At 64.6% G+C, this 115,343-nt stretch carries 96 protein-coding genes (2 of these 96 running past the window's edge); 39 read left to right on the plus strand and 57 right to left on the minus strand.

Annotated elements, in window-relative coordinates; translation table 11 throughout:
- Nucleotides 1–1,533 carry the 5' portion of a hopanoid transporter HpnN gene (gene hpnN, locus X265_RS25850; protein WP_128967377.1) on the minus strand. Its footprint begins 1,056 nt before the window's first position, so only the first 1,533 of its 2,589 coding nucleotides appear in the window; its start codon is at nucleotides 1,531–1,533; its stop codon lies off the left edge, out of view.
- 463 nt (nucleotides 1,534–1,996) lie between these two features.
- On the opposite strand from hpnN, the gene ispH reads away from it, so the two are divergent.
- Nucleotides 1,997–2,923, plus strand: a complete 927-nt coding sequence (gene ispH / locus X265_RS25855) for a 4-hydroxy-3-methylbut-2-enyl diphosphate reductase (protein ID WP_128967378.1) — start codon at nucleotides 1,997–1,999, stop codon at nucleotides 2,921–2,923.
- Between the two features lie 34 nt (nucleotides 2,924–2,957).
- Nucleotides 2,958–4,118 (plus strand): adenosyl-hopene transferase HpnH, encoded by a 1,161-nt coding sequence (gene hpnH / locus X265_RS25860; RefSeq protein ID WP_128967379.1) that lies wholly within the window; start codon nucleotides 2,958–2,960, stop codon nucleotides 4,116–4,118.
- A gap of 338 nt (nucleotides 4,119–4,456) precedes the next feature.
- On the opposite strand, the gene X265_RS25865 is transcribed toward hpnH, so the two are convergent.
- Nucleotides 4,457–4,906 (minus strand): ester cyclase, encoded by a 450-nt coding sequence (locus tag X265_RS25865; RefSeq protein WP_128967380.1) that lies wholly within the window; start codon nucleotides 4,904–4,906, stop codon nucleotides 4,457–4,459.
- A 191-nt stretch (nucleotides 4,907–5,097) separates the two neighbouring features.
- On the opposite strand from X265_RS25865, the gene X265_RS25870 reads away from it, so the two are divergent.
- Nucleotides 5,098–5,943 carry a hypothetical protein gene (locus X265_RS25870; protein ID WP_128967381.1) on the plus strand — a complete coding sequence of 282 codons (846 nt, stop codon included), beginning with the start codon at nucleotides 5,098–5,100 and terminating at the stop codon, nucleotides 5,941–5,943.
- Between the two features lie 234 nt (nucleotides 5,944–6,177).
- On the opposite strand, the gene X265_RS25875 is transcribed toward X265_RS25870, so the two are convergent.
- The 6 genes from X265_RS25875 to X265_RS25900 all read right to left on the minus strand — a co-directional run bounded on the left by X265_RS25875 (nucleotide 6,178) and on the right by X265_RS25900 (nucleotide 12,318).
- Entirely contained in the window at nucleotides 6,178–6,927 is a 750-nt protein-coding gene (locus tag X265_RS25875) for a phosphorylase (RefSeq protein WP_164938796.1), read from the minus strand.
- Nucleotides 6,924–8,876, minus strand: coding sequence for a squalene--hopene cyclase (gene shc / locus X265_RS25880; RefSeq protein WP_128967383.1), 1,953 nt, complete (start codon nucleotides 8,874–8,876; stop codon nucleotides 6,924–6,926). The genes X265_RS25875 and shc overlap by 4 nt, the downstream gene beginning before the upstream one ends.
- 49 nt (nucleotides 8,877–8,925) lie before the next feature.
- A complete protein-coding gene (hpnE, locus tag X265_RS25885; RefSeq protein ID WP_128967384.1) occupies nucleotides 8,926–10,182 on the minus strand; it encodes a hydroxysqualene dehydroxylase HpnE in 1,257 nt (418 codons plus the stop codon).
- Nucleotides 10,182–11,021, minus strand: coding sequence for a presqualene diphosphate synthase HpnD (hpnD, locus tag X265_RS25890; protein WP_128967385.1), 840 nt, complete (start codon nucleotides 11,019–11,021; stop codon nucleotides 10,182–10,184). The genes hpnE and hpnD overlap by 1 nt, the downstream gene beginning before the upstream one ends.
- Nucleotides 11,011–11,895, minus strand: coding sequence for a squalene synthase HpnC (gene hpnC, locus X265_RS25895; RefSeq protein WP_128967386.1), 885 nt, complete (start codon nucleotides 11,893–11,895; stop codon nucleotides 11,011–11,013). Before hpnC ends, hpnD begins: the two co-directional genes overlap by 11 nt.
- Nucleotides 11,896–12,084: 189 nt before the next feature.
- On the minus strand, nucleotides 12,085–12,318 hold the full coding sequence (locus tag X265_RS25900; protein ID WP_128967387.1) for a hypothetical protein: 234 nt from the start codon (nucleotides 12,316–12,318) through the stop codon (nucleotides 12,085–12,087).
- Nucleotides 12,319–12,795: 477 nt separating this feature from the next.
- Here X265_RS25900 and X265_RS25910 point away from each other — a divergent pair, with 477 nt between their 5' ends.
- Entirely contained in the window at nucleotides 12,796–13,293 is a 498-nt protein-coding gene (locus tag X265_RS25910) for a hypothetical protein (protein WP_128969409.1), read from the plus strand.
- Nucleotides 13,294–13,394: 101 nt separating this feature from the next.
- Here X265_RS25910 and X265_RS25915 read toward each other — a convergent pair whose 3' ends face one another.
- The 4 genes from X265_RS25915 to X265_RS25930 form a co-directional block, all read right to left on the minus strand.
- On the minus strand, nucleotides 13,395–15,761 hold the full coding sequence (locus tag X265_RS25915; RefSeq protein WP_128967388.1) for an efflux RND transporter permease subunit: 2,367 nt from the start codon (nucleotides 15,759–15,761) through the stop codon (nucleotides 13,395–13,397).
- Nucleotides 15,762–15,981: 220 nt separating this feature from the next.
- A complete protein-coding gene (eutC, locus tag X265_RS25920) occupies nucleotides 15,982–16,767 on the minus strand; it encodes an ethanolamine ammonia-lyase subunit EutC (protein ID WP_128967389.1) in 786 nt (261 codons plus the stop codon).
- Nucleotides 16,764–18,350 (minus strand): B12-binding domain-containing radical SAM protein, encoded by a 1,587-nt coding sequence (locus X265_RS25925; RefSeq protein WP_128967390.1) that lies wholly within the window; start codon nucleotides 18,348–18,350, stop codon nucleotides 16,764–16,766. The genes eutC and X265_RS25925 overlap by 4 nt, the downstream gene beginning before the upstream one ends.
- A gap of 140 nt (nucleotides 18,351–18,490) precedes the next feature.
- The gene (locus X265_RS25930) at nucleotides 18,491–19,873 is read right to left on the minus strand and encodes an ethanolamine ammonia-lyase subunit EutB (RefSeq protein ID WP_128967391.1); all 1,383 of its coding nucleotides are present in this window, start codon (nucleotides 19,871–19,873) and stop codon (nucleotides 18,491–18,493) included.
- A 315-nt stretch (nucleotides 19,874–20,188) separates the two neighbouring features.
- Between X265_RS25930 and X265_RS25935 the strand changes: the two genes are divergently transcribed.
- Nucleotides 20,189–21,919, plus strand: a complete 1,731-nt coding sequence (locus X265_RS25935) for a methyl-accepting chemotaxis protein (RefSeq protein ID WP_128967392.1) — start codon at nucleotides 20,189–20,191, stop codon at nucleotides 21,917–21,919.
- A gap of 165 nt (nucleotides 21,920–22,084) precedes the next feature.
- Here the strand turns inward: X265_RS25935 and X265_RS25940 are convergent, their stop codons facing one another.
- The gene (locus X265_RS25940) at nucleotides 22,085–23,170 is read right to left on the minus strand and encodes a phosphatase PAP2 family protein (RefSeq protein ID WP_164938797.1); all 1,086 of its coding nucleotides are present in this window, start codon (nucleotides 23,168–23,170) and stop codon (nucleotides 22,085–22,087) included.
- 440 nt (nucleotides 23,171–23,610) lie between these two features.
- Between X265_RS25940 and X265_RS25945 the strand changes: the two genes are divergently transcribed.
- The gene (locus X265_RS25945) at nucleotides 23,611–24,858 is read left to right on the plus strand and encodes a phosphatase PAP2 family protein (protein ID WP_128967394.1); all 1,248 of its coding nucleotides are present in this window, start codon (nucleotides 23,611–23,613) and stop codon (nucleotides 24,856–24,858) included.
- Here X265_RS25945 and X265_RS25950 read toward each other — a convergent pair.
- From X265_RS25950 to hpaR, 13 genes are all read right to left on the minus strand, one after another.
- Nucleotides 24,855–25,430 (minus strand): HdeD family acid-resistance protein, encoded by a 576-nt coding sequence (locus X265_RS25950; RefSeq protein ID WP_128967395.1) that lies wholly within the window; start codon nucleotides 25,428–25,430, stop codon nucleotides 24,855–24,857. The genes X265_RS25945 and X265_RS25950 overlap by 4 nt on opposite strands.
- Before the next feature lie 99 nt (nucleotides 25,431–25,529).
- Nucleotides 25,530–27,053 carry an FAD-dependent oxidoreductase gene (locus X265_RS25955; protein WP_128967396.1) on the minus strand — a complete coding sequence of 508 codons (1,524 nt, stop codon included), beginning with the start codon at nucleotides 27,051–27,053 and terminating at the stop codon, nucleotides 25,530–25,532.
- 26 nt (nucleotides 27,054–27,079) lie between these two features.
- Nucleotides 27,080–27,706, minus strand: a complete 627-nt coding sequence (gene folE, locus X265_RS25960; RefSeq protein ID WP_128967397.1) for a GTP cyclohydrolase I FolE — start codon at nucleotides 27,704–27,706, stop codon at nucleotides 27,080–27,082.
- A gap of 111 nt (nucleotides 27,707–27,817) precedes the next feature.
- A complete protein-coding gene (locus X265_RS25965; protein WP_128967398.1) occupies nucleotides 27,818–28,723 on the minus strand; it encodes an alpha/beta fold hydrolase in 906 nt (301 codons plus the stop codon).
- 116 nt (nucleotides 28,724–28,839) lie between these two features.
- Nucleotides 28,840–29,667 carry a metal-dependent phosphohydrolase gene (locus X265_RS25970; RefSeq protein WP_128967399.1) on the minus strand — a complete coding sequence of 276 codons (828 nt, stop codon included), beginning with the start codon at nucleotides 29,665–29,667 and terminating at the stop codon, nucleotides 28,840–28,842.
- Nucleotides 29,668–29,997: 330 nt separating this feature from the next.
- Nucleotides 29,998–30,876 (minus strand): transglutaminase family protein, encoded by an 879-nt coding sequence (locus X265_RS25975; protein ID WP_128967400.1) that lies wholly within the window; start codon nucleotides 30,874–30,876, stop codon nucleotides 29,998–30,000.
- Nucleotides 30,873–33,395, minus strand: coding sequence for a circularly permuted type 2 ATP-grasp protein (locus X265_RS25980; RefSeq protein WP_128967401.1), 2,523 nt, complete (start codon nucleotides 33,393–33,395; stop codon nucleotides 30,873–30,875). Before X265_RS25980 ends, X265_RS25975 begins: the two co-directional genes overlap by 4 nt.
- Before the next feature lie 27 nt (nucleotides 33,396–33,422).
- The gene (locus tag X265_RS25985) at nucleotides 33,423–36,692 is read right to left on the minus strand and encodes a transglutaminase family protein (RefSeq protein WP_128967402.1); all 3,270 of its coding nucleotides are present in this window, start codon (nucleotides 36,690–36,692) and stop codon (nucleotides 33,423–33,425) included.
- A gap of 273 nt (nucleotides 36,693–36,965) precedes the next feature.
- The gene (locus tag X265_RS25990) at nucleotides 36,966–38,270 is read right to left on the minus strand and encodes a methyl-accepting chemotaxis protein (protein WP_164938798.1); all 1,305 of its coding nucleotides are present in this window, start codon (nucleotides 38,268–38,270) and stop codon (nucleotides 36,966–36,968) included.
- Nucleotides 38,248–38,766 carry a PAS domain-containing protein gene (locus X265_RS25995; protein ID WP_128967404.1) on the minus strand — a complete coding sequence of 173 codons (519 nt, stop codon included), beginning with the start codon at nucleotides 38,764–38,766 and terminating at the stop codon, nucleotides 38,248–38,250. Before X265_RS25995 ends, X265_RS25990 begins: the two co-directional genes overlap by 23 nt.
- Before the next feature lie 239 nt (nucleotides 38,767–39,005).
- Nucleotides 39,006–40,529, minus strand: coding sequence for a UxaA family hydrolase (locus tag X265_RS26000; RefSeq protein ID WP_128967405.1), 1,524 nt, complete (start codon nucleotides 40,527–40,529; stop codon nucleotides 39,006–39,008).
- A gap of 159 nt (nucleotides 40,530–40,688) precedes the next feature.
- Entirely contained in the window at nucleotides 40,689–41,465 is a 777-nt protein-coding gene (locus X265_RS26005) for an HpcH/HpaI aldolase family protein (RefSeq protein WP_128967406.1), read from the minus strand.
- Between the two features lie 114 nt (nucleotides 41,466–41,579).
- A complete protein-coding gene (hpaR, locus tag X265_RS26010; protein WP_128967407.1) occupies nucleotides 41,580–42,098 on the minus strand; it encodes a homoprotocatechuate degradation operon regulator HpaR in 519 nt (172 codons plus the stop codon).
- 125 nt (nucleotides 42,099–42,223) lie between these two features.
- Here hpaR and hpaH point away from each other — a divergent pair, with 125 nt between their 5' ends.
- The 6 genes from hpaH to X265_RS26040 are packed head-to-tail and all read left to right on the plus strand — an operon-like array spanning nucleotide 42,224 to nucleotide 48,529.
- Nucleotides 42,224–43,030, plus strand: a complete 807-nt coding sequence (hpaH, locus tag X265_RS26015) for a 2-oxo-hept-4-ene-1,7-dioate hydratase (protein ID WP_128967408.1) — start codon at nucleotides 42,224–42,226, stop codon at nucleotides 43,028–43,030.
- Between the two features lie 33 nt (nucleotides 43,031–43,063).
- On the plus strand, nucleotides 43,064–43,462 hold the full coding sequence (locus X265_RS26020; RefSeq protein ID WP_128967409.1) for a 5-carboxymethyl-2-hydroxymuconate Delta-isomerase: 399 nt from the start codon (nucleotides 43,064–43,066) through the stop codon (nucleotides 43,460–43,462).
- A complete protein-coding gene (gene hpaE / locus X265_RS26025; protein ID WP_128967410.1) occupies nucleotides 43,455–44,993 on the plus strand; it encodes a 5-carboxymethyl-2-hydroxymuconate semialdehyde dehydrogenase in 1,539 nt (512 codons plus the stop codon). Before X265_RS26020 ends, hpaE begins: the two co-directional genes overlap by 8 nt.
- A 27-nt stretch (nucleotides 44,994–45,020) precedes the next feature.
- A complete protein-coding gene (hpaD, locus tag X265_RS26030; protein ID WP_128967411.1) occupies nucleotides 45,021–46,004 on the plus strand; it encodes a 3,4-dihydroxyphenylacetate 2,3-dioxygenase in 984 nt (327 codons plus the stop codon).
- A gap of 3 nt (nucleotides 46,005–46,007) precedes the next feature.
- Nucleotides 46,008–46,877 carry a fumarylacetoacetate hydrolase family protein gene (locus X265_RS26035; RefSeq protein WP_128967412.1) on the plus strand — a complete coding sequence of 290 codons (870 nt, stop codon included), beginning with the start codon at nucleotides 46,008–46,010 and terminating at the stop codon, nucleotides 46,875–46,877.
- Between the two features lie 26 nt (nucleotides 46,878–46,903).
- Complete coding sequence (locus tag X265_RS26040; RefSeq protein ID WP_128967413.1) at nucleotides 46,904–48,529, plus strand: thiamine pyrophosphate-dependent enzyme; 1,626 nt, start codon at nucleotides 46,904–46,906, stop codon at nucleotides 48,527–48,529.
- A gap of 129 nt (nucleotides 48,530–48,658) precedes the next feature.
- On the opposite strand, the gene alkB is transcribed toward X265_RS26040, so the two are convergent.
- The 4 genes from alkB to X265_RS26065 all read right to left on the minus strand — a co-directional run bounded on the left by alkB (nucleotide 48,659) and on the right by X265_RS26065 (nucleotide 52,292).
- Nucleotides 48,659–49,312, minus strand: coding sequence for a DNA oxidative demethylase AlkB (gene alkB / locus X265_RS26045; protein WP_128967414.1), 654 nt, complete (start codon nucleotides 49,310–49,312; stop codon nucleotides 48,659–48,661).
- A gap of 9 nt (nucleotides 49,313–49,321) precedes the next feature.
- Entirely contained in the window at nucleotides 49,322–50,068 is a 747-nt protein-coding gene (locus X265_RS26050; RefSeq protein ID WP_128967415.1) for a 2OG-Fe(II) oxygenase, read from the minus strand.
- A 195-nt stretch (nucleotides 50,069–50,263) separates the two neighbouring features.
- Complete coding sequence (locus X265_RS26060; RefSeq protein ID WP_128967417.1) at nucleotides 50,264–50,950, minus strand: DUF2848 domain-containing protein; 687 nt, start codon at nucleotides 50,948–50,950, stop codon at nucleotides 50,264–50,266.
- Nucleotides 50,943–52,292 carry an amidase gene (locus X265_RS26065; RefSeq protein ID WP_128967418.1) on the minus strand — a complete coding sequence of 450 codons (1,350 nt, stop codon included), beginning with the start codon at nucleotides 52,290–52,292 and terminating at the stop codon, nucleotides 50,943–50,945. Before X265_RS26065 ends, X265_RS26060 begins: the two co-directional genes overlap by 8 nt.
- A 178-nt stretch (nucleotides 52,293–52,470) precedes the next feature.
- Here X265_RS26065 and X265_RS26070 point away from each other — a divergent pair, with 178 nt between their 5' ends.
- From X265_RS26070 to X265_RS26085, 4 genes are all read left to right on the plus strand, one after another.
- Nucleotides 52,471–52,884: a Zn-ribbon domain-containing OB-fold protein gene (locus X265_RS26070; protein ID WP_128967419.1), complete on the plus strand. Its 414-nt coding sequence runs from the start codon at nucleotides 52,471–52,473 to the stop codon at nucleotides 52,882–52,884.
- A gap of 3 nt (nucleotides 52,885–52,887) precedes the next feature.
- A complete protein-coding gene (locus X265_RS26075; protein WP_128967420.1) occupies nucleotides 52,888–54,027 on the plus strand; it encodes a thiolase C-terminal domain-containing protein in 1,140 nt (379 codons plus the stop codon).
- 5 nt (nucleotides 54,028–54,032) lie between these two features.
- Complete coding sequence (locus tag X265_RS26080; protein WP_128967421.1) at nucleotides 54,033–54,947, plus strand: SDR family NAD(P)-dependent oxidoreductase; 915 nt, start codon at nucleotides 54,033–54,035, stop codon at nucleotides 54,945–54,947.
- A 116-nt stretch (nucleotides 54,948–55,063) separates the two neighbouring features.
- On the plus strand, nucleotides 55,064–56,182 hold the full coding sequence (locus X265_RS26085) for an SMP-30/gluconolactonase/LRE family protein (RefSeq protein ID WP_128967422.1): 1,119 nt from the start codon (nucleotides 55,064–55,066) through the stop codon (nucleotides 56,180–56,182).
- Between the two features lie 120 nt (nucleotides 56,183–56,302).
- On the opposite strand, the gene ppc is transcribed toward X265_RS26085, so the two are convergent.
- The 4 genes from ppc to X265_RS26105 all read right to left on the minus strand — a co-directional run bounded on the left by ppc (nucleotide 56,303) and on the right by X265_RS26105 (nucleotide 62,328).
- Nucleotides 56,303–59,089: a phosphoenolpyruvate carboxylase gene (gene ppc, locus X265_RS26090; protein ID WP_128967423.1), complete on the minus strand. Its 2,787-nt coding sequence runs from the start codon at nucleotides 59,087–59,089 to the stop codon at nucleotides 56,303–56,305.
- Between the two features lie 110 nt (nucleotides 59,090–59,199).
- A complete protein-coding gene (locus tag X265_RS26095; protein WP_128967424.1) occupies nucleotides 59,200–59,604 on the minus strand; it encodes a YccF domain-containing protein in 405 nt (134 codons plus the stop codon).
- A gap of 274 nt (nucleotides 59,605–59,878) precedes the next feature.
- Complete coding sequence (locus tag X265_RS26100) at nucleotides 59,879–61,423, minus strand: acyl-CoA synthetase (RefSeq protein ID WP_128967425.1); 1,545 nt, start codon at nucleotides 61,421–61,423, stop codon at nucleotides 59,879–59,881.
- 95 nt (nucleotides 61,424–61,518) lie between these two features.
- The gene (locus tag X265_RS26105; protein ID WP_128967426.1) at nucleotides 61,519–62,328 is read right to left on the minus strand and encodes a crotonase/enoyl-CoA hydratase family protein; all 810 of its coding nucleotides are present in this window, start codon (nucleotides 62,326–62,328) and stop codon (nucleotides 61,519–61,521) included.
- Nucleotides 62,329–62,433: 105 nt separating this feature from the next.
- On the opposite strand from X265_RS26105, the gene X265_RS26110 reads away from it, so the two are divergent.
- Both X265_RS26110 and X265_RS26115 read left to right on the plus strand, forming a co-directional pair.
- On the plus strand, nucleotides 62,434–63,306 hold the full coding sequence (locus X265_RS26110; protein WP_128967427.1) for an SDR family oxidoreductase: 873 nt from the start codon (nucleotides 62,434–62,436) through the stop codon (nucleotides 63,304–63,306).
- A 140-nt stretch (nucleotides 63,307–63,446) separates the two neighbouring features.
- The gene (locus X265_RS26115) at nucleotides 63,447–65,024 is read left to right on the plus strand and encodes a fatty acid--CoA ligase (protein ID WP_128967428.1); all 1,578 of its coding nucleotides are present in this window, start codon (nucleotides 63,447–63,449) and stop codon (nucleotides 65,022–65,024) included.
- A 173-nt stretch (nucleotides 65,025–65,197) separates the two neighbouring features.
- On the opposite strand, the gene X265_RS26120 is transcribed toward X265_RS26115, so the two are convergent.
- Nucleotides 65,198–66,472, minus strand: a complete 1,275-nt coding sequence (locus tag X265_RS26120; protein WP_128967429.1) for an acyl-CoA dehydrogenase family protein — start codon at nucleotides 66,470–66,472, stop codon at nucleotides 65,198–65,200.
- 211 nt (nucleotides 66,473–66,683) lie between these two features.
- On the opposite strand from X265_RS26120, the gene X265_RS26125 reads away from it, so the two are divergent.
- Nucleotides 66,684–67,463, plus strand: a complete 780-nt coding sequence (locus X265_RS26125) for an enoyl-CoA hydratase-related protein (protein WP_128967430.1) — start codon at nucleotides 66,684–66,686, stop codon at nucleotides 67,461–67,463.
- Nucleotides 67,464–67,598: 135 nt separating this feature from the next.
- Here the strand turns inward: X265_RS26125 and X265_RS26130 are convergent, their stop codons facing one another.
- Genes X265_RS26130 through X265_RS26140 form a run of 3 tightly spaced genes read right to left on the minus strand, consistent with a single transcriptional unit; the run spans nucleotide 67,599 to nucleotide 69,751 of the window.
- Complete coding sequence (locus X265_RS26130) at nucleotides 67,599–67,976, minus strand: DUF6285 domain-containing protein (protein WP_128967431.1); 378 nt, start codon at nucleotides 67,974–67,976, stop codon at nucleotides 67,599–67,601.
- A gap of 3 nt (nucleotides 67,977–67,979) precedes the next feature.
- Nucleotides 67,980–68,966, minus strand: a complete 987-nt coding sequence (locus tag X265_RS26135) for a phosphotransferase family protein (RefSeq protein ID WP_128967432.1) — start codon at nucleotides 68,964–68,966, stop codon at nucleotides 67,980–67,982.
- Entirely contained in the window at nucleotides 68,963–69,751 is a 789-nt protein-coding gene (locus tag X265_RS26140) for an enoyl-CoA hydratase/isomerase (RefSeq protein WP_128967433.1), read from the minus strand. Before X265_RS26140 ends, X265_RS26135 begins: the two co-directional genes overlap by 4 nt.
- Nucleotides 69,752–69,918: 167 nt before the next feature.
- Here X265_RS26140 and X265_RS26145 point away from each other — a divergent pair, with 167 nt between their 5' ends.
- The 3 genes from X265_RS26145 (at nucleotide 69,919) to X265_RS26155 (ending at nucleotide 72,676) form a co-directional block, all read left to right on the plus strand.
- On the plus strand, nucleotides 69,919–70,698 hold the full coding sequence (locus X265_RS26145) for an SDR family NAD(P)-dependent oxidoreductase (protein WP_128967434.1): 780 nt from the start codon (nucleotides 69,919–69,921) through the stop codon (nucleotides 70,696–70,698).
- A gap of 28 nt (nucleotides 70,699–70,726) precedes the next feature.
- Nucleotides 70,727–71,107 carry a VOC family protein gene (locus tag X265_RS26150; protein ID WP_128967435.1) on the plus strand — a complete coding sequence of 127 codons (381 nt, stop codon included), beginning with the start codon at nucleotides 70,727–70,729 and terminating at the stop codon, nucleotides 71,105–71,107.
- Nucleotides 71,108–71,398: 291 nt separating this feature from the next.
- Nucleotides 71,399–72,676 (plus strand): acyl-CoA dehydrogenase family protein, encoded by a 1,278-nt coding sequence (locus X265_RS26155; RefSeq protein WP_128967436.1) that lies wholly within the window; start codon nucleotides 71,399–71,401, stop codon nucleotides 72,674–72,676.
- A gap of 50 nt (nucleotides 72,677–72,726) precedes the next feature.
- Here the strand turns inward: X265_RS26155 and yghU are convergent, their stop codons facing one another.
- Nucleotides 72,727–73,602, minus strand: coding sequence for a glutathione-dependent disulfide-bond oxidoreductase (yghU, locus tag X265_RS26160; RefSeq protein WP_128967437.1), 876 nt, complete (start codon nucleotides 73,600–73,602; stop codon nucleotides 72,727–72,729).
- A 274-nt stretch (nucleotides 73,603–73,876) separates the two neighbouring features.
- Between yghU and X265_RS26165 the strand changes: the two genes are divergently transcribed.
- A complete protein-coding gene (locus X265_RS26165; protein ID WP_128967438.1) occupies nucleotides 73,877–75,010 on the plus strand; it encodes a nitronate monooxygenase in 1,134 nt (377 codons plus the stop codon).
- 116 nt (nucleotides 75,011–75,126) lie between these two features.
- A complete protein-coding gene (locus tag X265_RS26170; RefSeq protein WP_128967439.1) occupies nucleotides 75,127–76,644 on the plus strand; it encodes an acetyl-CoA acetyltransferase in 1,518 nt (505 codons plus the stop codon).
- Nucleotides 76,645–76,780: 136 nt separating this feature from the next.
- Here the strand turns inward: X265_RS26170 and X265_RS26175 are convergent, their stop codons facing one another.
- The 8 genes from X265_RS26175 to ltnD all read right to left on the minus strand — a co-directional run bounded on the left by X265_RS26175 (nucleotide 76,781) and on the right by ltnD (nucleotide 90,411).
- Nucleotides 76,781–77,977, minus strand: a complete 1,197-nt coding sequence (locus X265_RS26175; RefSeq protein WP_128967440.1) for an efflux RND transporter periplasmic adaptor subunit — start codon at nucleotides 77,975–77,977, stop codon at nucleotides 76,781–76,783.
- The gene (locus tag X265_RS26180; RefSeq protein ID WP_128967441.1) at nucleotides 77,964–81,143 is read right to left on the minus strand and encodes an efflux RND transporter permease subunit; all 3,180 of its coding nucleotides are present in this window, start codon (nucleotides 81,141–81,143) and stop codon (nucleotides 77,964–77,966) included. The genes X265_RS26175 and X265_RS26180 overlap by 14 nt, the downstream gene beginning before the upstream one ends.
- 159 nt (nucleotides 81,144–81,302) lie before the next feature.
- Nucleotides 81,303–83,399: a methyl-accepting chemotaxis protein gene (locus tag X265_RS26185; RefSeq protein WP_244659282.1), complete on the minus strand. Its 2,097-nt coding sequence runs from the start codon at nucleotides 83,397–83,399 to the stop codon at nucleotides 81,303–81,305.
- A gap of 233 nt (nucleotides 83,400–83,632) precedes the next feature.
- Nucleotides 83,633–85,327 (minus strand): methyl-accepting chemotaxis protein, encoded by a 1,695-nt coding sequence (locus X265_RS26190; protein WP_128967442.1) that lies wholly within the window; start codon nucleotides 85,325–85,327, stop codon nucleotides 83,633–83,635.
- Nucleotides 85,328–85,562: 235 nt separating this feature from the next.
- A complete protein-coding gene (locus tag X265_RS26195) occupies nucleotides 85,563–87,254 on the minus strand; it encodes a methyl-accepting chemotaxis protein (protein ID WP_128967443.1) in 1,692 nt (563 codons plus the stop codon).
- 169 nt (nucleotides 87,255–87,423) lie between these two features.
- Nucleotides 87,424–88,701 carry a 3-oxo-tetronate kinase gene (gene otnK / locus X265_RS26200; protein ID WP_128967444.1) on the minus strand — a complete coding sequence of 426 codons (1,278 nt, stop codon included), beginning with the start codon at nucleotides 88,699–88,701 and terminating at the stop codon, nucleotides 87,424–87,426.
- The gene (gene otnI, locus X265_RS26205) at nucleotides 88,698–89,480 is read right to left on the minus strand and encodes a 2-oxo-tetronate isomerase (RefSeq protein ID WP_128967445.1); all 783 of its coding nucleotides are present in this window, start codon (nucleotides 89,478–89,480) and stop codon (nucleotides 88,698–88,700) included. Before otnI ends, otnK begins: the two co-directional genes overlap by 4 nt.
- A 13-nt stretch (nucleotides 89,481–89,493) precedes the next feature.
- Complete coding sequence (ltnD, locus tag X265_RS26210; RefSeq protein ID WP_128967446.1) at nucleotides 89,494–90,411, minus strand: L-threonate dehydrogenase; 918 nt, start codon at nucleotides 90,409–90,411, stop codon at nucleotides 89,494–89,496.
- A 105-nt stretch (nucleotides 90,412–90,516) separates the two neighbouring features.
- Between ltnD and otnC the strand changes: the two genes are divergently transcribed.
- Nucleotides 90,517–91,203 carry a 3-oxo-tetronate 4-phosphate decarboxylase gene (gene otnC, locus X265_RS26215; protein ID WP_164938799.1) on the plus strand — a complete coding sequence of 229 codons (687 nt, stop codon included), beginning with the start codon at nucleotides 90,517–90,519 and terminating at the stop codon, nucleotides 91,201–91,203.
- Between the two features lie 170 nt (nucleotides 91,204–91,373).
- On the opposite strand, the gene X265_RS26220 is transcribed toward otnC, so the two are convergent.
- From X265_RS26220 to X265_RS26245, 6 genes are all read right to left on the minus strand, one after another.
- Nucleotides 91,374–92,078, minus strand: a complete 705-nt coding sequence (locus X265_RS26220; RefSeq protein ID WP_128967448.1) for an ABC transporter ATP-binding protein — start codon at nucleotides 92,076–92,078, stop codon at nucleotides 91,374–91,376.
- Nucleotides 92,062–92,793, minus strand: a complete 732-nt coding sequence (locus X265_RS26225; RefSeq protein WP_128967449.1) for an ABC transporter ATP-binding protein — start codon at nucleotides 92,791–92,793, stop codon at nucleotides 92,062–92,064. Before X265_RS26225 ends, X265_RS26220 begins: the two co-directional genes overlap by 17 nt.
- Nucleotides 92,790–93,773 (minus strand): branched-chain amino acid ABC transporter permease, encoded by a 984-nt coding sequence (locus tag X265_RS26230; protein WP_128967450.1) that lies wholly within the window; start codon nucleotides 93,771–93,773, stop codon nucleotides 92,790–92,792. Before X265_RS26230 ends, X265_RS26225 begins: the two co-directional genes overlap by 4 nt.
- Nucleotides 93,773–94,606: a branched-chain amino acid ABC transporter permease gene (locus X265_RS26235; protein WP_244552668.1), complete on the minus strand. Its 834-nt coding sequence runs from the start codon at nucleotides 94,604–94,606 to the stop codon at nucleotides 93,773–93,775. Before X265_RS26235 ends, X265_RS26230 begins: the two co-directional genes overlap by 1 nt.
- Before the next feature lie 230 nt (nucleotides 94,607–94,836).
- Complete coding sequence (locus X265_RS26240; protein ID WP_164938800.1) at nucleotides 94,837–96,081, minus strand: ABC transporter substrate-binding protein; 1,245 nt, start codon at nucleotides 96,079–96,081, stop codon at nucleotides 94,837–94,839.
- 89 nt (nucleotides 96,082–96,170) lie between these two features.
- The gene (locus tag X265_RS26245) at nucleotides 96,171–96,986 is read right to left on the minus strand and encodes a putative hydro-lyase (RefSeq protein WP_128967452.1); all 816 of its coding nucleotides are present in this window, start codon (nucleotides 96,984–96,986) and stop codon (nucleotides 96,171–96,173) included.
- A 119-nt stretch (nucleotides 96,987–97,105) separates the two neighbouring features.
- Here X265_RS26245 and X265_RS26250 point away from each other — a divergent pair, with 119 nt between their 5' ends.
- Genes X265_RS26250 through X265_RS26265 form a run of 4 tightly spaced genes read left to right on the plus strand, consistent with a single transcriptional unit; the run spans nucleotide 97,106 to nucleotide 101,315 of the window.
- On the plus strand, nucleotides 97,106–98,023 hold the full coding sequence (locus X265_RS26250; protein WP_128967453.1) for a LysR family transcriptional regulator: 918 nt from the start codon (nucleotides 97,106–97,108) through the stop codon (nucleotides 98,021–98,023).
- 32 nt (nucleotides 98,024–98,055) lie between these two features.
- Nucleotides 98,056–99,306 carry a Zn-dependent hydrolase gene (locus X265_RS26255; protein WP_128967454.1) on the plus strand — a complete coding sequence of 417 codons (1,251 nt, stop codon included), beginning with the start codon at nucleotides 98,056–98,058 and terminating at the stop codon, nucleotides 99,304–99,306.
- Between the two features lie 12 nt (nucleotides 99,307–99,318).
- Nucleotides 99,319–100,230, plus strand: coding sequence for an NAD(P)-dependent oxidoreductase (locus X265_RS26260; protein WP_128967455.1), 912 nt, complete (start codon nucleotides 99,319–99,321; stop codon nucleotides 100,228–100,230).
- Between the two features lie 11 nt (nucleotides 100,231–100,241).
- Complete coding sequence (locus tag X265_RS26265; RefSeq protein ID WP_128967456.1) at nucleotides 100,242–101,315, plus strand: malate/lactate/ureidoglycolate dehydrogenase; 1,074 nt, start codon at nucleotides 100,242–100,244, stop codon at nucleotides 101,313–101,315.
- 67 nt (nucleotides 101,316–101,382) lie between these two features.
- Here the strand turns inward: X265_RS26265 and X265_RS26270 are convergent, their stop codons facing one another.
- The gene (locus X265_RS26270) at nucleotides 101,383–102,456 is read right to left on the minus strand and encodes a tartrate dehydrogenase (RefSeq protein WP_128967457.1); all 1,074 of its coding nucleotides are present in this window, start codon (nucleotides 102,454–102,456) and stop codon (nucleotides 101,383–101,385) included.
- Nucleotides 102,457–102,610: 154 nt separating this feature from the next.
- Between X265_RS26270 and X265_RS26275 the strand changes: the two genes are divergently transcribed.
- On the plus strand, nucleotides 102,611–103,387 hold the full coding sequence (locus X265_RS26275; protein ID WP_128967458.1) for an SDR family oxidoreductase: 777 nt from the start codon (nucleotides 102,611–102,613) through the stop codon (nucleotides 103,385–103,387).
- Nucleotides 103,388–103,432: 45 nt separating this feature from the next.
- The gene (locus X265_RS26280) at nucleotides 103,433–104,848 is read left to right on the plus strand and encodes an amidase (RefSeq protein ID WP_128967459.1); all 1,416 of its coding nucleotides are present in this window, start codon (nucleotides 103,433–103,435) and stop codon (nucleotides 104,846–104,848) included.
- A 148-nt stretch (nucleotides 104,849–104,996) separates the two neighbouring features.
- Here the strand turns inward: X265_RS26280 and X265_RS26285 are convergent, their stop codons facing one another.
- Together X265_RS26285 and X265_RS26290 are read right to left on the minus strand one after the other, a co-directional pair.
- A complete protein-coding gene (locus tag X265_RS26285) occupies nucleotides 104,997–106,103 on the minus strand; it encodes an amino acid ABC transporter permease (RefSeq protein WP_128967460.1) in 1,107 nt (368 codons plus the stop codon).
- 2 nt (nucleotides 106,104–106,105) lie between these two features.
- The gene (locus X265_RS26290) at nucleotides 106,106–107,290 is read right to left on the minus strand and encodes an amino acid ABC transporter permease (RefSeq protein WP_128967461.1); all 1,185 of its coding nucleotides are present in this window, start codon (nucleotides 107,288–107,290) and stop codon (nucleotides 106,106–106,108) included.
- An 87-nt stretch (nucleotides 107,291–107,377) separates the two neighbouring features.
- Here X265_RS26290 and X265_RS26295 point away from each other — a divergent pair, with 87 nt between their 5' ends.
- The 4 genes from X265_RS26295 to X265_RS26310 all read left to right on the plus strand — a co-directional run bounded on the left by X265_RS26295 (nucleotide 107,378) and on the right by X265_RS26310 (nucleotide 111,425).
- Nucleotides 107,378–108,250, plus strand: coding sequence for a MurR/RpiR family transcriptional regulator (locus tag X265_RS26295; RefSeq protein ID WP_128967462.1), 873 nt, complete (start codon nucleotides 107,378–107,380; stop codon nucleotides 108,248–108,250).
- A 2-nt stretch (nucleotides 108,251–108,252) separates the two neighbouring features.
- Entirely contained in the window at nucleotides 108,253–109,602 is a 1,350-nt protein-coding gene (locus X265_RS26300) for an aspartate aminotransferase family protein (RefSeq protein ID WP_128967463.1), read from the plus strand.
- A 12-nt stretch (nucleotides 109,603–109,614) separates the two neighbouring features.
- Entirely contained in the window at nucleotides 109,615–110,628 is a 1,014-nt protein-coding gene (locus tag X265_RS26305; RefSeq protein WP_128967464.1) for an amino acid ABC transporter substrate-binding protein, read from the plus strand.
- Between the two features lie 158 nt (nucleotides 110,629–110,786).
- Nucleotides 110,787–111,425 (plus strand): aspartate/glutamate racemase family protein, encoded by a 639-nt coding sequence (locus X265_RS26310; protein ID WP_128967465.1) that lies wholly within the window; start codon nucleotides 110,787–110,789, stop codon nucleotides 111,423–111,425.
- On the opposite strand, the gene X265_RS26315 is transcribed toward X265_RS26310, so the two are convergent.
- Nucleotides 111,422–112,069 carry a TetR/AcrR family transcriptional regulator gene (locus X265_RS26315; RefSeq protein ID WP_128967466.1) on the minus strand — a complete coding sequence of 216 codons (648 nt, stop codon included), beginning with the start codon at nucleotides 112,067–112,069 and terminating at the stop codon, nucleotides 111,422–111,424. The genes X265_RS26310 and X265_RS26315 overlap by 4 nt on opposite strands.
- Before the next feature lie 148 nt (nucleotides 112,070–112,217).
- Here X265_RS26315 and X265_RS26320 point away from each other — a divergent pair, with 148 nt between their 5' ends.
- The 4 genes in view from X265_RS26320 to X265_RS26335 are tightly spaced (at most 60 nt apart) and all read left to right on the plus strand, a layout consistent with a single transcriptional unit that may run on beyond the window.
- A complete protein-coding gene (locus X265_RS26320; RefSeq protein WP_128967467.1) occupies nucleotides 112,218–112,427 on the plus strand; it encodes a ferredoxin in 210 nt (69 codons plus the stop codon).
- Nucleotides 112,428–112,487: 60 nt separating this feature from the next.
- On the plus strand, nucleotides 112,488–113,711 hold the full coding sequence (locus tag X265_RS26325) for a cytochrome P450 (RefSeq protein WP_128967468.1): 1,224 nt from the start codon (nucleotides 112,488–112,490) through the stop codon (nucleotides 113,709–113,711).
- Between the two features lie 29 nt (nucleotides 113,712–113,740).
- Nucleotides 113,741–115,063, plus strand: a complete 1,323-nt coding sequence (locus X265_RS26330) for an MFS transporter (protein WP_128967469.1) — start codon at nucleotides 113,741–113,743, stop codon at nucleotides 115,061–115,063.
- An 18-nt stretch (nucleotides 115,064–115,081) separates the two neighbouring features.
- Nucleotides 115,082–115,343, plus strand: the 5' end (the start) of a protein-coding gene (locus X265_RS26335) for a sulfite oxidase-like oxidoreductase (RefSeq protein ID WP_128967470.1). It continues 398 nt past the right edge of the window; 262 of the gene's 660 nt are visible here — the first part of the coding sequence; it begins with the start codon at nucleotides 115,082–115,084; the stop codon falls past the right edge of the window.

The raw sequence follows: 115,343 nt of genomic DNA on the forward strand, positions 1-115,343 counted from the left end.
CGTGGTCATCACGTTGATGGCGTTGGCGCCGGTGTTGGGATCCTTGCGCAGGTCGAGGAAGGTCGCGATCGACTCCGCGTTCGGGTTGCGCAGGTTCATCGGGTTGAAGTCGAACTTCATGAAATAGAGCAGCGGCAGGCCGGCGACCGCCAGGAACAGCGTGCCGCCGACGACCAGCACGCGGTGCTTCTCGAGGAAATGATCGAGTGGCGCGAGGAAGGCGTAGCCCACCGGCTCCTTCTCGCCGGGCGGGTTCAGCAGCTTCAGGAGCGCCGGCAGGACGGTGATCGAGGAGATGAACGCCACCAGCATGCCGACGCCGGCGATTTGGCCGAGCTCGGCGATGCCTTTGTAGTCGGTCGGGATGAAACAGAGGAAGCCGGCCGCGGTGGCCATCGCCGCGAGCGACAGCGGGATGGCCGAGCGTCTGGCGGCAAGCACCAGCGCCTTGCGGAGATCATCGACCTTGTAACGCTCCGAGCGGTAGCGGACGCTGTATTGGATGCCGAAATCGACGCCGAGGCCGACGAACAGCACCGCAAACGCGATCGACAGCAGATTGAGCGAGCCGACCATCATCAAGCCGGCGGCGGTGGTGATCGCGAGGCCGACGAACAGATTGACGAACACGGCGAAGATGATCTTCGCCGAATGCAGGGCCAGCCACAGGATGAACAGCACGACCAGCACCGTACCGATGCCGTTGACGACGGCGCCTTCCTGGACCGTCGCATATTCCTCGTTGGCAATCGGGACCGGGCCCGTCAGCCGGACCCGCGCCTGATATTTGGTCGCAAAGTCGAGATCGGCTGCAGCTTTACGGATCGCGTCGGTGGCGCCCTTGCCGGGCTCCAACGCGTTGTAGTCGAGAATTGGCTTGAACTCGATGAAGGCGCGCTTGTCGGAATCCTTCAGCGGCTCGTCGCTGACGAGCTCGCGCCAGGAGAAGCTGGCATTGCCCTTGTTGAGCACGGTCTCGACCGTCTGCGCGATCTGGTTGAACGGCCGCGCGGTGTTGTCGAGCTTGACCTGGCCACGCTTGACGCCGGCAAGTCCGGTCTCCAGCGCGCCGGTCAGGCCGCGGATCGACGGATCGCCGGCCATGATCTCGATCAGGGGAGCTGCGGATTCGAACTGGCCGGTGATCTTGGCGACCTCCTCGGTCGGCAGGAACAGCAGGCCGTTCTTCTCGAAGAACTCGCCGGTGCCTAGCTGCTGCATCGACTGGAATTCGGTCTTGTTGTCCTTCAGCTTGGCAAAGAGCGCATCGGCCGCGGCGGTTGCCATCTCCGGCGTCTTGGCCTCGACGACTGCGAGAATCGTCGCGTCGCGGTCGAAGGCGCGGTCGAATTGCTGGTCGCGCTGCCGCCAGTCCAAATTCTGAGCAATCAGGGAGTTGATGTCGGTGTTGATGGCAAAGTGCCGGGACGTGTAATAGGCCGCCCCCACCGCCAGCAGGAGCCCGAGAACGACGACGAGGGAGGCAAACCGGGTACAGGCCCTGACGATGGCAACGACTACGCTCTGCAGCACATCTTTTCTTTCTAGTGTTAACAGCTTGCCGGAAACGCCCGCTGTTTAGCGGAGTTCCCGGGCGAAACCTATTGCCGTTTTGGGTCGTTCTCACCGGAACAAGGTTCGAGGTAAACGGCGAAAAACGATGGCAAAATCATGCGGGACGGCCGGTATAGCCGGCGACTTGAGGCGTTAAAGTGACGGAGGAGTCTGCGACAAATATCGTCGCCTTGCCGGCCTGAAAGGCTGCATTATAATACCAAGAATCGCCCGTCGCCGGAGCCCGCGGCTCATTCCTACCTTTCCTGATTGCCGATTTTTTGACACAAAGTGCTGCCGGAACCCAGATGGGGTGGGCAGTTACCGCAGCCGCGAACCTATGGTGCGGTTATTGCAGCATCGGCCCGTACAACATGCGCCCCTATCTGGGTGCCACGGGGACAATTGAGCGGATTGGTGCAACTTGCGTGATGGGCGTCCCATGGAAGTTTATCTGGCCCAGCCGCGCGGCTTTTGCGCGGGAGTGGTGCGCGCGATCGACATCGTGGAGCGGGCGCTGGAGAAATACGGCCCGCCGGTCTACGTGCGCCATGAGATCGTGCACAACAAATACGTCGTCGAAAGCCTGAAGGCCAAGGGCGCGATCTTCGTCGAGGAGCTGTCGGAGGTTCCGCCGAAGGCCGTGACCGTTTTCAGCGCCCATGGCGTCGCCCGCAGCGTCGAGGAAGAGGCCGCCGCGCGCGACCTGCCGGTGCTGAATGCCACCTGCCCGCTGGTCACGAAAGTTCACAATCAGGGGAAGCGCTATATCGCCAAGGGCCGTACCCTGGTCCTGATCGGTCATGCCGGCCACCCCGAGGTCGAGGGCACGGTGGGCCAGGTCCCAGGGCCCGTCCTGCTGGTTCAGAGCGTCGAGGAGGCCAAGGCCCTGGCGCTCCCGGCAGATACGCCAATGGCCTACATCACCCAGACCACCCTGTCGGTCGACGACACCCGGGACATCATCGGGGCTCTTCAAGCCAAATTTACAGATATTCAAGGCCCTGACATCCGGGATATCTGCTATGCGACACAGAACCGCCAATCTGCGGTAAGGGACTTGAGCAAGCTGGTCGACGTGATCTTGGTGGTGGGCGCTGCCAATAGCTCGAACTCGAACCGGCTCCGCGAAATCGGCACTGAGGCCGGCGTCGCGAGTTATCTGATCGCCGATGGCAGCGAGCTCAATCCCGAGTGGTTGAAGGGTGCCAGGACCGTCGGCCTCACGGCCGGCGCCTCGGCGCCCGAGGTGCTGGTGGATGACGTGATCGAAGCGCTGCGGCGGATCGGACCGGTGACGGTCTCGGTGCTTCCCGGCCACGAGGAAAACATCGAATTCAGGCTTCCGGCCCAGTTGGCTGCGAGCTGACCTACCGAATTTCAAGCCCAGAAAGAAACCTGTAATGGCAATCCCCTTCTTCAAGGAAATGCGTATCGGCGGCTATTTGCTCAAGCAGAAACTGCTTGGCCGCAAACGCTATCCGCTCGTGCTGATGCTGGAGCCGCTGTTCCGCTGCAACCTCGCCTGCGTCGGCTGCGGCAAGATCGACTATCCGGACGCGATCCTCAACCGCCGCATGACCGCGCAGGAGTGCTGGGACGCGGCCGACGAGTGCGGCGCGCCGATGGTGGCGATTCCCGGCGGCGAGCCGCTGATCCACAAGGAGATCGGCGAGATCGTGCGCGGCCTCGTCGCGCGCAAGAAGTTCGTCTCGCTCTGCACCAACGCCCTGCTGCTCGAGAAGAAGCTCGATTTGTTCGAGCCCTCGCCTTACCTGTTCTTCTCCGTGCATCTCGACGGCCTGCGTGACCACCACGACAAGGCCGTGTCGCAGCAGGGTGTGTTCGACCGTGCCGTGTCCGCGATCAAGGCGGCGAAGGCGCGCGGCTTCACCGTCAACGTCAACGCCACCATCTTCGACGGCCATCCGGCCGAGGAGATCGCGAAATTCCTCGACCTCACCGTCGAGCTCGGCGTCGGCGTCTCGATGTCGCCCGGCTATGCCTATGAGCGCGCGCCGGACCAGGAGCACTTCCTCAACCGCACCAAGACCAAGAAGCTGTTCCGCGACGTCTTTGCGCTGGGCAAGGGCAAGAAGTGGAATTTCATGCACTCCGGCCTGTTCCTCGACTTCCTCGCCGGCAACCAGGAATACGAGTGCACGCCGTGGGGCATGCCCGCGCGCAACATCTTCGGCTGGCAGAAGCCCTGCTACCTGCTCGGTGAAGGCTACGCCAAAACCTTCAAGGAGCTGATGGAAACGACCGACTGGGACAGCTACGGCACCGGCCGCTACGAGAAGTGCGCCGACTGCATGGCCCATTGCGGCTACGAGCCGACGGCGGCGACCGCGGCCCTCAACAACCCGCTCAAGGCAATGTGGGTGTCACTGCGCGGCATCAAGACCTCAGGTCCGATGGCGCCGGAGATCGACATGTCGAAGCAGCGCCCGGCGCAGTACATCTTCTCCGAGCAGGTCCAGAAGAAGCTCTCGGAGATCCGCAAGGACGAAGCCGAAGCCGCCGCGGCGAAGGCGGCACGAAAGGCTTCCACGGCCGCCTAAGCGCGCAAGCCGGTACGAACGAACGAGGCCCGGTCGCCGATGGCGATCGGGCCTTTTGTTTTGCTCGGCGCGAGCGGCCCTCTGTGCACGGGACCTCCATTGGAAAAGATAGAAAACAACCCCATGCACAGTAGACGCGCGGTTGCTCGCTGCCGGGATCCAGATCGGCGAGCTTCGTTTTTTACGAAATTCGGTTGACCCGTCGGGCAACACAGTGGCACTATGCCAAGCTGGCCTTTTCGTAAATTGCGCCCGCACGGTGTTTCGTGAGACGCACCTTCTGCAAGGCCAGGGTTATCTTCATCCGAGGTCCATCGTCCCCTCGCGGACGATGATCCTCACGCCGCCCTGAGGATGCCGAGCTGCTGCAGCGCCGTCGCGCCGTCATCCAGCCCGATCTCCTCGACAATCCGGCCCTCCCTGACGCGGAGAACTGTCGTTCCGGTAAAGTGCATCTTGCGCCCGGAGTTGGCCGGAAGCGATCCGATCAGGAAATCACCGAAGGCGGGGCCGGTGTGCGTTCCGCCGCCTTCCCAGCGGCCCACCACCTGATCGCCCTCCGCGATGAGATCCGCCGTGCCCCAGAACTTGAGATCCGGGAAGGCCCGCCGGAAGCCGGTGATGAACTTCATCACCTCGTCGCGCCCGCGCCGCGGCTCGTGCAGCGAATATTGCAGCAGCATGTCGGGCGCGGCGAGCTCCTCGACGATATCGGGGTTGAAGGGATTGCCCCAAAAGCCTTCGAACCAGCGGCCGACGATGGCCTTGTTGTCCTCTTCCTTCGACATGAGTGTCGCTCCTTGTTCTGCTGTAACCGTGTACCGACCATAGGCGCGCAAGGCCCGCGCCGACGACCCGATTTCCGACAAGCCGCAAATCGCGCCGCGACCGATCAGCCCCTTCCCGTTTGCGATTGCTCAAGAACCGCTCGCTCCGCCTCGCTAGATTCATCTGCGCCTCAGCTCGTTCGGAGTCCGCCATGCACACACAGCACACGCGAACACCCTACGCGTCGGCCGCGCTGATCGTCCTCGTCTGCGTCATGGTCGATGTGGCCCTGCATCGCTTGTTTTCCTGGACGTTCGACTTCGACTATTTCGACAACGGCCTGCCGCAGAGTGTCTTCGTCAGAAACGGCACCTTTCCGCTCGCGGCCGTCGCCGGTTTCCTTCTGATGTTCGGATTCCTCGCGGCAATCTTCCTTCGCGTGCGCCCCTCGCTCGGCAAATTGCCTCTTCCGGCCGGCCAGTGCTTCTTCATGCCGATTGCACTCATCATGTTCTTCGGCGTCCTGGAATCCGCATTCGTTTTCCCGACCCCACTCAGGGCGGAGATCATCACCGGGGTTGCCGACGCGCTTCCCTATCTCCTGCTCGGCTTGTTGCTCGACCGCTTCGTCCGTCCGATGGATGGCCTGCGACAAGGACCGGCTGTCGAGATTGCACCCTGGTGGTCGATGCTGTGGGTCGCGCTCTTCTATGTCGGAGGACGCTACGTCGTCTCCTATCCCGTCCTGCACATCGCCTCCGGCTACATCGCGCGGCCGGCCGGCACCTTGATCTGGACCGTGGCCTGCGGGCTCAGCGTGGGCGCCTTCCATTGGCTGGCAGGCTCTGCCTTCCCCGCGGCGACACCGCTGCAAAAGGCTCTGCGCGTCGCCGCGACGCTCGGGATATTCTGGCTCATGGTCCAGCTCTTTTATGCGCTGATCTCGGCGGTCTCGGTCGCCGACCTCGTCATCCGTGGCGCCGCCGATACGGTCTATCTCGCCGCCGGCATCTACAGTCTCGAGGCGCTGCTTCGAAGAAGCAAACCTAGCGCGTAGGATGGCGGAGCCAAGCGAGACCCATCAACTTTACGAGGCACGAAGCACGATGGGCCTTGCAAGAGCCCAACCCGTCCGATGCGGGCGAGCATGGTCGCGGAGCTCAGCGCGAACAGCGCTGCGACAGAAGAGTACGGCTCTCACCGCAATTGCTGAGGGGCCACGGACCCAAAAAGAAAAGGCCCAATCGCCGATGCGACCGGGCCTTGCTTTTCAGTAGTTCGCCAATCCCGCTCAGATCGTCTCGGCCACCAGCGCTTCGCTGTCCACCAGCTCCGTCCCGATCAGGAAGTCGCGGCAGCCGCGCAAGGAGCGCAGCGCGCGGTTGAAGTCGATGCCGGTCGAGACCAGCGCATGCAGCGTCGCCGGATTGCGGACGATGCCGCGCAGGACGGCGGCGAGGTCGATCTGGCCGTTCGGCTTGATGGCGGCGCGGGCGAGCGCCGGCAGTGCGCGGTGGGCGGGGTCGCTGATGACGCGCACGGCCGCGAAGGGCAGGCCGGCCTCGGCGGCATAGGCGGCGGCGATGTGGCTTTCCATGTCGACGGCGGAGGCGCCGGTCTCGGAATGCAGCGCCGCCTTGCACGAGGAGCCGGTGACCACTTCCTCGGCGCCGGCGAGGCTGCCGCGCACGACGCGGCGGCGGCCGGAGGTCAGCTTGTCGATGAGATCGTCGCTGAGCGACAGGCCGGCGGCCCAGCGGGCGTCGCCCGAGAGCACCTCGGTCGCCACGACGACGTCGCCGGACCGCAAGCTCGGGTCGAGCCCCCCGGCCACGCCGAACGAGATCACGCCGCGAATCGTATCAGGGTCGACCACGGTCAGCAGCGCCCGCAACTGGGTCGGGCTGCTGGATGAGCAGATCACGGCCATGCCCGGCCCGGCCGCGATGCGGGCCTCCTGAACCAATCCAGTCACGATCAAGATCGGCCGCGGATCAATGGCATTGCCCGCGGTAAGATAGTCCCCCGTCCCCAAAGTCACATTCCGACCCCTACCACCCTGCTGTTGGTGTTCCGCAAGTTCCGATATCGCGCCAGCGCCCACAGCGGAAAGAACTTCGGGTAACCATGATATCGCAGATAGAACACGCGGGGGAAGCCCGTGGCGGTGTACCGCTGCTCGTCCCACAGTCCTTTTTCGCCTTGTGTTGCAATCAGGTACTCCACCCCGCGGGCGACGGCCGGGTGATCAACCTCGCCCGCAGCCATCAGGGCAAGCAAGGCCCATGCCGTTTGCGAGGCGGTCGAGGGGGCGGCTTCCCATCCCTTGTGATCCAGCCGGTAGCTGACGGCGTCCTCGCCCCAGCCGCCGTCCTCGTTCTGGATCGAGGTGAGCCAGGCCGCGGCCTTCCGAATCATCGGATCCTTCTGGTCGACGCCGGCCATGTTGAGGGCGCAGAGCACCGACCAGGTTCCATAGATGAAGTTCATGCCCCACCGGCCGTACCAGGACCCCTCCGGGTGCTGGGTCTTGCGCAAGAAGGCGACGCCGGCGGCGACCTGCTTGCTGGTCGCCTCGGTCTGGCCGAGCTGCGCCAGCATCGAGATGCAGCGCGCGGTGACGTCCTCGGTCGGCGGATCGAGCAGCGCGCCATGGTCCGAGAACGGGATGTTGTTCAGGTAGTATTCGAGGTTGTTGACGTCGAAGGCCGCCCAGCCGCCGTCGTCGCTCTGCATGCCCTCGATCCACTCCCGGCCGCGATCGATCGCGGCATCATAGCCGGCGACGCCGTGCTCGCGGCGCATGCGGTCCATCGACATCACCACCACGGCGGTGTCGTCGAGGTCGGGGTAATACGCATTGTTGTACTGGAAGGCCCAGCCGCCCGGACGCACATCCGGCCGCTTCACCGCCCAGTCGCCCTTCACTTCGAGCTCCTGCTTGGGGATCAGCCAGTCGAGGCCCTGCTTCGCCGCGGGCACCGCCTTGTCGCCCCCGGCTTCCAGCAGCGCGTGCGCCGTCAGCGTCGTGTCCCACACCGGCGAGACGCAGGGCTGGCAATAGGCCTCCTCGCCATTGATCACGAGCAGCTTGTCGATGCCCCGGCGCGTGGTCGCGCGCGGCGGATAATTCGCGTCCTTGCCGAGCGCGTCATACATCATGACGATGTTGGCCATCGGCGGATAGATCGCACCCATGCCGTCCTCGCCGTTGAGCCGCTCCTCGATGAAGGCGAGCGCGGCGTCGATCGCGCGCTGGCGCAGGCTCTTCGGGAACATCGGCTCGACCACGCGCAAAATGCCGTCGAGCGCGCGGAACAGCACGAACCAGGCCATGCTCTGATGCGGCGCCTTCGCGGTCATGCCGATCGAGCGCGGATCCTGCAGGAACAATTCGTCGATGCCGACGCGCTTGGGATTCTTCGCCAGCGGCTTCAGCGCGGCGATCACCATCAACGGCACCATGGTGGTGCGCGCCCAGTAGGAGATCTTGTTGAGGTGGAACGGCGACCAGAACGGCAGCAGCACGATCTCGATCGGCAGCACCGGCACCGCGCGCCAGGTCATGACGCCGAAGGTCGCCAGCAGGAAACGGGTGAAGACGTTGCTGTTGATCGCACCGCCGCGCGCGTGGATCGCCTCGCGCGCACGCACCATGTGCGGCGCGTCCACGGAATCGCCGATCATCTTCAGCGCGAAATACGCCTTCACGCTGGCGCTCATGTCGAACTCGCCGTCATGCACCAGGGGCCAGCCGCCATGGGCGCCCTGGACGCGACGCAGATAGTTGCCGATCTTGGCCTCCAGCGCGGTGTCGACGGGCTCGGCCAGATAGTGGCGCAGCAGGATGTATTCGGCCGGAATGGTACAGTCGGCCTCGAGCTCGAAGACCCAGTGGCCGTCGGGTTGCTGAAAGCCGAGCACGCCTTGCGTGGCCGACGCAATGCTCGATTCCAAAGCTTCACGGCTGATCGCGTTCACAGCATCCATGTCGCTCGATTGCTCCTGGCGTCGATTGAAAATGACCGGCACATGGCCGTCAGGGCCGCTTTGCGGCGAGAACCAGATCGGCGGCGCGATCGCCTGACCGGACCGATCCCTCGATCGTTGCAGGCAATCCCGTAGCAGTCCAGTCGCCGGCGAGAAACAGGTTTTTCAGTGCGGTGACCGGCCCCGGACGCAGGGCATTCTGGGCCGGCGTTGCCGCAAATGTGGCACGGCGCTCCCGCACGATCTGCCAGGGAGGCAGTTCGCCGGAGACGCCGCCGGCCTTGCAGACATCGTTCCAGATCGCCTGTGCCAGCTCCTCGCGCTGGAGGTCGACGAGGCGGTCGCCGTTGCTGATGGTGACGGAGAGCCGGTTCGGGAAGGCGAACAGCCATTCCACCACGCCGCCGATCACGCCGAGGATCGGCGCCGAGCCCGGCGGCGGTTCAAAGCGGAAATGCGCGTTGACGATGGCGCGGAATTCGGTCGGCGCGGTCAGGCCGGGCAGCAGGCTGGTCGCCGCGCGCGGCGGCACCGCCATCACGACCACGTCACCTGCAGCGAGCTGGACGACGTCCTCACCGCCGAAATTGAGCGCGCTGACCTTGCCGTCGGCGCTGATAAAAGAGCGCAGCTCGTGGCCGAGCTGAACCGTGTGGCCGCGCTCGGTCAGGAATTTCACGGCAGGCTCGATCAGCACGGCGCTGAGCCCGTCGCGCGCGATCAACGGACGGCAGGCCTGCCCCCCCGCAAGCAGCGTCTCGCGCACGATGGCGCCGGCGAGCCCGGCCGAGCCCTCGGGCGGATCGACATTGAGCGCGGCGAGCAGCAGCGGCTGCACCAGGCGCTGATAGAGAACGCCTTCGGTCGGAATCGACTTGCCGACCAGCGTCTGTTCGGAGGCCCAGATCAGCGGCGCGAGCTTGAGATAATCGGTGAGGCCGGTGTCGGGCACGCGGCGGCTCTCGTCGAGCACCCAGGTCGGCCACCGGCCCGTGCCGAGATCGATCTGCCAGCGCTGCCCGGTCTTGATGTCGACGAAGGGAAATTGCGCGCTCGCGGGTCCGACGAGCCCCGCCTCGGTACCGATCGCGCGCGCATAGGCCCGCGCGTGGCTGTTGCCGGACAGCAGCAGGTGATTGCCGTTGTCGATGGTGAGGTTGGTGGCGCCGTCGAAATAGGAGCGGCAGCGGCCGCCGGCCTGGTGCGTCGCCTCGTGCACGACGACCTTGTAGCCGGCATTGGCGAGCCGCACAGCGGCGGAGAGGCCGGAAATTCCAGCGCCGATGATGTGAGCCGTGTTTTGCATCAGATGAAAGCGTAGCGGAGCAGGATCAAGATGCGTGTGATCTTCGACACACGCACCGGCTCGCGCGGCGCCGTGAAGCCGCGCGCGATCAGGAGGTCCAGGATGGAATGGTAGTATTTCGACATGATCCGCGGCGCGCGCACCGCGCGGCGCCTGTTGCGGTTCATGATCTCGTCCGACTTCTCGAAATGCGCCTTCGCGCGCTGCGCCAGCGGCAGGCACACTTTCGACAGCGCCCGCTCGGCGATCACGCGGTTCGGATCGTTGGAGGTGATTCCGGCATGCAGCAGCGCCTCACGCGGCAGATAGAGCCGGCCGAGGCCTGCGTCCTCGTCGATGTCGCGCAGGATGTTGGTGAGCTGGAGCGCGCGGCCGAGATGGTAGGCGAGCAGGATGCCGTCCTCTTCCGGCAGGCCGAACACTCGCACCGACAGACGTCCCACCGCGCTGGCGACCCGGTCGCAATAGAGATCCAGCGTCGCCATGTCCGGCGCGCGGATGTCCTGCGGCACATCCATCTCCATGCCGTCGACGATGGCGATGAAATCCTCGCGCTTCAATCCGAAGGTCTTCACCGAGGCGACGTAGTCCTTCAGCCGCGGCGGCGGATTGCCCTGATAGAGCGCATCGATGTCGTTGCGCCATTGCTGGAGCGCGGCCAGCCGCGCATCGCGCGGACCGTCGGAATCGGCGATGTCGTCGACCTGACGGCAGAAGCTGTAGATCTGGAACATCGCCTCGCGCTGGTCGCGCGGCAGGATCCGCATCGCAGCGTAGAAGGAGCTGCTCGATGCGGACGAGCCATAATCGGCGCCGGGCGCGGTCGCCTCAAGCGTCATGGGCAGTCCCCGGATTTGTGATGAACTTGCGGCCGAGCGCACGGCGGCCGAGTTCACCGGCGATGCCGGCAAGGCTGAAGGTGAGCAGTTCGAACTTGTTCAGATGCACGCGCTCGCGCAAGGGATCGCGCACCTTCAAGAGGCGCACGATGCGGTCGGCGTAGGCCTGGATCACCGCGACGTCGACGCCGAGGCGGACATCCCTGATCTCGGCAGCGAGTGACCTGCCCTGATTGAGCAGCGCCTCGTTGCGCGCGGCGAGCGACTGCAGGCAGGCCAGCATCGCCGGCGCCGATTGCGCGAGGCCGAGCTGCTCGACCGAGGCGCCGTGTGCTGCCAGCGCATCGCGCGGCAGATAGACGCGATTGAGCTCGCGAAAATCCTTGCCGCAATCCTGGAGGTGGTTGTTGATCTGCAGGCCCGCGCAAAGCGCGTCCGACGCCGCCCAGGTCGAGGTGCTCTCGCCGTGGACGTCGAGCATGAAGCGGCCGACCGGCATCGCCGAATAGCGGCAATAGTGGATGACTTCGTCCCAGCTCTCGTAGCGCAGCTTGGTCACGTCCATGCGGAACGCGATCAGCACATCGAGCGCGTGGCGCGGCGCCATGCCGCGCTCGGCCAGCGCGCGCCGCAAGGCGACGGCCTCCGTCTGGGTGTCGCCCTTGCCGAGCAGTTCCGCCTCGAGCAGGTCCAGATAGCGAAGCTTTTCGTCCGCCGGCAGGGTCGCATGGTCGGCGATGTCGTCGGCGGTGCGGACGAAATTGTAATAGGCCAGGATCAGCGCGCGATGACGCGGATGAATGATCCAGGACGCGACGGGAAAATTCTCGTCGCGGTCACCCTTGCCGGATCGCAATTCGCTCGCAGAGGTCATCGAGGGCTGATCAACAATCGTTTGGACAGAAAGGGCTTTTGCGCTCGCGGGCTCATGCCGGCGACGCCGCCGCGGCCCCCATATAGGGGAATACGGCCGCAAAACCAATCCTGTCTCGCGACGGCAGCCCTTCCCGATCCGGCCTGAAAAAGGCGGCCCGCGGCCGCCTTTGTGGGCCAATGGCCGAACTTACTGGTTATGGTTCTTCAGGACCTGGTCGCAGGCCTGCGAGATCTTGGCCCGGTTCTCCTTGAGGCAGGCCAGGATGGTGAAATCGCCCTGGTCGATGACCGGACGGCAGTACTTCTGCACATCGCGCGTGCAGGCCTTCTGCTCGGCGTCCGTGCCACGCCCCTGCTGGGCGAACGCAGCAGTGGACAGGGTGGCCGACAGCACGGTGAGGGCGACGAGAAGCTTACGCATTGTATTCCTTCATTCTGACGGCAGAATCGCACCGATCCCGGACAGCACAGGGCCGACGGAACAGATTGTTCTGATGGCAAGTTACCGCGGGATGAGAGCGGCACCGGAGAAGACCACAAGCGCTGGCAAATGCGGCCAAATTGGCGCCGCGCCTGCCAAACCAGGACTTCCCTCAACCTTCATTGACAGATGTAAGGGATTGATACTACGTCACAATTCTGGCGCCCGGCGTTTTACTGCATACCTGTTGCAGAGCTGCATCTGTCCGCCCGGCCTTTTCTGCCAGAAACACCTTGAAACAGAGAGAAATCGGGGCGGGTCGGTGACGGGCCCTCCGGGCGCAAAGCGCCATCAGCCGTCAGGCCTTGAGCCCGGGTGCGCCTCTTGAACCTGACACCGGCTCACAACACTAAACTTTCGATGTGGCGAGACTGCCCCGTGATCAACGGGGCGTCGTTCCAAAACGGGATATTGATGATGAAATTCATTGGACGATCTGAACTGGCAATCAAGGCAGCCGGCATTGGCGCGGCGCTGCTCTTCTCAGTTGCGGCGAGCCACGCCCAGTCGTCCGGACCGTTCGCCGGCTTCAACGGAGCCTGGAGCGGCACCGGCACGGTGTCGCTGTCCGACGGCTCGACCGAGCGCATCCGCTGCAAGGCCGACTACAAGGTCGCCGGCACCGGCCTCAACCTCAAGCAGGCGCTGCACTGCGCCTCCGACAGCTACAAGTTCGACCTCACCAGCGACGTGACCAGCCAGGGCGAGCGGATCTCCGGCAATTGGAGCGAATCCAACCGCAACATCTTCGGCAACCTCCAGGGCACCGCCGGCGGGGGCCAGATCGACGTGTTCGTCGAGGCCAACGGTTTTGCCGCCAACCTGTCTCTGCGCACCAATGGCGCCAAGCAGACGGTGCAGATCTCGTCCAAGGGCGAGATCCGCGGCGTCAACATCACGATGACCAAGAGCTGATCGCCCGTCACGCTTCCAAGAGGACCAAGCCCCCGGTGCTCGCGCGCCCCGGGGGCTTTTTGCTGTGTTTGCTTGCTGCGCGACGCGCTCCACCAAACCGCTCAGATCGCCGGCTTCTCCGGACCCTGAAGCTTGGCGTGCAGATTGATCAGCCACATTGCCGTCGGCCGCAGGATGAAGAGGTCGGCGACCAGCGCCGCCACCATCGAGAAAGCGCTGAGCCAGCCGAACAGCCGCAGCGACGGCAAATCCGAGAACACGGTGACGACGAGGCCGCAGGCCAGCACCACCGTGGTCAGGATCAGCGCCGGGCCGACCAGCACGGTGGCGCGCTCCACTGCGAGCGCCGAGCCGACGCCGGGCTTGCTCTCCAATCGCAGGCGGTTGAGGAAGTGGATGGTCGCGGAAAGGCCGAGGCCGAACGAGACGGTGAGCGCGACGACGCTGGCGAATTGCAGCCCCTCGCCCATCGCCCACAGCACCGTGCCCGACATCACCACCGGGAAGATGCCCGGCAGGATGCAGGCGAACATCACCACCCAGGAACGGAAGGCAAGGCCGATGAAGATCGCAACCAGCGCGAATTCGACGGTGAGGCCGCGGTTCAGCTTCTCGATCATGCCGGCCGAGTTGCGCGCGGCGATGGCGGCAAGACCGGTGACGGCGATCTCATAGCCGGGATGCTTCTTGCGGACAGCGTCGAGCTCGGAATCGAGCTTGTCGACGATCGGCAGGAGTTGGCTGGAATCCTTGTCCGGCACGCGGCCGGCCACGACCACAGCGTCCTGCTCGGCGTCGATGAAGCGCCGCACCAGATGCTCGGGGATCACGCCCACATATTCCTTCAGCGTCGCGACGTCCGCGCTGCCGGCCTTTTCCGCCAGCCAGCGGCGCAGCGTCTCCAGCGACCAGACGTTGCCGACGCCGGCCGCTTTCTCGACGGTCGCGTGCACGTCAGCGATGGTTTGCAACGTCTCAGGCGAATAGAGCGATTCCCCCTTGGGGAACTGGATCAGCACGTTGACCGGATTGGCGCCGGTCAGCTTGGCATCGAGCCGGTTGCTGGCGGCAACCGCCTGACGCTTGTCCGGCACCTGGTCGGCGAGCCGGTAGCGCGGCTGAAGATTGGCGTAGATGACGCCGAGGCTGGCCACGAACAGCAGCGCGATCAGGCTGAACAGGCCGGGCCGGCCGACCATGCGCACTGCGATCCAGTAGCAGAAATTGCGCAGCGCCTGCACGCCGGCATCGGCGCTCTGGAACTTGACCGCGAAGATCTTCTCGTTGCGCACGAACAGCACGCCGAACACCGGCACCAGCGACAGCACCGTGATCAGCGCGATGATGGTCGCGGCGAGACCGGCCTCGCCGAATTTACGGATCAGGTCGGAATTGGAGAACTGCAGCGCGATGAAGGAAATGCCGGCGGTGCCGTGCGTCAGCACGCAGGCCGGGCCCACCACCAGCACCGCGTTCTTGAACGCGGTGAACTTGTCCTGGCCGGCGATCAGCCGGTCGCGCGCGGCGAAGGTGAGCTGCATCGAGTCCGAGAACGAGATCACCATGATGAGCGGCGTCATCACGTTCAGGAACATGTTGAGATTGAAGTTGGCCCAGCCGAGCGCGCCGAGCGCGATCAGGATCGCGATCATCGGCGGGAACGCCGCCACCACCATGAACGATATCTTGCGGAAGAAGATGATGGCGATGATGCAGCCGGCGAGAATGCCGAGGATGTTGTAGGTGAGGCCGTCGCGCTCGACAGCGTTGCGGATCTCGAGCTGCATCACCGGCACGCCGGAGAGCTGCACGTTGAGCCCGGTGTCGCCGAGATCGTCCTTCATCAGCGCGCGGATGTCGCCGACGACCTTGCCGAGCTTGCTGGAGGCGACCACCTGCGGATCGAGCGACAGCACGACCAGCGCGAGCGTGCCGTCCTCCGACAGCAGCTTGCCGCGGATGATCTCGTTGTTCTTCACGGTCTCGATGAACTGGTCGTAGGCCGCCCCCTCGGGCAGCTCGGCCGGAAACAGCGCCGCCGGCAGCTTGCCCGGCGCCGGCGCCTGACGCGCCGAGAACAGCGAAACGAGGCCGCGGGTGCCCTCGACCAGTTGCAGATCGGTGACGAAGTCGCGCAGCTTCTCGAGGTTGTTCCGCGCCAGCAGGGTCTTGCCCTCGACCACGACGAGAACGTCGAACTCCTCGGCCGGGAACTTTTTCGTGACCTCTTCGTACTGGCGGAATTCCTGGGTGTTGGAGCGGAACAGCTGCGAGAGCGAATCGTCGATCTTGATCCGCTCGATGCCGAACACCGCGGCGACGATCAGCGCGAGCAGGACGATGCAGGAGACGATCGGCGCCCGGACCGCGATCAGCCCGAGGCGCTCCAGCCCGAAGGCGATCGAGGACGCAGGCCCCTGCTCGACCTTGTCGACATGAACCTCACTCTCGCTGTGCTTTTCGAGCATGCCTTGTCCAGTTCCTCAATCGGCTCTAGCTGTGAGCTTATTGCGCTCCGCGAACGGCTTGAAAACGCCATACCAATGGGAGGTTTGCCAATGGGAGGCTTGCCCTTTGAAAATGCGCGGAAAATCGCCGGCAGCGGTTTAGCAGGTCTAAAGCCCCCCTCGCAAGCGCACCAGAGGGCTGCCAACAGATCAAGATGCGGCGATTTCGCCAGAATGCCGGTCAATCCGGCTCAGTCGCGCCGATTCGACGCGGCGCGCGGTCCGCGCTCTCGTCCTTGAGCGCCACGCCCGTGACCTGCCGCGCCAGCCCCTCGCGCACGAGCCAGGCGATCTTGAGGGCCGCCTCGTCATAGCTCAACCCGGCCTTGTGGATATTCGAGACACAGTTGCGATCGGCGTCGGTCAGGCCGGGCCTGGGCGCAAAGGTCAGATAGGCCCCGAGGCTGTCGGGCGCCGACAGGCCCGGCCGCTCGCCGATCAGCATCAGGACCATGCGGGCGCCGAGGATAGCGCCGATCTCGTCGGCGAGCGCGACGCGCGCGCCTGAGGCGACGACGACACGGCCGGTCGCGACGGCCTCGCCCTCGCCGAGCCGCGGCAGCAAGCTTTGCAGCAGCGCGACGGAATGGGCATGGACCGCGGCGGCCGACAATCCATCGCCGATGACGATCGCAAGCTGGCATGGCGCAATGGCGACCTCCGCCAGCGCCGCAGCGGAGGGGGGATCGAGCTGCCGTCCGAGATCCGGCCGGCGCAGATAATCGCCGCGATCGGCGGCCCGGCTCGTGACCTCGGTGGCGGCAAGGCCGAGCGCCCTCACCTCGGTCATAAGACGCGGGCCGTCGAAGACGGCATGTACGGCATCGCGCGCGCGGGCATGGGCCAGCGTGAAATCGAGCAGCGGCTTGGTCGGCAGGCTCGCCCCGCTCCGCCCGAGCGCAACGCGCGCAGGCGTGAACGATCGGAGGTCGACGGTCGGGCGGGCCGGAACGGGCTTGTCGTTCATTCGGCGGGGACGGACGCTTCGCGCAGCCTGATCGAATAGTTCGACGCGTTCTGCTTGCCGCTGGAGGCCGCGCGCGCAAAGGTGATGAGATGATGCGCGATGACGGTGCAGCCGATCAGGCCCTCGATATCGCCGCGCTTGATGCGCCCCAGCGCGAACTTCCAGAATACGCGCCTGTAGTCGCCGAGAACGCCGACCTTCCAGAAGATGTTGCGCAGCATGACGAGACCGCGCCGGATGTTCGGCCAGTTCTTCATCTCGTCCGGCACCGGCATCTTGAGGCGGTTCACATAGACGTGGTCGCATTGATGCTGGAAGCGCGCGAATACTTTCTCGGGCGCGTAGGCGACGTTCATGGCGTGCTTCCAGGACGCCACGACCTCGTCATAGGGCAGCAGGAAGTCGACGTTGGAATCGCGGCCGTCGTCGTCGAGCAGACGCCCCTCGCGCTCGAGACGATCCCATAGCGGCGTCTTCGGCAAGGCCTGCAGCAGGTTGATGGTGAGCAGCGGAATCCGGGACTCCTCGACGAAGGCGAGCAGCGCATCAGCCGTGTTCGGCTTGTCGGTGTCGAGCCCCATGATGATGCCCGAGACCACCTCCATGCCGTAGGAGTTGATGGTGCGCACGCCCTCCAGGATCGGGACCATCATGTTGTGGTCCTTCTGCATCGCTCTCAGCGCATCCGGGTCCGGCGTCTCGATGCCGCAGAAGATGGTGATGAAATAGGCCTCGCGCATCTTCTCGAGGATCTCAGGGCGCTTGGCGATGTTGAGCGTCGCCTCGCAGGCGAGCCTTGTCACATAGCCGGTCTTCTTCTGCCACTTGATCAGATGCGGGAGCAGGTCCAGCGCCGCCTTGCGGTTGCCGATGAAGTTGTCGTCGACGAAATAGACGGTGTCGGTCATGCCGCATTCGCGCAGGCGGTCGAGCTCGGCGATGATCTGCTCCGGCGTCTTGATGCGCGGATTGCGGCCGTACAGGCCGGGGATGTCGCAGAACTCGCACTGATAGGGACAGCCGCTGGAATACTGAATGCTGCCGAGGAAATAGCGCTTCACGTCGGCGAGCTCATAGGCCGGGATCGGAAACTCCGTCATCGGCACCCGGTCCTTGGTGGCGAGCACCACCTGGCTTTCGGGCCGCGAGGTATCGCGCGACAGAATCTCGATCAGCTGGTTGGTGGCATCGCCGAGCTCGCCGACATGGAGATAGTCGAACGAGGGATAATAGTCGGGACAGGCGCTGACCGAGGGGCCGCCGAGCGCGACCGGCAGATCGAATTCATGGGCACGGCGGCAGATGTCGTTCATCTGCTGGCGCTGGATGTGCATGCCGCTGACGAAGACGGCTTCGGCCCATTCGAATTCTTCCTTGGTCGTGCGGCGGAGATTCTCGTCGACGAACTTCACCTGCCACTCCCTGGGCAGGTAGGCGGAGATCAGCAGCAGCCCCTGCGGCGGCATGAAGGCGCGAACGCCATCGGTCAGCGGATAGGCGTGCTCGAAGGTACCGAACGAGGACGTGTAACGCGGAAAAACGCAGAGAATCCGCCGCGACGTACCGTTGCTTTCAGCTCGCATTCAAGCTCCCCCGCCACGCTCGACCTGGTTGCGGAAATTGCCAGCCAGACACATAGCGTAATGCTGCCGCCGGAATTTCTCAATATTGTGGCGCGAGCATAATTCCTGGAAGGACGGATGGTTTCCTTCGCGCCGCGGGGTCAGGCGATCAGCCGCGCAGCAAAATCGGGCAGCAGGCCTGCATCACCGGCCAGGCGGAAATCAGCGCCTGCGATGCCTGACTGCGCCAGCCAATCGTCGAATTCCGGCGCGCGGCGCAGGGCGAAGACGTCACGGACATAGAGCGCGTCGTGAAACGACGTCGACTGGTAATTCAGCATGACGTCGTCGGCGCCCGGCACCCCCATGATGAAGCTGACGCCGGCGGCGGCGAGCAGCGTCAGCAGATTGTCCATGTCGTCCTGGTCCGCCTCGGCATGGTTGGTGTAGCAGATGTCGACCCCGAGCGGCAGGCCGAGCAGCTTGCCGCAGAAATGATCCTCCAGCCCCGCCCGGATGATCTCCTTGCCGTCGTAGAGATATTCCGGGCCGATGAAGCCGACCACGCTGTTGACCAGCAAGGGCGCAAAGGCGCGGGCCACCGCATACGCGCGCGCCTCGCAAGTCTGCTGATCGACGCCGTGATGGGCGTTGGCCGACAACGCCGAACCCTGGCCGGTCTCGAAATACATGACGTTCGCGCCGACCGTGCCGCGCTTCTGCGACAGTCCCGCCGCCTGCGCCTCTTTCAGCAGCGCGAGGTCGATACCAAAGCTTCGGTTGGCGGCCTCGGTGCCGGCGACCGACTGGAAGACAAGGTCGACCGGCACGCCCTGCCCGATCAGCGACAGCGTCGTCGTGACATGGGTCAGCACGCAGCCCTGCGTCGGGATTTTCAGCCGCGCGACGATTTCATCGAGCAGCCGCAGCAATTGGGCGATCACGGCGGGATCATCGCTCGCCGGATTGATGCCGATGCAGGCATCACCGGCCCCGAGCAGCAGGCCATCGAGGATCGAGGCGGTGATGCCCCTCGCATCGTCAAAAGGATGGTTGGGCTGGAGCCGCGTACTCATCCGGCCCTTCAGGCCGATGGTGTTACGGAACGCCGTCGTGACCTCGCATTTCCGCGCCGCCAGAATCAGGTCCTGGTTGCGCATCAGCTTCGACACCGCGGCCGCCATCTCGGGCGTGACCCCCGGGGCGAGCTTGCGCAGGACCTCAGGCGTGGCCGCGTCCGACAGCAGCCAGTCGCGGAACGCCCCGACCGTCAGCGAAGCCACCGGCGCGAACGCCCTGGCGTCGTGGCTGTCGATGACGAGCCGGGTAACCTCGTCGGTCTCATAAGGAATGACGGCCTCGTTGAGGAATTGACCGAGGGAGATGTCCGCGAGGGCCATCCGCGCGGCGATCATCTGCTCGGCGCTCCCAGCGGCGAGCCCGGCCAGGCGGTCGCCGGAGCGCGGAGGCGTGGCCTTGGCCAGGAGGTCGCGCAGGTCGGAGAACGTGTAGGTCGTGGCGTCGATCGTGTGGCGGTAGACCAAAGGCCCCTCCTGAAATCCTCGGCCAGTGGCCGACCTCAATCGATCCTGAAGCCGGCGCTGAACTCAGGGAATACGCGCTCGGCCGCCGGTATGCACGCCGATGTTTGGCGCATCCGGCCGATCCTCGGGACCGACCTGCCGGGAACCACGTGGAATGACACCAAGCTTCTGAGATAGCTCGCATTTCCTGCGACGTCCGGCGTCCATCCCCGGCCCGCGCGTTAACGCTGCGTCCATCTTCATTCTGCATAATTTTCTCTCAATTTAATACGACCGCGCGCACCGGCCGCTCCTGGCCAATCGGGCCCGAACACCATGCAAATCGATCGATCTGGGAATTCTGCCAGCCTGGCAGGCCGTTTCACGCTGGCGAGCAAGCTCTACGCGATCTTCGCGCTTTTCGCCGTGCTCACCGCGGCGATCGCGATGCTGTCCGACTACAACAGCCGCCGCAGCGCCGAGCTGACCAGCGCGATCGAGACGGCGAATGCGGCCGCGCTGAACGTCGAGCGCGTCAACTCGCTCGTCTACGCGGTCGTGATGGAATCGCGCGGCGTCTACATGTCGACCGAGCCGAAGGTCGTGAAGAAGTTCGGCGACGGCCTGCTCAAATTCAACGCCCAGATTCTCGATGTCGTGAGAGGTTGGGAAAGCATCGTCAAGGCTGACGACGCCGAACAGTTCGCGACCTTCAAGAAGCGCATCGAGCAGTTCGTCGAGTTCCGCAAGGAGCTGGTTCGCCGCGGCGTCGAGATCAATGCGGCGGCGGGCCGCGAATGGGGCGACAACGACGCCAACCGCGCCGTGCGTTCTGCGTTGAACAAGGATCTCGAGGCGTTGTCCAAGGTCTATGCCGAGCGTGCCAAGCAGATCGCGCGCGAGACCGAGACCAACCGCACGCTGTCCTTCGTGCTGACCTGCCTCGGCGGCGTGGCGCTGGCTTTGGTCGTGATCGGCATCGTCATCATCGCCCGTTCGATCGCCCGGCCGCTTGCCGCCATCACGGCGACCATCAAGCAGGTCGCCGACGGCGCCGAGAACGTCGCTGTGCCGCACACCGAGCGCGCCGACGAGATCGGGGCGCTGGCCCGCGCCATCCAGATCTTCCAGGACGCGATGGGACGCAACCGCAACCTCGCCTCGCAGGTCTCGCAGGATTCGGCCGCACGCGAACAGCGCACGCGCCACATCGAGCAATCGGTCGAGGCGTTCCGCGAAGCGATCGGCGCGATCATGCGCGGCCTCAGTGACAATGCCAGCGTCATGCGCGAGACCGCGCAGACCATCACCCGCGTCACGGCGGATGCCAGCAACCGCGCCAGCACCGCGGCCAACGCGACGAAGCAGGCCTCGCACAACGTCACCGCGGTGGCGGGTGCGGCCGAGGAGCTGTCGGCATCCGTGGAAGAGATCGGACGCCAGGTGAGGCAGAGCGCGGGCGCAGTCGAGCAGACCGGCCAGCGCACCGAGAAATCGATCGCCGAGATCGAGAGTCTCGCGGCCGCGACGCAGCGCATCGACGGCGTGCTGACCCTCATTCAGGCGATCGCCGAGCAGACCAATCTGCTCGCGCTCAACGCCACCATCGAGGCGGCCCGCGCCGGCGACGCCGGCCGCGGCTTTGCCGTCGTCGCACACGAGGTGAAGGCGCTGGCGGGACAGACCGCCAAGGCGACCGCCGACATCAGCGAAAACGTCGCGATGATCCAGTCCTCGACCCGCAACGCTGTCGATGCCGTGCGCGAAATCGGCGGCGCGGTGCGCGAGATCAACGAAGTCACCACGGCCATTGCCGGCGCCGTCGGCCAGCAGGACGCCGCCACGCGCGAGATCTCCTCCAATGCGCAATCGGCCGCCCAGGGCAACGAGACGCTGGTGGCGAACATCACTTCGCTGCGCGATGCGATCGGCGAAACCGACACGGCCGCCGCCTCCGTGCTGACCGCCGCGAGCAGCGTGACCGCGACCGCGGAGACGCTGTCGCGCGAGGTCGAGAAGTTCTTCCAGAACCTGCGTTCGGACAGCCGTATGGCCAAGGCGGGATGACGGCGCGGCGTGCCTGCGCCAAGAGCGGCGGCCGGGGCCGGCCCTCCTTCTCCCTCACATCGTCAGCAGCGTCGTGATGGCGCGGCGCTGGTGCGTCCGGTTACCTTGACGAGCCGACAACCGAGGACGTCGCCCGAACTTCGCATTCGGACCACAAGCAGATGTTCATAGGCGCATCTCATGCCGGGAGATGTTACGCCGGAACGGCCGCACAAACATGGCGGCCAAGGGAACAGCGACCAGCGGCGCCGCCGATTTCGGCTGCGTCGAGGCTGCCAGTGGACTTGCAACGACCACCGCCGTCAGGCCTTTAGACGCGTGGATCGTCATCGCAGCCACAGACAGCCCCGCGATCACATCCACAAAGTAATGCCCCCCGACCAGCGGGGTCGCGACGAGCATTCCCCCATTCAGAATCAGCAGGGCGGGACGCAGCCACCAGATATTCCACAAGCTCCAGACGCTGACGAGCGCCATGGCAGCGTGAAAGCTCGGGAAGGTGAGGATGCCGCCGAGCTTGGTAAGGTTGAGAACTCGCAACGTGCCGTTGCGCAGCATCGGGATGTCTCGTGCCTGCCCTCCATATCCGTTCGCGTTGAATAGCTCGGTGTCGGAGGGCAGTCCGAATTCAAAATAGGTGCCGATCGCCGGAAGCAGGGAGGAGACGACAATCACCGCCCACAACGCCAATATTGATGCCATCACGAACTGCTGTAGACGGACATATTGCCCCGTCATCCCCAGTGCGACAGGGACGACGAAGCCCGGCACGAGGATCATCGCGTAAAACAATTTAGCGTAGATCAGGGATTTCGGGTGAGCCATCGCGAAATGGAAATATGCAGGCCAATCCAGGCCGAGCAATCGGTCAAGCTCGGCAAATCTCGCGTCCTGCAGTGGCATCCCGGCGCCCAAACCGATGTACGACAGCGGCGCCGCGCAGATCACGAAAAGACCCATCTGCGCAAACGCGAGCAGGGTAAACGCCGACCGCTCGCCCCAGCGCCGCCGCGTGAGCCACAACCCGGCAATCGCCAGTGCCGGCGCGGTGAGGACTTCCCTGCTCATCAAACCTTCCAGCGTGAAGGTCGTTGCGGCAAGCGCGATGCAGAGTGTCAGCGCATATCCGGCCACCAGACTCCAGTTGACCAGTCGTAACCTGTTCGCAATCCCCTGGTCGTGGCGACCGACCGAACGCCGCTCCTCCTTGACAGCACAACTTGCTCTCTCGAAGGGCGGGGCACCGAACATTCCAATTCCCATTCCAACGTACGTGCAATTTCGGGCGGCACTCCCGGAAGTTTAGTCGACGCACCGTCTGGTTGCACCTCTTCACTGGCGCCATCGTTACTATTGGTGAAAAGTTCGTTTCCTGATGTCGCGAAGGTCCTTCCGGTAATGGAACCTCGCTCACGAGCAGGAACAGGCGAGCCTCGAAGGCCTCGGCAACCGCGCATGATGCCACCGTGCAGTTGACCGACACGTCGGTTGGGCCGCGTGCATCAACATGGGCCTGCATCAGCCAAAAATAAAAGACCGTGCATGGGACGCATCGTCGAAACATCCAGAAGCAATTTGTTGACCAAACGAAATGATTGAGGCAGACCGCTATCGCAATTAGAAAGTGTACTCGCTAAGGTTGAATGATGGAATGACGCCCTTATCGGGCGTGGGAATGCTGGAATGCTGGAATGCCCGAAGAATTGTGGGATGCGCGATGGACGAGGTCCGCCGGCTCGATCGAAACTTGGGGACCTGTTACGGGCAAAGCCGCGATCGGACGGCTCGGGAGCCGCGCACCACACGCGCTGACGCAGCGTTGCTCCTGGCTGGTTGCCGGCCTTGCAACCGCCTTTGCAGCATCTTTGATGTCCACGCTCACTGTCGCAATCGATCGGGGCAGCGTCGAAACTTCAGTTCTCTCATTGCTGTTCCTGGTTGCGATCCATCTTGTTTACGGCAAGTGGTGTCCGGCCCCGGTGCTCTCCAACCTTGGCGGGGCGGTTGCCGTCCTCTTCGTCTCTATTGGAATGGCCGGCATCATCAGCCTTGTTGGCCTCAGGCACAACGCAGCGTTCATCGATGAAACGTTGGCGCGGGCCGATCAATACCTGGGGTTCGACACGCCTTCGATGATCGCGTGGTTCGCCGATCATCCGGTCTGCTCCGAGCTTCTCAAGCTGGCTTACGCGAGCTCCTTCGTTCAACTCTTCGGCCTCGTCGTTCTGCTTAGTCTGCTCCGCCGCTTCGACAAACTCTGGGAGCTCGTCTTCGTCTGCAGCTTTACCATCGTGGCATCGACGACGTTCTCGGTGTTCTGGCCCGCCATAGGCGCGTTCGCCCACTACGACTATGCAGCCGGGATCCTCGAGCGTCTGCCCATCGGTGCGGGACTCTATCACCTCCCAAAGCTTGAATATTTCCGGAACGCGGCATTGCCGGTCGTCTCCTTTGCGAACCTGCACGGAGTCGTGACCTTCCCCTCCTTCCACTGCTGTCTCGCCCTCATGACGGTCTTCGCCGCCACCGGAACGCGATGGTTGTTCTGGGCGTTGGTCGCCCTGAACGTCCTGGTCTTGGTCTCGGCTCTGCCGATCGGCGGTCACTACGTCATCGATCTGCCCGCAGGTGCGCTGCTGTGGCTGGCCGCCACCGCGGCTGCCGCGATGCTGAATAAACCGGAATCCGCGCGAGCATCGTCCGGTGATTTCCAATCCGTCTCGGCGCCAGCGTCAGGTGGCCGGCGCGCATTTCAAAACGAAAAGCCCCGGCGCGAAGGCCGAGGCTTGCGATCCAATCCGCGTACATCCGGCGAACCAATCGTCGAGACAGAGGTTAGCCACGAATCTTGTACAGATGATGACGGAATTCGGCGCCGACAAAATGACGCGGCGGCCTCGGAACCGGATCAACTGATCTCGGCTGGGCACTCCCTTTAGCCGCGCCGCTTTAGCGCGAGGCCGAGGCTGATCCAGCCCGCGCCCGCCATGATCAGATCGATGCCGAGGAAGAGGCCGAGGATGTACACGCTGTTGATCGGCCAGCGCGCGACGATCAAGAACCCGAGCAGCAGCGTGATGGCGCCCGACAGCGCCACCCACACCCACGGGCTCTCGCGCTTCATGCTGAAAGCGAGAAACAGCCTGACGGCGCCGGAGGCGATCAGCGATGCGCCGAGGAACAGCGTCAGCAAGACCGCCGCGAACAGCGGGTTGTCGAAGGTGAGAATGCCGGCGATGACATAGAGCGCGCCGAGCAATACCCAGATCATGAACTTGCCCCAGCTCTTCATCTGGAAGGCGCCGATGATCTCGGCGGCACCGGCGACGATCATCATCGCCCCGACCACGATCACACTCGCAACCGTCGCCATCACCACGCTGCCGAGCGCGACGAAGCCGGCGACGAGGTAGACGACGCCGAGGGCGACGATCCAGCCCCATTTCCCATGCAACGCTGCGATGCCGGAGCCGAGGCCGAGATGGGGAGAGGTATCCGAAGCAGATGTCATGACGCACCTCCTGCAGGTGATGCCCGAGCGCATCTCAGGTGATGCGGCGCCGGGACCCGGCAACCACAGCAGCCCGGCGGCCGCCTGCGTTGACGCAGATCAAGCGCGCGACCGCTCCATGGCCAGTTCGGCCTTGAGATTGTCGAGATCGCGATAAATTGAGGCGACCGCCAGGATCCGGCCGTCCTTGCGGTACTTCAGCAGACAATCCCGGTCTTTGATGCTGCCGTCGATGGCGATATCGTCAAAATTCTCGGCGTGGCCGACATAGTTGATCGGCACGTCGTAATGCTGGCTCCAGAAGAACGGCACGGCATCGAAGCGCTCGCGCTTGCCGAGCATGTTGCGCGCCGCGGTCTGGCCCTGTCGCTCCGCGACCACCCAGTGCTCGACGCGGATGGTTTGCCGCGAGTGCGGGTCGGGCCAGCGCGCGATGTCGCCGGCCGCGAAGATGCCGGCCACGCTGGTCTCCAGATATTCGCTGACGCTGACGCCGCGATCGGCCGCAAGCCCGGCCTGCTCGGCCAGCGCGAGGCGCGGCTTGACGCCGATGCCGACCACGACGAGGTCGGCATCGATGACGCCGCCGCTCTTCAGCGTCGCACGGGCGCCGTCGAGCTTTTCGACGGTGTCCTCGAGGTGAAAGACGACGCCGTTCTCCTCGTGCAGCGCGCGCACGAAATCGCCCATCTCGGGCCCGAGCACCTTCTGCATCGGCCGCTCTTCCGGCGCGACCACGTGCACTTCGAGCTTGCGCGCGCGCAGCGACGCCGCAACCTCGAGACCAATGAAACTCGCACCGATCACCAGCGCGCGCCGGGCGCTGCCGGCGGCCTTGATGACGGCGCGGCTGTCGGCGACGGAGCGCAAGGTATGGACATGCGGCTGGTCGGCGCCTGGTATCTGGAGTTTGACCGACTCTGCGCCGGTCGCGAGCAGCAGCCGGTCGAACGGCAGCTTGTCACCGTTGCCGAGCGTCACGCTGCGCGTCTTCGGATCGATCGCCGCGACGTTGGTGTTGAGCCGGAGGTCGATGCCCGCGTCCTTATAATAGTCCTGGCCCCGCAGCGGCAGCCAATCCTCCGGCGCGTTGCCGGCAAGATAGTCCTTGGAGAGATTTGGTCGGTCGACCGGCATCGCGCCGTCATTACTGAGCATGGTGATCGCGCCGGCAAATTCCTCGCGGCGAAGCGTCGCGGCCGCCGCGAAACCCGCCGCGCCGCCGCCGACGATGACGAACTTTTCGGGCGTCGGCGCGCTGCGATGTGCCATCGAGGGCTTTGGCGCCTCGCGCTTGCGCGCAACGGTAATCCTGTCGCCATCGTGCGTGACGTCCCACACCGCCAGCGCATTCAGCGCCGGCGGACGCGCCGCCTCGCCCGATCGCAAGGCGAAGCAGGCGTGATGCCAGGGGCAGCGGATGGTGTCGCCGACCACGAGACCCTCGGCGAGCGGACCGTGGTAATGACTGCACAGCGGCTCGATGGCAAAGATCTCGCTGCCGGCCTGCACCAGCAGAACATCCTCCTCGCCGACATGACCGAGCAGTTTGCCGTCCTTGAACTCGGCGAGCGCAACGCCTTTGGTCAGGTCCGGGCCGCTTGGCTTCTTCTCCTCGGTCATGGCAGCGTCTCCTTCGCTGGCGTGGATCAATCGTCCGAGTTGGCCAGCCCCAGCAATTCCTGGCGCGTCAGCGCATTGTCGCGGAACACGCCGAGCATGCGGCTGGTGACGAGATCGGTCCCCGGCTTGTGCGCGCCGCGCGTCGTCATGCAGTGATGCGTCGCCTTGATGATGACGCCGACGCCTTCCGGCTTGAGCACATCGTTGATCGTGTTGGCGATCTGCGCGGTCATCTTCTCCTGGATCTGAAGGCGCTTGGCGTAGACGTCGACGACACGGGCGAGCTTTGAGATACCAACCACGCGTCCTTGCGGGATATAGGCGACCCAGGCGCGTCCGACGATTGGCGCCATGTGGTGCTCGCAATGGCTTTCGAAGCGAACGCCGCGCAGGACGATCATCTCGTCGTAGCCTTCGATCTCCTCGAAGGTCTTTTGCAGGATTTCGGTCGGATCCTGCGCATAACCGGAGAAATATTCTTCGAAAGCACGCGCGACGCGATCCGGCGTGTCCCGCAAGCCGTCGCGCGCGGGATCGTCGCCGGCCCAGCGGATCATCGTGCGGATCGCCTGCTCGACCTCTGCCCTGTCAGGCCGCTCGCTCGGCGCCTGCGCGACCGCGACACGTTCCAGCCTGCGCGCTTGTGATTTCATCGAAAACCTCCCCTGCAACGGGCCGCACACGGAAGCGGCCCCACAGCTTGGACGGCGGCGACTGGAAAAGGTTCCCGGGATCAGGAAAAATCGGAGACTGGCCTCAGATCCTCATCGTGAGGCGCTGGATTCAGCCGCTTTCCGCACGTCGAGCACCGCCTGCGCCCATTCTGCCGGGCGCTCCTGCGGCAGATTGTGACCGGCGCCGGTGAACACGCGTCGCTCGAACAAGCCCTCGAACTTGCGCGCGTGATGGGCGGTGCCGGGATTGACGCCGTCGCTGTCGCCATCGATCGCGATCGTGGGAACGCGGACCGGAGGCTGTTGGGCCAGCTTGGCTTCGATCTCGGCATAGGCCGGATCGCCTTCGACCAGCGCGTAGCGGTGACGATAGGAATGGATCACGACATCGACGAAATCGGGATTGTCGAAGGACGCCGCACTTCTTTCGAACGTGGCATCGTCGAACTGCCATGCCGGCGACCACATCGCCCAGAGCTGACGGGCAAAACCGCGGCGGTTGCGCTCCAGCGCACGGCGGCCGCGCTCGTTGTGGAAGAGATACTGATACCAGAGCGCCGCCTCCTCCTGCGGCGACGCCGGCTCCATAGCGCGCGCAATGTTCTGGATATTGTAGGAATTGCCGGAGACGAGTCCGGTCACGCGGTCGGGATGAAGCACCGAGACCACGCAGGCCGCGCGGCCGCCCCAATCGTAGCCGCCGACGACGGCGCGCGCGATGCCGAGTGCGTCCATGAAGGCGAGGAGATCGGCGCCGAGCGCGGCCTGCTCGCCGGAGCGCAGCGTCGCCGGGGAGCGAAAACGCGTCGGCCCGTAGCCGCGCAGCCACGGCACCAGCACCCGCGCACCACCTTGCGCGATGAGAGGCGCGGCCTCGGCATAGGCGTTCACGTCGTAGGGAAAGCCGTGGCCCATGATGCAGGGCCAGCCGTCCGGCTCGCCGTATTCGCGATAGGCGATGTCGAGGACGTCGGTGCTGATGGTTTTTTGTTGCATGATTTTGCTGACGGAGTTGGAGGCCGCAGCCCGGATGGAGCGCAGCGCAATCCGGGCACGCAGCCATCCGCGAATCCCGGATTTCGCTGCGCTCCATCCGGGCTACTATAGGAGCGTTACTTCTGCGGTCCCGACAACGAGATGTCGCGCTCCGCACGGAAAACGTTGCTGTAGAGGTTGGCTATCCATTGCCGGCCGATCTCGGTCTTGTTGAGATAACCGATCTCGGTCTGGATGTGCGGTGCGACGCTGTTCCAATAGAATTGCGGATAGCGGTTGACGATGTCGGCGGGCGAATCGTAGCCGAGCTGGCGGTTGATGCCGACCTCCTCGAACTCGTAATAGAGCGCATTGGCCTTGCGCAGATAGTTGGGATCGCCGAGCTGGCCGATGAAGTCGGCGGCGCGCAGGATCGAGGCGTCCTCGTCATAATCCTGGCCTTCCCGGGCAGGAAAGCGTGTTCCCTCGATGGCGCGGGCAATGCGTTCCGGATCGAGCCCAGGAATATGCTGCAGCCGCCGCGTCACATAGAGTTTCGAGCGGTCGACGTGATACATCATCAGGCTCGCATCCGACGCGCCGCGCGGCAGCGAGATCTTGCTGTCGGCCGCATCGATCACGAAGCCGTCGGCGTCATCCTCCTCGAACAGGCCGCGAACATAGCCGATATCGTGGGCAAGGCACGCGATCAGGACGTGGACGTAGTCCCCGGCCGACAGATGCGTATGAAGGCTTCGGCCAGCGAGAATGGAATGACCGGCCAGCGTCACAAGCATCGTATGTTCGATGTTGTGGTAGAGCGCATCGCTGTTGCCGATACATTCCATTGCGGTGCGGGTCGCGCTCTCGACGATGCTTGCGGACGTTTCGTCGTACCGGCGGCGCATGAACGTTCCCAGCAACTTCTCCAGGGATTCTGCCGCTAGTCTCGGTAACGTGATCATGGATGCTGTCCCACGCCAACTCCCGACGTCTCAAACTTGCCCTCGACGCAGGCTCAGCATAGCGCAATCTGGGGCGGCTGGCCAAACTCGGGAACAAAAATACGTAAATATGTTGCCGTGCCGCCTCCGCAGCACCACGGCTGTGGCCACATTTCGATACACTCTCAGGTTGGGATACAATCCGGCCAATGGCCGACCGCAGGGGGATCGACGGGAGGCGTGAGCCGAACGTCCGTCGCTGTCAGACCAGGACCTCTGCACCGCATTGCGGACAGGCGCGTCAATTCCCTCGCGGATGCGATCGCGAATGACTCGCAACGACCTCCACCGTCACTCCACCAGCAGCACGTCCACGGCGACGCCGAGCTTCTGCTTCGGCGAGCCGACGATAATGCCGTCGATCGGCGAGACATCGGAGAAGTCGCGGCCGACCGCCAGCACGATGTGGTCGTTGGCGACCAGAAGGTCATTGGTCGGATCGAAATCGATCCAGCCGAGCTCCGCCCCGCACCACAGCGACACCCAGGCATGGGTTGCGTCCGCGCCCTGCAAGCGCGGCTGGCCCGGCGGCGGGATGGTGCGCAAGTAACCGCTGACATAGGCCGCCGGCAGGCCGAGCCCGCGCAGCCCTGCGATCATCACATGCGCAAAATCCTGACAGACGCCGTGCCGCTTGTCGAACACCTCGTTCAACGGCGTCGAGATCACCGTGGCCTTGGCGTCGTAGCGAAATTCGGTGCGGATGCGATGCATGAGATCGACCGCACCGGCGAGGATACCCGTATCAGGCGCAAAGCTCGAAGCCGCATAGGCACTGACGGGGCGCAGCACCGGCACCAGCGGGCTCGCGAAGACATAGCCGACCGGCGAAGAGGGCCCGAGGCTGGTTGCTTCGAACGCGACGTCGCGGATGCTCTCCCAGGACGGGCTGACGGCATCGCGCGCCGGCGGCTTCCGATCGACGGAGACGCGCGACCGGGAATCGATGCGCAAATTGCGATGCGCGGCGTCGATCACGACGCTCTCGGTCAGCGTGCCGAAGAAGTCGCGTCGGACGTGGCGCTCGGACGGACGCGGTCGGATCTCGACCTTGTGCGAGATCAGCTCCTGGCCATTGCCGTTCCTCGGCTCGAGCCGCAGCGTGCAACGGGCGAAGCTGACCGGGCTCTCATATTCGTAGGTCGTGACGTGCCTGATGTCGTAGATCACGCCAGCCCCGTCAGCTTTTCCGGTCGGCTCGCGTTGGGGCCGTGCGGGAAGTAGTGCAGCCCGATCGCTTCGGCGAGGCTCAGCAGATCCTGCTCCAGCGCAAACAGCGTCTTGACCTCGAGCTTCTCGGCTTCGGCGGTCGCCAGCATTGCCTGCACGGCCACGGCGAGCCGCTGCGGCTTTTCGATCAGCCCGTGCTCCTTCAGGCTCGGCAACGCCGCGATGTGCTCGTTCAAGGTCGCCACCTGGAATGCGACCGAGCGCGGATTGTAGGGATCGAGCACCGCGAGGTCCCGCACCGGCGCCAGGATCGGCGCCAGCAGATAGCGCGAGCGATAGGTGATCTGCGAATCCACCAGCGTCAGCAGGATATCGAGATCCTCGTCGCCGGCCTCGTCATAGGCAAATTGACGAGCAAAACGCGTGGTGTTGATGGCGCGCTCGGCGCGGCGACCGATATCGAGGAAGCGCCAGCCGGCGGCGCGGTTCATGTTCTCCTGCGCAAGGCCGGCAAAGCTCGCGAGCTCCTGCAGGGTCAGCTCGGCGGCGCTCAGCACGCTGTCGTCGTCCTCGACCTGGTAAGACAGGCGCTCGGCCATCTCGGTGATGACCTGCCAGGCGTCCGGCGAGAGCCGCTCGCGCAACGACGTCGCCGTGCGCAAGGCCGAGCGCACCAGCGACAGCGCCGAGCCGAAGCGCGCCTCGCTCTGCAGCGCTTCGGCAACGATGCGCGCCGGCGTCGCGCGCGAGGTTTGCGAGATCGCGCCCCAGGTCACCAGCAGGCGCTGGATCCGTTCGGCCGCCTGCAGCGAGGCCGCGGTACCCTTGTTGGGTCCGCTCGGCGAGCCCAGCGCGCGCACCAGCCGCAGCGTCGCTTCGGCGCGTTCGAGATAGCGGCCGAGCCAGAACAGATTGTCGGCGGCGCGGCTCGGCAGCACGCCGGCGATGCGGCGGATCCGCACCTTGTCGGTCGCCGGCAGCAGCGACGCGGTGGGAACCTTCTTGTCGGAAACCACCCAGACGTCGGCCGCGCGGGCGCCGTCGCCCATCGACACGGCGCGCGCGTCCGGCTGCTCCGCGATCCGGCAAAAACCGCCCGGCATGATGGCCCAGCCGTCCGGCGTCGCGGCCGCGAACACGCGCAGCACGAAGGGACGCGGCTTGAGCTGGCCCTGCTCCCACACCGGCATGGTTGAAAGCCGCACCACCTCCTGGCCGACATAATCCATGCCGCGCGCGCTAATGGCCTCGACCAGGCGCTGACGCCCGGCCGCATCGAGCTCGCTCGCCAGCACGGGGCCGCGGCTCTCGAAGCCTGGCACGCCGCGCTGATAGGCGCCTTCGATCGCGACCTCGCCGAGCCGCGACAACACCTCGTCGCGCGCGGAGCGCTGGCCGCACCACCAGGTCGCGATATGCGGCATCTTCAGCTCTTCGCCGAGCAGGCGGCGGCTGAGCGCCGGCAGGAAGCCGAGCAGCGCCCTCGCCTCCAAGACGCCCGAGCCCGGCATGTTGGCGACGACGACACCGTCCTTGCGCAGCACGTCGATCAGCCCGGGCACGCCGAGATGCGAGGAGGCATCGAGCTCGAGCGGATCGAGCGAATTGGAATCGACGCGGCGCAGCAGCACGTCGAGCCGCTTCAGCCCGGCCACGGTGCGGATGTGGATCCGGTTGTCACTGACGGCGAGATCGTCGCCCTCGACCAGGAGGAAGCCGAGATAGCGCGCCAGCGTCGCGTGCTCGAAATAGGTCTCGCTGAAACTGCCGGGCGTGAGCACGCCGATGCGCGGCTCGTCGCGATCGGCGCGGGCACGAAGCGAGTCGCGGAACGCTTCGAAGAACGGCGCGACACGCGGCACGTTCATCGACTTGTAGAGATCGGAGAAGGCACGCGAGAGCACGAGGCGATTCTCCAGCGCGTAGCCCGCGCCTGATGGCGCCTGGGTGCGGTCGCCGAGCACCCACCAGCGGCCGTCGGGCCCGCGGCCGACATCGGCGGCATAAAGCGAGAGATAGCGCCCGCCCGGCGGCGGCACGCCGCACACGGGCCGGAGATATTCCGGGCTGCCGGCGATCGCGCCGGCCGGCAGCGCGCCCTCCGCGACCAGCCGCCCCTCGCCATAGATATCGCGCAGCACGAGCTCCAAGAGCTCGGCGCGCTGGGTGATGCCGGCGCAAAGCTGCGTCCAGTCGGACTCGTCGATCAGGAGCGGCAGGTGGCTGAGCGACCAGGGCCGGTCGGCGCTGTCGCCCGGCGCGCGGTAGGTGACGCCGGCCTCGCGGAGGTGGCGGTCGGCCATGCCGAAGCGGCGCTCGACCTCGTCGGGCGCGAGCGCGCCGAAGGCATCGAAGAAGCGGCTCCAGACCGCGCGCGGAGCGCCGTCGGGCCCGAGGAACTCGTCGGGGATACCAGGCAGGCGGCGATAGTCGCGGACCCACTGCGCGAGCCGGCGCTGGCCTTCACGCTGGCCTTGCGCCTGCCCTGCCTTGTTCTCTTCGGCCGCGCCCTCGCCCATGCGCCTCTCCCTGCCCCACCATCATACTCATTGCAGGAGCGGGGTCCGCAAGTCGAGGGTCAGCGGAAATTCACTTGTGCGTTCCTCGGGCGGCGGCTGCATCGGCCCCGGCGTATGGCCGTGGTCCTGGAAGCGCGCCAACCGCCGCGCCTCGGCCTCGTAGGTGTTGACCGGCTTGGTGTCGTAGTTGCGGCCGCCGGGATGGGCGACATGGTAGACGCAGCCGCCGAGCGAGCGGCCGTTCCAGGTGTCGATCAGGTCGAAGGTCAGCGGCGCGTGGACCGGGATGGTCGGGTGCAGGCCGGACGCCGGCTGCCAGGCCTTGAAACGGACGCCGGCCACGGCCTCGCCGGAGCGCCCGGTCGAGGTCATAGGCAGGCGGCGGCCGTTGCAGCTGATGACGTGGCGGCCCTCGACAAAACCTTCCGCCTTGACCTGGAGCCGCTCGACCGAGCTATCGACGTAGCGCACGGTGCCGCCGGCCGAGCCTTCTTCGCCGAGCACATGCCAGGGCTCCAGCGCCTGCCGCAACTCCAGCGTCACGCCGGCATGATGGACGCGGCCAAAGGCTGGGAAGCGAAATTCGAGCTGGGCCAGATACCATTCCGGCTCGAACGGATAGCCGGAGTTCTTCAGCTCCGAGAGCACGTCCTCGAAATCTTCCCAGATGAAATGCGGCAGCATGAAGCGGTCATGCAGCGCGGTACCCCAGCGCACGAACTTGCCGTGTTGCGGCTCACGCCAGAACCTTGCGATCAGCGCCCGGATCAGGAGCTGCTGCGCCAGCGACATGCGGGGATCCGGCGGCATTTCAAGCGCACGGAATTCGACGAGGCCGAGGCGGCCGGTCGGACCGTCAGGCGAATAGAGCTTGTCGATGCAGATCTCGGCGCGATGGGTGTTGCCGGTGATGTCGACGAGCAGATGCCGGAACAGCCGGTCCACCAGCCACAGCGGGGTCTGGTAGCCCGGCGGCGGCACATGCGAGAGTGCAATCTCGAGCTCGTAGATGCTGTCGTGACGCGCTTCGTCGATCCGCGGCGCCTGGCTGGTCGGGCCGATGAAGAGCCCGGAGAAGAAATAGGACAGCGAGGGATGCCGCTGCCAGTACAGCACCAGGCTCTTGAGCAGATCGGGCCGGCGCAGGAACGGCGAATCCTGCGGGCTCGAGCCGCCGATCACGACGTGGTTGCCGCCGCCGGTGCCGGTGTGGCGGCCGTCGACCAGAAACCGGTTGGCGCCGAGGCGCACCTTGCCGGCATCCTCATAAAGACCAGTGGTGATGTCGACCGCATCGCGCCAGCTCGTCGCCGGCTGGATGTTGATCTCGAGGACGCCGGGATCCGGCGTCACCTTGATGACCTCGATGCGGGGATCGAACGGCGGCGCATAGCCCTCGACATGAACCTGGAGCTGCATCTCCTCGGCGGTGGCCTCGACCGCCGCGACCAACTCGAGATAATCCTCGATGCGCTCGACCGGCGGCATGAAGGCGCAGATCACCCCATCGCGGACCTCGATCGACAGCGCAGTACGGACGGGGATGGTCGTGTTGAGTTTCTCCGGCGCGACGCGCGACGGTGCTTTCGGCCGCTCCGGAAGCGTGAACACCGGCAGCTTGCCGCGCGCCTCCATGGGATCCTGCTCGACGATGTAGGGATATTGATTGGGCGGCACATAGCCGAGCGAGCCGATCGGCAGGCGCAGGCCGAGCGGTGAATCGCCCGGCGACAGGAACAGATGACCGCGGCGAAGCTGCCAGCGCTCGCTGCGCCAGCGCGGCGGCGCATTCCAGCGCTGCACCGGCAGTACGTAGCCGCGTGGCTTGCGGAGACCTTGATCGAACACCCGCGCCATGCGCGCGCGATCCTCCGGATTGGACAATTTGGAGTCGGAGGGATCGACGTTGATCGGAAGCTCGGCCTCCTTCAGCAGCCAGTACGCGGTGTCCTCATAGGCGGGAATGATGTAGCCGGGATCGAGACCGAGGCGGGCCGCCGTGCCCTCCATGAAGTCTTCGGCATCCTCGGTCATGGCGCGCTTGGGATTTTCGATCTTGGCGATGAGATCCGCGTTCTTCCAGATCGGCACGCCGTCCTTGCGCCAGTAGAGGCCGAAGGCCCAGCGCGGCAGGCTCTCGCCCGGATACCATTTGCCCTGGCCGTAATGCAAAAGGCCGCCCGGCGCGAAGCGCGTGCGCAGACGGCGGATCAGATCGTCGCCAAGCGCGCGCTTGGTCGGACCGACAGCTTCCGTATTCCACTCCGGCGCTTCGAGATCATCCACGGAGACGAAGGTCGGCTCGCCGCCCATGGTGAGGCGGACGTCCTGTGCGGCAAGATCGCCGTCGACCTGCTCGCCCAGATCGTTGAGCCGCGCCCAGGAATCATCAGAGAACGGCTTTGTGATGCGCGGCGCCTCGCGGATGCGCTTGACACTCATGTCGAAAGCGAACTCGACTTCGGCAAAGCCGGCGCCGCCGGAGATCGGCGCGGCCGAGCGATAATGCGGCGTGGCCGCAACGGGGATGTGCCCCTCGCCCGCCAGCATGCCCGATGTCGCGTCGAACCCGATCCAGCCGGCGCCCGGCAGATAGACTTCGGCCCAGGCGTGCAGATCGGTGAAATCGTTCTCGACTTCAGGCGGTCCTTCGATCGGATCGATATCGGGACGGATCTGGATCAGATAGCCGGACACGAAACGCGCGGCGAGTCCGAGATGACGGAAGGTCTGGATCAACAGCCAGGCGGAATCGCGGCACGAGCCGGCGCAGGAGGTCAGCGTCTCCTCCGGCGTCTGCACGCCGGGCTCCATGCGGATGATGTAGCTGATCTTCTTCTGCAGCTCGCGATTGAGCTCGACCAGGAAGTTGACGGTGTTCGGCGCCTCCCGCGGGATCGAGGCCAGATATTTTGCGAAGGCGGCGTCGGGCTTGATGGTCTCGAGATAGGGCGCCAGCTCGGTCTTGAGATCCCCGGGATATTCGAACGGAAAACTGTCGGCATAGGGTTCGACGAAGAAGTCGAACGGGTTGACCGTGGTCATTTGTGCCGTGAAGTCGACTTCGAATTTCAGCTCGGTGGTCTTCTCCGGGAAGACGTAGCGGGCGAGCCAATTGCCTTGCGGGTCCTGCTGCCAGTTCACGAAGTGGTTTGATGGCGTGACCTTGAGCGAGTAACTCAGGATCGGCGTCCGCGTGTGCGGCGCCGGCCGCAGGCGGATGGTCTGCGGTCCGAGATCGATCGGGCGGTCGTATTTGTAGTGCGTGACGTGGTGTAATGCGACGTAGATCGACACGGGATGCGGTGCTCCAGCAGCTTTTTTGAGCAGAACACCTGACGTCAATGCGATCAAGCACTAACAACGGGCAGAGAGTGCCTATGCAAGGTGCTGAGTGGATGCTTTCGTCCTTCTCCCCCAGTGGGGGAAGGTGGCGCGAAGCGCCGGATGAGGGGTTCTCTCCACTCGCGAGTCCGCTCGTGAGGGTAGAGATCCGTCACCCGGCTTCGCTTTAGCGAAGCCGCCCTCTCGCACAAGGGGAGAGGGTTACAGCGTGCTCTTGAGCAAACCTCACGCCGCCGAGGTCAATCGCTGCAGGAACTGCGTCACCTCGCGGCGGAGCGTCTCGACCTCGTTGTGGACGCGCTCGGAGGCGCTGTTGACGCGGGCAGCGACGCGGCCAGTGTCGGCGGCGGCTTCGCTGATGCCGGTGACGTTGGAGGACATCTGCGACGTGCCGGCCGAGGCCTCGTGGACGTTGCGTGCGATCTCGCGCGTTGCGGAGCCCTGCTCTTCGATCGACGCTGCAATCGACGCGGTGATGCCGTCGATCTCGGCGATGGTCTGCGCGATCGCCTCGACGGCCGCGACCGAATTGGTGGTCGACTGCTGCATCTCGCCGACTTTGGCGCTGATCTCCTCGGTCGCCTTCGCGGTCTGATTGGCGAGGCTCTTGACCTCGGAGGCCACGACCGCGAAGCCGCGGCCCGCCTCGCCGGCGCGCGCTGCCTCGATGGTGGCGTTGAGCGCCAGAAGGTTGGTCTGCTCGGCGATCTCGCTGATCAGCTTGACGACGTCGCCGATGCGCAAGGCCGCATCCGCAAGCGTGCGGATCTCGCTGCCGGCGCGGTTGGCTTCGTTCACGGCGCGGCCGGTGCTCGCGGTCGAGCCCGTCACCTGGCGGCCGATCTCGGCAATCGAGGATGCTAGCTGCTCCGCCGCGCTGGCGACCGTCGCGACGTTGCGCGAGGCGTGGTCGGAGGCGCTCAGCACACCCGAGGTCTGGCGGCTGGTCTTCTCGGCGGCGGCCGCCATCTGGCCGGCATCGGATTCGAGATCGGTCGCCGCGCCCATCAGCGCGCCGGCCACTTGATCGAGATGCGTGCCGAACTGTTTGGCGAGACCGGCGATCTCCACCACGCGACGGCCGAGGCTGTCGGTGCCGGAATTGATGACGACGGCCGAACGGCGGAACGAGCCGGGCAGACCGCGCGCGAGGATCTTGCGAAAATACTTGCCGCGGCTGGCATAGTCCATCGACGCCGAAGCTTCGCGGACGAAGGCATCGGCGATGTCGAGCATGTCGTTGACCGACTTCTGCAGCGTCCCGATTCGTCCGGCCTGGCGCTCGCTCAGGATGCGCGCTTCGAGATCGCCATGCGCCGCCTTGCGGCACACGTCGGCGGCCTCATCGAGAGCGGCGGCGGTGCGCTGCTGGCTCCAGAGCGCGTAGCCGAGCAGCACGACGATCGCGGCGAGCAACGCCGCAGCAGGGATTCCGCTCACGCCGAGCAGCGAAAGGGCGAACGCAACGGCGGCAAGGCCGCAGGCGAGCGTGGTCGCGCCTTGCGCCTTAGAGAGAGAGCACAAATTCATCGTAACCGACACCCTGTTGCTTCAAGAGTCCGACCATCGCGTCGAAGCTCGCATGCATGCCCTCCTTGGCATTGGCATGCCGCGCCTCTTCCTCGCACAGCGTCTTGTAGATCGGCTTGATGCGTTCGACCTGCGCCGGATCCGGCTTGCGACGGTTGGAGTGATAGCCGACGATATTGCCGCGTTCATCGAAAGTCGGCGTGACGTGGGCGAACACCCAGTAATGGCTGCCGTCCTTGGCCAGATTGACGACGTAGGCGAAGATTTCCTGCTTGGCCTGAAGCGTGTCCCAGAGCAGCTTGAAGACGGCGCGCGGCATGTCGGGATGGCGGATCAGGCTATGGGGGGCGCCCATCAGCTCTTTCCAGGAATACTTCGCCATCCGGATGAAGACGTCGTTGGCGTAAGTGATGCGGCCCTTGAGATCGGTCTTCGATACGATCAGTTCCTCCTCACCGAGGAGATTTTCCACCCCAGTGGGACGTATCGCTTGCATCGGCTCGATCCTTCCAGGCCGGCCCGCAACGGTGCGGAGCCGCATCAGACCCTGTCTACGGCAACAGTGTTAACCAGATGTAAGCCGGGGAACTTTTGGCGGAGACGCCCGCCTCCGTATCATTACCTAGCGAAAGATCGTTGCAATTCGGGTCATGACACGCGCCGCCGGACCGGTGCGCAAACACCGGTTTTTCGGCTGGTTCGAGTGTATTTGCGTGATCGGCGCACGCAACACGGCTACATCGTTGCGCCGAGCACCCAGGGCGCGAACTCGGCGCCGCCGAAATCAAAACTCTCGCTCTTGGTCGGCTGTCCGGAGGCCGTCTTCAGGATGAGGTCGAAGATGCGCTGGCCGCACTCCTGGACGCTCTCCTCGCCTTCGAGGATGGTGCCGCAATTGACGTCCATGTCCTCTTCCATGCGCTTGTACATCGGCGTGTTGGTGGCAAGCTTGATCGAGGGCGCCGGCTTGCAGCCGAACACGCTGCCTCGTCCCGTGGTGAAGCAGACGAGATTGGCGCCGCCGGCGACCTGCCCGGTGGCTGCAACGGGGTCGTAGCCGGGCGTGTCCATGAAGACAAAGCCCTTCTTGGTGACGGGCTCGGCATAGCGCAGCACCTCGACGAGGTTGGTGGTGCCGGCCTTCGCCATCGCGCCGAGCGACTTCTCCAGGATGGTGGTGAGGCCGCCGGCCTTGTTGCCGGGGCTCGGATTGGCGTTCATCTCGGCGCCTTCGCGCGTCGTGTATTCGTCCCACCAGCGCATCAGGTCAACCAGCTTCTCGCCGACCTCGCGGCTGACCGCACGGCGCGTCAAGAGATGCTCGGCACCGTAGGTCTCCGGCGTCTCCGACAGGATCACGGTGCCGCCGTGACGCACGATCAGATCGCTCGCCGCACCCAGCGCCGGATTGGCCGACACGCCGGAATAGCCGTCCGAGCCGCCGCATTGCAGCGCCACGGTGAGTTCGCTCGCCGGCACCGTTTCGCGCTTGACCTTGTTGGCGTCGGCCAGCGCCTCGCGCACGAAGCCGATGCCGGCCTCCACCGTCTTGCGGGTGCCGCCGACCTCCTGGATGTCCATCGCGCGCAGGCGGCCGGCGAGCTTCTGTTCTTCCATCAGGCCGCCGATCTGGTTCACCTCGCAGCCGAGGCCGAGCACGATGACATGCGAGAAATTGACGTGCCGTGCGTAGCCGCCGAGGGTGCGGCGGAGCAGCGCCAGCGGCTCGTTCTGCGTCATGCCGCAGCCGGTCTTGTGGGTCAGCGCGACCACGCCGTCGACATTGGGGAAATCGGCCAGCGGATTGTCGCCGGTGAAAGGATTCTTCTTGAAGACATCGGCGACGAGGCTTGCGACATGCGCGCTGCAATTCACCGAGGTGAGGATGCCGATGTAGTTGCGCGTGGCGACGCGGCCGTCGGGACGGCGGATGCCTTCGAAGGTCGCCGGCAGATCGAAATTCGGCGTCGGCTTGACGTCGGCGCAATAGGCATAGTCCTTGGCGAAATCGCCCATGCCGCAATTCTGCACGTGCACGTGCTGGCCCGGCGCGATGGCCCGCGTCGCAAAGCCGATGATCTGGCCATAGCGGATGACAGGCTCGCCCACGGTGATCGGCTTGATCGCGACCTTATGGCCGGAGGGGATGCGCTCGACCGTGGTCACGCCGTCGGCGACGACCGTCCCCGGCGGCAGGCTCGCGCGCGCGATCAGCACGCCATCAGCGGGATGCAGACGGATGACGGGACTGATGGTCATGGTGGTCTCCTTGGATATAACTATTGTGCCCCGGACGCAGCGCAGCGTGAAACGGTGCGCTGCCGAGCCGGGGCCCATCTATCGTGCGTCTCGCAAGCCACTGGGTCTCGGCTCTGCGAAGCAGCGTTACGCGCTGCATCGCATCCGGGACACCAGGGCTCAGGCCTTGCCGCCCGAATCCTTGCGGGTCGCGTTGACCTGCATCTTGGCGTAGGTCGTCATCAGGCCGACCTCGTTGGAGAGCGTCACGAGCTTGAAGCCCATGTTGATGGCGCGCGTAGCGCCTTCGGCGCCGCTGCAATGGATGCCCGGATTGAGGCCCCGCTTGCCGCACTCCTTGATGATCTTCTCGTAGATCGCGAGGATCTCCGGCTCGGAGCGGTCGAGCTTCGGCTCGAGGCCGTAGGAGAAGCCGAGGTCGGACGGACCGATATAGACACCGTCGATGCCTTCGACGTCCAGGATCGCCTCCATGTTCTCGACCGCGGTCTTGGTTTCCATCATCGGCAGCAGGATGGTGTCGGCATTCGCGGTCTTCTGATACGAGCCCGCGGTGCCGTACATGCCGGCGCGGATCGGGCCGTTGGAGCGGACGCCCTGCGGCGGATATTTGGAATAGGAGACCAGGTTCCTGGCTTCCTGCGGCGTGTTGACCATCGGGCAGATCACGCCATAGGCACCGCCGTCGAGCACCTTGCCGATGATGCCGGGCTCGTTCCAGGGCACGCGGACCATCGGGGTGACCGGATGCTTGTCCATGGCCTGGAAGCACTGCACCATCGACAGATAGTCCTGCACGCCGTGCTGCATGTCGACCGTGACGCTGTCGAAGCCGCATTGCGCGATCATCTCAGCCGAGAAGCCGGAGGGAATAGCGAGCCACGCGTTGACCACGGCCTTGCCCGACTTCCAGATTTCCTTGACCTTGTTCGCCACGTTGCCTTCCTTCCCTGTTGCTCTCACTCGCCGCGGATCGGGTTGGGCCGCACTTTGAGCGAAAAAAAGCGTCAATGTCCATGGCTCTCACCGCGCACGCACGCATATCTGGGATCACTCCTCCGCGCGTGTATCATCCTCGCTTCCAAGCCCTTCGAGACTCAGTTCGAGCTCGCCGAGCATCTCCTGCAACTCGACAAGCTTACGCGCCCCGAAACGTCGCGTGATTTCGGCATAGATTGCCTCCGATGTCGGCGCCACCGCGGCCATCAGTTTCACCCCGTCTTTCGAGATCGAAACCATGCTGCGGCGCTGGTCCGTCTTCGCCGTCTTGCGCTCGATCAGGTTGCGCGCCTCCAGATCGCGCAGGATGCGCGACAGGCTCGGCCCGAGGAGAAAGGCCGTGCGCGCGAGTTCCGTAACCTCGGCGGCCTCGATGGCCGCAAGCGCGCGAAGGATGCGCCATTGCTGCTCGGTCAAGCCGTGCTGGCGCAGCGACGGGCGAAATTGCCGCATCACCGCCTCGCGGGCCCGCAGCAGCGACATCGGCAACGAGCGCGAAAAGTCGCGCATCGGCACCTGATGCGCGGCAGGCGCGTTTCCATTGATGGAATCAGCCGGTCTCTTCGCCATGTTGCCCCTTCCAAAGTCGTCCTTCAGACCGCAAAGCGTGTGCAGTGCAGCATGCCCGAATTGTACTTGATGTATTCACTTAACATGTTAAGTATCTCCAGGCACCACGTTACGTGTGATCACAGATGGCGCTTTCCAAGGACGATATCCAAGCCTGCGCGAGCCGTCTGCACCAGGCGGAGAAGACCCGCGTGCAGATCCGGCAGCTCTCGCAGGATTTTCCGGGCATCTCCATTGCCGATGCCTACGCGATTCAGAAGGCCTGGGTCGACGTCAAGATCGCCGAGGGGCGCGTCGTCAAGGGCCACAAGATCGGTCTGACCTCGAAGGCGATGCAGAGCGCTCTCAATATTGACGAGCCTGACTCCGGCGTGCTGCTCGACGACATGTTCTTTGCCGACGGCGGGAGCATCCCCACCGAGCGCTTCATCGCGACCCGCGTCGAGGCCGAGCTCGCCTTCGTGATGAGCAAGCGGCTGTCGGGGCCCGACTGCACGATGTTCGATGTGCTCAACGCCACCGAATTCGTGGTCCCGGCGCTGGAGATCCTGGACACGCGGATCGAGCGCGTCGATATCAGGACCAAGGCGACGCGCAAGATCTTCGACACCATCGCCGACAACGCCGCGAATGCCGGTATCGTGCTCGGCGGCCGGCCGATCCGCCCGCTAGACGCCGACCTGCGCTGGATCGGTTCGCTCTGCTTCAAGAACGGCCAACTGGTGGAGACCGGACTTGCCGCGGGCGTGCTCAATCATCCGGCGACGGCGGTCGCCTGGCTCGCCAACAAGATCGCGCCGCTGGGCCTTGCGCTCGAACCGGGGCAGGTTGTGCTCGCCGGCTCGTTCATCCGTCCGATCGAGACCCGCAAGGGCGACACAATTCAAGCCGATTACGGCGCCTACGGCTCGGTGAGCTGCTACTTCGCGTAACGCGACAAGAAGAGACAGGGAGCGAAACCGCAAATGCCGCATTTCACGATCGAATATTCGGCCAATCTCGACGGCCGTCTCGACATCGCCGCGGTGTGCGAGGTGGTGCGCAAGGCGGCGGTGGAGACCGGAATCTTCCCGCTCGGCGGCATTCGCGTCCGCGCCGTCAGATGCGAGCATTATGCGATCGCGGACGCGCGGCAAGACTACGGATTCCTCGACATGGTACTGCGCATCGGCGAGGGCCGCGACCTTTCAACCCGCCAGAAAGCCGGCGAGCACGTGTTTCAGGCGCTTTCAAAGCACCTCGATCCCGTCTTCGCCGCCAGCAAGTTCGCTTTATCGTTCGACATGCAGATCAACGACAAGGACACCAGCTGGAAGCGCAACAACATCCACGACGCACTGAAAGCGGAGGCAGCCCATGGATAAGTCCACGCCGAAAGCCGATGTGTTCCACGCCAATCGCGAGCGCGTTGCGCCGCTGCTGAAGACGCTGCGCGCGAGCGGCATCGGTCACATGATCGACGGCAAGATCGTCCCGTCGATCTCAGGTGAAATCTTCGAGACGAAATCTCCTGTCGATGGCGCTGTGCTCGCGAGCGTTGCCCGCGGCAATGCCGAGGACATCGACGCCGCGGCCACGGCCGCCGCCCTCGCCTTCAAATCCTGGCGCGACATGGGGCCGGCGATGCGGCGCAAGCTGCTGCATCGCGTTGCGGACGCGATCGAGGACAATGCCGACGACATCGCCGTGCTCGAATGCGTCGACACCGGCCAGGCCTATCGCTTCATGGCCAAGGCTGCGATCCGCGCCGCCGAGAACTTCCGCTTCTTCGCCGACAAATGCGCCGAGGCCAGAGACGGTCTCAACACGCCGAGCGACGAGCACTGGAACGTCTCGACCCGCGTGCCGATCGGCCCCGTTGGCGTCATCACGCCGTGGAACACGCCGTTCATGCTCTCGACCTGGAAGATCGCTCCTGCGCTGGCCGCCGGCTGCACCGTCGTGCACAAGCCGGCGGAATGGTCGCCGGTGACGGCGTCCATCCTGGCGAAGCTCGTCAAGGAGGCCGGTGTGCCCGACGGCGTGCTCAACACCGTGCACGGGTTCGGCGAAGAGGCCGGCAAGGCGCTGACCGAGCATCCCGCCATCAAGGCGATCGGCTTCGTCGGCGAGAGCGCGACGGGCTCGGCCATCATGGTCCAGGGCGCACCGACCTTGAAGCGCGTTCATTTCGAGCTCGGCGGCAAGAACCCCGTGATCGTGTTCGACGATGCCGATCTCGACCGCGCGCTCGATGCCGTCGTGTTCATGATCTACTCGCTCAACGGCGAGCGCTGCACCTCGTCGAGCCGCCTATTGGTCCAGCGGAACATCGCGGAGAAATTCGTGGAGAAGCTGACCGCGCGGGTGAAGGCGCTGAAGGTCGGCCATCCCCTCCATCCCGCTACCGAGATCGGCCCGCTGATCCACGAGCGGCACCTCGCAAAGGTCTGCTCCTTTTTCGAGGTCGCGCGCCAGGACGGCGCCACGATCGCGGTCGGCGGCAAGGCCTATGACGGTCCTGGCGGCGGACATTATGTCGAACCGACCCTGGTGACCGGCGCGCATGGCAAGATGCGTGTGGCGCAGGAAGAGGTGTTCGGCCCGTTTCTCACCGTGCTGCCCTTCAAGGATGAAACAGACGCGATCGAGATCGCCAATGACATTCGCTATGGCCTCACCGGCTATGTCTGGACCAACGATGTCGGCCGCGCGCTGCGTGTCGCCGATGCGCTGGAAGCCGGCATGATCTGGCTGAACTCCGAGAACGTCCGCCATCTGCCGACCCCGTTCGGCGGCATGAAGGCCTCCGGCATCGGCCGCGACGGGGGCGATTACTCGTTCGACTTCTACATGGAAACCAAGCACGTCTCGCTGGCGCGGGGCACGCACAAGATTCAGAAACTGGGAATTTGACGCTCGTCATTCCCTGGGGAAACGCCAATGCCCGTACCGCAACACGTCTTCGAACCGCCGTTCAACATCATCCGCTCCAGCCACGTCGTGCTCGACGTGACCGATCTGAAGCTGAGCCGCGACTTCTACGAGAGCACGGTCGGCCTGCATGTCGAGGACGCCGACGACAAGGTGGTGTACCTGCGCGCAGCCGAGGAGCATCAGCATCACTCGCTGGTGCTGCGCAAGGCGGCCGTGCCGGCCTGCGCCCGACTGGGCTTCAAGGTCGGCAATGACGGCGATCTCGACAAAGCCGCAAAGTTTCTCTCCGAAAACGGCCTCGCCCACGCGTTTGCGGATCAACCGTTCCAGGGCCGCACGCTGCAATTCACCGATCCCTTCGGCTTCCAGATCGAGCTCTATGCGTCGATGGAGCGGCGGCCGCATCTCCTGCGCCGCTATGACCTCTACCGCGGATGTCATCCGCAGCGGCTCGACCATTTCAATGTCTTCGCCGCCGAAGTACAGGACACCGTCGAGTTCTATGCGCGGCTCGGCTTCCGCCTCACCGAATACGCCGAAGAGGACGGACCGAACGGTCGCATCGCCGCCGCCTGGATGCATCGCAAGGGCAATGTCCACGATTTTGCGATCACCAACGGCAAGGGCCCTCGCCTGCACCATTTCGCTTACTGGACGCCGACGGCGATGAACATCATCCATCTCTGCGACGTGATGGCGTCACAGGGCTTTGTGAAGAACATCGAGCGCGGTCCGGGACGCCACGGCATCTCGAACGCGTTCTTCCTTTACGTGCGCGACCCGGATGGACATCGGTTGGAGCTCTACACCAGCGATTATTTCACCGGAGATCACGACCACGAGCCGCTGCGCTGGTCGCTGCGCGATCCGCGCCGCCAGACGCTGTGGGGCGCGCCGGCGCCGCGCTCCTGGTTCGAACAGGGCTCGCCCTTCACGGGCCAGCCCGTACGGGAGCCGAAATTCGTCGCCGACGTGCTGGTGGCGGATTGAGCCATGAAGCTCCCCCGTCTCGCCACCTATTCCGTCAAGGGTGATACCCGCTATGGCGCCGTTCTGGAGGGCGGCATCGTCGATCTCTCGCCGCGCTATGCCAAAGACTATCCGACGCTGCGCGAGGTGATCGCCGCCGGAAGGCTCGTGCGCCTTGCCGAAGAGTCGGCCAGCCTCACGCCGGATCGCGCGCTCGGCGATATCACCTGGCTGCCGCCGGTGCCGGCGCCGGAGAAGATCATCTGCATCGGCGTCAACTATCCCGATCGGAACGCCGAGTACAAGGATGGCCAGGAGGCGCCGAAATATCCGAGCATGTTCATGCGCTCGCCGCGCTCCTTCGTCGGCCACGACACGCCGCTGGTGCGCCCACGCGCGTCCGCGCAGCTCGACTACGAAGGCGAGATCGTGCTGGTGATCGGCAAGCAAGGCCGGCACATCCCTGAAAGCAGCGCACTCGATCACATCGCCGCCCTCACCCTGTGCAACGAAGGCTCGGTGCGCGACTGGCTACGCCACGCCAAGTTCAACGTCACCCAAGGCAAGAACTTCGATTCCAGCGGCAGCCTCGGTCCGTGGCTCGTGCCCTACACAAGGGAAGCGCAGATCGCCGACATCAGGCTGACCACGCATGTCAACGGCGAGCTCAGACAGGACGATCGTACCAGCCGGCTGATGTTTCCGTTCCGCTACCTCATCAGCTATATCTCCACCTTCGCAACGCTCGTTCCCGGCGACATCATCGTCACGGGCACGCCGACCGGTGCGGGTGCGCGGTTCGATCCGCCGCGCTATTTGAAGCCGGGTGACGTGATCGAGGTCGCGGCTGAGGGCATCGGCACCTTGCGCAACGGCGTCATCGACGAAGCCTGAGACATCGATTGAAGTGGAATGATGCAATGACCACCCTCACCGGCGGCGAAGCGATCGTAAGCGGGCTCGTCGCCCATGGCGTCAATACCGTGTTCGGCCTGCCCGGCGCGCAGGTCTACGGCCTGTTCGACGCCTTCCACCAGGCCCAGCTCAAGGTGATCGGCGCGCGGCACGAGCAGGCCTGCGGCTACATGGCTTTCGGCTATGCGCGCTCCAGCGGCAGGCCCGGCGTGTTCAGCGTGGTGCCCGGTCCCGGCGTGCTCAACGCCAGCGCGGCGCTGCTCACCGCGTTCGGCTGCAACGAGCCGGTGCTGTGCGTTACCGGCCAGGTGCCGACGCAGTTCCTCGGCAAAGGCCGCGGCCATCTCCACGAAATGCCGGACCAGCTCGCCACCTTGCGCACCTATGTGAAATGGGCCGACCGGATCGAATATCCCGGCAACGCGCCGACCGTCGTTGCGCGCGCCTTTCAGGAGATGATGTCAGGCCGGCGCGGACCCGCCTCGGTCGAAATGCCGTGGGACGTTTTCACCCAGCGCGGCGATACCGCCGCGGCACAGGTGCTGGAACCTCTGCCTGCACCGCCGCCCGATCCTGACATGATCAAGCAGGCGGCTGCGCTCATCAAAAGCAGCAAGGCGCCGATGATCTTCGTCGGCAGCGGCGCAATCGAGGCGGGCGAGGAGATCCTCGAGCTCGCCGAGATGATCGATGCGCCGGTGGTCGCGTTCCGCAGCGGCCGCGGCATCGTCTCCAATGCGCATGAGCTCGGCCTCACCATGGCCGCCGCCTATAAGTTATGGGCCAAGACCGACCTGATGATCGGGATCGGCACGCGGCTGGAACTGCCGACGATGTCGCGCTGGCCGTACCAGCCCGACGGCCTCAAGAGCATCCGCATCGACATCGATCCGGTCGAGATGCGGCGCTATCAGTCGACCACCGCGATCGTCGCGGACGCCAAGGCGGCGACCGCCGATCTCGTCGCAGCCGTGCGCAAGGCCGGCTACAGCAAGACCGCCGGACGCCGCGCCGCGATCCGCGAAGCGACCGCGACGGCGCAGCAGGAAATCCAGCGCATCCAGCCGCAGATGGCGTACCTGAACATCCTGCGCGAGGTGCTGCCGGCCAATGCGATCGTGACCGACGAGCTGTCGCAGTTCGGCTTCGCCTCCTGGTACGGCTTTCCGATCTACCAGCCGCGCACCTTCATCACCTCGGGCTACCAGGGCACGCTCGGATCGGGCTTTCCGACGGCGCTCGGTGCCAAGGTCGCAAATCCCGACACGCCCGTGGTGGCGATCACCGGCGACGGCGGCTTCATGTTCGGCGTGCAGGAGCTTGCCACCGCCGTGCAGTTCAACATCGGTGTGGTGACGCTGGTGTTCAATAACAATGCCTATGGCAATGTCCGCCGCGACCAGCGCGAAAGGTTTGAAGGCCGCGTCGTGGCCTCCGATCTGGTCAATCCTGACTTCGTCAAGCTCGCGGAGTCCTTTGGCGTGGCTGCGGCGCGCGTCAACGCCCCGGATCAATTCAAGGCCGCGATGGAGAAGGCGCTGGCGCATGGCGGGCCATACTTGATCTCGGTGGAAGTGACCCGGGACTCGGAAGTGAGCCCCTGGGCGTTCATTCACCCGCCGAAGCCGTAGTCCGTCATTCCGGGGCGCGCGTAGCGCGAGCTATGATGCGCAATTGCGCATCTGAGAATCCATAAACACGATCGGGAGTATGGATTCCGGGCCTGCGCCTTACGGCGCATCCCGGAATGACGAAAAGGATCACCGCGTCCTGCGAAACGTCAGATTGATCCTGATACGCCCCAGCAGCGCGTGCTCGCCTTCTGCAAGCGGCGCGACGCCGTGATAGGCAAGCCTGGAGGGTCCACCCCAGACAACGACGTCGCCATGGACCAGCCGAAAACGCCGCGGCTTGTCGCTGCGCGCAAGGCCGCCGAACAGGAAGGTCGCTGGCAGGCCGAGCGAGGCCGAGACGATCGGCGCCGAATAGTCGAGCTCATCCTTGTCCTGGTGCAGCGACAGCCGCGTGCCGGGCTCGTAGCGATTGACGAGACAGGCATCCGGCGCGAAGTTTTGGAAGCCCCCCTGCTCCGCCGCGCGGCGGGCGAGATCGCACAGTACCGGCGGCATCGCCGGCCATGGCGCACCGGTCTTGGGATCGATGGGATCATAGCGATAGCCGGTGTGATCGGTGATCCAGCCGCGCTCGCCGCAATTGGTCATCGCCACCGACATCTGGTAGCCGCCGGGCGTCGTCATGCGGCGGAACGGCGATTGCGCGACGATCGCGCGCACGGCTTCGATCAACTCGTTCTCGATCGGCCTGACAAAACCGCGCAGCAGCACGGCGCCGTCGGCGATCTCCTCACGGGACGGCTGCGCCTCGGCAACGTTGTCGAACAAATCAGCCGTCAATCGGAATTCTCATTTGGCATCGTGAAAGATCACACCCAGCGTGTGGCGCTGGCCGGACCTGATGCGGCTGACGCCATGGCGGAGATTAACGCGATAGGTGCCGCGTGTCCCCTGCACCGGGCGGTGATGCACAGCGAAAGCGACCGCATCGCCCTGCGCCAGCGGCACGACTTCGGCACGGGATTGCATGCGCGGGCGCTGCTCAGTCAGCACGAATTCACCGCCGGTGAAGTCGCGCCCCGGCTCGGACAGCAGGATCGCGACCTGAAGCGGGAACACGTGCTCGCCATAGAGATCCTGGTGCAGGCAGTTGTAGTCGCCGGCCTCGTATTGCAGCAGCAGCGGCGTCGGCCGCGCCTGCCCCGCCTCGTGGCAGCGCTTCAGGAACGCCGCATGCGCGGCGGGATAGTGGATGTCGATCCCCATCGCCTGGTTCCAGCTATTGGCAACGGCTTGCAAATGCGCATAGAGCGCCGGACGCAGCTCCGCGATGAGATCAGGCAACGGGTAGGAGAAATATTTGTATTCGCCGCGGCCAAAGCCGTGGCGCCCCATGACGATGCGGCTGCGGAAGTGGGCGTCGTCGGGATAGAGCGCGGCGATGGCAAAGCACTGCTCGGGCGTGAGCAGGTGTTTCAGAACGGCGCAGCCCTGAGAGTCGAGCTCGGCGGTGATTTGGGGCCAGTCGAGGGCGTCCACGTGGGTTGTGAGGTCCGCGGCGAGATTAGCAGGTGACTTGCGTGCTGTTGCTGTCATGGCTACGCCTTTCGCAAAACTATCCCGCCCCGCGCCACCCGATTTCCGATGACTTGCTCCGTCCGTCATTGCGAGCGGAGCGAAGCAATCCAGGCTCGCTTCGAGGAGGGATTCTGGATTGCTTCGTCGCAAGAGCTCCTCGCAATGACGCAGGGAGAGAGTTACGGCGCAACCACTGCGGAAGCGCCTCTGGCCTCAGCCCCGCACCGGCAGCGTCGCCACGTCATATCCGTGCGTGATCGTGCGCTTCAGCACGGGATCTTCCAGCTCGAACTCGAAGCGTTCGGCGGGACGGATGCCGCCTTTGGCGGCGAAGGTTCCGCCGAACATGGCGCAGCCATCGGGGAACTTGCCGCCCTCGAAGCCGCGCGCGATCAGCTCGGTGACCGGCAGCATCGCATCCAGCGTACCCTCCTGGTAGAGCACGCGCTCACCTTTGATCGTGGCGTAGGAGCGCAAGATCATCCTGTCCCAATGGCCGATGACGTCGTCGAGCTCCCACAGCGTGGAGGCGATCGGCTTGTCGCACATCTGCTTGGAGACCGTGACGTTGTAGGCCTCGACCTTGCGGTCGGTGTGGTCGGAGCCGCAGCCGACGAAGATGCGGCCCTGCCAGCCGATCAGCACGAACTCGACCTCGCCGGAGGAATCGCCGCCCGTGCATTCGATGCTGTCTTCCTGGGTCAGCCGCCGTGCCGAGGCACGGTAGTAGATCGGCGTCGACGCCGGCGGTGCGATGCCCATCTCTTGCAGCTCTTTGATGTGCTTGTCGCGCGCGACCGGATCGCGGCCGGTCCAGCCGGCGATGACCATCTGGTCGATCGCCAGGGTCAGCGGCGTGGTGGTGTCCTGGGCATCAACGGTGAAAGTGAGGTCAAACACGAATGACGGTCTCCATGCCGGCAGCAAGTTCAAAGATACGGCGATCGGACCCGCCGGCACCCGCAAGCATCAAGCCGACGGGGATATCGCCCTCCCGATGCGCGGGCAGCGAGATGGCACAGCCGTCGATCATGTTGATCAGGGTGCAGTTGCGCAGCGCGCGCAGGTTTTGCGCGGTGAACGCCTTGTCGTCGGCAAGGTCTGCGATCTTCGGCGGCGTGTTGGCCGTGGTCGGCAGCACCAAGGCGTCATAGGGCGCGATGCGCGCATTGACGCGGGCGATCAGCGAGCGGCGCTCGTTGAGCAGATCGATGTAGTCGGCCGCGCTCTGCGCCTCGCCGCGCATGATGCGGACGGCGACACGGGGATCGTAGACGTCGCCCTTGGCGGTGATGAGATAGCGATGCCAGGCATAGCTCTCGGATGCGGCAAAGCCGCCCTTGGCGTTCATCGGGCCGATGTCATGGAACTCCGCCATCTCGATGCGTTCGATGACGGCGCCGTGGTCGGAAAGCGTCTTCAGTGCGCGCTCGAAAGTCTCGGCAACCTCCGCATCGAGATCGTCGAGCGCAATCGTGGTCGGCACCGCCAGCCGCATGCCCTTCACGGGACGTGGCTTCAGCGCGACGTTCGGCTCGTTGGCGAGCACCGCATCCATTATGGCACAGCAACTGACCGAACGCGCCAAGGGTCCGATACTGTCGAGCGAGAAGGACAGCGGCACGGTGCCATCGAGCGGCACGCGGCGCTGCGTCGGCTTGTAGCCGACGATGCCGTTGAAGGCCGCCGGAATGCGGCAGGAGCCGCCGGTGTCGGTGCCAAGCGCGCCATGCGCCATGCCATCGAGCACGGACACCGCCGCACCCGAGGACGAGCCGCCGGGCACGTGGCCCTCGGCCCGGTTCCAGGCGCCCTTCGGCGTGCCGTAATGCGGATTGATACCGATGCCGGAATAGGCGAACTCGGTCATGTTGGTGCGCCCGATCACGACGAAGCCAGCCTTGCGCAGGCGCGCCACCGCCGGCGCATCGTGCTCGGCCGGATCGGAATCGTCGAGCGCGCGGGAGCCGGCCCGCGTCGTCTGCCCCTTGATGTCGAACAGATCCTTGATCGAGACCGGGATGCCGGCATAGCGCGACGGCGCGGCTTTGGCCTTGCGCAGGCCGTCCATCGCATCCGCAACCGCCAGCGCGGCGTCCTTGTCGACATGGAGGAAGGTGCGCTGCCCTTCGCCGGCGGGATCGGCGATCCTGGCGATACAGGCTTCGACCAGTTTTCGGGAGGTCGTGCGACCGCTTTCGAGGTCTTCGGCGAGCTTCGCCAATGTCGGGAAATCGGGCATGTCTGTCTCACGGAATATTTGCGCGCGCAATCTATAGCGCGGCCTAAGTTCGACACAAGCATTGTGCGCATGATGGCATGCATGCGCATTGCTGGACCGTTGACGCACGATAGCCGATTGTCGCATCAAGATCGAAACAGGCGGGCACGAAGCCCGCCGTTTGGGAGGGTTTTCCGAGATGGCCGAACCGCAGCGTGCGCGACCGAAACCAACGCCGGAGACCCAGCACTTCTGGGACGGCACCAAGGCGGGCGAGCTGCGCCTGCAGCGTTGCGACGCCTGCGCGCATGTCTATTTCCCGCCGCGTCCGTTCTGCCCGTCCTGCGCCTCGCGCAAGGTCAGCGTCTTCAAGGCGAGCGGCAAGGGCTTCCTCTACAGCTATGTGATCAACCACCGCCCCGCAGCGCCCGGCTTTACGCCACCTTATGCCATCGCCGTGGTCGAGCTTGCCGAGGGGCCGCGGATGATGAGCAACATCATCGACTGCCCGCAGACGCCGGAGGCACTCGAGCTCGACATGAAGCTCGAAGTCGCCTTCCAGCAGCTGGACGACAAGATCACTCTCCCCGTGTTCCGTCCGGCGAAAGGGTAGACCATGCGCAAGAACCAGGTTGCCGTAGTGGGCGCGGCCGAGACCACCGAGCTCGGTGTCATCCCCCATGCTTCGCAGCTCCAGCTGCACGCGGACGCGGCACTCAATGCCATTGCCGACGCCGGGTTGAAACTCTCCGACATTGACGGCTTTGCCACCGCGGTCGAGACGCCGCAGCAGGTCTGCCACTATCTCGGCATCAAGCCGACCTGGGTCGACGGCACCTCGGTCGGCGGGTGCTCGTTCATGCTGCATGTCCGCCATGCGGCTGCGGCGATCGAGGCCGGCCTGTGCAGGACCGTGCTGATCACCCACGCCGAGAGCGGCAAGTCGATGATCGGCAAGCAGCCGCGCTTCACCGCCGCGGACAGCCTCAACGGCCAGTTCGAGGCGCCCTATGGCGTCTACGGCCCGCCCAGCATGTTCCCGATCCCCGTGCTGCGCTTCATGAAGACCTATGGCATCACGCATGAGCAGCTCGCCTCGGTCGCTGTCGTGCAGCGGGAATGGGCAGCGAAGAATCCGCGCGCGATGATGAAAGATCCGATCACGGTCGCCGATGTCCTCAACTCGCGCATGATCGCCTATCCGTTCCGACTGCTGCAGTGCTGCCTCGTCACCGACGGCGGCGGCGCGCTGATCCTGACGTCGGCCGATCGCGCCAAGGATTTTCCACGCAAGCCCGTCTATATCATGGGCACCGGCGAGAGCGTGGAGACGCCGATGGTCAGCCAGATGGAGACCTTTAATTCGTCGCGCGCGTTCAAGACGGCGGGGCCCCTTGCTTTCAAGGAGGCTGGCATCGCACACAAGGACGTGGATCATCTCATGATCTACGATGCCTTTGCGCATCTGCCGCTGTTCGGCCTCGGCGATCTCGGCTTCATGCCGCACGAGGAAACCGGCAAGTTCATCGCAGACGGCAACACCCGGCCCGGCGGCAAGCTGCCGCTCAACACCAATGGCGGAGGCCTCTCCTACATGCATTCGGGCATGTATGGCATGTACGCGCTTCAGGAGAGCGTGCGCCAGATGCGCGGCATCGCGCCGGCGCAGGTGCCGAACGCGAAGATTTCAGTGTGCCACGGCGTCGGCGGCATGTTCGCCGCCTCGGGCACGATCGTGTTTACGAACGAGAGGTAATCGATATGAGCAAATCACTGCAGGACAAGGTCATCATCGTCACCGGCGCGGGCCGTGGCATCGGGCGCGAGATCGCACTGCTTTGCGCCGGCGAGGGCGCCAAGGTCGTGGTCAACGATCCCGGCGGGGCCGCCGACGGCGCCGGTGCGAACGCCGCGCCGGCCGAGGAAGTGGTCGAGGAGATCAAGAAGCGCGGTGGCACCGCCGTGGCCAATTTCGAGTCGGTCGCCGAGGCGATCCCGGCCAGCAAGATCGTCAAGACCGCGACCGATCATTTCGGCCGGCTCGACGGCGTCGTCAACAATGCCGGCATCCTGCGCGATATGATCTTTCACAAGATGAGCGTGGAAGCGTTCGAGGCTGTCATCAAGGTGCATCTGATGGGCTCGTTCTATGTCAGCCACGCCGCGGCGCGGATCTTCCGCGAACAGGAGAGCGGCTCCTTCGTGCATTTCACCTCGACCTCCGGCCTGATCGGCAATTTTGGCCAGGCCAACTACGCCGCCGCCAAGCTCGGCATCGTCGGTCTGTCGAAGTCGATCGCGCTCGACATGGGCCGTTTCAACGTCCGCTCCAACTGCGTCTCGCCGTTCGCCTGGACCCGCATGATCGGCACCATTCCCACCGAGACCGAAGCTGAGAAGGCGCGCGTCGAGAAGATCAAGCAGATGGGCCCGGAGAAGATCGCGCCGCTCTGCGGTTATCTGCTCGGCGATTCCGCCAAGGACGTCACCGGCCAGATCTTCGGCGTGCGCATGAACGAGATCTTCCTGTTCAGCCAGAACCGCCCGATCCGCTCGGTGCAGCGGAGCGAAGGCTGGACGCCGCAATCGATCGCGGAACATGGCATGCCGGCACTGAAGGGCTCGTTCTACAAGCTCGACCGCTCCGCGGACATCTTCACCTGGGATCCCGTCTAGCCTTATTTCAGGCATCTCTGCGCCGCGATCTCTGGTTGTCTTGTCCAGAGATCGCCCCGCTTTATGCCTGAATGCGGGCGAATGGTGTCCTCCCAACATAATCTTGGGAGGAAACCATGACAAGAATACTGACCAACCCCAACGACACTTCAGCAACAGAACCCGGCGGCCTCGGCCGCCGTACGCTCCTCAAGGGCGCCGCGACCGTCGCCGCCTCCGCCCTGCTGGCCTCCAGGGCCGATGCGCGCGACTACGGCGCCAATGCCGAGCCGCAGCGTTACCCCGACCCCGACATTGTCGTCATTGATCCCAAGCGCTTCAAGGCCAAGGTCGGCAACACCTCGATCAAGCGGCTCTATACCGGCTGCCTGTGGGCGGAGGGACCGGCCTGGAACGCGCAGGGCCAATATCTCGTCTGGAGCGACATCCCGGCCAACCGGCAGCTGCGCTATCTCGATGACGACGGCCACATTTCCGAGCAGTTTCACAAGCCCTCGAACGAGGCCAACGGCAACTCGTTCGACACCGAGGGCCGCCAAATCAGCGCCGAGCGCACCCGCCTCGTCCGCTACGAGCATGACGGCTCGGTCACAGCGCTCGCCGAGCAGGCCAACGGCAAGCCGCTCAACGGCCCGAACGACATGGTCGTTCACCCCAACGACAAATCGATCTGGTTCACCGATCCCGGTTATGGCGCGATCAGCATCTACGAGGGCAAGCTCGCCAACACCGGCTCGGTGCAGCCTTACCAGAAGGAAGCCGTGTATCGGCTCGATGCGCAGTCCGGCCAGTTGACGAAAGTCGCCGACGAGCCGTTCAAGCCGAACGGCATCGCCTTCTCGCACGACTACAAGAAGGTCTATGTCTGCGACACCGGCATCACGCATTATCCGCAGGCGGAGAACGTGGTGTGGTCCTACGACCTCGACGGGACGAAGCTGTCGAACCCGAAGCGGCTGATCGACATGAAGCTCGACGGCAAGTCGGGCTTTCCCGACGGAATGCGCGTCGACACCGAAGGCAATGTCTGGGTTGGCGCCGGCTGGGTCGGGCCGGGTTATGACGGCGTCCAGGTGTTCGCACCGACCGACGGCGCCCGCATCGGCCAGATCATGCTGCCGGAGACCTGCGCCAATCTCTGCTTCGGCGGCAAGAAGCGCAACCGCCTGTTCATGACCGCGAGCCAGTCGCTCTATGCGGTCTATGTGGAGACGCAGGGCGCGCACTTCTGTTAAAGGAAGCCTCTCTCCCTCCGCGTCATGGCCGGGCTTGGCCCGGCCATCCACGTTTTGCCGCGCGCCCGAAGAACGTGGATGCCCGGGACAAGCCCGGGCATGACGGCTGAGCGAGCGTCCCTACCCCGTATTCCGCAATCCCGCCGAGATGCCGTTGATGGTGAGCTGAATCCCGCGCAGCACCTGCTCGTCCGGGTTCTGCGCGCGATGCTCCCGCAAGAGCTCGACCTGCACGTGATTGAGCGGGTCGAGATAGGGGAAGCGGTGCCGCACGGATCGCTCGAGCAGCGGGTTGCCTTGCAGCAGGCGGTCCTGACCCATGATGTCGAGCAGCGTCTCGATGCAGGAATGCCATTCGCGACGGATGCGGCCGAAGATCTTTTCGCGCAGGGCCTCGTCCGGCACCAGTTCGGCATAGCGCGAGGCGATCGCAATGGAGCTTTTCGCCAGCACCATGTCCATGTTCGACAGCAGCATGCGGAAGAACGGCCATTCCTGGTAAAGCTCTTTCAGGAACGGCATGCCCTTGTCGGGGTGCTCAGCGATCCACTGCTCGACCGCGCTGCCGAAGCCGTACCAGCCCGGCAGCATCAAACGGCATTGCGCCCAGGAGAACACCCAGGGAATTGCGCGCAGATCCTCGATGGCGCGGGTCTTCTTGCGCGAGGCCGGACGGCTGCCGATGTTGAGCGTGGCGATCTCGTTGATCACGGTCGAGGACCAGAAGTAGTCGACGAAGCCGTCGGTCTCGTAGACCAAGCCGCGATAGGCCTTGAAGGCGAGGTTCGACAATTCGTCCATCGCAATCAAGTATTCGCGGCGGGGCGCGCTCTGGCTCGGCTGCAACAGGCTCGCATCCAGCGTCGCAGCCGCCAGGATCTCGAGATTGTTGCGGCCGACTTCGGCGTTGGAGTATTTCGACGAGATGATCTCGCCCTGTTCGGTGATGCGGATCTGGCCGTTCACGGCCCCGCCGGGCTGCGCGACAATGGCGTCGTAGCTCGGACCGCCGCCGCGGCCGACGGAGCCGCCGCGGCCGTGGAACAGACGCAGCCGCACATGGTGTCGCTCGAACACCTCGACGAGGCCGATCTCGGCCTTGTAGAGCTCCCAGCCCGAGGTGACGAAGCCGCCATCCTTGTTCGAGTCGGAATAGCCGAGCATCACCTCCTGCACGCTGCCGCGGCTGTCGACGAGGCGGCGGTAATCATGCACGGACAACATGCGATCCATGATGCCCGATGAGGCCTGCAGATCCTCGATGGTCTCGAACAGCGGCACGATGTTGATGGCGCTGCGGCCGGAGGGATGAACCAGCCCCACCTCCTTCAGCAGCACCGCGACCTCGAGCATGTCCGACATGCCCTTGCACATCGAGATGATGCATTGAGGAATCGCATCCGAGCCGAACATCGCATGCGCTTCCGCGGCGGCATGGAAGACGTTGAGCTCGCCCATGGTCTCGTCGCTGTACTTGACGAACGGCGACACCAGCGCGCGCGTCGAGCGCAACTCGTTGGTCAGCAGCGAGATGCGCGCCTCCTCGCCGAGCGCGAGATAGGACATGCCGGGATTGGCGGCATCCATCAGCTCCGCAATGGTGCGTTCATGCACCGCGGAATTCTGCCGGATGTCGAGCCGCGCCAGATGAAAGCCGAAGCAATCCACCGCGCGCCGCAGCAACCGCAACCGGCCGCGGGCGATGACGCGGGCATTGTTCGAGATCAGCGAGCGGTGCAGCACGTCGAGATCGGCTTGCAGCTCCTTGACGTTCTGATAGGGCGCCCCCTTGCCGACCGGACGGCGGGTGATCTCGACCTCGAGCTTTTCGGCCGTGGCGGTCAGGCGAGCATAGATCCCGGACACTGCGAGACGATAGGGCTCACCACTCCGGTGCGGCGAGGTGTCGGGCGAGCGCTCCGCGAGCGTACGCAGCTCTTCGGAGACATCGGCGAGATGGGCTGCGATCGACAGTTCCGAGCCGAGCACGTGCAGCTCTTCCAGGTAGAACTGCATGACCCGGCTCGACTGCAGCCGCAGCGTGCCGCGCATCACGTCGGCGGTGACGAAGGGATTGCCGTCGCGGTCGCCGCCGATCCAGCTTCCCATGCGCAGGAACGAGGCGAGCTCGCCGGCCGCCGCGCCGCCCTCCTCCAGCCGGTCCTCCAGTGCGTTGATCAGCCGCGGCACCTCGCGCAGGAAAGTGTAGTCGTAGAACGACAGGCCGTTGGCGACCTCGTCGAGCACGGTGAGCTTGGTTCGGCGCAGCAGGTTGGTCTGCCACAGCGTCAGCACCTCGCGGCGGAGTTGCTCGTCGCTGGCGGCCGCCTCGTCCGCGGTCAGCGCGACGCGCTCGCGGCGGTCGAGCAAGGCCGCGACTTCCATCTCGCGGTCCATGGTGCTCTTGCGCCGGACCTCGGTCGGATGCGCGGTCAGCACCGGGCTGACGAGCGCGCTCCTGAAGAACTTGCGCAGTGCATCGGCGCCAATCCCCGCGCCCTTGGCTTTGGCGAGCGTCCGAGCCAGGACACCGGAACTGCCGTTCTTGCCGGCGCGCATCTGACGGATGTTGTTCTGGTCCTCGGCGATGTTGGCGAGGTGCGAGAAATAGCTGAAGGCGCGGACGATCCGCACCGTCTCGGAGATCGACATGCTGTCGAGGATCTGCTCGAGCTCGCGGCGGGCGAGCCGGTCTTCATCACGGTGGAACCGGATCGAGGTCTGCCTGATACGCTCGACCAGGTCGAACACGTCGGCCCCCTCCTGGTCCCGCACCGTGTCGCCCAGGATACGCCCGAGCAGGCGGATGTCGTCGCGCAGCCGGACGTCCGCTTCCAGCGCCTGCACGTCCTCAGGGCGGTTCGGCCGGAGATCGGCGGCGTCGGACGATACGGTCTGGAGGGACATGGCTCGCTTCCCTTGCAGAGCTCCCAATGGCTCCTTGGTCGGGAGGAGTGTGCGATATTTTTCTACCGCAGTGCAAGATGAACTTGGGGGCGGCGCACACGCCAGCCGGATCAGGCCGGCACGATCACCTTGCCGATCGGCCAGAGCGCGATCCCCGCCAGCTTCAGATGCGCCCATGCAAAGGGAATGCCGATGATGGTGATCGCAAAGAGCACGGCAGTCAGCAGGTGGCCAAGCGCCAGCCACCAGCCGGCCAGCACGAGCCAGATGATGTTGCCGATCACCCCGAGCGGTCCGGTGCCGATATCGCCCATGCCGGTGACCTCGTCGCGGCTCACGGCGCGCGAGCCGAACGGCAGCAGCGTGTAGATGGCGATGTTGAAGGCCGCGCGCGCCCAGGGCAGGCCGATGATCGTGAGGGCCATGATGATCGACGCCACCAGCCAGCCGAATGCCATCCAGGCACCGCCGATGAGAATCCAGATGATGTTGAGCAGGATGGAAACGGGGGCCATGGGACGATCCGCAAGAGGATGATTTGACCATATAGCCACGAAAATAGTCGTTGCGAAGACAACGCCCGTGTCCACTCCCCGGTTTTATCTTTCGTGGGCCCAACGACCTCAACCACGAGCACCGGCGTCATCCTGAGGTGCGAGCCTTACGATGCTCCTGCATCGCAAGGCGAAGCCTCGAAGGATGGCCGGGGGCGCTTGCAGCCTATCCTGCGAGGCGCCCAAGGGCGCGCACCTCAGGATGACGGTAGAGTTCGCGGAGAGGATTGTGGTCTCAGATCTTTCGCCCCGCCTGCTCCCAATAGGGATCCCGCAGGCGGCGCTTGAAAATCTTGCCTGAGTCTTCGCGCGGCAGCCCCGCGCGGATCTCGATGTGCTTGGGCACCTTGTAGTCGGCGAGCGAGGTCTTCAGTCCTGCACGGATCTCGGCGGCATCGAGCGTAATGCCGGGCTGCGGCTCGACCACCGCCATCAGCGCCTCGCCGAACTCGGCGTCGGGGATGCCGAACACCGCGCAATCATGCACCCCCGGCACGGCATGCAGCACCGATTCGATCTCGGCCGGATAGATGTTGACGCCGCCGGAGATTACCATGTCGCGCTTGCGGTCGCAGATGAAGACGTAGCCGTCCTCGTCGATATAGCCGACGTCGCCTGAGGTGATGAAGCCGTCGCGATCGATCTCGGCGCGCTTCTCCGGCTTGTTGTGGTAGGTGAAGTCGGCCATTGCAGGCATGCGGGAATAGATCTCGCCGATCTCGCCGACGCCGAGCACGCGGCCGTCTTCGCCGATGAAGCGCAGTTCGGCGCCGGGCGAGATCTTGCCGACAGTGCCGGGCTTCTTCAACGCATCCTCTGACGTTGCGAAGGTGACGGCGCTGGATTCGGTCGAGCCGTAGAACTCGTAGATCACGGGCCCCCACCATTCGATCATGGCGCGCTTGACGTCGGCCGGACATGGCGCGGCAGCGTGGATGACGTGGCGCAACGATGAGACGTCGTACTTCTTGCGAACCGCCTCCGGCAGCTTCATCAGGCGGATGAACATGGTCGGCACCATGAAGATGGTATCGATCTCAAAACGCTCGATCAGTTGCAGGAATTCTTCAGCCTCGAAACGCGGCATCAGCACCAGTGCGCCGCCGAGCTTGCCGGCGCGGATGCCGAAGGAGTTCGGCGCGGAATGATACAGCGGGCCCGGCAGGATCGCTCGGGCACCGGGCTTGAGGCCGTAGATCATCGCGCGCATGCGTTCGCCGGCGGCCTGCTGCTCCGGCGTCGGCGCGTTGCGGCGCACGCCCTTGGGATGGCCTGTCGTGCCGGACGTATAGATCATGTTCATCGGCTGCGGCACGACCGGACCGTCATAGGGCTGGAATTGCGCAAGCCAGGATTCGAAATCGATCGCGAAGTCGGGAGTCCCCAGATGATCGCGATCGATCTTGTAGTTGGAGAGGATTTCCGGCGGTGTCGGCACGCTGAGCACGGTGACGCCTTTTGGAATCGCGTCGCGCAAGGCGTGGAGCATGTCGGCATGGCCGATCAGCACGGATGTGCCGGTGTCGCCAAGGATGTAGTTGATCTCCTCCGGCTTGAAGTGCCAGTTGATCGGCACGCCGTAGGCGCCGAGCCGCATCGCGGCGTAGGCCGCTTCAAGGAAAGCGATGTCGTTCCGCATCAGCATGCAGACGCAGTCGCCTTGGCGGACGCCGATCTTGGCGAGGCCGGAGGCGATACGATCGGCGCGATTGGCGACTTCGGCGTGAGTGCGATCGCGTTCGCCGGAGACAATGCCAAGGAAGGTGGACGTTTCGCTCATTGTTGTTGTCCGATCTTTCGTCGGTTAGGAACTTCGGCGACAACCGCCCTCGTCATTCCGGGATGCGCCGTAGGCGCAAGCCCGGAATGACGAGCTCAATCCGCAAACTTCGGCGCGCGCTTCTCCAGATTGGCGCGCACCGCCTCGGTCTGGTTGGCGCTGCCGATCAGCTTCTGCTGCTCGACGGATTCGGCCAGCAGCGCGCCACCCGGATCGACCGAGAGATTATTGAGCAAGCGCTTGGCGGCGCGGATCGCGTCGGGACTCTTGCCGGCGATTTCGCGCGCGGCTTGGAGCGCGGCTGCGCGCGGGTCGTCGCAGATGCGGGTGGCGAGGCCATACGTCATCGCCTCCTGCGCAGAGAAGATGCGGCCGGTGTAGGTGAGATCGCGCAGGATGTCGTCGCGGACGAGGCTCGCCAGGATCGGCGTTCCCGCCATGTCAGGCACGAGCCCCCATTTGATTTCCATGATCGACATTCGCGCATCTGCCGAGAGAAAGCGCATGTCGGCACCGAGCGAGAGCTGAAAGCCGCCGCCGAAGGCGACGCCGTGCACCGCCGCGATCACCGGTACCGGAAGCTGACGCCAGCCCCAGACCGCGGCTTGCGGGAAGTTCGCCTGGCCGTGTGTTCGCTTGGTGAGATCGCGATTTTCGCCACCCGGAATTCCATTGCCGCCCTTCTCCTTCATGGCGGCAAAACGCCCCATGTCGAGGCCGGCGCAGAATGCACGGCCTTCACCTGAGAGCACGACGGCGCGAACGCCCTTTTCCTTCGAAAGCCGCTCGGTTGCCGCAACAAGGGCCTCGAACATGGGCTGATCGAGCGCATTCATCTTGTCCGCGCGCACCAAGCGCACGTCGGCGACGCCTTCCGAAATCGAGATCGAGACGCGCTCTTCCATGGATGAATTCTCCCCTGTTCTTGTTCGGTGCCGCTTTACAGAAAGCTGTCGGCCGGATTTAGTCAATCGACCAATTAACTGACAATCCGTACGGGAGAAACAGCCATGTTCAAGGAAAATCTTCTGGCTGGGCGGCGCATTCTCGTGACTGGCGGCGGCACCGGGCTCGGCAAGTCGATGGCGGCGCGCTTCCTCCAGCTCGGCGCCGAGGTGCACATCTGCGGCCGGCGCAAGATCGTCTGCGACGAGACCGCGACCGAGCTGATGGATCAGTATGGCGGCCGCGTCACCAGCCATGGGGTCGACATCCGCAACGCGCTCGCGGTCGAGGAGATGGTCGAGACCATCTTTCGCGATGGGCCGCTCACCGATCTCATCAACAACGCCGCCGGCAATTTCATCTCGCGCACCGAGGAGCTGTCGCCGCGCGGCTTCGATGCCGTCGCCAACATCGTCATGCACGGCACGTTCTACGTGACCCATGCGGTCGGCAAGCGCTGGATCGCGTTGAAGCAGCCCGGCAATGTCGTCTCGATCACGGTGACCTGGGTGCGCAACGGCTCGCCCTATGTGGTGCCGTCGGCCATGAGCAAGTCGGCGATCCACGCCATGACGATGTCGCTCGCCACCGAATGGGGCCGCTATGGTATCCGCCTCAACACCATCGCGCCGGGGGAAATCCCGACCGAGGGCATGAGCAAGCGCATCAAGCCGGGTGACGAGGCCGGCGCGCGCACCAAGGCGATGAACCCGATGGGCCGCGTCGGCACCATGGAGGAGCTGCAGAACCTCGCGACATTCCTGATCTCCGGCGGCTGCGACTGGATCAACGGCGAAACCATCGCCATGGACGGCGCCCAGGCGCTCGCGATGGGCGGCAATTTCTATCAACTGCGCGACTGGAGCGACGACGACTGGAAAACCGCGCGCGAGAGCATCATGGCGCAGAACGAGAAGGATCGGGCGAAGCGGGGGTAATCTCTCGTGCCCGGACGCATCGCAGCAGCGTTGCAGCGCGTCCGGGACACGAAGCCGCGGCCGATTTCTCCCTTCTTGTCTTCACGCGCGGATGACGCCACACTCTCCGGCACAAAAACAAAACGCCACACGGGGGAAACATGTCCACACAGCCATTGGCTGATCTCGCCGACATGGTGCGCGAGCGCGCGAAGAGCCGCGGCAGCGCGATCGCCTACGAGTTCGAAGGCCGCGTCACCAGCTTTGCCGAGTTCGACGTCAAGACCAATAAGGTCGCCAATGCGCTTCTCGCCATGGGCGTGAAGAAGGGCGACCGCATCGCCTATCTCGGCAAGAACAGCGACATCTATTTCGAGCTCCTGATGGGCGCAATCAAGGCCGGAGTGGTCATAGCGCCGGTGAACTGGCGGCTCGCCGGGCCCGAGGTCGCCTTCATCGTCGCGGATTGCCAAGCGCCGGTGCTGTTCGTCGGGCCGGAGTTCATTACACTGGCTCGCCAGATCAGAGATCAGCTTCCGGGCGTGCGCACCGTCATCACCACCGAAGGCGGCGCGCCGGAATGGCAGGATTTCACGGCCTGGCGCGATGCGCAGAGCGGCGATGATCCGAAGGTGCCGATCGACAGCAAGGACATCGCGATCCAGCTCTACACGTCGGGGACGACGGGCAAGCCGAAGGGCGCGATGCTGAGCCACGCGAACTTCCTCAATCTGGTGCAGACCGGAAACGCCGAGGACAAGCCGGAGTGGAACCGGTGGTCGACCGACGACGTCTCGCTGGTGGCGATGCCGATCTTCCACATCGGCGGCTCCGGTTGGGGTGTGATGGGACTTTATCACGGCGCCCGCGGGGTCATTGCGCGCGAGTTCGACCCGACCAAGGTGCTGGATTTCTTCGAGCAGTCGGGCATCACGAAGCTGTTCATGGTGCCGGCGGCGATGCAATTCGTGGTGCGGCAGCCGCGCGCCAGGTCGATGGACTTCTCGCGCCTCAAATACATGCTCTATGGCGCCTCGCCGATTCCGGCGGCGCTGCTGAAGGAGTGCATCGAGGTCTTCAAGTGCGGCTTCGTGCAGATGTACGGCATGACCGAGACGACCGGCACCATCGTCGCGCTGCCGCCGGAGGACCACGTCGAGGGCCTGGAGCGGATGCGCTCGGCCGGCAAGGCGCTGCCGGGGGTCGAGATCGCCATTCTTGATGCAGACGGCACCCCGCTGCCGCCGCGCCAGGTCGGCGAGATCGCCACGCGTTCGGGCTCGAACATGGCGGGCTACTGGAATCTGCCGGAGGCGACGGCCGCGACGCTCCGCAGTGACGGCTGGTTGCGTACCGGCGATGCCGGCTACATGGACGAGGACGGCTATCTCTATATCCACGACCGCATCAAGGACATGATCATCTCCGGCGGCGAGAACATCTATCCCGCCGAGGTCGAGAGCGCGCTATGCGATCATCCTGATGTCGCCGAAGCCGCGGTGATCGGCGTGCCTGACGACATCTGGGGCGAAGCCGTGAAGGCAGTCGTGGTGATGAAGCCGGGCAAACAGGCGAGCGCCACCGACATCATCAACTTTACCCGGACACGCATCGCCGGCTACAAGACGCCGAAGAGCGTCGAGTTCCTGCCGGCACTGCCGCGCAATCCCTCAGGCAAGATCCTGCGGCGCCAGTTGCGCGAGCCGCATTGGGCGGGGAAGGAGCGAAGGGTGAACTAGTTGATCCAGCATCCTCCACGGAGACATTGCTGGATTGCTTCGCTGCGCTCGCAATGACGGTGTGGAGGCAGAAGCGCGCCTCTCTCCTCCGTCATTGCGAGGAGCCGTTGCGACGAAGCAATCCAGACTGTCACCGCGAGAAGCGGTGCCGTAGGGCCGGCAAAGGTACGCGTTTAATGCTTCCCCGGCCCCATATAGCCGAACAGGAATCCCGCGACTTTCCGCATCTGGATCTCCTCGCTGCCTTCGGTGATGCGGTAGCGCCGATGATGCCGGTAGATATGCTCGAACGGCTTGTGGCGCGAATAGCCCATGCCGCCGTGGACCTGCATGGCGCGGTCGGCGGATTCGCAGCAGAGGCGGTTTGCCCAGTAATTGCACATCGAGATGCGGTCGGAGAGCGTGCGCTCGATCTGCTCCTCGGTGAGCTGGTCCATCTCCCAGGCGGTCTTGCGGATCAACAGGCGCAGCATCTCCGCCTGCGTGGCAAGCTCGACGAGCGGGAACTGGATCGCCTGGTTCTCGGCGAGCGCCCTGCCGAACGGCTTGCGCTCGCGCGCATATTTGACACTCTCGTTGATGCAGTAGACGGCCGCGCCGAGCGAGCTCGCGGCCTGGCGGATGCGGTTCTGGTGGACAAAGCATTGCGCCAGCGACAGGCCGCGGCCGACGTCGCCGAACTGCGCATCCTCGGGCACGAACACGTCCGTAAAGCTGACGCGGGGGTGATCGGTCGGCATGTTGAAGGTCCACATATATTCCTCGACCTTCACGCCGGGCGTCTTCGCCGGCACCAGGAAGCAGGTGATGCCGCGGGCATCGCCGTCGTTGCCGGAGGTGCGCGCGAACAGTGCGCAATGCGTGGCGACGTGCATGCCCGTCGTCCACATCTTCTCGCCATTGATGATCCAGCCCTTGAGGTTGTCGCGGGTCGCCGGCACCGCACGCGTCTCCATGTGGGTGGCATCCGAGCCGTGATGCGGTTCGGTGAGGCCGAAGGTGATGCGGTACTTGCCCCTGATGGAACCGTCGATCATCGCCTTCTGGTCGTCGCGGCCGTAGCGATCGAGCATCGTGACGACAGGGAAATTGCCGACGACCGAGTGTTCGTTCTGCAGGTCATTGTGCAGGCCGAGGCCCTTGGCCGCAAAATGTTCGCGGATCACGGCCATCCAGAGGTTGGAGCCGTCCTTGCCGCCATATTGCTTCGGCACCGGAAAGCGCAGGTGGCCGGCGGCATCGGCGAGATCCTTGGCCTTCCGCAGCAACGCTTCCCATTCGTGCCGCGGCAGGCCGCCATTCTCGAAATCGGTACGGGCCCATTCGCGGCGATGATCGAAGAAGCGGATGTTGTCGTCGGCCTCTTCCAGCGGCTTGATCTCGCGTTCGATGAAACGGTCGAGCTCTCCGAGGTATGCGACGAGATCGGCAGGCAATGAGAAATCCACGGCTCTCTCCCGGATTGATTTTTGTCGTTTTGCGTTGAGGCGCTAGGCGCGTCCCTGCTTTGCACGAATAAGGTGAGAAGAGCCCGCGCAAGTCAAGCAAGCCGAGAGTCGCGAGGCGCAAAGCGCACCCGCGCAATTCGATGGCGCGCCGGCGCCTTCGCGGGGTAGTATGGCCCCAATACTCCTTGACGAGAAAATGCGGGAGCACGCGATGGAGCTGAAATTCTCGAAGGTGGAACGCAAGGGACCGATCACGATCGTGACGCTGTCGCGGCCCGAGGTCTATAACGCGATGCACATCGATGCGCATTTCGAGCTCAACAAGGTGTTCGACGATTTTTCCTCCGATCCAGAGCAATGGGTCGCGGTCGTCACCGGCGCTGGCGACAAGGCGTTCTGCGCCGGCAATGATCTGAAGTGGCAGGCGGCGGGAGGAAAACGCGGCTGGGACAAGGGCGGCTTCGCCGGCCTCACCGCGCGCTTCGACTGCGACAAGCCGATCATCGCCGCGGTGAACGGCGTTGCCATGGGCGGCGGCTTCGAGATTGCGCTCGCCTGCGACCTCATCATTGCCTCGGAGAACGCGACCTTCGCACTGCCCGAGCCACGCGTCGGACTTGCCGCGCTCGCCGGCGGCCTGCACCGACTGCCGCGGCAGATCGGGCTGAAGCGCGCCATGGGCATGATCCTTACCGCGCGTCACGTCAGCGCCAAGGAGGGTTTCGAGCTCGGCTTCGTCAACGAGGTGGTGCCGCAGGGCGAGGCGCTCGCGGCCGCGCTGCGCTGGGCGGAGATGATCACCAGGAATTCGCCGATGTCGATCCGGGCGTCCAAGCAGACCATCCGGAAGGGCCTCGCAGTGTCGCTGGAGCAGGCGATCGAGGAACAGCGCGAGTATCCCGCGGTGAAGGCGATGGTGGCCTCGCAGGATTACATCGAGGGCCCGAAAGCGTTCTCCGAGAAGCGGCCACCCAAATGGGTTGGGAGGTAGGCCTCTGTCATTCCGGGGCGCGCCCGCTTGGGCGCGAGCCCGGAATCCATCGTACCTCAGGAACGGTGGATGAATGGATTCCGGGCTCGTCGCTACGCGACGCCCCGGAATGACGGCGGAGAGCGTGGCGCCCGCCTACACTCTGCGCCCCAGCTCCCTTTTGTATGACGCGTAGTTCGGCTGATCGACCGCGAGCTTATCCATCGTGGTCGCCCACAGATGCTCGGCGAGACCCGGCGTTGCGAGGTCAACCTGGCCTTTGGCGATGCGATCGGCGAGGACACGGTTGAGCTCCGTCACCGATCCGTCCATCCCGAGCAGCGTCCGCAGGCGCTCGACTTCCGCAGCATCGCTCCCCTCCTCCAGCGTCAGCTGCCGCGTGACGAGATCGAGGATGTTGACGGCGACGCGCAGCTTGAAAGCCTGATGGCCTGAGATCAGCGGCGCGATGTCGTTGCGCAAGAAATCGGCGACCGCCTTGGTCAGCTCGATCGGCGTCGGTTCGTCCTGCATGGGTCAGCTCCCGCGCGGCGCCAGCAGCCGCAACAGATCGATTTCGGTCTCGCTGGCGCGGCGGCCGATCATGGCACGCTCCATCGAATGATCAGGCCCCTCGCGGAACCGCTGCATCATGCCGCCGCACATGATGCCCCAGCGCAGCGTGCCCATCACTTCCCAGAATTTGACGCGCGCCGGATCGACCTTGCGGCCGACCGCTTCATAGCCCTCGAACAATTCCTCGCGTGCGCCAAAGCCGCCGACGGGCTTGTCGATCTCGCCGAAACGCCACGAATTGACGCAGACCCACCCGAGATCCTCCATGGGGTCGCCGAGATGGGCCAGTTCCCAGTCGAGCACGGCACGAACACCATCGGGGCCGACAATGAGATTGCCGTTGCGGAAATCGCCATGCACCAGTGTCGTCTCGGCGGAGGGGCCGGGATCGTGGTCGCGCAGCCAGCGTAGCGCCAGCTCGAACACGGGCTTTGGCCAGTTCAGGCTGCGATAGTCGCGCTCGAAATCGGAGATCTCCTGCGTGGCGCCGCGATTGCGCAACTCGGGCAGTTTATCCTGCGGCAGTTGATGGAGGCCCGCGAGAATGCCGCCGATCTGTCGCGCAAGCAGCGGCCGTGCCGCCGCGAACTCGTCATCGCGAAGAATCTTGCGCGCGATGGTTTCGCCTTCGACCCGCTGCATGATGAAGCCGGTGCCGAGATCATCTTCCGGCGTCAGCACATGCATCACGCGCGGCGACGGCACGCCGGCCTCATAAGCGAGCTGCATCAGCTGCGCCTCCGCGGCAAGCCCCGCGGCGCGCGTGGGCGCAGCGCCATAGCCCTTCGGCGAGCGGCGCAGAATCGCGCCGATCACGCCATCAGGATGCACGATGTCAAAGCGCCAGGTCTCCTGGCTGGCGCCGCCGGACAGTTTTTCCGCACCGGCGACGCCGGTCGCGCCCTTGCACCACCGCACGACGCTGCGTGAAAGTTCGGCCTCGATCATTTGCCTTTGAACTGCGCGGGCCGCTTCTCCAGGAACGCACCGACGCCTTCGCGAAAATCCTGGGTGTCGCCGGCGCGGAGCTGGCACTGGAATTCGAGGTTGAGCTGATCCTCGAAGGAATTTTCGGGGCTGTCCCAATAGAGCTTGCGGATCAGCGACAGCGCGACCGTCGGTCCGGAGGCGAGCTCGCGTGCGAGCTTCATCGCCTCCTCCATCAACACGCCATCGTCATAGACGCGGTTGACGAGCCCCCATTCCAGCGCCTTCTCGGCCGGCAGCCGCTCGCCCATCAGGGACAATTCGATCGAGCGCGCGCGGCCGACGAGGCGCGGCAACAGCCAGGTCGAGCCGCAATCCGGCACGAGACCGATGCGGCGGAAGGCCTGGAGGAAGTAAGAAGAACGCGCGCACAGGATCATGTCCCCGAGCAGCGCGAAGCTCATGCCCGCACCGGCGGCCGGACCGTTCACCGCAGTGACGATGGGACAGTGCAGATTGCGGATGCGGCGCAGGAACGGATGAAAGCCCGTCTCCAGCGTCAGGCCGGCCTTGGTCTTCTTCGACTGGTTGTTGCGACCTTGCAGATTGGCGCCCGTGCAGAACGCACGGCCCGCGCCGGTCAGCACGACGCTGCGCACCTCGTCCCTTCTCTCCTCGATCGCGTCGAGCGCCTCGGCCAGACCGCCCAGCATGTCCACGGAGACCGCGTTCATCACCTCCTGATGGTCGAGCTTGAGGACCGCGACAGCCCCATCGAAATCGAGCGTGACGTGTTTGAACTGCATGGTTTCCTCGTTGGTTGCGGCGAGCGTCAGTTTCGCAGGCCGGAATTTCGTCTTGCCGGGCCGCATATTTGATTTTTGGCGCGCTCTTGTCCATGGTGATCGGAGCATAGCAAGCAATCTTGCGCGCAGCGGCTGATGCGCATTCGCGCCAAAACAGGAAACGCGCCATGAACCTTTTCGACCTCTCCGGCCGCGTTGCCGTGATCACCGGCGGCAATGGCGGCATCGGGCTCGGCATCGCGCAGGCCCTCGCGGGCCAGGGCTGCAACGTCTCGATCTGGGGCCGCAATGCTGACAAGAACAAGGCTGCTGCCGCGAGCATTGCGGGCCTGCCTGGAAAGGTCGATGCGCGCGTCTGCGACGTCACCGATCCGGCCTCGGTCAATGCGGCGATGAAGGCCACGCTGGATATCTTCGGCCGGGTCGACGGCTGCTTTGCCAACGCGGGCATCGGCGGCGGTGGACGGCGTTCCTTCATCGAGCGCACCGAGGAGGAATGGCGCACGATGTTTGCGACCAATCTCGACGGCGTATTCCACGCTTTTCAAGCGGCCGCGAAGCACATGACCGAGCGCGCCAATGCCGGCGACCGTTTCGGCCGGCTCGTGGCCACCTCGAGCCTCGCGTCGATCTTCGGCACCGCGCGCAACGAGCACTATGCCGCGACGAAGGCCGCCATCAACGCGCTGGTGCGCGCGCTCGGCGTCGAGCTGGCTCGCCACGGCGTCACCGCCAATGCGATCCTGCCCGGCTGGATCAAGAGCGACATGACATCGGGGCTGATGGCCAACGAGAAATTCGTCACCAACGTGATGCCGCGGATTCCGATGCGCCGCTTCGGCGAGGCATCCGATTTCGGCGGCATCGCCGTGTATCTGATGAGCAAGGCCTCGTCGTATCACACCGCGGACACGTTCGTGATCGATGGCGGCTATACGGCGTTTTGAGTTCGACAATCATCAAAGGAGGGGCAAGATGTTCTCACATGTCATGATCGGTACCAACAATCTCGACAAGGCAAAGACGTTCTACGACAAGCTGCTCGGCACGCTCGACGTGCGACCGGCCAGGGTCGACGGCCATCGCATCTTCTACATCACCAAGACCGGTGTGTTCTCGGTATCGAAGCCCATCAACGGCGAACCGGCGACGTGCGCGAACGGCGGCACCATCGGTTTTGCGGCCAATTCGCCGGAGCAGGTCGAGGCGTGGCATGCGGCCGGCATCGCGGCCGGCGGAACGCCGATCGAGGATCCGCCCGGCGTGCGCGAAGGCTCGGGCGTCAAAATGTATCTCGCCTATTTGCGCGACCTCGATGGCAACAAGATTTGTGCGATGCATCGGATGCCGAGCTAGCCACATCCTCCGCCGTCATTCCCCGCGAAAGCGGGAATCCAATACGCCGCGGCCTCTCAGACCACCGCTGACGTCTCGGAATACTGGATCGCCCGGTCTTCGCCGGGCGTTGACAGCGGAGTGTGAGGCACGCCGCTGCCGCTTGCTCCAGCACCATTCAAACAACATTTCAAACGCCGTCGCGATATTCCATCGCATGGCATGGCCGCTAAAAAAATACGCGCTCGCACTTTCCGGGCGCTGCGATTATTCTCCCGGCCAATACGATCTCTGACGTCCCCGGGAGGAACAATGACAAAACACACCTACATTCCCCGCACCACCAATTACACCCTCAATCCCGGCGACGAGCTCAACGATCTCAGGATGTCGGAGCAGGTCCGACCGCTCTACGATCACGTCAAGAAATTCATCCGCGATACCGTCGAACCGATGTCGATCGAATTCGCCAAGGCGGGCGAAGGCAAGGAGGATCGCTGGAGCTTCACGCCGAAGCAGCTCGAGGTGCTGGAGAAGGCCAAGAACAAGGCCAAGCAGGAAGGCCTCTGGAATTTCTTCCTGCCCGATGACGAGACCGGCCAGGGCCTGAAGAACCTCGATTACGCCTATATCGCCGCCGAGCTCGGCAAGAGCCCGCTGGCGTCCGAGACCATGAACTGCTCGGCGCCCGACACCGGCAACATGGAAGTGCTGGAACGCGTCGGCACCAAGGAGCAGAAGGAGAAGTGGCTGAAGCCGCTGCTCAACGGCGAGATCCGCTCGGCCTACGTCATGACCGAACCGAACGTCGCTTCTTCCGACGCCAAGAACATCTCGACCACGGCAAAACTCGTCGGCGACGAGTGGGTGATCAACGGCGAGAAATACTACATCTCGGGTCTCGGCGATCCCCGGTGCAAGATCCTCATCGTGATGGTGAAGACCAATCCGGATGCGGCGCCCAGCAAGCAGCAGTCGCAGATCCTGGTGCCGCGCGACACGCCCGGCGTCGAGGTGCTCGGGCCGATGTATGTGTTCGGCCAGGACCACGCCCCGCGCGGTCACATGCATATGCGCTTCAACAATGTGCGCGTGCCGAAGGAGAACATGCTGCTCGGCGAAGGCCGCGGCTTCGAGATCTCCCAGCTCCGCCTCGGCCCGGGCCGCATCCATCACTGCATGCGCACCATCGGCAAGGCCGAGAAGGCGCTCGATCTGATGGTGCAACGCGGCCTCACCCGCGAAGCCTTCGGCAAGAAGATCGCCCATCTCGGCGGAAACATGCAGATCATCGCGCAGGCCCGCTGCGAGATCGAGGCGATGCGGCTGATGGTGCTGAAGGCGGCCAAGGCGATGGACGTGCTCGGCAACAAGGAGGCCCGCGTCTGGGTCTCCATGGTCAAGGCCATGGTGCCGGAACGGGCCTGCAAGATCATCGACCAGGCGATCCAGATGCACGGTGCCACGGGCATCTCGCACTGGACTCCGCTCGCCGAGATGTACCAGGACGTGCGCCATCTGCGTTTTGCCGATGGTCCGGACGAGGTGCACTGGATGGTGGTCGGTCGCCACGAGCTGAGCATGGCTTGAGCCTTCCACTTTCGCCTCTCCCCGCTTGCGGGGAGAGGCGAAGCAGAAACCTAGGTCGCCGGCGCGATCTTGTCCTGCGTCTTCGTCTCGAAGTCGCTCGCATCGTGCCGCTCGTGGAGCTGGCTGGCGGGATCGCCGGAGACGCGGTTGACCATGCGGCCGCGCTTCACGGCCGGACGCTGCGCGATCTGGTCGGTCCAGCGCTGCACGTTCTTGTAGTCCTGCACCGACAAAAACTCGCCGGCGCCATAGACCAGCCCCTTGGCGAGCGCGCCATACCACGGCCACACCGCCATGTCGGCGATCGTGTAGTCCTTGCCCGCAAGATACTCGTTGTCGGCCAGGCGGCGATCGAGCACATCGAGCTGGCGCTTGACCTCCATCGCGAAGCGATCGATGGCGTATTCGATCTTGAAGGGCGCGTAGGCGTAGAAATGGCCGAAGCCGCCGCCGAGATAGGGCGCGCTGCCCATCTGCCAGAACAGCCAGGACATCGCCTCGGTGCGGGTCTTGATGTCCTTGGGCAGGAAGGCGCCGAACTTTTCGGCGAGGTAGAACAGGATCGAGCCGGATTCGAACACACGGATCGGCTCCGGGCCTGAGCGATCCATCAAAGCCGGGATTTTCGAGTTCGGGTTGATGTCGACAAAACCGCTGCCGAACTGGTCGCCGTTGCCGATCTTGATCAGCCAGGCGTCGTACTCGGCGCCCTTGTGGCCGAGCGCCAGCAGTTCCTCCAGCATGACCGTGACCTTGACCCCGTTCGGCGTCGCCAGCGAATACAGCTGGAGGGGATGCTTGCCGACCGGCAGCTCCTTGTCATGAGTGGGGCCGGCGATCGGCCGGTTGATGCTGGCGAACTGCCCGCCATTCTCCTTGTTCCAGGTCCAGACCTTAGGCGGCTCGTAGGCAGGGGCGTCGGTCATTGCGAAGGGCTCCGGCAGAAAGATGCGCGTGCATTAATTAGCCCGACAATGGCCGATGGCAAGCCCCGCCGGCTCTGCGTCCCACGCGGGCCTCAGGGCGGCGTCATGCATCCGGGCTGACCCGCGCCATCCTGCAGGCGCACGGCGCAACGCCTGCGCGCAAGATGCTCGCCCGAATCCGGCGTGGCATCACAGGCAACGAAGGGTTAGCGTCGAACGGCCCTCGCACAGCAAAACAAGAGAAGAGCAACGCGAAGGCCGCAGGGAGAGAAACATGAAATCGCCGATCTGCGGCATGCTGGGGATCGAGTTCCCGTTGCTCGCCTTCAGCCATTGCCGCGACGTCGTTGCCGCCGTCAGCCGCGCCGGCGGTTTCGGCGTGCTGGGCGCGACCGTGCATACGCCCGAGACACTCGAACGCGAGCTGAAATGGATCGACGATCACGTCGATGGCAAGCCATACGGCATCGACGTGCTGATCCCGGAGAACATCTCGACCTCGGGCGAGAAAGACGTCACCTGGAAAAGCCTGGAGGCGCGCGTGCCGCAGGCCCACCGCGACTACACGCGCGAGCTCCTGAAGAAATACGATATCGAGCTGACGACGACCGAGGTCGCCGCCGACCAGCCGCAACCGTTCGACGCCAAGACGGCACTGGAGCTGCTCGACGTGTCGTTCAATCATCCGATCCGGCTGATCGCAAATGCACTCGGCGTGCCGCCGAAGGCGATGATCGAGATGGGCAAAAAGCACGACGTCCCCGTTGCAGCGCTGGTCGGCGCCAAGGAGCACGCGCTGCGCCAGGTCGCGGCCGGCGTCGACATCCTCGTGGTGCAGGGCACCGAAGCCGGAGGCCATTGCGGCGAAGTCTCCACCATGGTGCTGGTGCCGGAGGTGATCAAGGCCATCAAGCCGATTCGCGACGTGCCGGTGCTGGCGGCCGGCGGCATCATGACGGGCCGGCAGATGGCAGCCTGCATGGCGATGGGCGCGGCCGGCGCCTGGACCGGATCGGTGTGGCTTGCCACCGTCGAGTCCGAGACCACCGAGATCTTCCGCGAGAAGATGATCGCGGCGTCCTCGCGCGATGCGATACGCTCGAAGGGCCGCACCGGAAAACCGGCACGGCAGCTGCGCTCGGTCTGGACCGACGCCTGGGACCGCGCGCCGGAAAGTCCGGGCGCGCTGCCGATGCCGCTGCAGAGCATCATCAGCCGCGATGCCTTCAACTCGATCGACCGTGCCGCTGCGAGCGGCAATGCCAGAGCGCGCGATCTCGTCAGCTATTTCGTCGGCCAGGGCGTCGGCCTGATCGACAGCGTGAAATCTGCGGGCGCCGTGGTGCAGGAGTTTAAGGAAGAGTTTGCCGAAGCAGTCGAGCACATGAATGCGCTGGTGGCGGAGTAATACCCCTCCTCGTCATTGCGCGCGCAGCGAAGCGATCCAGGCTGCCTCTGCACAAGGATTCTGGATTGCTTCACTGCACTCGCAATGACGAAACAACCGACATCGTGAATCAAAGAATGACCGACAAGACCAACACCCCCGAAGACCGTATCCCCGTCATCGTCGGCATCGGCGAGATCGTCGACCGCCCGAAGGAGATCACCGAGGGACTCGAACCGCTCGATCTGCTGGAGCAGGCGCTGCGGCGCGCCGAACAAGATGCCGGCGCCAAGCTGCTCGCCGAGGTCCAATCGCTCGACGTCGTCAATTTCCTGAGCTGGCGTTATCGCGATCCGGAGAAGCTTCTGGCGCAGCGTCTCGGGATCCAGCCTGCGCATTGCTACTACGGCCCGGTGGGCGGCGAGACTCCGATCCGCTACATCCATGAGGCGGCAAAGCGCATCGCCCGAGGCGAATGCACGGTCGCGGCGGTCTGCGGCGCCGAGGCGCAGTCGACGGTGACGAAAGCCGATCGCGCCGGCGTCAAGCTGCCGTGGACGCCGTTCGCGCACGATGTCGCGGAGCCCAAGCGCGGTGCGGCGTTTCAGAAGCCGCTCGCCATCAAGCTAGGCGTGTTCCGGCCCGTCACGGTCTATCCGTTCTATGAAGCCGCCTCCTCCGCACATTGGGGCCAGACGCCGCGCGAGGCGATGGCGGAATCAGGAACGCTGTGGTCGCGCTATTCGGAGGCAGCCGCACAAAATCCCAACGCCTGGCTGAAGCGGCGCTATGCACCGGAGGAGATCACGACGCCAAGCACCGACAACCGCCTGATCGCGTGGCCCTACAACAAGCTGATGGTGGCCAACCCGAGCGTCAACATGAGCGGCGCGCTACTGCTCACCAGCCTCGCCAAGGCGCGTGCGCTCGGCATCTCGGAAGACAAGCTGGTCTATCCGCTCGGTGGGGCATCAGCCGAGGACCCGGCCGACTATCTCCTGCGCGACCAGTTCTACGAGAGCCATCCGCAGAACGCGGTGCTGACGGCCGTGATGAATCTCGTAGGTGGCGACGGCAAAAAGTTCGATGCGATCGAGCTCTATAGCTGCTTCCCCTGCGTGCCGAAGATGGCCCGGCGGACGCTGGGTCTTTCCGCCGAGGTGCAGCCCACCATCGCCGGAGGCCTCACTTTCTTCGGTGCGCCGCTCAACAGCTACATGACCCATGCGGCCTGCGCGATGGTGCGGCGCCTGCGCGGGGGCGCCAGGCTCGGCCTGCTGTACGGCCAGGGCGGTTTCGTTACCAAGCACCATGCGCTGGTGGTTGCGAAGACGCCGCCGCGCGAGGCGATGGCGCAGGAGACCAGCGTGCAGGCCGAGGCCGACCGCAATAAGCGCGCCGTGCCGGAGTTCGTCCCGGAGGCTTCGGGTAAGGGCAAGGTCGAGAGCTTCACCGTGCTCTATGGCCGTGGCGGCGATGTCGAGCACGGCGTGGTGATGCTGCGCACCGAGGATGATCGACGCACGCTTGGGCGGATTCATGCCCACGACAGTGCGACGCTGGCACACCTGCTCGACATGAACCGCACGCCGGTCGGCTCGCTCGGCGAGATCACGATGGCCGCCGATGACGTGCCGGAGTGGCGGGTGGCGTAACATCCTCTCGTATTCCCGACGCCTCCGCGAAAGCTCTCGTAGGGTGAGCAAAGCGAAGCGTGCCCACGTCCCGCCTCTTTGGTGAGACGACGTGGGCACGGCGCAAGCGCGCATCTGCCCACCCTACAAGACTGCGCTACCCCTTCGGCGCCTGCTTCTCCGACGCCGTCGCCGGCTTCCCGCCTGCACCGACCACGCGCACCAGGTCGCCGTCGGAGAGTCCATCCGGCGGGGCGGTGATGACGCGGTCGCCCGGCGCAATGCCCGAGGCGAGCTCGATCTCGCGGCCGAGATCGCGGGCGATAGTCACGGTCTTGAACTGAACCTTGTCGTCCGCGCCGACGGTCGCGACGCGCAGGCCGCTGCCGTTGAAGATCAGGGCGCTCGCGGGAATGCTGAGCGGCGCGGCGTCGCGCTGGAGATTCAGCTTCACACTGGCATAACCGCCCGGCATCAACTCACCGCTGGAATTGTCCAGACCAAGCTGCATGCGCGTGGTGCCTGAGGCGACGTCGACGGCTTGCGAGGACGCTTCCACCGTGGCCGGGAAAGTGCGGTTCGGATATTCGGGCAACGTAATCGTGGCCTTGGCGCCGATCTTGATCGCCGGCACGTAGTTCTGGGGAACGTTGACGTAGACGCGCAGCTTGGTGATGTCGGAGATCACGAACATGGCCGGCCCCGAGCCGCCGCCCGCATTGATCAGCGCGCCGACGTCGGTGTCGCGTGCGGTCACGACGCCGTCGAACGGCGCAGTGATCTTCTTGTAACCCGCCAGCGCCTCCAGCCGCTCGACATTGGCCTTGCCGGAATTGACGGCCGCGTTCTTGTTGGAAAGGTCGGCGGTGCGCTCGTCGATCTCCTGCGCGGAGACGAAGTTGGACGCGACCAGCGTCTTGCGCCGGTTCAGCGTTGCCTCCGACAATCTTGCGCTCGCCTGCTGGCTGGCGAGGTCGGCGCGGGCCTGCAAGAGCTGCTGGTCGAGGTCAGGCGCCTCGATCTCGGCGATCACCTGCCCTGCCTTCACCCGCGCGCCGATGTCCGCGCTCCAGCTCTTCAGGTAACCCGAGACGCGGGCGAAGATCGGTGCGCGATAATAGGCTTCCAGGCGACCCGGCAGATCGATGGTGGCGTCGAGGGCCTTGGCGCTCGGCTGCGTCACCGCGACGCTGGGAACGGCCTGATCGTCGGTCCATTCCTTCAGCTTGGAGCCCTGCTCCTCGCGAGCACGGATGCCGGTGCCCACGACGAGGCCAGCCGCGATCAGCGCCACCACGCCGAAGATGCCCAGTTTCCGGTGCGACACCGGGGCGCGGGATTCAGTGGGCGACATGCGAGGTCTCCAATGCGGCGGCGGCTTTGGCGCCTTGTTTCTTGTGTACCATACTGAACACCACGGGAACAAACATCAGCGTGGCGAAGGTTGCAAAGATCAGGCCGCCGATCACGGCGCGGCCGAGCGGCGCATTCTGCTCGCCGCCCTCGCCCAACCCCAGCGCCATCGGCGCCATGCCGATGATCATGGCGAGTGCGGTCATCAGCACCGGGCGAAACCGGACGAAGCCGGCTTCGAGCGCGGCCGCGATGGGGTCGCCGAGCTCTTCGTAGCGCTCGCGCGCGAAGGCGATGACGAGAACGCTGTTGGCGGTGGCAACGCCCATGCACATGATGGCGCCAGTCAGCGCCGGCACTGAAAGCGTCGTCTGCGTCGTGAACAGCATCCAGACGATTCCGGCCAGCGCGGCCGGCAACGCGGTGATGATCACGAACGGATCGGACCAGGACTGGAAGTTCACGACGATCAAGAAGTAGATCAGCACGACGGCACCCAGCAGGCCGAACAAGAGGCCGGTGAAGGCGCTATTCATGGTCTGCACCTGGCCGAGCAGCACTACCGAAGACCCCTTCGGCACCTCCTTCGCGGTCTCGGCGATCACCTGGCGGATGTCGTTGGACACCGCGCCGAGGTCGCGCCCCGAGGTGGTCGCAAAGATCTGCACCATCGACTGGATGTCGTATTGCGACACCACCGCGCTCGAGGTCGAGCGCTTGATGTCGGCGATGCCGCCGAGGATGGGCGACTGCGAATTGCCGGATGCGGTGATCGGCAGCGTCTGCAGCGCGCTGAGCGAATCGATCTGATATTGCGGCGTCTGCATCACGATCGAATAGGACACGCCGTTATCGGGGTTGAGGTAGTAGGTCGGCGCCACCTGCGAAGAGCCAGCGAGATTGACCACGAGACTGTTGGTGACGTCGCGCTCGGTCAGGCCGACATATTGCGCACGGGTGCGGTCGACATCGATGTTGAACGTCGGCGCGTTCGGCGACTGCTGGATGCGTGCATCGGCGATGCCCGGGACCTTGCGAACCTTGGCCAGCAGCTTGTTGGCATAAGCGAAGTTGGCGCCGAGATTGGCGCCGCGGATCTGCAGGTCGATCGGCGCCGGCGCACCGAAGTTCAGGATCTGGCTGACGATGTCGGCAGGGAGGAACGCGAAGCTGACGCCGGGAAACAGTCGCGGCAGCTGCTCACGCAACACCTTCACGTGCTCTTCGGTCGGCTTGTGGCCTTCCCTGAGCTTGATCTGGATGTCACCATCCTGCGGGCCGATCACACCCGTATTGTTGTAGGTCATGTTGATGCCGGAGATCGGCATGCCGATGTTGTCGGTCATGGTCTCGATCTCGCCCGGAATCAGCCTGCGCACGGCCTTCTGCACGTCGGCGAGCTGGTTTGCAGTCTCCTCGACGCGGGTGCCGACCTGGGTGCGGACATGCATCAGGATGTTGCCGGCGTCGACCGACGGAAAGAAGTTGCGCCCGAGGAACGGTACCAGCGCGAAGGAGGCGCCGACCACGCAGATGAAGCCGATCGCGAATACCGCGCGATGCGCCAGCGCGAGCCCGAGCAGGCCGCGGTAGCCGCCGCGGATGCGCTCGAACCGCGCCTCGAAGCCGCGCTGGAACCAGACCAGCGGGTTGCGCGACTTCGGCGGCTCGCCCTGATGATGGACGTGAGCCTGCAACAGATAGTTCGCCATGGTCGGCACGAGCGTGCGCGACAGGATGAACGACCAGATCATCGCGAACATCACCGCTTCCGCCATCGGCACGAACAGGAAGCGCGCAACCCCGGTGAGGAAGAACATCGGCACGAACACGATGCAGATGCAGAGCAGCGAGACGAAGGCCGGCGTCACGATCTGGTTGGCGCCGTCGAGGATCGACTGTTCGACCGGCTTACCCTGCTCCAGATGATAGTTGATGTTCTCGATGGTGACCGTGGCGTCATCCACGAGGATGCCGACCGCCAGAGCCAACCCGCCGAGCGTCATGATGTTCAGCGTCTCGCCGATCGCCGACAGCATGATGATGGCCCCCAGCACCGAGAGCGGGATCGAAACCGCGATGATGATGGTCGAGCGCCAGCTGCCGAGGAACAGCAGGATCATGACGCTGGTGAGCAGCGCCGCGATCACGCCCTCGAAGGCGACGCCCTCGATCGCGCCGCGAACGAACACCGACTGATCGCCGATGAAACCGATCTTGAGCGCGTCGGGCATCTGGTCCTTGACGTCGATCACCTTCTGCTTGATGCCGGCGATGATATCGAGCGTCGAGGTCGCGCCTGCCTTCAGCACCATCATCAGCACCGAGCGGTTGCCGTCGACATGAACGATGTTGGTCTGAGGCGGATTGCCGTCGCGGACGCTGGCGACGTCACGCACATAGACCATGGCACCGTTGACGGTCCTGATCGGGAGGTTGCCGAGCTCGTCGATCCTCAGCGGCGAGTTGTTGAGCTGGATGTTGTATTCGAACTGGCCGATCTTCTGGGTGCCGACCGGCGTGATCAGGTTTTGCGCCGCGAGCGCGTTGGCGACGTCCTGGCCTGACAGGCCGCGGGCCTGCAGTGCGGTGGGATCGAGGTCGATCTGGACCTGGCGCTGCTTACCGCCGAACGGATAAGGAATCGCAGCCCCCGGAACGGTGACGAGCGGCGTGCGGAGCTGGTTGATGCCGATGTCGGCGAGGTTCTGCTCGGTCAGGCCATCGCCCGACAGCGCCACCTGGATGATCGGCACCGTCGAAGCGGAGTAGTTCAGGATCAAGGGCGGCGTCGCCCCCGGCGGCATCTGCTTGATCAGCGTCTGCGAGATCGCCGTGACCTGCGCGTTGGCGGTGCGGATGTCGACGTTCGGCTGGAAGAAGATCTTGATGATGCCAAAGCCGTTATAGGAATTGGCGGTGATATGCTCGATGTCGTTGACGGTCGTCGTCAGCGCGCGCTGGAACGGCGTGGTGATACGGCCGGACATCTGGTCGGGCGGCAGGCCGGTGTATTGCCACACTACTCCGATGACGGGGATGCGGATGTCCGGAAAGATGTCGGTCGGCGTCCGCAGCGCCGCGAGCGGTCCGATGATCAGCAGCAGAAGCGCGAGCACGACAAACGTATAGGGCCGGCTCAGGGCAATACGGACCAGAGCAATCATGCGCCAGGCAAATCCAGGTCAAGCGAGAATACGGAATCCGCCCCCACGGCGATCCCGCTTTCCCTTTACCCGAGCACCGCCGGAAACGCTAATCGTCGCGCATTCACTTCCCTGCTACCGCACTGCAAGATTTACATCGCAGCCATGCGGCCGCACCCCTCACGCGGCGCGGACCGTATCGAGGAACTTGCCGACCTCGAGCTTGAGGCGATTGGAGTCGCGGGACAGCATCTGTGCCGCGGACAGGACCTGAGACGAAGCCGAACCCGTCTCGGCGGCGCCACGCTGGACGTTGCCGACATTGGATGACACCTGCTGCGTTCCCTTGGCCGCCTGCTGCACGTTGCGCGCGATCTCCTGGGTCGCTGCGCCCTGCTCCTCGACGGCCGCCGCGATAGCCGAGGCGATCTCGGAGAGGTTCGCAATCGAGCCTCCGATGTCCCGGATCGCGCCGACGGATTCCTGGGTGGCCGCTTGCATGTCGGTGATTTGCTGCGAGATCTCGCTGGTGGCCCTGGCGGTCTGCTCGGCGAGCGCTTTCACCTCGGAGGCGACCACCGCAAAGCCCCGGCCGGCCTCACCGGCTCGCGCCGCCTCGATCGTGGCGTTGAGAGCCAGGAGATTGGTCTGGCCAGCGATCTGGTCGATCAGCTCGATGACGTCACCTATCCTGGCGGCCGCTTTCGACAATTCACCGATCCTGTCGTTGGTCCGCCCAGCCTGGCCAACGGCGTCGTTGGCCATCCGAGCCTGATCCTGCACCCGCCGGCTGATCTCGTTGACCGACGACGAGAGCTGCTCGGTCGCCGAGGCGACCGATTGCACATTGGAGGAAGCCTCGTCCGAGGCGGAGGTGACCACTACGGCCAACTCCATGGCGCGGCCGGCGGTGCTGTTCAAAGTGCCGGCGGAGGCCTCGAGCTCGGTCGAAGCCGAGGAGACCGTATCGACGATCTCGCCGATGGCCGTCTCGAATTGACCGGCAAGCCGGTGCATGTCTGCCTTGCGCTGCGCGGTCGCGATCTGATCCTGCCTGATCTTCGCCTCCCCCTCCATGCGCGCCTTCTCTTCCGCCTTGACCTTGAACAGTTCGACCGCGTGCGCCATGTCCCCGATCTCGTCGTTGCGGCCGAGGCCGGGCAGCACGAGGGCAAAATTGCCGGCGGCAAGTTCGCCCATGGCGCTCGTCAGCGCGGAGAGCGGGCGCGATATCCGTGCGAACGCGACCCAGAAGCTGAGCAGTGAAAGAGCAATGTTCGCAACGAGAATGCCGCCGCTGACTTCCAGGTTGAAGCTGCTGCTTGCGGCAAGTCCCGCAGCCTCCCGGTCAGCGTCCGCGGCAATGGCCTGCCCGAGCTGCAGGATCGCGTTGATGGCGCTGGTCGCGCTCGCCACGTAGTCGTTGCCACTGATCTTGTATTCACCGGCCTTGCCATCCTTGATCACGTCGGCGCGCAGCGAGCCATAGAGGCGGAAGTACTTCTGCTCGACGTCCTTTATCGCTTGAGCGAGATCGGCCGAAATATCGGCGCGCTGGGCAATGGGAGAGATCGTGTTCCAGGCAAGCTCGACATGGCCACGGAATCCGGACATCAAGCCGATGCCGTCGGCGGTGAGTTTTGCGCGGGCGCTGATCAAGCCTCCGAGAAAGGCCCGCTCGCGGCCGGCATTCTCGGCCATTTCCGCGGTGAGATGGCGAAGCCCCACAAACCGCGTCATCGCCGGCGACGGAGCATCGGTCAACGTCTCCAAGGTGAGCCGCAACCGGTGAGCCGCGGTCTCGATGAGGCCGGTCAGGGCCGGAACGAGCGCGCTGACAATGGCAGGATCGCGCCCGGTCCCCGGCTTGGCGAGTTCGGCGTCGACCTTTTGCCGCAGGCTCTCGATGTTCTGAAGCGCGCGTTCGGCCTCGGCGATGCGAGGTTCGGCGATTTGCATGGCGGGCAGGCTGCGCAGGCGCCGTGCAGCATCGCGGAACGACCGGTCGGACTCCGCGCGGATCCGGCCGATATCGGCACGGCGATCCTCAGCGATGGTCTCGGGCGCGTTCAGCGCCGCGTTCGTCATTCCCCTTTCGAGCGCCCATTGCCCGGCGCTTCGCAGCAATTGCTGCGAGATGCCGTTGAGCTCGACGAAGGCGTGCGCCTCCTCTCGGCTATGATAGGCCCGAACGGCCGTGAAAGCGGTGGCGGCCACTCCCATCAGCGCAAGCGCCGAGACAATCAGAGGCAGGATCGTTCCAATTCGCACGCGCACGGCCAGCTTCCCCTCTCCTGAGCGCTGCTGTCGAACAGGCAGCTGGGTGGAAGCAATAACCGGCTTTCACAACACCTAGTTGTCTCACATCAAAGATCGTCGGGGTTTCAACTCCGCGCCTGATTTCATCGGATTGTATGATTATCGAATGGTTGTCGACCGCGCGCCGGTCAAAGCACAACGATGGCGGCGATCGGAGCGATCGCCACCTTGACGTCCGGTCGTGCGCGCCGCTACGCCGCGCGCACGGAGTTCAGGAACTTGCCGACCTCGAGCTTGAGGCGGTTGCTGTCACGCGACAACATCTGCGCCGCTGACAGCACCTGCGACGACGCCGAACCGGTCTCGGAGGCGCCGCGCTGAACATCTCCGACATTCGACGAGACCTGCTGGGTGCCTTGAGCGGCCTGCTGGACGTTGCGGGCGATCTCCTGGGTGGCCGCGCCCTGCTGCTCCACGGCCGCCGCGATCGCCGCGGAGATCTCCGCCAGGCGCGCGATGGTGCCGCTGATTTCGCTGATGGCGCTCACCGACTCCTGGGTCGCGGACTGGATGCCGCCGACCTGCTGGCCGATTTCGCCGGTCGCCTTGGCGGTCTGCTCGGCGAGCGCCTTGACCTCGGAAGCGACGACGGCGAAACCACGACCGGCCTCGCCCGCACGGGCCGCTTCAATCGTGGCGTTGAGGGCGAGGAGATTGGTCTGGCCGGCGATGGCGTTGATCAGCTCGACGACATCGCCAATTCGCGCTGCAGCCCGTGACAATTCGCTGACACGGTCGGTGGTGGCGTGGGCTTGGTTGACCGCTTCGCTCGCAATCCGGGATGAGTCCTGGACCTGCCGGCTGATTTCGCGCACCGACGACGACATCTCCTCGGCGGCCGTCGCCACCGAATGAACGTTGGCGGAAGCCTCTTCGGAACCTGCCGCAACGGCGACCGACAATTCCTGCGCGCGGCCCGCGGTCGAGGACAGGGTCGAAGCGGAAGCTTCAAGCTCGGTTGCGGCTGACGAGACGGTCTCGACGATTTCGCCGATCGCGGCCTCGAAGCCGTTGGCGAGCTTCGTCATCTCGGCTTTGCGCTGGGCATCGGCACGGCGTTGCACCGCCTGCACCTCGTCGCGGCTGAAGCGGATGATGGTCTGCACGGTCTGAAGGTTGCGCAGTGCCTCGCCGATCTCGTCGTCGCGTTTGATCACGATGCGATTGTCGAGCTTGTCCTGGACCAGGTTGACCAAGGTTTCGTTGAGGTGCTGCATCGGTCCCTGGATCGCCCGCATGGTCGCAAGGCCGGCGAAGCCGCCGATGCCCACGCCCGCGACGGCCAGTAGCGACAGGATCAGACTGGTCGAACCCGCGGCGGACAGCACCCCGACGACACACAGCGCCAGCATGAACAGCGTCTGAAGCGCCAGCATCGTCACGAGGCGCGCCTTCAGCGTCCTGGTGAAGATGGAAAAGCCGTCAAGCCAGGAACGACGGCGGATGATGCCGCCATCGATCCGATAGCCATGCGGCTTCTTCTCGCGGATCGCTGCGTAAACCTCTTCGGCGAGCCTGCGCTGGTCGGCCGGCAGCTTGGTCCGGATCGAGGTGTACCCCTTGACCTGACCGTTCTCGCGCATCGGTGACGCGGTTGCCAGCACCCAGTAGAAGTCGCCGTTCTTGCGGCGGTTCTTCACCGCGCCGAGCCACGGCTTGCCGGCCTTCAGCGTGTCCCAGAGATTGTCGAATGCCTCCGGCGGCATGTCGGGATGACGAACGATGTTATGCGGCTGGCCCATCAGTTCCGCCGACGAGAAGCCGGCAGCCGCGATGAAGTCGTCGTTGAAATAGGTCAGCTTGCCCTTGAGATCGGTGCGGGAGACGATCAGCGTCTCGTCGCTCACCGGATATTCGACGTCGGTGACGGGAAAATTCTTGCGCATCAAAGGCCTCCAAACGAACGGACTATGGATTCATTCCAATTCGGACGGCCGCTATTCGAGTCGTCTGATGCAATTCTCGTAAATCGAATTTAACTAACGATGAAAGCCGGCCCTACGTAAGTTTACGGAGGGCCTCCACGATCCTACGTGCAGCGATATCATGTTACCGGCCACGAATAGAAAAAGAGCGGCACCAGCGGCGCCGCTCTTGCGTGAGATATATCGCCGCTGCCGCTTACGCAGCGCGGACGTTGGTCAGGAATCTTCCGACCTCGGTCTTGAGCCGGTTCGAATCGTTCGAGAGCATCTGGGCCGCCGACAACACCTGCGAGGAAGCCGTGCCGGTCTCGGTCGCGCCGCGCTGCACGTCCGTGATGTTGGAAGAGACCTGCTGTGTGCCGTGGGCCGCCTGCTGCACGTTGCGGGCGATTTCCTGAGTCGCAGCACCCTGCTCCTCCACCGCGGCCGCGATGGCCGAGGAGATTTCCGAAAGCCGCTCGATGGTCGAGGAGATCTCCTTGATCGCGCCGACCGAGTCGTTGGTCGCCGCCTGGATGCCGGAGATCTGCTGGCCGATCTCGCCGGTCGCCTTTGCAGTCTGCTCGGCAAGCGCCTTCACCTCGGAGGCAACAACCGCGAAGCCGCGGCCGGCCTCACCGGCACGGGCCGCCTCGATGGTCGCGTTCAGCGCCAGGAGATTGGTCTGGCCGGCGATGGTGTTGATCAGCTCGACGACGTCCCCGATGCGCGATGCCGCCTTCGACAGCTCGCTGACGCGCTCGGTGGTCGCACGCGCCTGGCCGACGGCGTCGCCGGCCATCCGCGCCGATTCCTGTACCTGGCGGCTGATCTCGCCGACCGAGGAGGCCATCTCTTCGGTCGCCGAAGCCACCGACTGCACGTTGGTCGAAGCTTCCTCCGACGCGCCGGCAACGGTGGTCGCCAGCCGCTGCGAGCGGTCGGCAGTTGACGTCAGCGTCGAGGCGGAGGCCTCGAGCTGCGTGGAGGCCGACGACACGGTCTGGACGATCTCCCCGATCATGGTTTCGAATTCGCGGGTGATGTTGTCGACGCGGCGGCCACGCTCGATCTTGGCTTCAGCGTCCGCGGCCGCGGCTTCGTCGGCAGCCTTCTTGGCGATCAGCGCGTCCTTGAAGATCTGGAGTACGTCGGCCATGGCGCCGATCTCGGTCTTCTCGCCGCGATGCGGGACTTCGGCTGACAGCTCGCCCTTGCCGAGCGCCTGCATCGGCTCGATGATGGAGTTGATCCCGCTCGACACGTCTTGGACGAGGTAGAAGCCGACGCCGATGCCGATGACGACGGCAGCAGCGAGGATGATCGAGACCAGCATGAACGCGAAGGAATAACTGTCGGCTGCAGCCTGCGCAGCTTCGTCACCACCCCTCGTGTTGAGCTCGATATCCTTCGTAAGAACCTCATCCGCCGCGAGGCTGATCTTGTTGACCGTTTTGAAGTTCAGCTCCTGGGCTTCGTGCGGGACCTTGCCGGCCTCCTTGCGCGAGAGCGCCATCACCTCCTCGGTGCCCTTTTTATAGTCGTCCCAGAGCTTTGCCCACTGGCCGTACAGCGCCCGCTCCTCCGGCGAAGTGATCATCGTCTCGTAGCGGCTGCGGATCTTGGCAAGCGCCTCGATCACGGTCGCCGCCGTCTTTTCGACGGTGAGCTTGTCCTCCAGCGTCTCGGACAGCATGTGCTGGCGGACCACGTTGCGATAGGTGATGACGCTCGCCCGGAGTTCGCCCAGCACGCGCACACTCGGCATCCAGTTCGTGGTGATGTCGACGGTGTTGGCATTCATCGACCGCATCTTCGCGACGGCGAGCAGACCCATACCGGTCATGGCGAGCAGCAGGAACGCCAGGACACTGATGATCTTGGCGCGGATGGAAATCGAAGCGAGCATAATACGGTCTCTTTGTGTTGGCGCGATGTGCGTCCGAAAGGTTTTGCGAATCAACCAAAGGGAGCAGCACCGACATCCTGCACCAGAGCACCTGTGAAGATGTTAACTACGACTCCGTACGAGTACGAAGCCTCAAAGAAGTGAACAGGCAGCTAAGAACGCTCTGCGCTTAGCGCATGAGCCTAAGCGCGTCGGTGAAAAAGGCGGGGCCGCCGAAATTGCCTGATTTGAGGGCGAGCAACATGCCGCCTTTCTCAGCGCCAACCGCGCGCAGCACCGGAACCCCCGGGGCGATTTCTACCCCCACGAGAAATCCGGGAATCTTCAACCGGTCGACCACGGCGCCCGAGGTCTCGCCCCCCGCGACGACCAAACGGCGCACGCCGGCGCCCGCCAGGCCTTCGGCGATGTCCGCCATGGCCTGCTCGATCGCATGGCCGGCGGCATCGCGGCCGTGGCGCGCCTGAACGGCGGCGACAGCTTCAGGCGTCGCGCTCGAAGCGATCAGTACCGGACCGTCGGCAAGCCGCGGTCGCGCCCAAGCGAGCGCACGCTCGGTCTCGCTTGTGCCCGCGACAATTTGCTCCGGGTCGAGATGAAGAACCGGCATGGCGCGCTCGGCATTGGCGATCTGCTGAAGCGTCGCCTGCGAGCAGCTTCCGGCAAGGCAGGCCGCAGGTCCGCCAACGACGGCGCCCGCGTCACTGCTCGCCGAAGCCGGTTTGACCTTGCCCGTCGAGACCAGCGCCCGCGCCAGGCCGAGGCCGATGCCGGAGGCGCCGACCGACAGCCGATGCTCTGCGGCGACGAGGCTGATGGTCTCGAGATCGCGGTCGAACACGGCATCGATGACGGCCGCACCGATGCCCTTGCCCGCGAGTTCGGCGAGCCGTGCGCGCACGGCGTCCGCGCCGCGCGTGACGGTGGCGAGGTCGACGAGGCCCACTTGCGTCCGGCTCTGGCGCGTCAGCACGCGCACCAGGTTGGAATCGTGCATGGGATTGAGCGGATGGTCCTTCAGCGGGCTCTCGTTCAGCGGCACGGCGCCGACGAAGAGATTGCCCTGATAGACGGTGCGGCCGGTCTCGGGAAAGGCCGGCGTGACCAGCACGACGGCCTCGCCGCAATCCGCGCGCAGCGCGTCCATGACAGGGCCGATGTTACCGGCATCCGTGGAATCGAAGGTCGAGCAAATCTTGAACAGCACGTGACTCGCGCTGCGGCCGCGCAACCATTTTTCCGCTGCCCGCGAGCGCGACACCGCAAGGCCGGGCTCGATCGACCGGCTCTTCAGCGACACCACGACGGCATCAACTTCAGGCAGCGCAAGATCGTCGGCCGGCACGCCGATAGTCTGGACGGTACGCAGGCCCGCGCGGGTCAGCGTGTTCGCGAGATCGGAGGCGCCGGTGTAATCGTCGGCGATGCAGCCCAGGGCAAGAGTCACGGTTTCACTCCCGCATAGGGCTTGAACCAGGCAAGACCATCATTGGTCTTGCCGCGCGGATTGTATTCGCAGCCGACGAAGCCGGCATAGCCGAGCCGGTCGAGTTCGTCGAACAGGAACGGATAGTTCAGCTCCTCGCCATCGGGCTCGTTGCGCGAAGGAATGCTGGCGATCTGGACATGGCCGATGATCGGCATCATCTCGCGCAGTCGCATGGTGACGTCGCCGTGGATGATCTGGCAATGATAGATGTCGAACTGGAGCTTCAGGTTCGGAAGCCGCAACTCCTGGATCAGGTCGCGGGCGAAGCCGAAATCGTTGAGGAAGTAGCCGGGCACGTTGCGCGCGTTGATCGGCTCAATCACCACGTCGATCCCGTGCGGCGCGAAGAATTCCGCGGTCCAGGCCACCGACTTGTAGAACGCCTCGATCGCGAGGCGCTCACCGCGATTGGCGATTCCGGCCATCAAATGCAGGCGCTTGACGCCGGTCACCTTGGCATAGGGCAGCGCCGTATCCAGGCTCGCCTTGAGATCGGAGAAGCGCGAAGGCAGCGCAGCAAAACCCTTCTCCCCGGCATTCCAGTCGCCCGGCGGCAAATTGAACAGGGCCTGGGTGAGGCCATTGCGCTGGAGCCGCTCGCCGACGGCTTCCACCGGATGCTCGTAGGGGAAGAGAAATTCGACCGCGGTGAATCCGGCTTGGGCAGCGGCATCGAAGCGATCGAGGAACGGCACCTCGGTGAACATCATCGAGAGGTTGGCGGCGAAACGGGGCATTGCGGATCCTCTCCTACTTGTCGCCGGGAAGCTTGACGCCGGTGACCTGCGCATACATCCGCGCCACCGACGCATCGTCGTCGCGGCCCATGCCGGCGGCTGACGTCATCAGGAACATCTGGAGCGCTGCCGCAGAGACCGGCACCGGGAATCGAGCGCTGCGCGCCATGTCCTGGATGATGCCGAGGTCCTTGACGAAGATCTCCACTGCGCTGCGGGGCGTGTAGTCGCCGTCGAGCACGTGCGGCATGCGGTTCTCGAACATCCAGGAATTGCCGGCGGACGCCGTGATCACCTCATAGACCTTGCGGATGTCGAGGCCCTGCTTGGCCGCGAACGCCATCGCCTCGCTGGCGGCGGCGATGTGCACGCCGGCCAGCAATTGGTTGATCATCTTGAAGGCGGCGCCCTGCCCGGCCGCATCGCCGAGCTCGTAGAGCTTCGCCGCCATGGCATCGAGCGCGGGCCGCGCCTTTGCAAAAGCAGCCGGGCTGCCGGACGCGAGGATCGTCAGCTCGCCTTGGGCCGCCCGCTGCGCCCCGCCGGAGATCGGCGCATCGAGGTAATGCCTGCCGGTCGTTTCCAACTGTTTCGCCAGGCGCCGGGCCACGTCGGGATCCATGGTGGCGGATGAGATGAAGACACCGTCCTTCGGAAAGGTCTCCGCGACACCGTCTTTCCCGAACAGGATCGCTTCGGTCTGGGCGGCATTGACGACGACGCTGACGACGATGTCGGCATCCTTTGAGGCTTCGGCCGGCGTCTTCGCGCCGGCGCCGCCTTCCTTCACGAAACGCGCCACAGCGTCCGCCGAAACGTCACAGCCGGTGACGGAATGGCCGGCGCGCTTCAGCGATGTCGCCATGCCATATCCCATCGAGCCAAGCCCGATGACGGCGATGCGCTGGTTTTGTGAGGTGGAGGCGGACATGCAACTAACCCTTGCGAACGTTTCCTGGACGGCCGGCCTTTGCGGCGGCTCGCGATCTCGAATAACACGGCTTGGCCGCGCTGCCAAAGCGTGAGACAAGCGGACATGACGGCCATGAAAATCGAAACGAGCAACGAGACAAGGCTGCGCGAGGATATCTGCCGGTTCGGACGGTCCCTGTTCGAGCGCGGGCTGACGCCGGGCTCCTCCGGCAATATCAGCGTCAGGCTGGATGGCGGTGGCTGGCTGGTGACGCCGACCAACGCCTCGCTCGGTTTCCTCGATCCCGCAAAATTATCGCGGCTGGACGAACAGGGCCGGCTGATGTCGGGCGATGCGCCGACCAAGGAAGTTCCGCTGCATACCGCACTCTACGATACGCGCGGAAGCGCGAGGGCGATCGTGCATCTCCATTCGACGCATTCAGTCGCGCTCTCGATGCTGCCCGAGATCGACCCGCGCGCGGCGCTGCCGCCGATGACGGCCTATTACCTGATGAAATGCGGCGCGACTGCACTCGTGCCCTATTACCGCCCTGGCGACCCCGCGGTTGCGGACGCGATCAAGGGATTTGCAGGGAGATATTCATCCGTGCTGCTCGCCAATCACGGCCCTGTCGTCGCCGGCGACACGCTGGAAGCGGCGGTGTTCGCGACGGAAGAGCTGGAGGAGACGGCGAAGCTGTATCTGCTGCTGCGCGGGATGAACCCACGCTATCTTTCGCCGGAGCAGGTGAAGGATCTGGTGAAGGTGTTCGGGCTGACGCTGCCGGAGCATGGGCACGGGCATTGAGCATTGAGCCGCAAACTCCGTCGTCATCCTAAGGTGCGAGGCATGGGACGCGACGCGTCCCATGGGGAGCCTCGAAGCATGGGCTACAGGCGCTTGCGGCTCATCCTTCGAGGCGCGCAAGAGCGCGCACCTCAGGATGACGGCAGCGCTCGCGGAGACAGCTGTAGCGGCTACAGCCCCAGATACGCCTTCCTTACATCTGGATTGCCCTTGATCTCCGCGGCCGGGCCCTGCATCAGCACGCGGCCGGTTTGCAGGATGTAGGCGCGATCGGCGATCTCGAGGCACTCGGCCATGCGCTGCTCGACGATCAGCACGGTCATGCCGGAGTCGCGGATCAGCTTCACCGCCTGGAAGATCTCGTCGACGAGTTTGGGCATGATGCCCTGCGAGGGCTCGTCGAGCATCAGGAGCCGCGGGCGCGTCATCAGCGCGCGGCCGATCGCGAGCATCTGCTGCTCGCCGCCGGAGAGCGTCTCGGCGCGCTGATCGAGCCGCTCGGACAGACGCGGGAACAGCTTGAAGACGAGCTCCAGCGGTCCCTCGCGATCGGCCTCGCCGCGATAGAGATAGCTGCCGAGGCGCAGATTGTCGCGCACCGAGAGGCGCGGAAACAGGCGGCGGTTCTCCGGCACATAGGCGATGCCCGCCGCCGTGATGTGGTGCTGCGCCATGCCGTTGAGCCGCTTGCCGTCGAAGGTCACGGTACCCGAGCGCGGACGCTCGGCGCCGGCGATCGACTTCAGCAGCGTCGACTTGCCGGCACCGTTGGCACCGGCGACACAGACGATCTCGCCCTTGGTGACTTCGATGCTGACCGCGGAGATCGCGACCAGGCCCTGATAGGCGGTCGTGATTTCATGCACTGACAGCATGACGATCTCCCAGATATGCCTTGATCACCTTGGGATCGCGGACGACCTCCGTGGGCTTGCCCTCGACGAGCACCTTGCCGAGGTCGAGCACGATGGCGCGATCGACCAGCGGCATCACGATCTCCATGACGTGTTCGACCATCAGCACGGTGATGCCGGCATCGCGCACCTTGCGCACCAGCGCCACGCCGGTCTGCGCCTCGGTCGGCGTCAGGCCGGTGAGGACTTCGTCGAGCAGCAGCAATTTCGGTTCGGTCGCGAGCGCTCGGGCGACCTCGAGGCGGCGCTTCTCGGCCGGAACGAGATCGCTTGCAAGCACGTCGGCGCGCGCGGCGAGGCCAGTGAACTCGAGCACCTCGTACGCCTTGCGGCGCGCCTCGCGCATCACGGTGTTGCGCACGAGTGCGCCGACGATGACGTTGTCGATGACGGTCATGGTCTCGAAGCTCTTGACCACCTGGAAGGTGCGCCCCACCCCGCGCTGGCAACGCTCGGCCGCCGGCATGTGGGTGACATCCTCGCCGTCGAACCAGATCGAGCCTTGCGTCGGCGGCAGGACGCCGGCGATGAGATTGAACAGCGTCGATTTGCCGGCGCCGTTCGGGCCGATCAGCCCGACGATCTCGCCGCGACCGACCGAGATCGAGACATCGCTATTGGCGATAAGGCCGCCGAAGCGCTGCCAGACGCCGCGGGTTTCAAGGAGCGCGGTCATCGTGTGGCTCCCTTGGCTTTAAAGCGGGAGAACAAGCTGACCAACCCTTGCGGCAAGGCCAGCGCGATCAAGACGATCAGCGTGCCGTAGACGATCAGATCGACGCCGCGCCCGGAACCGCCGATAAAGGAGCGCGTCAGCTCGGTCATCGGGATCAGGATGACTGCCCCTAGCACCGGCCCCCAGAGGGTGCCGATGCCGCCGAGCACGGCCGGCAGCGCCATCAGAAGCGAGAACTGGAAGCCCATCACGCTCTCGGGATCGATATAGGCGAGGAACTGCGCATAGAAGGCACCGCCGATGGCGACGAGAAAGGCTGAAACCGCGGCCGCGCCCATCTTGGAATTGAACACGACGACGCCGAGGCTCTCGGCCGCCTCCGGATTGTCCTTCACCGCGCGCCACCAGAAACCCCATTTGGAGTCTTCCAGCCACCAGGTGACGAACCAGGCGAGGCAGCACAGCGCCAGCGCGAAATAGAAGTACGGCAGCTTGCTGCGCAGGAACTGGAATTTCAACCAGCTATCGCCGCGCACGGGAATGGTGATGCCCATCGCTGCCCCCGCCCACTCCCAGTTCTGGAACAGCAGCAAGCCGATCTCCGCAATGACGATGGTCGCAATGACGAAGTAATGGCCGCGCAGGCGGAAGAAGGGGTAGCCGAGCCCCATCGCGATGACGGCCGCGATCATGCCGCCGGCGAGCATGCCGAACCAGGGCAACACGCCGAACTTGGTGAACAGGAGCTCGGTGGTGTAGGCGCCGATGCCGAAATAGAGCGCATGTCCGAGCGAGATCTGCCCGCAATAGCCGGAGAGGATGTTCCAGCTCTGCGACAGCGCCGCATACATCAGGGTCAGGATCAGGATGTTCTGGACGTAGACGTCCTTGACGAACAGCGGCGCGAGGGCGGCCAGCGCAGCCAGCACCGCGGCGATGACGAGATCGCGGCGACGCCGCGCGGCAAAATTGTTGTCCATCACATCGACCCGAACAGGCCACGCGGCCGGATGAAGACGACGAGCAGATAAACGGCATAAATGCCGACCGACTTCAGCGAAGGTGGCAGCATCAAAGCGGTCATCGCCTCGACGAGGCCGACGATGATGCCGCCTGCGAAGGCCCCGAACACGCTACCGAAGCCGCCGAGCGCTACCGTGACATAGGCGATCAGCGCAAAGGACGCACCGACATCGGGATAGATATAGAAGAACACCGCCATGATCGCGCCAGCGAGACCGACCAGCCCGGCGCCAAGGCCCCAGCCGAACGCGAACACGCGGTTCTTGTCGATGCCGACCAGCGCGACTGCGCCGGGATCTTCACGCGTGGCCTCCAGCGCACGGCCGAAATCGGTGCGGTGGATGAAGAAATAGAGCCCGGCGAAGGCTGCGATGGAGACCAGCGCACCGACCAGCTGCGGCTCCGGCAGGAAGATTCCGGCGAACGAGATGGTTTTGCCACCGAGCCAGGACTGCGGGATGCTGCGATAATCCGGCGTGAAGAAGAACTGCGCCAGGCCGCGCAAGACGATGGCGAGGCCGAACGTGGTGAAGATCTGCACCATGCCGGCATTGGTCTTGGCCCGCATGGCAAAGCGTACGATCAGGAGATAGATCACCGCTCCGAATACGAACATCGCCGCAGCGACCAGCGGCGCCGAGAGCAAGGGGTCGATGGCGAAGAACGTGAACAGGAAGAACGACACGTACATCGCGATCATCAGGAACTCGCCATGGGCGAAGTTCGTGACGTCCATCAGGCCGAAGATCAGCGCAAGGCCGACCGCGATCAGCCCGTAGAGCAGCCCCATGAGGAGGCCGCTCGCGAGACTTTGGATAATGGCTTGGGCTGTCAATTCTGGTCCCCCGTTCGAAACGCCACGACAGGTTTCGTCATTGCGAGCGCAGCGAAGCAATCCAGAAATGTTTCCAGGGAAGCAGTCTGGATTGCTTCGTCGCCAGCGCAAAATTGCTGCGCAATTTTGTCGCGGGCTCCTCGCAATGACGATGTGGGAGCAGCTTGCTTCCCACAGCGCCAACCTTACTTCATCGGCCAGATCGCTTCCGCGATTGCCGCCTGCGGCGGGAAGATGGTGACGAACTTGCCGCCGACATATTGCAGCAGCACCGGGTCGGCGTCGTTGTTCTGGCCCATCTCGTCGAACTTGACGCGCTTCCAGGGCATGATGGTCTGCTCGCCCGGGATGTGGGTGGCGGCAAGGGCGTCGCGGATCTTCTCGCCGTCGGTCGACTTGGCACGGTTGATGGCGTCGGCGAGGATGATCAGGCCCATGAACTGGCGCGAGGTGAGGTCGTTGAAATCCTTGCCCGAGCGCGCCTTGAACATGTCGTTGATCTTGCCGACCATCGGGCGCTTCTGAGCAAGGTCGAGCGAGAAGGTGCCGCGCGAGATCACGCCTTCGAGCTTGTCGCCGACCGCGTCATAGAGCGCCTTCTCGGAGAAGCCGGCATCCTGTGCCACGATCGCATTCGGCTTGTAGCCGAGCTCGGCCATGGTCTTGACCAGCAAAATGCCGTCGGTGGTGTAGCTCGAGGGCATCAGCACGTCCGCGTTGGCCGTCTTGAGCTGCTGCACCTCGGCCGAGAGCGAGGGCGAATTGGCGCGATACTTGATGTCGGTGACGATCTTGTAGCCGCGTTCGCTGGCGATCTTGGTCTGGGCATTGGCGGAATCGGTGCCGAAGATCGTATCCTCGTGGAACAGCGACAGCGTCTCGATCTTGGTGCCCTTCTTCTTCATCGCATCGAAGAAGTCGAACATCGCCGCCGAGTACATCTCGTCATGCGGGGCGGCACGGAAGTAATATTTCAGGCCGCGGCGATGCAGGCTGGGCGAGGAATTGTCGGCGGATACGAACGGGACCTGGTAGCGCTCGCAGATCTGGCTGACGGTGACGGCGACCGCGCTCTGATAAGTGCCGATGATGGCGCAGACCTTCTCCTGCGTGATCAGGCGCTCGGCTTCGGCGCGGCCCTTCTGCGGATCGGCCTGGTGGTCGGCGAAGACAAGACGGATCTTCGCGCCGCCGAGCCCGGGCAGGCCCTCGCCCTTCGCTAGCGGCAGGTCGAAATCGGTGCTCTTGTTGATGACCTCAAGCGCGGTCTCGTAGGCCTTCTGCGCGTCGACGCCCTGCTGGGCGCTGCCGCCGGAGAACGGATAGATTACGCCGATCACGACTTCGGACGTCTGGGCCCGCGCCGCGAGCGGCACCAGCGCGGCAGTGGCGGTAGCTCCCAACAGCACGTCGCGGCGAGTGATTGTCATGGCAAAGTCCCCTGTTCCTGAATTTCGACTGATCGAATGAAGCGATTGACGGATGCGGTAAAGCCCGAAGAAGCAGCAGAGGCTGCCCACTAAATCACGGCCATGGCCCTGTTCTTGAGATCCGTCACCAGCATCAGGCCGGGCGAATGCGTGATCGCGAACGGAAGTTTTGCGGCATTGATCACCGATTGCGGCGTCACGCCGCAGGCCCAGAACACCGGGATCTCGTCATCGCCGACAGGCACGGGATCACCATAGTCGGGCTTGGCGATGTCCTTGATGCCGATCAGATGCGGATGACCGAGATGCACGGGAGCGCCGTGCACGGCCGGATAGCGCGAGGTGATCTGCACCGCGCGGATCGCATCGGCAGGCTTGAACGGGCGCATCGAAACCACCATCGGTCCCGCGAACGGACCTGACACGCCGCAGGCGATGTTGGTGCGGTACATCGGCACGCGCACGTTCTGCTCGATGTGGCGGATTGGCATGCCCTCGTCGAGCAGCGCTTCTTCAAACGAGAACGAGCAGCCGAGCACGAAGGTCACGAGATCGTCGCGCCAGTGACTGGTGATGTCGGTCGGCTCGTCGACGACTTCGCCATCGCGCCAGACCCGGTAGCGCGGCACATCGGTGCGAATGTCGAGATCGGCGCCGAGCGCGGGAATGTGCGGGCTGCCGACATCGGACATGCCGATGATCGGGCACGGTTTCGGATTGAGCTGGCAGAAGCGGTGAAAGGCGCTGGCATATTCCGCCGGCAGGATCGCCAGATTGCCCTGGACGAAGCCGGGGGCGACACCGGCGGTCGAGCCGACCTGGCCGCCGCGATAGGCGAGCCGCGCCTTTCGGCTGGGGAGCGTGTCGGGCGTTTCAGTTTGCTGCGCTGCCACCAAAACAGTCATGCGATCGACCTGCCTATAAACTCGACAAAGACAGCCAACACCAAGCGTGCTATAAAGTCTAATCTTCCTTTTTAATCGATATCGATAAATCTATTTTATCGATCGGGAATATCCTTCCAATGCTGGACTTCAGATCGATCGAAACCTTCCTCTGGGTCGTGAAGCTCGGCAGCTTCCGCGGCGCCGCGGCACGGCTCAATACGACCCAGCCGGCGATCTCCCAGCGCATCGCCCAGCTCGAACGCGAGATGGGCGTGAAGCTGCTGAACCGCGATCATCGCGTGGCTTCGCCCACCCCGAGCGGACGTCAGATGATGGTCTATGCGGAAAAACTGATCGGCCTTCGCGCCGCGATGATGGCGGAGATCGGCGACCGTTCGGCGATGCGCGGCGTGATGCGGCTCGGCGTTGCCGAAACCATCGTGCACACCTGGCTGCCGCGGCTGGTGAAGAGTGTGAACGAGGTCTACCCGAACCTGTCGCTGGAGATCGAGGTCGACATCACGCCGAACCTCACCGCGCGGCTGCTTGCGCAGGAGATCGAGCTGGCCTTCGTGGTCGGGCCGCTATCGGCCTCCGGCGTGCATAACCGCGTGCTCGCCGATTATCCGATCGGCTTTCTCGCGAGCCCGTCACTCGGACTCGGCGACGGTCCGGTAACACCGTCCGATCTCGCGCGGTTTCCGATCATCACCTTTCCGCGCAAGACCAAGCCTTACGAGGTCGTGCGCGAGGTGTTCGACCGGCCGGAGCTGCCGCCGATCCGCCTGCATGCGTCCGCTTCGCTGGCCACCGTCATCCACATGGCGGTCGAGGGGCTCGGCATTGCCGTGATACCCGATGCCATCGTCGAGAACGAGCTCGCCGACGGGCGGCTGCAGCTGCTCGACACCGATCTTGCCATCGCGCCGCTGACCTTCACCGCGAGCTGGCTCGCCTCGCCTGACGTCGTCGCGGTGGAGCGCGTCGCCGAGCTTGCACGGCAAATTGCGCAGAGCAGCCTCGCGGTTGACGCGGCCGCAGCGGCGCGTCATTGAGAAAGGCGCCGGACAAAAGAGAGAACGACCGCATGAGCCGAGCCGCCACCAACCTGCAAATCGATTCCGCCCGCCTCTGGGGATCCATCCACGAGACCGCGCAGTTCGGGGGGACGGCCAAGGGTGGCGTCAGGCGGCTGACGCTCAGCAGCGAAGACAAGCAGGTTCGTGACTGGTTCCGAAAAGCCTGTGAGGACGCGGGGCTTGAAGTGCATGTCGATGCGCTCGGCTCGCAGTTCGGATTGCGCAAGGGCCGCGACATGTCGAAGCTGCCAGTCGGCATCGGTTCGCACCTCGATACCCAGCCGACCGGCGGCAAGTACGACGGCATTCTGGGAACGCTTGGCGCGCTGGAAGTGATCCGCACGCTCAATGACGCCGGCATCGAGACCGAGGCGCCGATCTGCGTCGTCAACTGGACCAACGAGGAAGGCTCGCGCTTCGCACCCGCGATGATGGCCTCCGCCGCTTACGTCGGCGACTTCACCACCAACGACATCCTGTCGCGCAAGGACATCGAGGGCACGACCGTCGGCCAGGCGCTCGATGCCATCGGCTATCGCGGCGACAAGCCGGTCGGCTTCCAGAAGCTCGGCTGCTTCGTCGAGCTGCACATCGAGCAAGGCCCGATCCTGGAGGCCGAGGGCAAGACCATCGGCGTGGTCGATTCCGGCCAAGGCGTGCTCTGGTACGACGGCAAGATTTCCGGCTTCGAAAGCCATGCGGGCTCGACACCAATGCCGCTGCGGCGCGATGCGCTGGCGACGCTCTCCGAGATCGTGCTGGCGATGGAGGCGATCGCGAGGAAGCACGGGCCGAACGCGGTCGGCACCATCGGCGAGGCCGTGATCGCGAATCCCTCCCGCAACGTCATTCCCGGCGAGATCGCCTTCACCATGGATTGCCGCAGCGCGGATGGCGCCATCATGGATGCGCTCGACCGCGACCTGCGCGCCGCGATTGCCGAGATCGCCGCGCGCCGCAAGGTCGATGTCAAGATTGATCTCGTCTGGCGCAAGCCGCCGACGCATTTCGATCCGAAGCTGATTGCAGCGGTCGAGAACGCGGCCAAGACGCTTGGCTATTCCTCCCGCCGCATCACCTCCGGCGCCGGCCACGACGCCTGCAATCTCAATACCGTCATGCCGGCTGCGATGGTGTTCGTGCCGTGCAAGGACGGCATCAGCCACAACGAGCTGGAAGATGCCACGCAGGGCGACTGCGCCGCGGGCACCAACGTGCTGATGCACACCGTGCTGGCAATCGCCGGCGTCGCGTCCTGATCGGAGACAGACATGCGCGGAGTTTTCGTCGACGCCAACGAAGCCTTGGCCGTGATCATGGAGCGGCTGCAGAAGCCTGACGATCCCAAAGTTCGGATCCACCGGAATCCCGATATCAAGCCCGAGCAATATCCTGAAATCCTCGACGGCGCCGAGATCGCGATCGTCGATCACACGGCGCTTCCGACCGACATCGCCAGGAAGTGCACAGGCCTGAAGCACGTCGTGTTCCTCGGCACCGGCGCGCGCAGCTACATGAACCCGGAGGAGCTCGCGGAACTCGGCATCTCCGTGCATCTGATCAAGGGTTACGGCGACACCGCGGTGGCGGAAGCAGCGATTGCGCTGATGTGGGCCTCGGCGCGCGTCATCGCGATGATGGACCGCGAGATGCGCGCCGGAAACTGGCTGCGCGAGGATGGCATGCAGCTCACCGGCAAGACGCTCGGCTTGATCGGTTTCGGCGGTATCGCTGCCGAGGTCGCGCGCATTGCCTCCGGCAGCGGCATGAAGGTGATCGCCTGGAACCGCTCGCCGAAGAGCCATCCTGGCGTCGAATTCACCGACCTCGACACGTTGCTGGCACGGAGCGACGTGGTGTCGCTGCATCTTCTGCTCAACGACGAGACCCGCGGCATGATCACGCGCGAGACGATCGCCAAGATGAAGCCGGGCGTCGTCCTCATCAACACCGCGCGCGGCGCGATCGTCGATGAACAGGCAATGATCGATGCGCTGAAGTCGGGTCATATCCGCCACGCCGGCCTCGATGTATTCAACATCGAGCCGTTGCCAGCTGACCATCCGCTGACGAAGATCCCGAACGTGACGCTGTCGGCTCATTCGGCATTCCGCACGCCGGAGGCGAGCGAAAATCTGATTGAAGCAGCATGGGTCCATTGCCGCCGGATCGTGCAAGGATAAGAGCAACAACAATGGCCGACTATCGCACCATCAAGGCAGAACCGCTCACCAATGCCATCCGCGCCATCGTCAAGGCTGGCGGCTCCTCGGACCGCGAAGCCGAGCTGGTGTCCACCAATCTCGTCGAGGCCAATCTCAAGGGACATGACTCCCACGGCGTCGGCATGATCCCGCGTTATGTGCAGAGCGTCGTCAACGGCGGCCTTGCGGTGAACCAGCACGTCAAGATCGTGCTCGATACCGGTCCGCTCCTCACTCTGGACGGCCTCACCGGCTACGGCCAGGTGATCGGCCATGAAGCGATGGAGCTGGCGGCTGACCGCGCCAAGCGCAACGGCGTGTGCCTCGTCGGCCTCTCCAACGCGCACCATATCGGCCGCATCGGGCATTGGGCCGAGCAGTGCATCGACCACGGGCTGGTCTCGATCCACTTCGTCAACGTGATCTCGCGCCCGATCGTGGCGCCCTGGGGCGGCAGCGATGCGCGCCACGGCACCAACCCGTTCTGCGTCGGGATCCCGCGCGCGGGCAAGGAGCCGATCGTGCTCGACTTCGCAACCAGCAGGATCGCGCAAGGCAAGACGCGCGTTGCTCACAACAAGGGCGTTGAGCTCGAGCCCGGGACCATCATCGACAACGAGGGCAAGCCCACCACCAATCCGCGCTACACCGTGATCCCGCCGCATGGCGCCATCCTGCCGTTCGGCGAGCACAAGGGCTCGGGGCTCGCGCTGGTATGCGAAATCCTCGGCGGCGCGCTCTCCGGCGGGCAGGTGGTCAAGGGTCCGTCCGACGGCAAGTACAACGTCCTCAACGGCATGCTCTCGATCGTCATCGATCCGACCAAGCTCGGTACCGCTGAAAACCTCGCACGCGAAGTCGAGAGCTTCGTCGCCTGGCACACCGGCTCGCCACCCGCCCCGGGCGTCGACAAGGTGAAGATCGCGGGCGAACCCGAGCGCGAAACCAAGAAGAAGCGTCTTGCCGAAGGCATTCCGGTCGATCCCACCACGTGGCAGGAGATCCTCGAGGCCGGCAAGAAGTTCGGGCTGGATCAGGCGGCGATCGAGAAGATCGCTGGCTGAACAACAGCGCGGCAGATAACACGGCACCGTCCCGTAGACGGGACGGTGCCGTGTCTATTGGGTTACGTTAGTCGACCATGTCCGCCACCGCCTTGCCGCACGCCGTGGTGTCGGCATTGCCGCCGAGATCCTTGGTGCGCAGCGTGCGCTCGGCCAGCGTGCGTTCGATCGCCTCGACGATTGATTTGCCGGCGACCTTCTCCCCGAGATGCTCGAGCATCATCGCGCCCGACCAGATCGCACCGATCGGGTTGGCGATGCCCTGCCCCGCGATGTCAGGCGCCGAGCCGTGCACCGGCTCGAACACCGAGGGGAAATCGCCCTCGGGATTGATGTTGCCCGACGGCGCGATGCCGATCGTGCCCGTGCAGGCGGGTCCGAGGTCGGAGAGGATATCACCGAACAGGTTGGAGCCGACCACGACGTCGAACCAATCCGGATGCAGGACGAAATTCGCCGTCAGGATGTCGATGTGGTACTTGTCCCACTTCACGCCCGGAAACTTCTTGGCCATCGCCTCCACGCGCTCGTCCCAATAGGGCATGGTGATGGAGATGCCGTTCGACTTGGTCGCCGAGGTCAGATGCTTCTTCGGCCGCGACTGCGCGAGCTCGAAGGCGAACTTCAGGATGCGGTCGACGCCGATGCGGGTCATCACCGTCTGCTGCGTCACGAACTCGCGGTCAGTGTCGGGGAACATGCGGCCGCCGACGGAGGAATATTCGCCTTCGGTGTTCTCGCGCACCACCCAGAAGTCGATATCGCCGGGCTTGCGGTTCGCCAATGGCGACGGCACACCGGGCATCAAGCGCACGGGACGGAGGTTCACATACTGGTCGAACTCGCGGCGGAACTTGATCAGCGAGCCCCACAGCGAGACGTGATCCGGAATCTTTGCCGGCCAGCCGACCGCGCCGAAATAGATCGCGTCGTGCTTGCCGATCTTCTCTTTCCAGTCGTCCGGCATCATCTGGCCGTGCTTCTCGTAATAGTCCCACGACGAGAAGTCGAAATGATCGAAATGCAGGGACACGCCGTGCTTCTTGGCGGCTGCCTCCAGAACGCGCAGACCTTCGGGCATTACTTCCTTGCCGATGCCGTCGCCGGGAATGACTGCGATCCGGTATTGTTTCTTACTCATTAGGAGCGTCCCTGGTTGATCCGGCAGCTGCCGCGTTTGACCGCACTGCAATGGACCAAAGTCAGCGGCAGCGCAACGCTGCACTGCAATGTTGACCATGGCGCAGCCGAGCGCCTACTGATTTCATCCTGTTCCTCTCCTGCGAGTACCTCACATGGATCTGCATCTGCGTGGCAAGCGCGTCCTGATCACGGGCGCATCCAAGGGCATTGGGGCAGCCGCTGCCGAGGCGTTTGCCGAGGAAGGCGCAAACCTCCTGCTCGCCGCGCGCAGTGGCGATCAGCTCAAGGCCCTGGCCGACCGCCTTCGTTCGGCGCACCAGATCGACGCTGCGACGAGCGTCGTGGATCTGCGCAGGACCGAGGACGTCGCGCGGCTCGCCAAGGAAGCCTCCGACATCGACGTGCTCGTCAACAATGCCGGCGACATTCCCGGCGGCTCCATCGACAAGATCGACGAAGCCACCTGGCGGCACGCGTGGGACTTGAAAGTGTTCGGGTACATCAACCTCACGCGGCATATCTATGCGCAGATGAAGGCCAGGGGCGGCGGCGTCATCGTCAACGACATCGGTGCCGCCGGCGAAAAATTCGACGCCAACTACATCTGCGGCAGCGCCGGCAATGCCGCGCTGATGGCCTTCACACGCGCGCTCGGGGGCAAAAGCCTCGCAGACAACATCCGCGTGGTCGGCATCAATCCGGGCCCCGTCGGCACGGACCGTCACGTCACCCTGCTGAAGACGCGGGCCAAGCACCAGTTCGGCGACGAGAGCCGCTACAAGGAATTCCAGAAAGGCCTGCCGCTCGGCCGCCCCGCGCATGCGCGCGAGATCGGCGACCTCATGGCCTTCCTGGCTTCGGACCGTGCCGGCTACACGTCCGGCGTGATCTACACGTTGGACGGCGGCATCAGCGCCGGCTGGGGTTAGTTTCTTTCGTCATTGCGAAGCAAGAGTGAGCTAGGAGTCAAATACTTGTCTCAAGACCTGATCCGCGAAACCGCCTGCGCCGTCGTCGACATCTTGCGCTCCGGCGACGTTTCCCCACTCGAATTGCTGGATGTGGTGGAGAAGCGCGTCAAGGAGGTCGACGGCAAGGTCAACGCGCTGCCGACGCTGTGCTTCGACCGGGCCCGGGCCAACGCGACAGCCCTGATGCGGAAACCGGCCGGCGCGCGCGGCCTGCTCGCCGGCCTGCCGCTGCCGATCAAGGATCTGACCGACGTCGCGGGCGTGCTGAACACGGAAGGTTCGCCGATCTTCAAGGACAACATCCCGGCGACATCCGATCTCATGGTCGAGAACCTCGAGGCCAACGGCGCGGTGGTCTATGCCAAATCCAACACGCCCGAGTTCGGCGCCGGCGCCAACACCTTCAACGAAGTGTTCGGCGCGACGCTCAACCCCTGGGATACGACCAAGTCTGCGGCCGGCTCCTCCGGCGGTGCCGCGGTGGCGCTCGCCACCGGCATGGCCTGGCTCGCGCAGGGCTCGGACATGGGTGGCTCCTTGCGCAGCCCCGCGGCCTTCTGCGGCATCGTCGGCATGCGGCCGAGCATCGGCCGCGTCGCACATACCCCCAAATCCGCCATCGACCGCAATCTCGGCGTCGCCGGACCGATGGCCCGCAATGTCGAGGACCTCGCGCTGCTGCTGGACGCCATGAGCGGCGACTATGCAGACGATCCGCTGTCGCTGCCGGCGCCTGCCACCTCCTTCCTGTCGGCGGCGCAGTCCGGCAAGAAGCCGAAGCGCATCGCCTATTCGCCCGATCTCGGCATCACGCCTGTCGATCCCGAGGTGAAGGCGATCACGCGCAAGGCCGCCGAACGTTTCGCGGAGGCCGGAGTGATCGTCGAGGAGGCGCATCCGGACTGGCGCGAGGCGCATGAATGCTTCCATGTGCTGCGCGCCTTCGATTTCGCGATCACCAAGGCCAATCTGCTGCGCACCAAGCGCGATTTGCTCAAGCCCGAAGTGATCTGGAACATCGAGGAAGGCCTCAAGCTCACCGTCGAGCAGCTCGCGCGCGCCGAGGCCCAGCGCGTCGGCATGACCGCGCGCGCGATCGAGTTCTTCAAGACCTACGATCTGCTGCTGACGCCGACGACGATCGTGCCGCCCTTCCCGATCGAGCAGCGCTATGTCGCCGAATGCGCCGGCAAGCGGTTCGACAATTACATCGAATGGCTCGGCATCGTCTACGCCATCACGCTCGCCTGCTGCCCGTCGCTGTCGCTGCCCTGCGGCTTCACGGCTTCGGGCCTGCCGGTCGGCGTGCAGGTGGTCGGCGCCCCGCGCGCGGATGCGCACGTGATCGCGGGCGCCAAAGTGCTGGAGGACATTCTGGGCCTGCGCGGCCAGACGCCGATCGATCCGCGGGTGAAGTAGCCGCTCTCCTGCCCCGGACGCAGCGGAGCGCGGCTTCGCGGTGTGCTGCAGAGCCGGGGCCCGTCTCCCCGAGGCCTCCCGTGCAGCCCTCGGTCCCGGCTCTGCGGCGCAGCGCTTGCGCGCCGCACCTTGTCCGGGACACGAGACCTCACCTCCTGCTCGTCGCCTCCAGACTGCGGCTATAGCGCGACATCGCAAAGCAAAAGGCGAAATAGATCGCAGCGACGAAGATGTAGACCTCGACCGAGAACTGCTGCCAGGCCGGATCGATGATCGCGGTCTTCGCCGTCGTCAGCAGGTCGAAGATGCCGATGATCAGCACCAGGCTGGTGTCCTTGAAGAAGGCGATGAAGGTATTGACCAGCGGCGGAATGACGTGGCGGATCGCCTGCGGCAGCACCACCAGCCGGTGCTTGCGCCAGTAGGACAGTCCGAGCGCGTCGGCGGCCTCATATTGCCCGCGTGGCACGGCCTGAAGGCCGCCGCGGATGACTTCCGCCAGATAAGCGCCCGCGAACAGGATGATCGCGATCTGCGCACGCAGCAGCTTGTCGATGTTGAATCCGGCCGGCATGAACAGCGGAAACATCACGCTCGCCATGAACAGGAGGCTCACGAGCGGCACGCCGCGGATCAGTTCGACATAAAGCACCGAGAGCGAACGGATCGCCGGCAGCTTGGAGCGCCGGCCGAGCGCGACCAGAATGCCCAGCGGAAAACCGAACGCCAAACCGAACGTCGCCAGGATCAGCGTCACCGGCAATCCACCCCATCGGTCCTGCGAGACGAAGGAGAGCCCGAACACGCCGCCCCACATCAGCACGCTGATCAGCGCGAGCGCGCCGATCCAGATGAAGCCGAGCTCGCGCCGCCAGAGCGCGCGCCGCGTGGAAAGATAGAACAGCGCGATGAACAGCACGACCGACAGCGCCGGCCGCCACTGCTCGTCAAAGGGATATGTGCCGAACAATATGAAACGGTATTTTTCAGGAATGATCGCCCAGCAGGCGCCGAGGCCCCGTACCGCCTTGCAGGCTGCCGAATCATTCGCCGGCGTGAGCAACACCGCGTTGGCGATGCCCCATTGCGCGAAGCCGATCACCCCTTTTGCCAGCACCGCCAGCAAAACAAGGGTGAGGATGCCGTTGGGAATCGACGAGAACAGATTGGCGCGCAACCAGCGCAGCACCGGATTGCCGATTTGCGGACGGCGAGCCGCACGCGGTACGTCCGGCATGCCGGTGATAACAGTCATGCTCAACGCTCCGCCAGCGCGATGCGCGCGTTGTACCAGTTCATGAAGAAGCTGATGCCAAGGCTGATGGTGAGAAAGACGGCCATGATCAGCGAGATCGCCTCGATCGCCTGCCCGGTCTGGTTCAGTGTCGTGTTGGCGATCGAGACCACGTCCTGGTAGCCGATCGCGACCGCGAGCGAGGAGTTCTTGGTCAAATTGAGATACTGGCTCGTCATGGGCGGCACGATCACGCGCAGTGCCTGCGGCAGGATGATCTGTCGCAGCATGAAGCTGCGGCGCAGCCCGAGCGCGCTGGCGGCATCCCATTGCCCGCGCGGCACCGACTGGATGCCGCTGCGCACGATCTCGGCGATGAAGGCGGAGGTGTAGGTGACGAGCGCGATCAGCAGCGCGAAATATTCCGGCGCGAGGGTCAGCCCCCCGACGAAGTTGAAGCCGCGCAACTCAGGCCATTCGATCTTCCAGGGCACACCGAACAGCAGCGACACCGCCGCCGGCAGCACGACGATGAGGCCGAGCGCAAAGGGCCAGGCCGGCCGCGGCTTGCCGTCGCGCATCTGCTGGGCGACCAGCCATCGCCTGATGACAAAGAATGCAGCGCAGCCCAGCACGGCCGTGCCGAGCACCCGGAGCTGCGGCGAGCCAACCGGGATGGCCGGCAGGATCAGACCGCGATTGGAGAGGAACACGCCCTCGACCGGCCGCCACGCCGCGCGCGCGGCCGGCAGCGCCTGCATCAGCACGTACCAGAACAGCAATTGAAGCAGCAGCGGGATGTCGCGCAGGACTTCGACGTAGACCGCGGCCAGCCGCGACAGCAGCCAATTCGCCGACAATCGCGAAATCCCGATCAGCGTCCCCAGAATGGTCGCAAGCACGATGCCGATCACCGCGACCCGCAGCGTATTGGCGACGCCGACGACAAACGCCCAGAGATAAGTGTCTCTCGGATTATACGTCAGCAGGCTGTCGGCGATCGGCATTCCGGCCTCTCGGCCGAGAAAGGCAAAGCCCGTGGTGATGCGACGGGCCGAGAGGTTGGTGACGGTATTGGACCAGAGGAAGAGGACGACGGCAACCGCGATGCCCACCACCAGGACCTGCCAGAACAGGCCCTTCAACTCGTTGGGGCCGAGCGCGCCGAAAAAGCTGCGGCGCGGCGGCCTGCGAACATCCGAGGTCACAGCACAAAAATCCTTCCCGAGAACGACGATTTCCGGCGGCGCGCATCAAGTGTTGCATCAAATCCAAAGGCATGCAACAAATGTTTCATGGCTGTGTCGGCGAAATCCTCTCCCTTGAGCGAACTCCGCATCGCGCTGCCCTCGCTGCCCCTGCGGTTGCAGGAGGTCGGACGTTTCGTCGCCGCCAACGATTACGACGCCACCACCCGTTCGATGCGCGATCTCGCCGCGGAAGCCGGCGCCGATCCCGCCGCATTCACCCGCCTTGCAAAGGCGATCGGCTATTCCGGCTGGGACGAGTTGCGCGCCGCGCTGACCGAGGCTCGGCGACCGTCGCAGGCCTCGCCCTTCTCGGCGCGTGCGAAAGGTCGCCGCCACGGCCCGAACGCGGACGTCACCCTCATCACCGACAAGCTCGAGGCCGAGGCCGCCGGCTTGCCGCGCATCTCGGCTCACGCCATCGCGGACGCAGCCCGCGGCCTCCACGACGCACGACGGATCTGGATCGCCGGCTATCGCAGCTGTCGCAGCGTCGCGGAATTGCTCAACTACGAGCTCCGGCTGTTCCGCCCCGAACAGGTGCAGATCGTCGGCGCCTCCGGCCCCGACGATCTCGATCTCGGCGCATTCCGCCCCGGCGAGGCCGTGATCGTCATCGGCTTCATGCCCTATACAAATGCCAGCGTCCGCGTCGCACAGGCCGCCTATCACGCCGGCGCGACGCTGATCGCGATCGCGGATAGCGTCACCGCGCCGATGGCCGAAGGCGCCGATCATGTGTTGCTGTTCGAGGCGGCCTCCTCGCCGGGCTTCTTCCCGAGCCTCACCGGCGCGCTCGCGATCGCGCAATCGCTGGCCGCGGTGACGTTCTCGCTCGGCGGCGCCGCTGCCAGGAAGCGCCTTCAGGACACTGAAGCCCGGCTCGCCGCGGCTTCCACCTACGTCTCAGAAAGAGATTGACCATGAGCATCCGCACCAGCCGCGTGCTTCATCGCTCGTTACGGGAGACGCCGCCCAAGGCCGTCGGCGGCGAGGGCGTTTATCTCTTTGCCGAGGACGGGCGCCGTATCATCGATGCGTCCGGCGGCGCGGCGGTCTCCTGTCTCGGCCATCAGCATCCGCGCGTGATCGCCGCAATGGTGAAGCAAGCCTCGACCCTCGCCTACGCTCACACCGCCTTCTTCTCGTCCGAGCCGGCCGAGGCGCTCGCGGAGACTCTGGTTGGCCAAGAGCCGGGCGGTCTTGCCTACGCCTATTTCGTCAGCGGAGGATCGGAAGCGATCGAAGCCAGCATCAAGCTGGCTCGGCAATATTTCATCGAGCGCGGCGAGCCGCAGCGGCAGCACTTCATCGCGCGGCGGCAGAGCTATCATGGCAACACGCTCGGTGCGCTCGCCGCCGGCGGCAATGCCTGGCGCCGCGCACCCTATGCACCGCTGCTCTCGTCCGCCTTCAGCCATGTGACTCCGGCCTTCGCCTATCACGAGAAGCATGATGGCGAATCCGATGCGCAGTTCGTGGCACGCCTCGCCGCGGAGCTCGAAGCCGAGTTTCAGCGACTTGGCGCGGACACCATCGCCGCATTTCTGGCCGAACCCGTGGTCGGCGCCACCGCCGGAGCTGTGACCGCGCCGGAGGGCTACTTCAAGGCGGTCCGCGAGATCTGCGACCGCCATGGCGCACTGCTCATCCTCGATGAGGTCATGTGCGGCATGGGCCGTACCGGCACCACGCATGCGTGGCAGCAGGAGGGCATCACGCCGGACATTCAGGCCATCGCAAAGGGGCTCGGCGGCGGTTACCAGCCGATCGGGGCGATGCTTGCGAGCGGCAAGATCATCGACACCATCCGCTCGGGCTCGGGCGCGTTCCAGCACGGTCATACTTATCTCGCGCATCCGCTCGCCTGTGCGGCGGCGCTCGCGGTGCAGAACGTGATCCGCGAGGATCGCCTGCTCGACCGTGTCAAAGAGCGAGGCAAGCAGCTCGAGCAGCGGCTCACCGAACGTTTCGGCAATCATCGTCATGTCGGCGACATCAGGGGCCGCGGCCTGTTCTGGGCGATCGAGCTCGTGGCCGATCGCGCCAGCCGGACCTCGTTCGATCCGGCGCTCAAGCTTCATCAGAAGATCAAGGCTGAGGCGTTCGCCAACGGGCTCGGCTGCTATCCCGGCGGCGGGACCGTGGACGGCGTCCGCGGCGATCATGTGCTGCTGGCGCCGCCTTATATTGCGTCAGCTGACGAGATTGATCAGATCGTCGACAAGCTCGGCACGGCCGTCGACAACGTAGTGCGCAGTGTCAATCACTGAGGGGAGAGTTGCATGATGAGGAAAGTGGCTATCGCCGCGGGCGTACTCGCGGCATCAGCAATAGCCGCGCAAGCGGCGACGCTCGACACGGTCAAGAGCCGCGGCACGCTGGTGTGCGGTGTCAGCGCCGGCTTTGCCGGCTTCTCGGCACCGGACTCGCAAGGCAATTACAAGGGTCTCGACGTCGACTATTGCCGTGCACTGGCAGCCGGCGTGTTGGGGGATCCCAACAAGGTGCGCTACGTGGCACTAACCGCGCAGAACCGCTTCACCGCGCTGCAGTCCGGCGAGATCGACGTGCTCTACCGCAACTCGACGCAGACCTATTTGCGCGGCGTCACGCTGGGTCTGCGCCAAGGTCCGATCAACTTCTACGACGGCCAGGGCTTTGTCGTGAAGAAGGATCTCGGCGTGAAGGATCTCAAGGACCTCAAGGGCGCCACCGTTTGCGTCGCGCAGGGCACGACACACGAAGTTACGCTCGGCGATTACGGCCGCGCCAACGGCATCGACTGGAAGCCGCTGGTGTTCGACCGCGTCGACACCATGTACCAGACCTTCTTCGGCGGCCGCTGCGATGCCATGACCCAGGACGCCTCCGCGCTCGCCGGCGCCGTCACCACCGCAGCGCCGAACCCGGCCGATTATGTCGTGCTGCCGCAGACCATCAGCAAGGAACCGCTTGGACCGTTCACCCGCAACGGTGACGAGGTCTGGAGCGACATCATCACCTGGCTGCATTATGGCCTGATCGAAGCCGAAGAGCTCAGTGTGACGCAAGCCAATGTCGACGAGATGGCGAAGTCGCAGACACCAGCGATCCAGCGGTTGCTGGGCGCCTCCGGCGATCTCGGCTCGCGGCTCGGTCTGGACAACAAATGGCTGGTCGCGGCGATCAAGGCCACCGGCAATTACGGCGAGATCTACGAGCGCAATGTCGGCAAGGCGAGCCCGCTCAAGCTCGAGCGTGGCCTCAACGGCCTCTGGAGCAAGGGCGGCTTGATGTACGCGCTGCCGTTCAAGTAGCGACTTCACCTCTCTCCGCTTGCGGGGAGAGGTCGACGCGCAACGCGCGTCGGGTGAGGGGAACTCTCCGCGGATTCAACTCTCACCGTCTCCGCGGAGACTCCCCCCTCACCCCGACCCTCTCCCCGCAAGCGGGGAGAGGGAGAACAGGCATCCCCATGCGCATCGCCCTGATCCACGCTCTCAAACACTCCATCGCTCCGATCGAGGCGGCGTTCGCGGCCGCATGGCCGGAGGCGCGCTTGATGAACCTGCTCGACGACAGCCTGTCGGCGGACCTGGCGCGCGATGGCAGGCTCAACGACGCCATGACCGAGCGCTTTCTCGCGCTCGGCGACTATGCGGCGGCGACCGGAGCTAATGCGATCCTGTTCACCTGTTCGGCTTTCGGTCCCTGCATCGAGGCGGTTGCGCGGGCCCATTCGCCGATGCCGGTGCTGAAGCCGAACGAAGCGATGATCGAACGGGCGGTGACGATGGGCAAGCGCATCGGCCTGCTTTCGACCTTTCCGCCGACGCTGGTCTCGATGCCGCCGGAGTTTCCGGCCTCCGTCCGGATCGTGCCGAAACTCGTCGAGGGCGCGCTAGCCGCACTGGATCGAGGCGACCGCGCCACACATGACCGGCTGATTGTCGAGGCGTCCAGGGACCTGCACGATTGCGACGTCATCGCGCTCGCTCAGTTCAGCATCGCATCGACGGCGCCGCTGGTCGCGAAGGCTACAGGTCGGCCCGTCGTGACGACGCCGGACAGCGCGGTCGAGAAGCTGATGCGCCTCCTGAAGGCAGCGGCTTAAGCGCCTGCCTGTTTCTGGCGCCGCGCGTCCTTGATCGCGACCGCAAGGGCGGCTTTCGTCTCGTTCACGAAATCCTCGACCAGTTCTTCGCGCGTGGCATGCGCCGCCTCGCCGGTGAACAGCCCCTGCTCGGCCAGCATCACCACGCCGTGCAGCGCCGCCCAGATCTTCAGCGCCTGCCGCTCGCGCAAGAAGCCGACCGCAGGCGCGTCCAACGCTTCGATCACGAGCGCAAAGGTCTCGCGCGTAGCCTCGTGCAACTCGCTGCCCTTGGCGGCGCATGACACCGTCCGCGAGGCGAACATCAAACGATAGATGCCGTTGCGGCGCAGGCCAAAATCGAGCGTTGCCTGCGCCAGGCGCGAGAGCTTCGATTGCTTCGACGGCTTTGCCATCGCCGCGCGCAACATCGCGCTGAACTGCCGGAAGGCTTCTGCCGTGACCGCGGCAAGCAATGCGTCGCGATCGGCGAAATGCCGGTAGGGCGCCGGCTGCGAAACGCCGACCTGCTTTGCCAGCGCCTTGATGCTGATGGCTTCAGCCCCGCCCTGCTCCGCCTCGCGCAACGCAGCCTTGATCAAGGCGTCGCGGAGATCGCCATGGTGGTAGGTGTTTCCGGCCTTACGAGCAACTTGTGAGCGCATGTCGCGGCGAAGCCTATAAGTTTGCGCTTGACAGGGGAAGCCCGGCGCTAATGTAATATCATATAACTTCGCGACCAAAGCCGCGGATAAAACTCATATGGGGAACGCGCCACCTTTCGGGGTCGCGCATACGACCAAGGGAGCCGCCATGACAGAGCGACTGAGGGTTCACGTCGATCCCGACAAATGCCAGGGCCACGCACGCTGCAAGGCGCTCGCGCCGGAGCTGTTCGAGCTCGACGAATACGGCAACGCTCACGAAGCGGGCGACGGTACCGTTCCACCCGGCCTCGAAGACAAGGTCTGGCTTGCCAAGGCCAATTGCCCGGAAATCGCAATCGATGTGATCGAGGAGTAGCGCGGCCCTGCGCGCGCTCCGCGCGCCTTCAGCGAACACGAGCCAAGGGATTTTCTCGAGATGTCCGACGTCAGCCAGCCTGCCGCCCATCCGCCTGTGACCGACTGGGTCAACGACTTCGACCACACCGATCCGCAATGGACGAAAGATCCCTTCCCGATCTGGGACGAGATGCGCGCCGCAAGCCCCGTGGTGCATACCGAACGCTTTCTGGGCTGCTATATGCCCACGACTTATGAAGCGGTACGTGAGATCGCCAACGACACCAAGCATTTCTCCTCGCGTCGCATCATCGTGCGCGACGTCCGGCCGGAGATCACCAGCAGGAATGCCGCCCCACCCATCACATCCGATCCGCCTGAGCACAAGCCCGCCAAGCAATTGCTGCTCCCGCCGTTCACGCCGGATGCCATGAAGAAGCTGGAACCACGGATGCGCGCGATCTGCAACGAGCTGATCGACGGGTTCATCGCGGACGGCAAGGTCGACGCGGCGGCGCGTTACAGCAAATACATCCCGGTTCAGGCCATCGCGCATATGCTCGGCATCCCCGAGAGCGACAGCGATCTCTTCATCAAGTGGATCCACATGATCCTCGAGCTCGGCATCAAGGACGAGAGCAAGCTGCTCCAGGCCGTGCAGGAGATGAGCGCCTATTTCATTGCTCATATCGAGGCCCGCAAGAACAAGCCGACCGACGATCTGATCTCCTACCTGATGAACGCCAAGGACAAGGAAGGCAACCCGCTCGAGGATTCCCACGTGCTGGGCTCGCTGCGGTTGCTCCTGATCGCGGGCATCGACACCACCTGGAGCGCGATCGGTTCCTCGCTCTGGCATCTCGCCCGGACGCCGGTAGACCGCGAGCGGCTGATCGCCGAACCCGAGGTGATGCCGACGGCCGTGGAGGAGCTGCTTCGCGCCTATTCGCCGGTGACGATGGCGCGCGAGGTGGTCAAGGAGACCACGATTTCGGGCTGCCCGGTCAAGGCGGGCAACATGGTGCTGCTGTCCTTCCCGGCCGCCAACCGCGATCCCAAGGTATTTCCGGATGCCGACAAGGTCGTGATCGACCGCAGGGAGAACCGCCATGCCGCCTTTGGCCTCGGCATTCACCGCTGCGTCGGTTCCAACCTGGCGCGCATGGAGATGCAGATTGCCCTGGAGGAATGGCTGAAGCGGATTCCGGACTTCCGGCTGGATCCGGCAGGCACGGTGACCTGGTCCCAAGGCACGGTGCGAGGTCCCCGCCAGTTGCCATTTCTGCTCGGAAAGGCGATGTAGGCCTTCTCAAATCAAGGGAGAGGCCGGACGTGTCAGAGCAAGCAACCCACCCGGCCTCCGACCACATCGATCTCGCTGACGCCAGGCGGCGGATCAAGGCGATCTTCATCGGCTCGATCGGCAATCTCGTCGAGTGGTACGATTTTTACGCCTATACGGCGTTCGCGCTCTATTTCGCCCCGGCCTTCTTCCCCGGCAACGACCCCGTCGTCCAGCAATTGAACGCCGCCGTGGTGTTCGCCGCGACGTTCCTGATGCGCCCGCTGGGCGGCTGGTTCTTCGGCTATCTCGCCGACCATTTCGGCCGCCGCATCTCGCTGACCCTGTCGGTCGTGTTCATGTGCTTCGGCTCGCTGATCATCGCACTGACGCCGACCTATGCCACGATCGGCTTTGCCGCGCCGGTGATCCTGGCCCTGGCCCGGGTGATCGAGGGCCTGAGCCTCGGCGGCGAATATGGCGCCAGCGCCACCTATCTCAGCGAGGTCGCCGATCCCAAGCATCGCGGCTTCTATTCGAGCTTTCAATACGTCACGCTGATCGGCGGCCAGCTCACCGCGATCATCGTGCTTTTGCTGCTGCAAAAGGTTTTCCTCACGCCCGAGGAACTCAAGGCCTGGGGCTGGCGCATCCCGTTCGCGATCGGCGCGGCCCTTGCGATCTTTGCCGCCGTGATGCGGCAGGGCCTCCACGAGACCGAGGCGTTCGAGGAAGCCAAGAAGGTGGTGAAGCCGACCGGCTCGATCACCAATCTGCTGCGTTATCCGCGCGAGCTGCTGCTGGTGGTCGGCCTCACCGCCGGCGGCACCGCAGCGTTCTATACCTTCACCACCTACATGCAGACCTTCGTCAAGCTTTCGGTCGGCCTGACCGAAGATCAGACCACCTTCGTGATCTTCGGCACGCTGATCTTCGCGACCATCCTCCAGCCGATCTACGGCGCGATCTCCGACAAGATCGGCCGCAAGCCGCTGTTGATCTTCTTCGGCGTCGCCGGCACACTCGCGACCGTACCGCTGCTGATGACGCTGAAGGAGACCAAGTCGCCCTTCATGGCCTTCATCCTGATCTGCTGCGCCTGGCTCTTCGTCGCCGGCTACACCTCGATCAATGCGGTGGTGAAGGCCGAACTGTTCCCGACCAATGTCCGCGCGCTCGGCGTCGGCCTGCCCTACGCCATCACCGTTTCGATCTTCGGCGGCACGGCACCGGCCATCGCGCTTTATTTCAAGACCATCAAGCACGAGGAATGGTTCTATTACTATCTTGCCGGAATCATCTGCCTGTCGCTGATCATCTATTCTTCGATGCGCGACACCAAGCACGCCTCGGCGATGCATCGCCACGAGTAACCCATTCACGAGCAGAACATGGCCGACGAAACGCCATCCGACAGCAAGCTGACGCGCACCAAGGAGAAATGGGCGCGCGAAGGCCGCTTCCTCACCGGCAAGCTCACGCGTCCGGAGGATCAGCGCCTGCCGCCCGGCCAGCATCTCACCAAGGACTGGCCGGTGCTCGATCTCGGCGTCGTGCCACCCGTCTCGCGCGGGCGTTGGCGGCTCGACGTCTATGGCGCGGTCGAGAAGCCGGTGTTCTGGACCTTTGCCGAATTCGCCGCGCAGAAGCAGG

The organism is Bradyrhizobium guangdongense, from assembly GCF_004114975.1.
GTDB lineage: Bacteria > Pseudomonadota > Alphaproteobacteria > Rhizobiales > Xanthobacteraceae > Bradyrhizobium > Bradyrhizobium guangdongense.

What these genes read in the sequence shown, in the direction of transcription:
- yghU (WP_128967437.1), bottom strand. Translation starts at nt 73,602, where the DNA reads ATGACCGACGCCCCTGCCTACGAGCCGCCTAAGGTCTGGACCTGGAAC.
- hpaH (WP_128967408.1), top strand. Translation starts at nt 42,224, where the DNA reads ATGGCGCTTTCCAAGGACGATATCCAAGCCTGCGCGAGCCGTCTGCAC.
- X265_RS26305 (WP_128967464.1), top strand. Translation starts at nt 109,615, where the DNA reads ATGATGAGGAAAGTGGCTATCGCCGCGGGCGTACTCGCGGCATCAGCA.
- X265_RS26115 (WP_128967428.1), top strand. Translation starts at nt 63,447, where the DNA reads ATGTCCACACAGCCATTGGCTGATCTCGCCGACATGGTGCGCGAGCGC.
- X265_RS26320 (WP_128967467.1), top strand. Translation starts at nt 112,218, where the DNA reads ATGACAGAGCGACTGAGGGTTCACGTCGATCCCGACAAATGCCAGGGC.
- X265_RS26250 (WP_128967453.1), top strand. Translation starts at nt 97,106, where the DNA reads ATGCTGGACTTCAGATCGATCGAAACCTTCCTCTGGGTCGTGAAGCTC.
- eutC (WP_128967389.1), bottom strand. Translation starts at nt 16,767, where the DNA reads ATGAACGACAAGCCCGTTCCGGCCCGCCCGACCGTCGACCTCCGATCG.
- X265_RS26050 (WP_128967415.1), bottom strand. Translation starts at nt 50,068, where the DNA reads ATGACAGCAACAGCACGCAAGTCACCTGCTAATCTCGCCGCGGACCTC.
- X265_RS26105 (WP_128967426.1), bottom strand. Translation starts at nt 62,328, where the DNA reads ATGGAAGAGCGCGTCTCGATCTCGATTTCGGAAGGCGTCGCCGACGTG.
- X265_RS26285 (WP_128967460.1), bottom strand. Translation starts at nt 106,103, where the DNA reads ATGACTGTTATCACCGGCATGCCGGACGTACCGCGTGCGGCTCGCCGT.
- X265_RS26240 (WP_164938800.1), bottom strand. Translation starts at nt 96,081, where the DNA reads ATGACAATCACTCGCCGCGACGTGCTGTTGGGAGCTACCGCCACTGCC.
- X265_RS26310 (WP_128967465.1), top strand. Translation starts at nt 110,787, where the DNA reads ATGCGCATCGCCCTGATCCACGCTCTCAAACACTCCATCGCTCCGATC.
- X265_RS26260 (WP_128967455.1), top strand. Translation starts at nt 99,319, where the DNA reads ATGCGCGGAGTTTTCGTCGACGCCAACGAAGCCTTGGCCGTGATCATG.
- X265_RS25980 (WP_128967401.1), bottom strand. Translation starts at nt 33,395, where the DNA reads ATGGGCGAGGGCGCGGCCGAAGAGAACAAGGCAGGGCAGGCGCAAGGC.
- X265_RS25945 (WP_128967394.1), top strand. Translation starts at nt 23,611, where the DNA reads ATGCCCGAAGAATTGTGGGATGCGCGATGGACGAGGTCCGCCGGCTCG.
- X265_RS26255 (WP_128967454.1), top strand. Translation starts at nt 98,056, where the DNA reads ATGAGCCGAGCCGCCACCAACCTGCAAATCGATTCCGCCCGCCTCTGG.
- X265_RS26110 (WP_128967427.1), top strand. Translation starts at nt 62,434, where the DNA reads ATGTTCAAGGAAAATCTTCTGGCTGGGCGGCGCATTCTCGTGACTGGC.
- X265_RS26020 (WP_128967409.1), top strand. Translation starts at nt 43,064, where the DNA reads ATGCCGCATTTCACGATCGAATATTCGGCCAATCTCGACGGCCGTCTC.
- otnI (WP_128967445.1), bottom strand. Translation starts at nt 89,480, where the DNA reads ATGCCCCGTTTCGCCGCCAACCTCTCGATGATGTTCACCGAGGTGCCG.
- X265_RS26085 (WP_128967422.1), top strand. Translation starts at nt 55,064, where the DNA reads ATGACAAGAATACTGACCAACCCCAACGACACTTCAGCAACAGAACCC.
- X265_RS26225 (WP_128967449.1), bottom strand. Translation starts at nt 92,793, where the DNA reads ATGACCGCGCTCCTTGAAACCCGCGGCGTCTGGCAGCGCTTCGGCGGC.
- hpaE (WP_128967410.1), top strand. Translation starts at nt 43,455, where the DNA reads ATGGATAAGTCCACGCCGAAAGCCGATGTGTTCCACGCCAATCGCGAG.
- X265_RS25900 (WP_128967387.1), bottom strand. Translation starts at nt 12,318, where the DNA reads ATGCGTAAGCTTCTCGTCGCCCTCACCGTGCTGTCGGCCACCCTGTCC.
- X265_RS26040 (WP_128967413.1), top strand. Translation starts at nt 46,904, where the DNA reads ATGACCACCCTCACCGGCGGCGAAGCGATCGTAAGCGGGCTCGTCGCC.
- hpaD (WP_128967411.1), top strand. Translation starts at nt 45,021, where the DNA reads ATGCCCGTACCGCAACACGTCTTCGAACCGCCGTTCAACATCATCCGC.
- X265_RS26070 (WP_128967419.1), top strand. Translation starts at nt 52,471, where the DNA reads ATGGCCGAACCGCAGCGTGCGCGACCGAAACCAACGCCGGAGACCCAG.
- X265_RS26125 (WP_128967430.1), top strand. Translation starts at nt 66,684, where the DNA reads ATGGAGCTGAAATTCTCGAAGGTGGAACGCAAGGGACCGATCACGATC.
- X265_RS26325 (WP_128967468.1), top strand. Translation starts at nt 112,488, where the DNA reads ATGTCCGACGTCAGCCAGCCTGCCGCCCATCCGCCTGTGACCGACTGG.
- X265_RS26265 (WP_128967456.1), top strand. Translation starts at nt 100,242, where the DNA reads ATGGCCGACTATCGCACCATCAAGGCAGAACCGCTCACCAATGCCATC.
- X265_RS26165 (WP_128967438.1), top strand. Translation starts at nt 73,877, where the DNA reads ATGAAATCGCCGATCTGCGGCATGCTGGGGATCGAGTTCCCGTTGCTC.
- X265_RS26155 (WP_128967436.1), top strand. Translation starts at nt 71,399, where the DNA reads ATGACAAAACACACCTACATTCCCCGCACCACCAATTACACCCTCAAT.
- ispH (WP_128967378.1), top strand. Translation starts at nt 1,997, where the DNA reads ATGGAAGTTTATCTGGCCCAGCCGCGCGGCTTTTGCGCGGGAGTGGTG.
- X265_RS25870 (WP_128967381.1), top strand. Translation starts at nt 5,098, where the DNA reads ATGCACACACAGCACACGCGAACACCCTACGCGTCGGCCGCGCTGATC.
- X265_RS26065 (WP_128967418.1), bottom strand. Translation starts at nt 52,292, where the DNA reads ATGCCCGATTTCCCGACATTGGCGAAGCTCGCCGAAGACCTCGAAAGC.
- X265_RS26080 (WP_128967421.1), top strand. Translation starts at nt 54,033, where the DNA reads ATGAGCAAATCACTGCAGGACAAGGTCATCATCGTCACCGGCGCGGGC.
- X265_RS26300 (WP_128967463.1), top strand. Translation starts at nt 108,253, where the DNA reads ATGAGCATCCGCACCAGCCGCGTGCTTCATCGCTCGTTACGGGAGACG.
- X265_RS26235 (WP_244552668.1), bottom strand. Translation starts at nt 94,606, where the DNA reads ATGGGGCTGCTCTACGGGCTGATCGCGGTCGGCCTTGCGCTGATCTTC.
- X265_RS26150 (WP_128967435.1), top strand. Translation starts at nt 70,727, where the DNA reads ATGTTCTCACATGTCATGATCGGTACCAACAATCTCGACAAGGCAAAG.
- hpnE (WP_128967384.1), bottom strand. Translation starts at nt 10,182, where the DNA reads ATGCAAAACACGGCTCACATCATCGGCGCTGGAATTTCCGGCCTCTCC.
- X265_RS26175 (WP_128967440.1), bottom strand. Translation starts at nt 77,977, where the DNA reads ATGTCGCCCACTGAATCCCGCGCCCCGGTGTCGCACCGGAAACTGGGC.
- X265_RS26095 (WP_128967424.1), bottom strand. Translation starts at nt 59,604, where the DNA reads ATGGCCCCCGTTTCCATCCTGCTCAACATCATCTGGATTCTCATCGGC.
- X265_RS26295 (WP_128967462.1), top strand. Translation starts at nt 107,378, where the DNA reads ATGGCTGTGTCGGCGAAATCCTCTCCCTTGAGCGAACTCCGCATCGCG.
- X265_RS26230 (WP_128967450.1), bottom strand. Translation starts at nt 93,773, where the DNA reads ATGGACAACAATTTTGCCGCGCGGCGTCGCCGCGATCTCGTCATCGCC.
- X265_RS25940 (WP_164938797.1), bottom strand. Translation starts at nt 23,170, where the DNA reads ATGTTCGGTGCCCCGCCCTTCGAGAGAGCAAGTTGTGCTGTCAAGGAG.
- X265_RS26130 (WP_128967431.1), bottom strand. Translation starts at nt 67,976, where the DNA reads ATGCAGGACGAACCGACGCCGATCGAGCTGACCAAGGCGGTCGCCGAT.
- otnC (WP_164938799.1), top strand. Translation starts at nt 90,517, where the DNA reads ATGACGGCCATGAAAATCGAAACGAGCAACGAGACAAGGCTGCGCGAG.
- X265_RS26180 (WP_128967441.1), bottom strand. Translation starts at nt 81,143, where the DNA reads ATGATTGCTCTGGTCCGTATTGCCCTGAGCCGGCCCTATACGTTTGTC.
- X265_RS26000 (WP_128967405.1), bottom strand. Translation starts at nt 40,529, where the DNA reads ATGACCATCAGTCCCGTCATCCGTCTGCATCCCGCTGATGGCGTGCTG.
- X265_RS25990 (WP_164938798.1), bottom strand. Translation starts at nt 38,270, where the DNA reads ATGAATTTGTGCTCTCTCTCTAAGGCGCAAGGCGCGACCACGCTCGCC.
- X265_RS25965 (WP_128967398.1), bottom strand. Translation starts at nt 28,723, where the DNA reads ATGCAACAAAAAACCATCAGCACCGACGTCCTCGACATCGCCTATCGC.
- X265_RS25915 (WP_128967388.1), bottom strand. Translation starts at nt 15,761, where the DNA reads ATGCTCGAAAAGCACAGCGAGAGTGAGGTTCATGTCGACAAGGTCGAG.
- ltnD (WP_128967446.1), bottom strand. Translation starts at nt 90,411, where the DNA reads ATGTCCGCCTCCACCTCACAAAACCAGCGCATCGCCGTCATCGGGCTT.
- X265_RS26100 (WP_128967425.1), bottom strand. Translation starts at nt 61,423, where the DNA reads ATGAGCGAAACGTCCACCTTCCTTGGCATTGTCTCCGGCGAACGCGAT.
- ppc (WP_128967423.1), bottom strand. Translation starts at nt 59,089, where the DNA reads ATGTCCCTCCAGACCGTATCGTCCGACGCCGCCGATCTCCGGCCGAAC.
- X265_RS25910 (WP_128969409.1), top strand. Translation starts at nt 12,796, where the DNA reads ATGAAATTCATTGGACGATCTGAACTGGCAATCAAGGCAGCCGGCATT.
- X265_RS26145 (WP_128967434.1), top strand. Translation starts at nt 69,919, where the DNA reads ATGAACCTTTTCGACCTCTCCGGCCGCGTTGCCGTGATCACCGGCGGC.
- X265_RS25955 (WP_128967396.1), bottom strand. Translation starts at nt 27,053, where the DNA reads ATGACCGAGGAGAAGAAGCCAAGCGGCCCGGACCTGACCAAAGGCGTT.
- X265_RS26315 (WP_128967466.1), bottom strand. Translation starts at nt 112,069, where the DNA reads ATGCGCTCACAAGTTGCTCGTAAGGCCGGAAACACCTACCACCATGGC.
- X265_RS25865 (WP_128967380.1), bottom strand. Translation starts at nt 4,906, where the DNA reads ATGTCGAAGGAAGAGGACAACAAGGCCATCGTCGGCCGCTGGTTCGAA.
- X265_RS26035 (WP_128967412.1), top strand. Translation starts at nt 46,008, where the DNA reads ATGAAGCTCCCCCGTCTCGCCACCTATTCCGTCAAGGGTGATACCCGC.
- X265_RS26075 (WP_128967420.1), top strand. Translation starts at nt 52,888, where the DNA reads ATGCGCAAGAACCAGGTTGCCGTAGTGGGCGCGGCCGAGACCACCGAG.
- X265_RS26195 (WP_128967443.1), bottom strand. Translation starts at nt 87,254, where the DNA reads ATGCTCGCTTCGATTTCCATCCGCGCCAAGATCATCAGTGTCCTGGCG.
- hpaR (WP_128967407.1), bottom strand. Translation starts at nt 42,098, where the DNA reads ATGGCGAAGAGACCGGCTGATTCCATCAATGGAAACGCGCCTGCCGCG.
- hpnH (WP_128967379.1), top strand. Translation starts at nt 2,958, where the DNA reads ATGGCAATCCCCTTCTTCAAGGAAATGCGTATCGGCGGCTATTTGCTC.
- X265_RS25935 (WP_128967392.1), top strand. Translation starts at nt 20,189, where the DNA reads ATGCAAATCGATCGATCTGGGAATTCTGCCAGCCTGGCAGGCCGTTTC.
- X265_RS26270 (WP_128967457.1), bottom strand. Translation starts at nt 102,456, where the DNA reads ATGAGTAAGAAACAATACCGGATCGCAGTCATTCCCGGCGACGGCATC.
- X265_RS26135 (WP_128967432.1), bottom strand. Translation starts at nt 68,966, where the DNA reads ATGATCGAGGCCGAACTTTCACGCAGCGTCGTGCGGTGGTGCAAGGGC.
- X265_RS26170 (WP_128967439.1), top strand. Translation starts at nt 75,127, where the DNA reads ATGACCGACAAGACCAACACCCCCGAAGACCGTATCCCCGTCATCGTC.
- X265_RS26245 (WP_128967452.1), bottom strand. Translation starts at nt 96,986, where the DNA reads ATGACTGTTTTGGTGGCAGCGCAGCAAACTGAAACGCCCGACACGCTC.
- X265_RS26275 (WP_128967458.1), top strand. Translation starts at nt 102,611, where the DNA reads ATGGATCTGCATCTGCGTGGCAAGCGCGTCCTGATCACGGGCGCATCC.
- X265_RS25995 (WP_128967404.1), bottom strand. Translation starts at nt 38,766, where the DNA reads ATGCAAGCGATACGTCCCACTGGGGTGGAAAATCTCCTCGGTGAGGAG.
- hpnD (WP_128967385.1), bottom strand. Translation starts at nt 11,021, where the DNA reads ATGACGCTTGAGGCGACCGCGCCCGGCGCCGATTATGGCTCGTCCGCA.
- folE (WP_128967397.1), bottom strand. Translation starts at nt 27,706, where the DNA reads ATGAAATCACAAGCGCGCAGGCTGGAACGTGTCGCGGTCGCGCAGGCG.
- X265_RS25970 (WP_128967399.1), bottom strand. Translation starts at nt 29,667, where the DNA reads ATGATCACGTTACCGAGACTAGCGGCAGAATCCCTGGAGAAGTTGCTG.
- shc (WP_128967383.1), bottom strand. Translation starts at nt 8,876, where the DNA reads ATGGATGCTGTGAACGCGATCAGCCGTGAAGCTTTGGAATCGAGCATT.
- X265_RS26140 (WP_128967433.1), bottom strand. Translation starts at nt 69,751, where the DNA reads ATGCAGTTCAAACACGTCACGCTCGATTTCGATGGGGCTGTCGCGGTC.
- X265_RS26220 (WP_128967448.1), bottom strand. Translation starts at nt 92,078, where the DNA reads ATGCTGTCAGTGCATGAAATCACGACCGCCTATCAGGGCCTGGTCGCG.
- X265_RS25925 (WP_128967390.1), bottom strand. Translation starts at nt 18,350, where the DNA reads ATGCGAGCTGAAAGCAACGGTACGTCGCGGCGGATTCTCTGCGTTTTT.
- hpnC (WP_128967386.1), bottom strand. Translation starts at nt 11,895, where the DNA reads ATGACCTCTGCGAGCGAATTGCGATCCGGCAAGGGTGACCGCGACGAG.
- X265_RS26190 (WP_128967442.1), bottom strand. Translation starts at nt 85,327, where the DNA reads ATGCGCAAGAATTTTCCCGTCACCGACGTCGAATATCCGGTGAGCGAC.
- X265_RS25950 (WP_128967395.1), bottom strand. Translation starts at nt 25,430, where the DNA reads ATGACATCTGCTTCGGATACCTCTCCCCATCTCGGCCTCGGCTCCGGC.